The sequence below is a fragment of the Nocardia halotolerans genome (genome assembly GCF_042650145.1).
Taxonomy (GTDB): Bacteria; Actinomycetota; Actinomycetes; order Mycobacteriales; family Mycobacteriaceae; genus Nocardia; species Nocardia halotolerans.
In genome coordinates this window covers 1-113,785 of record NZ_JBHSDL010000002.1, presented here as the reverse complement: position 1 = coordinate 113,785, position 113,785 = coordinate 1, and the positions used below count along the sequence as shown (strand labels likewise).

The following is a 113,785-nucleotide window of genomic DNA, read 5'->3' as shown; positions in this document are numbered from 1 at the left end:
CTCGTGATCTGGTGCTGACCGTGACCTTGTCGGTGTACAAGCGCCGCGAGTTGCCCGCACCGGAAGTGATCTACCTGGGCAAAGCGGCCACCTTCGCGCTGATGTCGGGGCTGCCGTGGCTGCTCACCGGAGAGATGGACTGGGCCGGAGCAGGTTTCGGATGGGCCTTCGGCTGGGCACTGCTGATCTGGGGCACCGTGCTCTATGTCTGGACCGGGGTGCTCTACGTGGGCCAGGCGGTCGCGGTCGCGCGATCGACACCGCCTGTGCCACACCGCGGGAGCTAGTCGATACAGTTGCGTGCCACGTTACGACGAAAGGACGTCCTGTGACCCGGACACCTGAGGATCTGCGCTACACCGCCGAACACGAGTGGGTACGCCAGACCGGCCCCACCACGGTGCGTGTGGGCATCACCGACTACGCCCAGTCACAGCTCGGTGACGTCGTGTTCGTGCAGCTGCCCGATGCCGACAACGATGTCACCGCGGGGCAGAGCATCGCCGAGGTCGAGTCGACCAAGAGCGTGTCCGACATCTACGCTCCGCTCAACGGCAAAGTCGTTGCGGTGAACGAGGATCTGGTGCAGTCGCCGGAGACCCTCAACACCGATCCCTACGAGGCGGGCTGGTTGTTCGAGCTCGCGTTCGAGGACGCCGCAGCCCTGGATTCCGCCCTCGGTGAACTGCTGGATGCAGCCGGTTATCAAGGAGTTACCGGGGGCTGAAGTAGCCTTCACAGTTCTCCCTGCACGGGCACGCCCCGGCAGGGTACGGTCAAACCCAAGCGGATACGTCGGGGAATCGACGCCGGATCTTTCCGGCGATGTGATCGCGCCGGTCGTGTCGCCAGATACAGCACCTGCTTGCATGGATAATCAGGTTCGAGGAGGAGAGAAACGGTGAGCGAGAACAGGGACCCGGGTTACGGGGAGACCGCGGCCGAGACGACATCGGTCTTCCGCGCGGATTTCCTCAACGAGGTCGACGCGTCGCGCTCCGGAGAGCCGGCCGGCGAACAGCCGGTGCAGGGCGTGGAGGGACTGCCGGTCGGCGCGGCCCTCCTGGTGGTCAAGCGGGGCCCGAACGCGGGCTCGCGCTTCCTGCTGGATCAGCCGACCACCTCGGCCGGTCGTCATCCCGACAGTGACATCTTTCTCGACGATGTCACCGTCAGCCGTCGGCACGCGGAGTTCCGTCAGGACGACGACTCGTTCCAGGTTGTAGATGTGGGCAGCCTCAACGGCACCTACGTCAACCGGGAGCCGGTGGACTCCTCGGAGCTGCAGAACGGCGACGAGGTCCAGATCGGCAAGTTCCGGCTGGTCTTCCTGACCGGTCCGCGCGCGCAGACCAACGAAACGTCGTCGGGCGCGGGGTCGCGATGACCCCTCCGGTACTGGTGCTCGCGACGGGCACAGTGCTGTGACAGGGGCGGCGCAGTGGGCGCGCGGAGGGATGTCGATCGGCTCCGTACTCGACCTGCTGCGACCAGATTTTCCTGATATCACCATCTCCAAGATCCGGTTCCTCGAATCGGAGGGCTTGATCCGGCCGGAACGCACGCCGTCGGGTTACCGGCGGTTCTCGGTGGCCGACTACGAACGGCTGCGTTTCGTACTGACCGCGCAACGCGATCAGTACCTGCCGTTGAAGGTGATCAAGGAGCAGTTGGAAGCGATCGACAGCGGTGCGGCGACGCTGGGTGTGCGTGAAGCGCGCGCCCGCGCACACTCCCATCGGGGTGTGGCGGAGGCCGGGCAGCGGGCCGGCTCCGCGCGCGCCGACAACGACGGCGACGACTCTCCGGCACCGCCGCGCAGGCTCGGCGTGGTGCCCGGTGAGATCACGCCGGAAGAACTGCGCGTGGATGTCGCGGTGCGACTCACCCGGGCCGACCTGCTCGCCAAGGCCGACATCGACGACCGTTTCCTCGACGATCTGTTGCGGGCGGGACTCATCGTGCCCGGGGTGGGCGGCTTCTTCGAATCCGATGCGGTGACCTTGGCGAACGCGGCCAAATCCATGGCCGAATTCGGTCTCGAGGCGCGGCATCTGCGCGCATTCAAACTGGCCGCCGACCGGGAGGCCGCCCTGGTCGCCCAGATCGCCGCGCCGATCGCCAAGAGCCGCGATGCCGACGCGCGCGCCCGCGCCGAGGAAACCGTGCGTGAACTCGCGGCGTTATCGCTGAATTTGCACGCGGCGTTGGTGAAGGCCGCGGTGCGCGCGGCCCTCGGCAGCTGAACGACAACACGCCATTTCGGCTCGGCCGTGCCCGTTGCACCGCCCGGAATTCGCCTAGACTCGGGATACGGCGAGCTGAGCAGCGGTCGTGCCGGCCGGCGGCGAGTATGGGAGGCAGGACAACTCATGAGTGAGATGCGCGTTATCGGCATCCGCGTCGAGCAGCCGCAGAACCAGCCCGTGCTGCTGCTGCGGGAAGCTTCGGGCGAGCGATATCTGCCGATCTGGATCGGGCAGGCCGAAGCCACCGCGATCGTGCTGGAGCAGGAGGGGGTCGCTCCGATCCGTCCGCTCACTCACGATCTGATCAAGATTCTCATCACCGAACTCGGACACACCCTCAAGGAAGTGCGGATCGTGGATCTGCAGGAGGGCACCTTCTACGCCGATCTGGTGTTCGAGGGAGACCTGCGGGTATCGGCGCGGCCCTCGGATTCGGTGGCCATCGCGTTGCGTGTCGGATGCCCGATCTTCGCCGAGGAACCTGTCCTGGTCGAGGCGGGTTTGGTGATGCCCGACGAACGCGAGGACGAGGTCGAGAAGTTCAAGGAATTCCTCGACTCGGTCTCACCAGATGACTTCAAGGCCACCGACAGCTGAGGGACCCGCCCCGATCTCATCCTGAAGTAGAGGTCGAGGGAATCGCTGGTCGCGGTGCTTGGTGCGATGCGGTACTGGTCCGACAATGGCAGGAGTAACCTCGAAAGTCGGGCAACATCCGTCGTGACTCCGGTACCCGAGAACGTCGGCAGAGCAAGGAGCGGTCAGTGGAAGAGCAAACGCAGGATGTCGTACAGCCTGGCTTGTTCCCGGACGACTCGGTTCCGGACGATCTGGTCGGCTACCGGGTGCCCAGTGCGTGTCAGGTCGCGGGCATCACCTATCGCCAGCTCGACTACTGGGCCCGCACCGGGCTGGTCGTGCCGTCGATAAGGAGCGCGGCGGGCTCGGGCAGTCAGCGGCTGTACTCGTTCAAGGACATTCTGGTCCTCAAGATCGTGAAGCGGTTGCTGGACGCGGGCATCTCGTTACAGAACATCCGGATCGCCGTCGATCACCTGCGCAGTCGTGGCGTGGGCGATCTGGCCGGGATCACGCTGTTCTCCGACGGCACCTCGGTATACGAGTGCACCTCACCCGAGGAGGTCGTCGATTTACTGCAGGGTGGGCAGGGCGTCTTCGGTATCGCGGTCAGCGGCGCCATGCGGGAACTGACCGGGGCGATCGCGGACTTCCCCGCCGAGCGGGCCACCGCCATCACCGACCGTCCCGAAGACGAGCTGTCCTACCGCCGCAAGGCCAGGGAGAACCGCAAGACCGGCTAGCGCCGCGCGCGGAGGCCATCCGATCCGCGTGACGAGCGCTACACGGGGCGCTGGGCTGTGGGCCGGTCGCGTGCCACTACACTGGGTGGGCGTCGCCGCCGTGCGGGAGAGTCCCGGATCCACCAGAATCCGGGCGCCGAAGGAGCAGCACCTCCCCGTCAATCTCTCAGGCAACAGGGACCGCCCGGTGATTCGACGCCTCTGGAAAGCGGTGGCATCCGGCTGCCCGCCCACGGGGAAAGGGGCACAGCCGCGCGACGGTTGCGTCACCGAATCTCTCAGGCGCACAGACAGAGGGGGAGGGCTGGTACCCGTCGGCCATTTCGGCCGACCCGCCCGACCTGGAGCTGCCGTGACCCGTTCGTTCGCCGACCGCCACATCGGACCCGATTCCGACGAACTCGCCCGGATCCTCGAGACCGTCGGCGTCGAGTCCATCGACGCACTCGCGACCACGGCGTTGCCCGCGACGATCCTCGACGAATCCGGTCTCGGCGCGTTGCCCGCGCCGGCCTCCGAGCACGAGGTGCTCGCCGAACTGGCCGCGCTGGCGCAGTCCAACACCGTCGCCACCTCGATGATCGGCCTGGGCTACTACGACACGCTCACCCCGCCGGTGCTGGTGCGCAACCTGCTGGAGAACCCGGCCTGGTACACCGCCTACACCCCCTACCAGCCCGAGATCAGCCAGGGCCGGCTCGAGGCGCTGCTCAACTTCCAGACCATGGTGTCGGACCTGACCGGCATGGAGGTCGCCAATTCCTCCATGCTCGACGAGGCCACGGCCGCCGCCGAGGCGATGACGCTGCTGCGCCGCGCGGGCAAGTCCAAGTCGAACCGCCTGATCATCGACGCCGATCTGTTCCCGCAGACCAAGACCATCATCGGCACTCGGGCCGAGCCGCTGGGCGTCGAGGTCATCGAGGCCGATCTCGCCGGCGCCGGCCTGCCCGAGGGCGAGTGCTTCGGCGTGATCGCGCAGACCCCGGGCGCATCGGGGCGCATCACCGACTGGACCGCGGTGTTCGCCGCCGCGCACGAACGTGGCGCGCTGGTCGCCGCGGGTGCGGACCTGCTGGCACTGACACTGATCACGCCGCCCGGTGAGCAGGGCGCCGACGTGTGCTTCGGCACCACCCAGCGTTTCGGGGTGCCGATGGGCTTCGGCGGCCCGCACGCCGGTTATCTGGCCGTGCGCACCGCGTTCGCCCGGCAGCTGCCGGGCCGCCTGGTCGGTGTCTCGGTCGACGCCGACGGCACCCCCGCTTACCGGCTGGCGCTGCAGACCCGTGAGCAGCACATCCGCCGGGAGAAGGCCACCTCCAACATCTGCACCGCGCAGGTGCTGCTCGCCATCGTCGCGGCCATGTACGCCAGCTACCACGGCGCCGACGGGCTGCGCGCCATCGCGCGCCGGGTGCACGAGCACGCGGCGGCCGTCGCGGTTGGTCTCGGTGGCGCGGTGGTGCACGGCGCCTTCTTCGACACGGTCCTCGCGCACGTGCCCGGTGGTGCCGAAGCCGTGGTAGCCAAGGCGAAGTCCCAGGGCATCAACCTGCGCCTCGTCGACGCCGATCACGTCGCCATCGCCTGTGACGAAGCCACCACCGAGTCCCATGTGGCCGCCGTCGTCGAATCCTTCGGCACCGCGCTGTCTCCCGAGTCCGGCGCGGGCGCCGCGCCCAGCGCCGTCGAAACCCGCACCTCGGAGTACCTGACGCATCCGGCGTTCACCCGCTATCACACCGAAACCGCCATGCTGCGGTACCTGCGGTCGCTCTCGGACAAGGACATCGCCTTGGACCGCAGCATGATCCCGCTGGGCTCGTGCACCATGAAGCTCAACGCGACCGCCGAGATGGAAGCCATCACCTGGCCCGGTTTCGCCCGTCTGCACCCGTTCGCCCCCACCGAGGACTCGCCGGGCATCCGCAAGCTGATCGGCGATCTCGAGCAGTGGCTGGCCGAGATCACCGGCTACGACGCGGTGAGCCTGCAGCCCAACGCGGGTAGTCAGGGCGAGTACGCCGGTCTGCTGGCGATCCGGCGCTACCACCTCGACCGTGGTGACGAACACCGCGACACCTGCCTGATCCCGTCGAGTGCGCACGGCACCAACGCGGCCTCGGCGGCGATGGTCGGCATGCGCGTGGAGGTGGTGAAGTGCCGCCAGAACGGTGACGTCGACCTCGACGACCTGCGGGCCAAGATCGCTGACCACGCCGAGCGGCTGGCCTGCATCATGATCACCTACCCGTCCACGCACGGGGTGTACGAGCACGAGATCGCCGAGTTGTGCGCGCTGGTGCACGACGCGGGCGGTCAGGTCTATGTCGACGGCGCGAACCTCAACGCCCTGGTCGGGCTGGCCCGCCCGGGTCGTTTCGGTGGCGACGTGAGCCACCTGAATCTGCACAAGACCTTCTGCATCCCGCACGGTGGTGGCGGTCCGGGCGTCGGCCCGGTGGCGGTGCGTTCGCACCTGACGCAGTACCTGCCCGGCGACCCTCTTGTGGCCGGTTCACACGCGGTGTCGGCGGCGAACTACGGTTCGGCGTCGATCCTGCCGATCACCTGGGCCTACATCCGGATGATGGGCGCCGAGGGCCTGCGCGCGGCCACGCTCACCGCGATCGCCTCGGCCAACTACATCGCCCGCCGCCTCGACGCCTACTTCCCGGTGCTCTACACCGGGGAGAACAACATGGTGGCCCACGAGTGCATCCTCGATCTGCGCCAGATCACCAAGCAGACCGGCGTCACCGTCGACGATGTGTCGAAGCGTTTGGCCGACTACGGTTTCCACGCCCCCACCATGAGTTTTCCGGTAGCGGGCACCTTGATGGTCGAGCCCACCGAGAGCGAAAACCTCGAAGAGCTCGACGAATTCATCGCCGCCATGATCGCGATTCGCGCCGAGATCGACCAGGTGGGCGCGGGCGTCTGGCCGGTGACCGACAACCCGTTGCGCGGCGCCCCGCACACCGCGGCCAGCCTGGTCGGCGAATGGGATCACCCCTACAGTCGCGAAACCGCCGTCTACCCACGGGGCCTGGCCCACACCCGGCCCAAGGTGTGGCCGCCGGTGCGCCGCATCGACGGCGCGTTCGGTGACCGCAACCTGGTCTGCTCCTGCCCGCCGCTGGACGTCTACGAAGACTGATCCTTCCCGTTCACGGGCCCCGCTGACGCTGTCGGCGGGGCCCGTCGTCGTCTTCGCCCGAAGCTAAACCTCCAAGGACAGGTGTGCCAGCGCCGTGGCGGCGTCGGCGGCGCGGCGGAGGTCCTCGGTGGTGACGGGCTCGTGGGTGATGAACAGCCGGTGGAACACCGGGGCCACCGCCGTGCGGATGATCTCTGTGCGGTTCACGGTGGGTTCGAGTTCGCCCCGGGCGATGGCTCGATCGATGATGACGGCCGCGTCCCGATGGCGGGCCTGGTAGAACTCTCGCAGCGCTGTCGCCGCCTGGGGGTCGTGCATGCCTGCGATGACGAAGGCGGTGGCCAGCGGTGCGGATTCGGGGTCGTCGAAACCGCTGTGCAGCAAGGCGGTGAGCGCGCGCAGATCGCCGCGGAGGGTGCCGGTGTCCGGGATCGGCCACGGCTGTTCGACGGCCCGCTCGAGTGCGTCGGCGACCAGGCCCGCGGGTCCACGCCAGCGCCGGTAGACGGTCGTTTTGTGCACGCCGGCTCGCTGGGCGACCGCCTCCATGTTCAGGTCCAGATATCCGTGTTCGGCGAGTTCGGCCGCTGTCGCGTCGAGGACGGCCTCGCGTACCCGGGCGCTACGCCCGCCGGGTCGTCGTTGTGGTTCCAAAAACTACTCCCGTTGCGTTAGTTGTGAAGCCTTGTTAAGTTAAAGCTACACATGTAGTGATTGGAGCCCTGTTTGGCCACTCAACTGGCCCTGCGCGACGTGTCGAAGTCCTATGCCGATCGGCGAGTCCTCGACGGTGTGACCACCACGATCCGGCCCGGCGAGCGTGTCGGAATCGTCGGGGAGAACGGTTCGGGCAAATCGACCCTGCTTCGCCTGCTGGCCGGCGACCGGCCCGACACCGGATCGATCACGGTGACCGCCGACGGCGGTGTCGGCCATCTCGCCCAGACCCTGCCCGGTGACACCGTCGACGACGCGATCGAACAGGCGCTGGCCGAGTTGCGAGAGCTCGAACGCGGCATGCACGCCGCCGCCGAAGCCCAGGACATGGACCGCTACGGCGAGCTGCTGACCCGGTTCGAGGCGCGCGGCGGCTATGCCGCCGATGCCAGGGTCGAGGCGGCGATGCACGGCCTCGGACTGGCCGGTGTCGCGCTGGACCGCACCCTCGACAGCCTCTCCGGCGGCGAACGCGCCCGGCTCGGACTGGCGTGCCTGCTGGCCGCGTCCCCGGAGGTGCTGCTGCTGGACGAACCGACGAACCATCTCGACGAGAATGCGCTGACCTGGTTGGAGAACCGGCTGCGCACCCATCCCGGCACCGTGGTCGTGGTCTCGCACGACCGGATCTTCCTCGACCGGGTGGTCACCGCGGTGATCGAGGTCGCCGAGGGCGGCCTGACCCGGTTCGGTGGTGGCTACAGCGGCTTCCTCGCGGAGAAGGCGGCCGCGCGGGCGCGCTGGGAGCAGGCCTATGACCAGTGGCGTGTCGAGATCGCCCGGCTGGAGGAGTTCGCGACAACCACCGCCCAGCAGGTGGCGCACGGGCGTGCGATGAGCGACAACAACAAGATGGCCTATGACCGCAATGCCGGTCGGGTGCAGAGTTCGGTCGCTTCGCGGGTCCGCCAGACCGCCGAACGCCTGCGCAGGTTGCGCGCCGACCCGGTGCCCCGGCCACCCGAGCCTCTGATTTTTCGTGGACATTTCGCCGTGGCGGGCGCCGAGCTCGAGTTCCGGGTGGGGCCGGTGACCCTCGGCGCGCGCGGCAGATTGCTCATCCACGGACCCAACGGGACGGGAAAGTCGACCCTGTTGGACGCGCTCCACGCGCAGGCCCCCGGCCGGGTGGGCTATCTGCGACAGGAACAGCGATTCGATCCGGAGCGCACGGTCACCGAGACCTACGGCTTCGGGCGCGCGGCACTGCTCGCGACGGGGCTGTTCGCGCCCGAGGTGCTCGACCGCCCGGTCGCCACCCTGTCGGAAGGTCAGCGGCGCCGATTGTCGCTGGCGACCGTGCTGGCCGGCGAACATGACCTGCTGCTGCTGGACGAACCCACCAATCATCTGTCGCTCACCCTGGTCGACGAGGTGGAACGGGCGCTGCACGACTATCGGGGAGCGGTGGTCGTCGTCTCGCACGATCGTGCGCTGCGCCGCCGATTCCGCGGAATACAGAAGGGAATCGAAGATTTTGGCTGACATCGTGGGAGTTGTGGAGGTACCCGGCGCTCCGTACGGAGTGGCCGTGGGGCCCGACGGTGCGCTCTGGTTCACGCTGGTAGCGCAGGGCGTGATCGGCCGCTACGCCGACGGCGACGTACGCATCTTCGCGTTGCCTCAGGCCGACGGGCAGCCGACCGTCATCGTGTCAGGTCCGGGGGACATGCTGTGGTTCACCGAGTACCAGGGCGGCCGGCTCGACCGCATGAGCACCGACGGCGCGGTGACCAGCATCGAAGCGCCCGGTGCCTACGGTGCGTGCATCGGTCCCGACGGTGCGCTCTGGTTCACCGAACTCACGGCCGGGCGGGTGTGCCGGCTGGCCGCCGACGGATCCGTCACGGCCGTGGCGGTCGAGGGGATGCCCTCGATGATCACCGCGGGACCCGATGGCGCCTTGTGGTTCACGGTCAATCAAGGCAACGCCGTCGGGCGCGTCGATTCCGAGCTGAATCCGACTGTGTACCCGCTGCCGACGCCTGCCGCCGCGCCGGTCGGCATCACCGCTGGTCCGGACGGTGCGCTGTGGTTCACCGAGATCGGTTCGGGCGCCATCGGCCGCATCACCACCGACGGTGTCATCACCGAGTTCGCTCTGTCCGACCCGGCCGCGCGCCCGCACGCCATCGTCGCCGGGCCGGACGGCGCGCTGTGGTTCACCGAATGGGGTAGCGGCGCACTCGGCCGGATCGCCACCGACGGGAGGATCAGCCACCTGGCACTACCGGGAGCCGAACCGCACGGACTCACTGTCGACGCGCGAGGTCACCTGTGGGTGGCGATGGAATCCGGTGCGCTGGTGGAGGTATCGACCACCGACGAACCGCCGGTGAGGGCGGCGGCTGAGGCCCGGAGCGGTCGTTCGTCCGAACCCTGATCATCGGCACCCGCTGACCTGGTTCCACCGCCGTCACGGGGTGGTGAGGGCCTCGACCACCGCGGTGCCGAAGCTCAGGTCGTTGGTTGTCGGCATCCGGGTGTAGGTGCCACCGGTCTGCTGGGCAAGGGTTTGCAGGGTCTGGGTGCCCTCGCCACCGATGACGATGATGTCGATCCGGACCGGCTGGTCCGACTGGGTCGCGGCGGTGATCTGGTCGACCAGGTCCGTGCCCGACAGCGGTGAGTCGTCATCGGGGCCGTCGGTGATCAGCAGGATCGAGTTGGTGCGGCCGGGGGAGTGGCCGGCCACCGCCGCGCGGTAGGCCGCGAGCAGGCTCGGGTAGGCCTGGTCGGCGCTGACCCGGCTCGGTTCCAGCGAGGTGACGGTGGTGCCCACCGCGGTGCGCTGGGTCTGGGTGAGCAGGCCGGTCTCGACGTTCACCCGGTACGGGTCGCCACCGGCGAGGTCCTTGCCGAAGGTCCACAGCCCGAGGCCGAAGTCCGGCGGCATCACCTGCAGGGTCGAGGCGATCGCGGCGCCCGCGGTGGCCAGTCGGGTGGTCGAGCCTTCGGCGGTGCCCATCGACGACGACACGTCCAGCAACACCGTGGCGTTCACGCCGAGCACCGGATCGGCGAGGGTGGCGAGCACCTGCTGCAGCGCCGCCCGATCCGGGTTCGCCGGGGCCGAGCCGATCGCCGGGCCGAAACCGTCCTCCGCCAGCGCCGCGGCCTGTTCGGGGGCGCGCAGGAAGTCGATGAACCGGGAGGCGATCAGGTTCTGGGTCTTGTCCACCCACGGGCCCGACAGCAGCGCCGCCGGGTAGTCGGCGAGCGGGGCGGCGCCCGCGGGACGGAACACGCTCACGCCGCCGGCGCCGAGTTGCTGTTCGGTGGCGGCGACCGCGTGGATGTCGTCGTTCGCGGGATCGGTGCTGATCGCCGACAGTGCTGTCATCAGGTCGGCGGGTGTGGAGGCACCCGCGGCCAGTCCGGACACCGCGGCCACGACCTGACCGGAGGCGGCGGCCTGTTCGGTGAGCGGTTCGGTGCCCGAAACGGCCGACCCGATCGCGGTGGCCGCGGCGGTGGTGGCGTCGCCACCGGGCAGCGCCATGCGCAGCCCGCCCCACCCGGACAGGCCGACCTCGTCGAGGGTGCCCTGTTGCAGGCGCGGCAGGTCGGCCCAAGCGATCTGGTGCTGTTCGAGTGCCTGGCGCAGAGCGTCGGGAACGCCGAGCACGATGGGGCTGGTGGCGATGGAGGCAGGTGTGCCCTCGATCAGCCCGGGTACCCGCACCAGGTCGATCGAGCGACTCGAGTCGGCGATCCACAACCCCGGCTGTGGACCCAGCGCCGGGTCCCAGGTGCCGGGCTCCGCGAGTGCCGCCACCAGCGCCGCCGACGGCCGGGCGGTCACCTCCACCCGGGCGCAGTGATCACGCACCCGTGGCTTGCCCGCGTTGTAGTGTTCGGCCGCCGCGCGCACCGGTGCGGCGACGGCCGGGTCGACGGTGACCTCCAGCGTGGCCGGTCCCTCCACGCATTCGGCCGCCGCGGCGACATCGGTGCTGGCAGCCCGGTCGCTGAGCTGGAACCAGGCGAACACGGCCACGATCATCAGGACGAGCGCCGATGCCGCGATCACGGGACCTTTGCTGATACTTCGAGATCTGGTCCCGCTGCGATGAGTACCCACGCGGCAAGTTTAAGGACACGCGACGACAGCGCCACACCGCGCATACCCGCAGGCATCGGCGCAGGTGAGCACGCGGGGCCGGATGCCACAGCCGGCACCCGGCCCCGGTGCGCTCACTCGCGGATCACCCGGCCACGGTCGTATTCACGGCCGCCCCACACCCCCGACTGGCCGGTCCGTGCCGCGTACTCGGTGCACCCCGCGAGCAACGGGCAACCGGCACAGATCCGGCGGGCGTATTCGAAGTCCTGCGACGGGTACGGAAACCACGCCTCGTGGTTGGGGTCACCACGGCAGGCCGCGCGATGCCACCGGCCCGAATCGGACAGGGTCAGCAGATCGGTCAGTGCGAGGTCGATGGTCACGGCGCGTACTCCTTCCAGATCCGGCGCTGCGTGCGGGCGAGCGGGTCGGGAGCCTTGGGCTCCCACAGCAGCCGCATTCCCGCCTCTTCGGGCGTGCGGTCGGCCTTGGCGGTATTACAAACCGCGCAGCAGGCCACCAGATTTCCCCAGGTGTTCGGTCCCCCGCGGCTGCGCGGGCGAATGTGGTCGACGGTCGCCGCCCAGCTCGCGCAGTACCCGCAGCGGTGCTTGTCGCGGCGCAACACCCCGGCCGGCGTGGCGCGGCTGTCGGCTTCCACCGGCGCGACGTGGCCGAGGTAGACGTAGCGCAGCAACCGAATCGTTTCCGGCAGCGTGAGCGCGAGCCGCTGCGATCGGATCGGGAAGTGTGGGAGGCGTTCGATCACGGTTTCGGCGGCGCCGCTGAGCAGCAGTGTCACCGCCCGATCGGCGGTGATCTCGTCGAGTGCTTCGTAGCTGGCGTTGAGTACCAGCACCCGGCTGTGTATCCAGGTGTCGGCGGCGGGTGCCGTCGGCACGGCGGCATGACGAATCAACATCGGGATCACCCAATTTCGGAGAAGAGAAAGACGAGCAGGAATGCGGCCTGCGCTCAGCGGCGCTCGATCAGGAGATGACCGGCCCGCGCGTCGTCCGCTGCGTAGCACTCGGCGAGCGGCATCTTCCGGTGCCGGTGCGATGTCGACTCATGCTGTCGCGCAATATATTTCACGGTCATCTCCTCCTTTCCGTCCGGTCCTGCCGGTCTCGCCGGTGCGAAGAACCGTCGTGTGATTCATCGTGACACACCGGGTCCGGAATGTCGGGTGATTTTTCGGTCGCACGACAAGGCTCCCGTGACCGCCCGTCACGGGAGCCTGGTCATGCGTCGGCCGCTAGCGGCTTTCGGTGAGCAGTTCAGCGCAACGTTCGCCGACGAGCATCACCGTCAGGTTCGGGTTCACCGTGGTGTGTTCGGGAAACACCGAGGCGTCGGCCACCCGCAGATTATCGATGCCCTTCACCCGCAGCTGCGGATCGAGGGGACTCATCGGATCGTCGAGCGCACCCATCCGGACCGTGCCCACCGGGTGATAGACCGTGTTGTGGGTGAGCCGGATGTAGTCGGCCAGCTCGGCATCGGACTGCGCGTCCGGGCCCGGATACAGCTCCCGTCGCACCCACTGGGCCAGCGGTTCGGCGCCGGCGATCTCGCGTGCCTTGCGCAGCCCCGCGATCATGACCCGCATGTCGTGGCCCTCCGGGTCGGTGAAGTAGCGCGGGTCGACGCGGGGCTTGTCGCGGTAGTCGCAGGACCGCAGTCGCACGGTGCCGCGCGAGCGTGCGTGCGTGACGTTCGGCGTGAGGCAGAAGGTGTCCTCGGCGGTCGGGTAGCCCTGGCGCAACGTGTGCATATCGAACGGCACCGAGCCGTAGTGCATCATCAGATCCGGTCGCTGCAAACCGTCTTCGATGGTGGTGAACACGCCGGCCTCCCACCACTGCGTCGAGCTGCGCACCATCGGCCGGGTCGTCTCGAACCCGATCACACCCTCGGGGTGGTCCTGCAGGTGCGCGCCGACGCCGGGAGAGTCGGCGAGGACCTCGATCTCGTTCTCGCGCAAGTGATCAGCGGGCCCGATCCCGGAGAGCATGAGCAACTTCGGCGATTCGATCGCACCCGCGGACACGATCACTTCGCGGTTGGCGCCGACCCGGGTGGCGCGCCCGAACGGATTGTCGACGTAGTCGACCGCCACCGCACGCAGGTTCTCATCGATCACGATCTTCTTGGCCCACGCACCGGTACGGATGGTGAGATTGGGCCGGTCCAGAATCGGATGCAGATAACTCACCGACGACGAGGAACGAACGCCGTCGGCGCGACTGTTGATCTGGAAGAAATTCGCGCCGTTGACCACGATCCGGCCGGTGTTGAACTCCGCGCGCGGAATACCGATCGCCGCACAGGCGTCGAGCATCGCCACCCCGCACGGATCGTTGGGCGGCACCGTCATGATCTGCACCGGACCGTTGCGCCCGTGCAGCTCACCGGGGGCGTCGTTGGTCTCGAGTTTCGTGTACAGCCGGTACACCGAATCCGCGCCCCACCCGGTGCACCCGTGCTCGCGTTCCCAGCAGTCGAGGTCTTCGGGCGGGGCCCAGAAGGCGATGCAACTGTTGTGCGAGGAACAACCACCGAGCACCTTGGCCCGGGCCTGGCGCAGGAAGGAGTTGCCGTTCTCCTGCGGTTCGATGGGGAAATCCCAGTCGTAGCCGGACTCGAGCAGCTCCATCCAGCGCTCGAGCTGCAGGATCGCCGGATCGTCGACGTCGGTGGGCCCCGCCTCGAGCAGACATACCGTCACCCCGGGATCCTCGGTCAGCCGCGAGGCGATGGCCGCACCCGCGGACCCGCCACCGACGATCACGTAGTCGTAGTCGCTCACAGCTGCTCCCCTCGGGCGGCGAACCAGCCGGTGACGTCCGGCCGGAGGTTCTCGTACACGTGCTTGGTCTCGCGGTATTCGTTGAGCCCCGAGGGACCGAGTTCACGGCCGACACCGGAGTGGCCGAAACCGCCCCATTCGGCCTGGGGCAGATACGGTCCGAAATCGTTGATCCACACCGTGCCGTGCCGCAACCGGCCGGCGATGCGGCGGGCGCGCGCGGCATCGCTGGACCACACCGCACCGGACAGGCCGTAGTCGGTGTCGTTGGCGATGGCCACGGCCTCGTCCTCGGTGGTGAAGGTCTCCACGGTGACCGTCGGCCCGAAACCCTCGTCGTGCACGCACGCCATCGCACGGGTGGCCTTGTCGATCACCGTCGGCCGGTAGAACCAGCCGTTGTCGAGAGTGCCCGAGCCTTCGTCGCCGGTGGCGAACTCGCCGCCGGTGCGGATGACGGCCCCCTCGGCGCGGGCCTGCTCGACGTAGGCGTGCACCTTGTCGCGATGGGCGGAAGAGATCAGCGGCCCGGTCTCGGTGCCCTGGGCGAAGGGCAGCCCGAGGCGGATGCTCTCGGCCCGGCGCACCAGTTCGTCGACGAAACGGTCGTGCGCGGATTCCTCGATCACCAGCCGCGCACCCGCCGAACACACCTGGCCGGAGTGCAGGAACGCCGCGTTGAGGGCGTTGTCGACGGTGGCTGCGAGCCGTTCGCGGGTATCGCAGGCATCGGCGAACACCACATTGGGGTTCTTGCCACCCAGCTCCAGTGCCACTTTCTTCACCGTCGCGGCCGCTTCACGGGCGATGATCCGTCCGGTGGCGAGCCCGCCGGTGAACGAGACCAGATCCACATCGGGATGCGCGGACAGCGGCGCCCCCGCCGTGGCGCCCGCACCGAGGACGAGGTTGGCCACCCCGGCGGGCACGCCGAGGTCGTCGAGCACCGACATCAGCAGGATCGCGGTGTGCGGGGTGAGCTCGGCCGGCTTCAGGACGAACGTATTTCCCGCCGCCAGCGCCGGGGCCACCTTCCACGCCGCCTGCAGCAGCGGGTAGTTCCACGGCGTGATCAGCCCGCACACCCCGACCGGTTCGTAGACCACGCGCGAGTCCACATCGGCGGATCCGGCGTCGACCACCCGGCCCGCGTCCTGGGCGGCGAGCTTGCCGAAGTACCGGAAACAGTTCGCGATATCGGTCATGTCGATATCGGATTCGTAGGGCCGCTTGCCGGTGTCGAGGGTTTCGGCATCCACGAACTCGTCGCGCCGGATGTCGATGGCTTCGGCCACCTGCAGCAGCAGGTCGCCCCGCTCGGCGTCCGGGGTCCGCCGCCAGGGCCCGGTGTCGAAGGCGCGGCGGGCGGCGGCGATGGCGGCCTCGGTGTCCTCGGCACCACCCTCGGCCACGACACCGACGAGTGAATCATCGGCCGGGCAGCGGATCTCACGGGTCTGTCCGGAGGCGGCCGAACGCCACGCACCGTCGATGTAGAGGGTCTCGCTCATTGCGTCGTTGTGCCTTCCTGATCGTCGGTGCCGCTGGTTTCCGGCTCGTGGTGATCGCCCGCCGAGCGGCGCATGTGCAGATAGCTGAGGTGATGCTCGTACTGGTCGAGCACGTCACCGATGACCTGTTCGCGGCTGTAACCGTTGAGCGAATAGCCCTGCGAGCCCTCGGCCAGATAGACCTCGCAGCGGAAGTACCGGTCGTCGGCGCGCTGGGCGAGCACGGCATAGTTCGGGGCGGGCGCCGACACCGGCCACACGCCGTATTCGAAGCGGGGTTCGTTGGCCTGGTCGACGATCAACCGGGGCGAGGGCAGACCTTCGTGGCGTCCGGTGTCGTCGACCGAGGCCGTCACACCCATACGGTCGAACTCCGAGGCCACATCGTGCATCGCCGGGACTACGGTGTTGGTGATGAACTTGCGGGTCGCGACCGGCCCCGGGTAGTAGATCGTCGAGGTCAGCCTGCGCCGCCAGCTGCCGTGTTCACCGGGCCCACGGCCCGCGGCGAACGCCTTGGGCAGCGAGCTGCGGTAACTGTCGAGTTTGTAGGACTCGTTGCGCACCGCGCGCAGCAACGAGACACCGATCAGCGCGAGTATGAACGAGAACGGCAGACCCATGATGATGGTGGCGTTCTGCAGGGTGGTGATGGAGCCGCTGGTGCCGGCGAACAGCATCGACAGGGTGAGCAGGCCGATCGCCACCGACCAGAAGATGCGGGTGCTGCGTGCGCAATCGGCCATCGGATTGGGCAGTTTCGAAGTGAAATTGCCCATCACGAGTGAACCGGAGTCGGCGCTGGTCACATAGAACAGCAGACCGGTGATGGTCGCGACACCGAGCAGCATCGGCGCGCCGGGGAAACGCTCGAGCAGCGAATAGAAGCCCACTTCCGCGCGTGCGGCGGTCGATTCGGCGAACTCCTCGTCGGTGCGGGCGAATTGGAGCGCACTGTTGCCGAAGATCGAGATCCACAGCAGGATGAAGCTGAACGGCACCACGAGCACGCCGAAGATGAACTGGCGCAGCGTGCGACCCCGCGAGATGCGGGCGAGGAACAGGCCGACGAACGGCGCCCACGCCACCCACCACGCCCAGAAGAACAGCGTCCAGGCGTCCAGCCAGGCGGTCGGCTCGTTGGCGGTCTCGGGGTTGCGGTCCCAGGCGAAGGTGTCGAGGGTGCGGTCGAAGAAGGTGGAGATGTAGTCGCCGACGTTCTGGGCGAGCCCGTTGAGCAGGAAGTCGGTTCGGCCCGCGACCAGCACGTAGACCAGCAGCATGATCGAGAGCACCACGTTGAGCTCGGACAGCCGCCGGATGCCCTTGTCGACGCCCGAGGTCGCGGAGATGGTCGCGATGACCACCGACAGGGCGATGAGCCCGATCTGGGCGGCCTTGCCCTGGTCGATGCCGAACATCTCGTGCAGGCCGTAGTTGAGCTGCACGATGCCGATGCCCAGGGAAGTGGCCACACCGAAGATGGTGCCCAGCACCGCGGCGACGTCGATGGCGTCGCCCCAGCGGCCGTGTAGCCGCTTGCCGAAGATGGGGTAGAGCGCGGCGCGAATGGTGAGCGGCAGGTTGTGCCGGAACGCGAAGTAGGCGAGCGCACCGCCCATCAGCGCGTACATCGCCCAGCCGGTGATGCCGTAGTGGAAGATCGTCCAGGTCGCGGCCTCGCGGGCGGCGTCGTTGGTGCCTGCCTCGCCGGTGGGCGGGTGCAGGTAGTTGTAGACCGGTTCGGCGACCGAGAAGAACATCAGGTCGATGCCGATGCCTGCGGCGAACAGCATCGCCGTCCAGGAGAACAGGCTGTATTCGGGGCGTGACTCCTCGGGGCCGAGGCGGTAGCTGCCGTAGCGGCTCGCCCCGATGAACACCACGAGCCCGACGATGCCGGTGGCCAGGATGAAGTACCACCAGCCGAACCACGTGACGATGAAGGTCTTCACCTCGCCCACGACGGTGTCGGCGCCCTCCGGCGCGGCCAGCGCCCAGATCGCGAAGGCCAGCACGATCGCTGCCGCGGTGAAGAACACCGGGCGATTGACCGAAACCCGTTCGTCGGCCGTGTCGTTGTTCTCGCTGTCGGTTCGATCGGTTTCGGCCGGCTCGCGACCGGTGTCCCCGTCTCCGGGACCTTTGACGCCACCCATGTGGCGAGGGTAATGCGCAGTCAGCGCCGGATCGGGGATCTTCGCACTGTGGTGCGCTGATGTCGGCGGGCGTGGCGATTCAGAGATTGCCGATGTGTTGCTCGAGCCGGGCGGCGACGAGGTCTCTGGCGTGCTCACGCAGCGCGGGCCGGTAACCGCTCGGATACACCGGGTCCGCGGGTGCGTAGTTCTTCAGTACTTCCTTTGCCAGGGTGATCTTGTGTACCTCGGTGGGGCCGTCGGCGATGGCCATCACCTCGGCGTAGGTGGTCATGTCCAGGAAGGGCAGGTCGTCGCTGACGCCGAGCGCGCCGTGCAGGTGCAGCGCCCGGCGCGCGACGTCGTTGAGCACGGTCGGCATCGCGACCTTGATCGCGGCGATGTCCTTGCGCACTGCCCGGTAGTCCTGGGCCTGGTCGATGCGCCATGCGGTGCGCAGCACGAGCAGGCGGAACTGTTCCATCTGGATCCAGCTGTCGGCGATGCGCTCCTGGGTCATCTGGAAACCGCCGAGCACCCCTCTGCGGGCCGGTCGCGACACCGCCCGCTCACACATCATGTCGAACGCCTTGCGCACCAACGCGACCGTGCGCATCGCGTGGTGTACCCGGCCGCCACCGAGTCGGGTCTGGGCCACTACGAATCCCGCGCCCTCGGCGCCGAGCAGGTGATCGGCGGGCACCCGGACATCGGTGAACCGCAGGTGGCCTTCGTGCTCGCTGAACCCGGGCACGGTGAAGTTCTCGACGATCTCGAGGCCGGGCGTGTCGGCCGCCACGATGAACATCGACAGGCGCTGGTGTGGCGGGGCCTCGGGGTCGGTCACCACCATCACGATGTGGAAGGTGGCGAACTGGGCGACGGAGTTGAACCATTTCTCGCCGTTGATGACCCATTCGTCGCCGTCGCGCACCGCGGTGGTCCGGAACGCCGTGGGATCGGAACCGCCGGTGGGTTCGGTCATCGAATAACAGGAGCCGATCTCGCCGTCGAGCAGCGGACGCAGGTACTTCTCCTTCTGCTCCTCGGTGCCGAAGTGCGCCAGGATCTCGGCGTTTCCGGAATCGGGTGCCTGACAACCGAACACGAGCGGCGCCCAGGCCGACCCGCCGAGTACCTCGTTGAGCAACGCCAGTTTCAGCTGGCCGTAGCCGGGCGCGCCGAGCTCGGGCCCGAGATGGCAGGCCCACAGGCCCTGCTCCTTGACTCGCTGCTGCAGCGGCCGCATCAGGGCGCGGACCTCGGGGTCGGTGCGGTCGTAGGGGTTGGGGTAGATCAGATCCAGGGGCTCGATCTCGGTGCGCACGAACTCCGCCACCCAGTCGAGTTGGCGCTGATAGTCCGGGTCGGTCTCGAAATCCCAAGCCATGGTCAGCCTTTCGTGTTCTCATCCGCGACGACGAGCCCGGACAGGATGGTGTCGGTGAGGATGTCGGCGATCTCGGCAGGGGTGTGCGCACCGTGTTCGCGGTACCAGTAGCCGAGCGAATTCAGCATGCCGAGCAGGCCGTTGGTGACCACGTGGTCGGCGCTGCGCAGCCGTCCCGCGGCGTGGCCGGCGTCGATGACGTCCTGCCAGTGGCGTTGCAGCCGATCGCGCAACCGCTGCAGTGCGACGGCGCGTTCGGGGGACAGGGCGCTCGCGTCGCGCAGGTGCACGGCCACCGCGCGCCGGTGGGTGACGATCAGTTCGACGTGGCTGCGGATCAGCATGCGCAGGGTCTGGTCCGGCTCGGCGCGCCGGGCCAGGATGTGCTCGGCGTCGTCGAGTAGCAGCCGGGTGTAGTCGGCGAGGATCTCCCACAGCAGCTCCTGCTTGGAGCCGATGTGGTAGTAGAGGGCGCCGCGCTGCACGTCGGCCCGCGCGCCGATCTCGGCCACGCCGGTGGCGTGGAAACCACGCTCGGCGAACAGATCGAGGGCCGCCGCACGAATGCGGGCCCTCGTGTCGGCGGCGTTGCGATCGGCGGTGGGCGGGCGCCCGCGGCGGCGCACGGGCGCGACCGGATCCAGGCTCACGGTGCCTCCGATCGGCCGGGCGAGCGGGGCTCGCGACCAGATAATGTTCCGGCCAGTACATTAAAACCTCACACGCCTACAATCAAGGGGTGTTCGAGGTGTCGGCACTACCCACGGGTAACATGACATCGACTTATTCCACCCGGTTTTCACCAAAGTGAGGCAGTAGATGACAGAGCGGATTCAGGTCGGCGGGCTCCAGGTGGCGAGCGTTCTTCACGATTTCATCGAGAACGAGGCGCTGCCGGGTACCGGCGTAGATTCCGCCGCGTTCTGGGCGGGTGCCGAGCAGATCGTCAACGATCTCGCCCCGCGCAACCGTGCCCTGCTGGCCGAACGCGACGAGATCCAGGGCAAGCTCGACGCCTGGCACGCCGAGAACCCGGGCACCGGCTACGACAAGGGCGCCTACAAGCAGTTCCTCACCGAGATCGGCTACCTGCGTCCCGAGCCCGCCCCGTTCCAGATCGGCACCGGCAACGTCGACGCCGAGATCGCCACCACCGCCGGCCCGCAGCTGGTGGTGCCGGTGATGAACGCGCGCTTCGCGATCAACGCCGCCAACGCGCGCTGGGGCTCGCTCTACGACGCGCTCTACGGCACCGACGCCATCTCCGAGGACAACGGCGCCGAGAAGGGCACCGGCTACAACCGCGTGCGCGGCGACAAGGTGATCGAGTGGGGCCGCAACTTCCTCGACGACGCCGTCACCCTGATCACCGGTTCGCACATCGGTTCCTCGTACTACAAGATCGTCGACGGTGAGCTCGAGGTCGGCCTGGAAGACGGCACCGACATCGGCCTGGCCGACCCGTCGCAGCTCGTCGGCTACACCGGTGACCCGGCCGAGCCCACATCGGTGCTGCTGAAGCACAACGGGCTCCACATCGAGATCCAGATCGATCCGTCCTCGCCCATCGGGTCCACCGACACCGCCGGTGTCAAGGACATCGTGCTCGAGTCCGCGCTCACCACGATCATGGACTTCGAGGACTCGGTCGCCGCCGTCGACGCCGACGACAAGGTTCTCTGCTACCGCAACTGGCTCGGCCTGATGAAGGGCGATCTGGCCGAAGAGGTCTCCAAGGGCGGCAAGACCTTCACCCGCACCATGAACCCCGACCGCGTGTTCACCGCGCTCGACGGTTCCGAGCTGGTGCTGCACGGCCGTTCGCTGATGTTCGTGCGCAACGTCGGCCACCTGATGACCTCCGACGCCATCCTCGACGCCGAGGGCAACGAGGTGCCCGAGGGCATCATGGACGGCCTGATCACCTCGCTGATCGCGGTGCACTCGCTCAACGGCACCGCGAAGCTGGCCAACACCCGCACCGGCTCGGTCTACATCGTGAAGCCGAAGATGCACGGCCCCGACGAGGCCGCCTTCACCGACGAACTGTTCGGCCGGATCGAGGACGTGCTCGGCCTGACCCGCAGCACCCTCAAGGTGGGCATCATGGACGAGGAGCGCCGCACCACGGTGAACCTCGCCGCCTCCATCGAGGCCGCCAAGGACCGTGTGGTGTTCATCAACACCGGCTTCCTGGACCGCACCGGCGACGAGATCCACACCTCCATGGAGGCCGGGCCGATGGTCCGCAAGGCCGAGATGAAGGCCCAGACCTGGATCACCTCCTACGAGGACTGGAACGTCGACACCGGCCTGGCGCACGGCCTGCCCGGCAAGGCGCAGATCGGCAAGGGCATGTGGGCCATGCCCGACCTGATGGCCGGCATGCTCGAGCAGAAGATCGGCCACCCGAAGGCCGGAGCCAACACCGCCTGGGTGCCCTCACCGACCGCCGCCACCCTGCACGCCACCCACTACCACCAGGTGGATGTGTTCAAGCGGCAGGCCGAGATCACCAAGGGCGGCCCCCGCGCCACCGTCGATCAGATCCTCGAAATCCCGCTGGCCCAGTCCACCGACTGGTCCGAGCAGGACAAGCGCCAGGAACTGGACAACAACTCCCAGGGCATCCTGGGCTATGTGGTCCGCTGGATCGATCACGGTGTCGGCTGCTCCAAGGTGCCCGACATCAACGACATCGGTCTGATGGAGGACCGCGCCACCCTGCGCATCTCGAGCCAGCTGGTCGCCAACTGGCTGCGCCACGGCGTGGTGAGCGAGGCCGACGTGATCGCCAGCCTCGAGCGCATGGCCCCCGTGGTCGACCGCCAGAACGCCGGCGACAAGACCTACCGCCCGATGGCCCCGAACTTCGATGAGTCCATCGCGTTCCAGGCCGCCAAGGAACTGGTCCTGGAAGGCACCAGGCAGCCCAACGGCTACACCGAGCCGATCCTGCACCGGCGTCGCCGCGAGTTCAAGGCTGCCAACAAGGGCTGACCTTCCCTCGCGCCACACGAAATCCCCTGGGAGCCTTCGGGTTCCCGGGGGATTTCTCGTGGTGGCGCGCGCACTTCGCCCCGCTCCGAGTCGGGCCGTGGCCTGAGCCGGAAGATTCGTGCGCGGTGGATGTCGAGAATGCTCGAGTGGCTCCGTCCCAGGAGTAGCACCACCGTCGAGGAACTGATCCAGTGGCGGGCCGACCGTCGGCCCGCCCGATCCGATCACCTCGGCCAGAATGGGCCGAAACGAACCGAGGAGAACATCATGGCCAAGTATCTGCTGCTCAAGCACTACCGGGGCGCGCCCGCGTCGGTCAACGACGTGCCGATGGACCGGTGGACACCGGAGGAAGTGACAGCGCACGTGCAGTACATGGAGAACTTCGCCGGGCGGCTGCGCGACAGCGGTGAGTTCGTCGACAGTCAGGCGCTCTCGCCGCAGGGGACGTTCGTGCGCTCCGACGGCGACGGCCGCCCGCCGATCACCGATGGCCCGTTCGCCGAGACCAAGGACCTGATCGCCGGGTGGATGGTGATCGATGTCGAGACCTACGAGCGGGCGCTCGAGCTGGCCGGCGAGTTGTCCGCGGCCCCCGGTGCCGGTGGGAAACCGGTTCAGGAGTGGCTCGAACTGCGGCCGTTCTTCACCGGGTTGCCCACGGTCACCGAGTGAACGAGGCGCTGCTGCGTGAACTCGTCCCCGCGGTGATCGGCGTCCTCGTCCGCCGCGGGGCCGACTTCGCCGCGGCCGAGGACGCCGTGCAGGAGGCACTGATCCGGGCATTGGAAACGTGGCAGGCCGAGCCACCGCGCGATGCGAAGGGCTGGCTCGTCACGACCGCCTGGCACAAGTTCCTCGACGCTGTCCGTGCCGAAACAGCCAGGCGAGGAAGGGAATCGCTCGTCGAGGTCCGGCCACAGACCGGCCCGGCGACCGACGACTCCCTGTGGCTCTACTTCCTCTGCGCGCACCCGGCGCTGTCGCCGGGCTCGGCTGTCGCCCTCACGCTGCGCGCCGTCGGCGGCTTGACCACCCGGCAGATCGCCGCCGCCTATCTCGTCCCCGAAGCGACGATGGCGCAACGGATCAGCCGGGCCAAACGGCGGATCACGGGCCTGCCACTCGACCGGCCCGGCGACCTGGCAACGGTGCTGCGCGTGCTCTACCTCGTCTTCAACGAGGGCTACAGTGGCGAGCTCGACCTGGCCGCCGAAGCCATCCGTCTCACCCGCCAACTCGCCGCCGCCTCCGACGACCCCGAGATCTCCGGACTGCTCGCGCTGATGTTGTTGCACCACGCCCGCCGCACATCCCGCATCGACCAGGCCGGGCGCCTCGTCCCACTGGCCGAGCAGGACCGATCCCGCTGGGACACCACCCTCATCGCCGAAGGCGTGACGATCCTGCAGACCGCGCTGGCCCGTGACCGTCTCGGCGAGTACCAGGCCCAGGCCGCCATCGCCGCCCTGCATGCCGACGCCCCGACCGCCACCGAGACGGACTGGGTGCAGATCGTGGAGTGGTACGACGAACTGCTCCTGCTCACCGACAGCCCGGTGGTCCGGCTCAACCGCGCCGTAGCGGTCGGCGAAGCCGACGGCCCCCGAGCCGGTCTCGCCGCCTTGGCCGACGTGGACCCACACCTGCCCCGCCACAACGCCGCCCGCGCTTACCTCCGGTACCGCGCGGGTGACCTCGAACAGGCCGCCGCCCTGTACACCGAGGCGTCCCTGACAGCCACCAACCTCCCCGAACGCGACCACCTGGCCCGTGAGGCGGCCCGAATCCAACGGCTGACCGAGATCGCCGACCAGTGTTGAACCGGTCGAACGCGGTGCGAGACCGCACGGTCAGGTCGTGCGGCGCTCTCTTCAGTCGTCGGTGCCGGTGTCCGGATCGGTTGTCCGGGCGTCCATACACCTCGTGTGCTCCTTTTGCCGACGCTGCGGCTTTGCATTGGGTGCTCGGGTAGCAAGGTCGGTGCTTGTGGACGTGGTTCCAGCGGGTCCAGACCGTGGCGGCGCCGTGTGTGCGCGATGGTGTGGTTCAGTGGGCGGAGCTCGGCGCAGGTTGGCCGGCGGGCGCCAACTTCGGGCGGACCGGCGTGATGAACGCGGGGTTGGGCCTACACCGTTCGATGGGGCGGTGGTTTCGCTATGCCGGAACCGGTGGATCCGGTTGAAGGCCGGTGGTGGTCACCAGAAATGGGGGGTGAGGCCCCAGGACTCGAGTTCGGCGGTTACCAGGGTGCGCAGGGTGGTGCGGGTGGGGAAGTAGTCGGGGTCGGCGCCGGTGACGGCGAGGGTGATGGTGTGGCCGTCGGTGGTGAAGGAGAGGCTGATGCCCACTTCTACGCGGCGGAACATGTCGGTGTCGTTGGTGCAGACGACCGGGCGCATGAGGACGGCGGCGGCGCGGTGGCCTGCGATGTCGGCGACGGTTTGCGCGGTTTCGCCGAGGTTGGTGCACAGGCACTCGGGGGCTTTGGCGGTGCGGGCGAAACGGTGCAGGACGAAACGGGGCAGGACCATCTGCAGTGGCTGTAGGTGTTGCAGGGCGGGGGTGGTGGCCGGGTCGCGGTAGGCGATGGCCGCCTTTTTCACCGCGGCGCGGACGGCGGGGAGGTCGATGCGGTGGCCGGTGCGGTAGGTGACCGCGATCGGCAGACCGGTGGTGGCGTTGGCGCGGGGGTCGTCGGGGGTGCGCATCGAGTGGGGGATGTCCACGCGGATGTCGGCCGTGTCGCCCACGCGGCCGCTGCGTCCGAGCAGGCCCGCACCGAGGGCGATCAGCAGGCCGTTGGTCGTGCCGGAATGTGCTGCTGCGGCGGCGTTCCATGCGGCGAGGTCGAGTTGGACGACCAGGTCGGCGGGGGACCACCGGGGCGGAAGGGCGAGCGGGGGCGTGTCGGGTCGCGGATTGCGGTCGGGCTCGGTGACGGCGCGGGCGGCGATCGCGGCACGGATCCCCTTCGCCACCGCACGCAGTTGGCGGCCGGCATCGAAGAGGTTCGCGCGCACCGCATGCCGAGGCGCCTGTCCCACGAGCCGACCTGAACTCGGTGACCGGGTTGCTTCGGTGAGCGTGCGTGCCGCGGTGCGCCGGCCCGAACTCGCGGACAGGTCGTCACCGGTGAGCCGGGTCAGCGCGTCGCCGACCGCGAACAGCACCGCTCCACCATCGGAAGCCACATGTGAGGTCACCAGTGATACCAGTGTCCCGCCCGTTGTCGTCGGTACCGCAGACAACCGCCACACCCGCCCGGTCGTGGGATCGAAATCCACCCGGCTCTGCGCGAAGTACCAGTCGAGGATCTCGTCTTCGGAGATCGGCGTCGAGTCCCAGCTCAAGGGGAGTGAGCGTGTCGCGGGCAGCCAATAGGGGCGGGCCAACGGTGTCCGGGCTCTGCGTACTCGGCGGGCCAGGAACCCGGTCGCCAGCTGGGTGTGGAACCGGTCGAGCAGCGTGCGGTCCAGTGGTTCGTCGAAGCGCCAGGCGAGCTGGTTGACCAGGGCGTTGCCGTAGAGGCTGTGCAGTTTGAGGAACAGGTCGTCGTCGGCGGTGAGGCGGTTCACGGTCGTCATGGCAGCTCCTCAGCGGGCACGCAGCGTGCGGACGGTGAGCGGGGCGAAGACGGCGGCGACCACGAGTGCGGCCACCACCGACCACAGCGCGTCGGCACCGATCACCCCGTCCTCGGCGAGGGTGCGCACCGCCGACACGAGGTAGGACACCGGGTTGTAGTCGGAGACGTAGCGCAGCCAGGTCGGCATCGCCGATTCGGGTACCAGCGCGTTGGACGCGAAACTGAGGAAGGTGAGCACCAGCATCGACATGCCCTGCACCGCCGCGGGCCGTGAGACGGTGACGCCGATGAACGCGAACAACCAGCTGATCGCCGTGGTCGCCAGCACCACCAGTACCGCGCCGGCGGCGAATCCCAGCGGGTGCTCGGGCCGGTAGCCCATCGCGAATCCGACGATCACCACGGTGGTCGCGGCGATCACATAACGTGTCGCTCCGGCCAGCAGTGCGCCGGCCACGGGTGCCGAACGCGCGATCGGCATGGCCACGAATCGGTCGAACACCCCACAGCGGATGTCTTCCGACAGCTGGACGCCCGTCGCCACCGAGGAGGTGAGCACGATCTGCACCAGCACACCGGGAATCAGCACCGGCAGATACGCCTCGAGGCTGCCCGCGATGGCGGTGCCGAAGATGTTGCCGAACAGCAGTGGCCCGACGATCGGCAGCAGCAGCGCGTCATAGAGCAGCTGCGGGCTGTGCCGGAAGGTGAGCAGTCCGCGCCAGGCCATCATCAGCGACTGGAACAGCGCCGCCCGCAGACCCACGTGGGTGACGCGCGGGCGGCGATCGATCGTGGGCGGTGCGGCGGTGGTGGTGAGAGTCATTGTCGGCCTCGGTCTTTCGGGATTCAGGCGGCCGCGCGAGCAGTGCCGGTGAGAGCGAGGAACACCTCGTTGAGATCGGGACGGTCGACGGCGAAACCGCGCAGTTCGATTCCGGCGGCCCGGCAGGCGGTCACGATGTCGGCGGCGGTGCCGGTTTCGGCGAGCGCGACGGTGAGCGTGCCCGCCGAGGATCCCTCGGGAACGTCGCCGGTGAGTTCGGCGATGATCACCTCGGCGTGCGGGGCCTGAGCGGAATCGGCGAGTTCGAGTCGCAGCACCTGGTCACCGATGGAGGACTTCAGTTCGGCGGCGGTGCCCTCGGCGACGATCGCACCGCGGTCGATGACGGCGATGCGGTCGGCGAGCGCGTCGGCTTCCTCGAGGTACTGGGTGGTGAGCAGTACGGTCGCCCCGCGCGCGACCAGACGCCGGATGATGCCCCACATGCGGTCGCGGGTGTGCGGGTCGAGGCCGGTGGTCGGCTCGTCGAGGAAGATCAGCGGGGGATCCGTGATCAGTGTCGCCGCCAGGTCCAGGCGCCTGCGCATGCCGCCGGAGAACTGGGCGACCGGCTTGTCGGTGACCTGGGTGAGCTCGAATTCGTCGAGGAGTTCGGCGCCGCGCCGCGCGGCGCCGCGGCGCGACAGACCGAGCAACCGTCCGAACAGGCGCAGATTCTCACCGGCGGTGAGGGTTTCGTCGACGGAGGCGTACTGGCCGGTGAGCCCGATCATCGAGCGCACCGCGGTGGCCGCGCGCACCACGTCGTAGCCGAAGACCTCGGCGGCACCGCGGTCGGGGCGCACCAGGGTGGCCAGCATCCGCACCGTGGTCGTCTTGCCCGCCCCGTTGGGTCCGAGCAGGGCGAACACGGTGCCCGCCGTGATGGTGAGGTCCACACCGTCGACGGCGGTGAAGTCGCCGTAGGACTTGCCGAGTCCGGTGGCGCGGATGGCGATCTCGGTGCTCACAGGGGCCTCCCGGCGACGTGGATCGGTTGCGGAATGTTGGCGAGTGCTTCGATGGCGTCGGCGGCGCGCTCGACTCCGTCGGTGGTGAAGCCGGCGGCGTAGGCGTGCGCTCGATGCCGCGCGCCGGGGGTGTCGACCCGGTCGAGCAGGGCTTGCAGCCGCGGCGCGGTCAGTTGCTTGGCCGGCATCGTCGCGGCCAGTCCGAGTCGCCGCAACGCCTGACCCCAATAGGGTTGGTCGGCCTGGACCGAGCAGATGACCTGGGGAACACCCGCGCGCAGGGCGGCCGCGGTCGTGCCCGCGCCGCCATGGTGGACAGCGGCCACACAGCGCGGGAGGACTTCGGCATGGTCCACCTGGTCGACCACGGCGAGGTCGGCGCCGAATTGCGGGACGATCGAAGCCCAGCCCGAGACCAGCAGCAGTCTGCGCCCGCGCCGGGCGCATACCGACCGCAGGATGGCGACGAGGTCGGCGGGGTCGCCGACGTCCATGGAACCGAAGCCGACATAGATCGGTGCGGTCCCGGCATCGAGCCAGGAATGCAGTGCGGCCGATGGGCTCGGAGGTTCGGCGCCGGACCGGCGACGGATGCCGCGGTCCCGGCCGGACGCTGTAGACCCCGTGGGGAGGTCGACCGGGAACCCGGTGAACGGACCAGATATTTCCTCGGCGAGGCCGGGGAACAACCGCGCGTCATATGCCTGAATCCACAAGGTTCCCACCGTGGTGGGCACGGCTGCCGGCGACCGGCCGACGGTCGGTAGCACCGGTGCCAATGCCGCCGCCCGGGCGCGTGCCAGGGCCGACCAACCCCAGCGATGCACGACGCCGGGCACACGCTCGGCCCATCGCGCGGGCACCACGGGAACGGCCGTGTTGGGCTGGATCGGGAAGAAGTGCAGCGCCGCGAACGGCAGTCGCACCGCTCGCGCCACCGATTCGCCGACCTCCTCGCCCGCCATTCCGGCGACCAGCACATCGTGGCCGGGTGCCAGCGTGCGCAATCCGTTCAGCGCCTCGGGGACACCACGGCGTTGCAGTTCGAACAGTGCGCGCAGCCGGGCCCGGGGATCGCGGCTGGTGAATCGGTGGTCGGTGCGCTGCGCCCGTAGGAGCTCGGCACTGTCACGGCCGAAAGCTACTGCGGGAACGCCGTATTCGGCGGCGAAGGCGAGCAGATTCGGGGCGAGCGCCAAGGTGACCTCGTGTCCGCGGGCGCGCAGTGCGCGGGCCAGGAGGATGCCGGGTTGGGCATCGCCTCTGCTGCCGGTGAAAGCCAGGAGTGCACGCATCCGCTCACCCCACCTGCGCCCGCACCGCGAAAGGCTCGGCGCTGCCGGCGGAGTGCGCGTCGTCGACGTGCGGCACCACCTGGGGGTCGGTCACCGTCGGCCGGTGTGTCCCGTCGTTGGTCGAGAGCGCGCCCGGGTTCACCGACTCCCGCGGATCCGCCATCGTGCAGATCGACAACAGGGCCTGTCCGAACGCGGTCAAGAACTCGTCCATCACCTCGGCCGCCAGCCCGGCGGGATAGCGCGTGGAGACGTAGAGCCCGTCGGCGGCGCGCACCACCCACAGGAACACCTCGTCGGGGGAGTACGACTCCGCGCGCAAGGTGCGCCCGCGCAGGTCGGCGACCAGTTCGTAGCCCGGCAGCACCCGGATGTCGAGGTACGAGGTGCCGAAGCGCGGTGTGTCGGCGATGCCGAGCAGTTCCAGCGCCCGTGACCAAGCGGCATCGTTGGCCGTGCGGGAACGACGCAACGCGGTGCGCGTGCATTCGAGTGCGGCCGCGATGCCCGCACCCGGTGGCGGCGCGATATCGACCGGCACCACATTGACGAACCAGCCCATCGACTCCAGCCAGCGCAGATCCGGCCTGGTCGCGATCGGCATCACCGTGCGGAACCGTTCGTCGCCGAACTGCTGTCGATGCGCGGTCGCCAAGGCCGCGAACACGGCCACCGGCATCCGGTGGCGCACCTGGTCGAGCACTGTTTCCACCTGCTCGAGCTCGGTCAGGCCGAGCACCCGCCGCGACACGCTGGGCTGCGGCGCTCCGGCGACGACGGGTCGGTGCGCGTGCGCGGCGAAACGCGGCAACGGACCGTGGGCGAGGAACTCACGCCAGGTCGCCACCGCGGGCGAATCGACGGTGAGCTCGGCCGCGGCTGCCCGCTCGAGCACGGCGAAGTCGGCCGCGCTGCCGAAGGTCACCGACTCGCGCGGCGCCGCACCCGCGCGGACCTCCTGGTAGAGAGTGCGCAGCTCCAGAATGAGGATCGCCTGGGAATAGGCGTCCATCACCGAATGGTCGGCGGCGATGATCACCGTGAAGTCGCCGGTGTGCTCAACAGTGGCGGCGAGGCAGTGCGGCCAGGTCAGCGGCGACAGGCGCAATTCGAAAGTGTCACTGAGGAACTCATTGATCCGAGTGCTTTCGGTGACGCCCTCGACTCGTTGCTCGGCGATGCCGACGGCCGCGGCGATGCGGCGACGAGGTTCGGCTCCGGGACGGGTCGCCACCGTCGTGCGCAGCCCCTCGTGTCTGACGTGCCAGCGGCGCAGCGTCTCGGACCAGGTACCGGCCTCGAACGGGGAATCCATCTCGAAGGCCGTCCCGATCCAGCGACCGCGGCCGGGCCGGGGATCGGTGGGATCGATGCTCGTGCAGTATCCGGCGTGCACGCTGGTCAGCGGCCGGTCGTCGGGCTGCCACGCGCCGGTGTGAAGTTCGGGAGTCCAGATCGACAGACTGCCGGCACGAATCGCGAATTCGGACAAATGCGTGTATTCCATGGCAGGGATTCACCTCGTGACGAATGCGGGCCGAAGCGGGCGAAGGGCGGAATTCGGGTGACACCTCGCTGTGTCGCCGGTGTGCTCTGGAACTTCGACGGGCAGGCATTTTCGGGAAGCCGCGGCAGGGCTGATCGTATCGGTGAAACCGCAAAATGCAGCACGGTGACGGCCGTCACGATTCTTCTGAACAAAACTCCCGGGCCTGCGGTGCATCGCGCAATGAATACGACTCGTATTGCGTTGCAGAATATTTCGAATGAAAATTCTCGGGTACGAATATGTCCGCCTGGTATTTTGTTCACATGGCTCCGGCGGTGTCCTGTAGGCGTGATCACATTGTCCGTGGACGGTTGTGTAACTGCGTTTCCCGGCCGTTCACCCGCGGCGCCGATCTCGCCGGAACGGTCGTTGGCCGTGGATTCGGTGTGTTGTCACAGCGAGGTCGGTTCGTCGGCTGTTGGTAGGGTGGACCCCGCGAAGTGTCCGTTCGACGTAAGGAAAACAATGGGAAGCACTGCCCTCGACGTCATCGCGTTGGTCGTGAACCGCGCCGCCGGTTTCTGGAACTGGATGGCGACGGGCTCGGCGGGATTCCCCCCGCTGTGACGATCGGCTGACACCAATTCTGTCCGCGAAACCCCCGACGGCTCACCGCTGTCGGGGGTTTCGTCGTGCGGTGGCCGGTGCCGGTCGATCTAGAGTGGGCCGATGACGACGGCGGAGCATGCGGTGGCGCGGCCGACCCCACGACGGTGGTGGTCGGCGATGTGGGCGACGGTGGTGTCGGCGCTCGTGGGAGTGGTGCTTCTGCTGGTGGTCGCCGCGACCCGCGCCGATGTGATGATCTGGGTTGTGGGGGTCCTGACGCTGCTGATGGCCGGGCTGTGCTGGCTGGTCCTGGCGCCGATCGGGTGCGCACGGTACCGGCGATATCGCCTGGTGTCGGCAGCACCGGTGATCGTGCTCGCCGGTGCCGGATTGCTGGTGGCGCAGGTGCCGGAGAAGCTGGCGTGGGGCTTGTCGGAAGGCGCGCTGACCGAGGCGGCGCACAGCTGCCAGGAGTCGGAGGCCGGTTGGTTCGGTGTCCTGCGCATCGACAGGGTCCGGGCCGCGGACGGCGGTTGCCAGTTCTCGGTGGCCGGTATCTCCATCGGCGGGCTGGCCTACTTCCCGCCGCAGACCTCGCCACCGGATCACGGGGGCCGGCCCTATACGGCGGTGTACACGCACTATGACGGCGATTGGTACGAGTTCGACGTGATCATGCACGACTGACCTCGGTTTCGTGTCGTACCCCGGCGTTACCGTTGGCGCACAACCCATGTCGAGGGAGGGTGGCGATGAGCGACGATTTCGACGGTGCGCGCGAGCGGGCGCGGCGACCGGAGGACCTGAGCCGGCTGGTGGTCGAACGGTTGAACGCCGGTGATGTGGACGGGCTGGTGGAGCTCTACGAATCCGATGCGGTGCTCGCACTGCCGGATGGGGTCGTGGCGACGGGCATCGACGAGATTCGGGCGGCCTACGCGCGGCTGGTGGCCGATCGTCCGGTGTTCCAGCTCGGACCGCAGGTGCCGGCCTTACGCGCGGGCGATCTGGCGCTGACCTCCTCGCGCCTGCCCGGCGGCCCCGGCGCGACCGTGGAGGTGGCGCGCAGGCAGCCCGACGGCAGCTGGCGCTGGATTCTGGACCAGCCGAACGTGCTGGGCTGAGCAGCACCCGGACCGGGTCGCGCGCACGGCGATTCGGGAGTCAGTTCTGGTTCAGGCCGGTCGCCAGTACCACCACGACCTTGTCGTCGGTGACTTCACTGACCCGCACGTCCATACCGTTGGCCGCCTGGGACTCACCCACCGGCATCGTGACCTGCTGACCGCCGACCCGTAACGTGACGACCTCACCCTCCACCCCCACCAGTTCGGCCTCGATCCCCAGCACCGAGGCTTTGGCGTTCACCCCACGGTCGAAGGTGACGGTGCAGCCGCTGACGGTGCATTCGGAGGTGGTGCCTGCCCCGGTGATGGTGCAGGCGGTGGCGGCGAAGGGCAGCAGGAGGGCGAACGCGGAGAGCGTGATCAGCCGTCGAACAGGCATGCGATCAGTGTAGTGCGCCGCGGGCCACGCGGCGACACACCCGCGTTGGAATCGAAGGTGCAACGGAACGGTCTCGCCGGTGTTGGGTGCTCGAGCCCCCGGGTAACTATCCACTGACAGACGACTGGCATCGCAGGTCCGCAGGGTGATCGCTGGAGACGAGGGCCGAGACCGGGAGGTGGGACACCATGATCGCGAGCGAGATGACTGTTGCGAGCCGCTGGTGGTGGCGGCCGGGCTGGACGCCGGGTCGCTCGTTCTACGACTGGCAGGTGGAGCCGACCCAGCCGGTCGCCGACGAACTCGTCGACTTCTTCGCCCCTGCCCTGTCCCGGTTGCCCGGTCTGGAACCGGTCGACGCGCCGCGCTTGCGTATCGATGTGCAGGGTGTCGGGTTCGTCGACGGTGTCAAAGGTGTGCACCTGGCGGAGCTGGTCGCCGGCGCCCGCCGATTGCTGGCCGGGCACGCTCCGTTCCAGCTCACGTTCGGGCCGCCGGTGGTGGCCCGGGACTCGGTGTGCTTGCCGATTGCCCTGCCCGAGGAATTACGCCGGGTCCGCGAGGACCTGACCACTGCCATGACCGAGGTGTGGATCCGGGAACGCATCCCGGAATTCGGTGAGCCGTTGCGGCCGTACCTGGCCTTGGCCCATGCCACCGAGGCGGTGCCGGTGGCCGAGATAGAGGCCGTGCTCGACGAGGGCGGTTTCGCTGATTTCTGTCTCGACGAGACCGTGTCCGAGGTCGAACTGGTCGAGTTGGTGTGTGAGGACGGCCGGTACGACTGGTCGGAGGTCTGTGCCGCCGAGCTGCTGCGGGTGCCCGACCCGGTTGCCGGACATGCCACGTTCGGTGACCGGGCCTGTGAGGCGATGCCCCGGCCGCGCACGGCACAGCTACTCAGGAGCTGAGCCGACCGTCACTGCTCGGTGTCGTCGTCGGTGCGGGCGCCGGAGACCCGGATCACCCCGGCGTCGAGGTCGAGGTCGATGCGGGGTTCGCGCGGTTGGCCGTCGCTGTCGCCGCTGCCCTCGTTCTGCAGCTTCTGACCCGGAAACAGCTCACCGATGATGCCCACGTCTCCACGATAACCGCGTCGGCCGGTCTTCGTGGACGTGCCGGTCATCGTGGTGTCGACGCACCGGCGGTTCGGATTCGAGCATCTGGGTGATCCGGTCGAGCAGGGTTTCGAGACGGGGTTCGATGCCGGTGCCGTTGCGCGCCGACACCGTGAGTTCGGTGTGCCCGTCGAACTCGGTGAGCCCGAACAGCAGCGGCATCGCGACACTGTGCTGGGGGAGCACGAACAGTCCGGTCGGCCGGAAGCCGGGCACGGCGAGGTCGTCGGCGCGGAAACGGCCCATGTGCGACACCGTGGCCGAGGCCAGGTTGCGGCCCGCGCGTGCCCCGAGCCAGTTCGTTGTCCGCAGTACAGTGCGATTGACCGGATCGGGTACCAGGGTGATGCGGGTGTTGGCCAGCTGGTCGAGCTCCGATCGCGCCGCCAGTCCGGTCTTGATCTGATTCTTGACGTGCATCCAGTCCTGGCCGGGAGCGATGTCGAGGAACAGCGGCAACGCGAGGTTGGCGGTGGAGCGCAGCGCCGGATCGTGGCGGCGCAGGTCGACCGGCATCATGATGCGCGAGGTGCCCGGTGTTTCGGCGGCCAGCAGCGCGCAGACCCGGGCGAGCGCACCGGGGCCGGCGGCTGCCACCCGCCGGTGCCGCAGCAGGTGGCGGGCCGAGCCGCGACGTTGCCTGCCCCGGCCGACCGCGCTGCGGTAGCGCGGGACCATCGGGGTGGGTTTGCCTGTGGCGCCGAGCCGGGCGACGAGCTCCTGGTCGGCCACCGGGTCGGTGTGCGGGACCGGATCGTCGCCGCGCAAAGCGCGCAGGACGTTGGTCGCCCACGCCAGCATGCCGACGCCGTCCATCACCCCGTGGAAGACCCGGAAGATCAGGGTCACCGGTGCGGCGGTGAGCAGCAGCACCTCCATGGTCGTCCCGGGCGACATCGGTGCGGTGAGCACCGTGTCGGATTCGAGTGCGGGAGAACGCAACAGGTGATCATCGACCACCTGCACGGTGGGGGCGACACCGCTGTCGACCCACCATGCGCCCTGGCGGCGAAGGCGGGCACCGGGTGTCACCTCGGCGGCCGCCGCCACCGCGCGCCGCAGCCGTTGCGGGTCGATGTGGCCCTCGCCGGGCACCACCAACTGCATCAGGAAGGGGGGAGCCAGCTCGCGCATGGGGAAGTACATGCGTTCGGTGGTCGACAGCGGTCGACGAAAGGCGTTGCCGCCGTTCATGGTTACCTCCGGTGCGGGACGCTTCGGAATTACCGCAGCGTCCTGGTCAACGTTTCGATGCCACCCTGGGTGTCGAGCCAGGTCAGGAACCCGGCCAGTCCGGTGTCGCGGTCCGTCACCGGGGTGTAGCCGAGTTCGGTGCGCGCGGCGCCGGAGTCGTAGGTGGCGGTGCGTGTCATCAGGGCGACGGCGTAGCGCGACAGGGGTGGGGCCCAGCGTCGCGCCACGGCCGGAACACGCCACACGAGCTCGACGGCGGCGACCACAGCGGTCAGCACCCGCTGATTCGGCCGGCGTGTGGGCGGCGCGAGGCCGAGGCGCCGGGCCACGTCGCCGAGGAACCGCCACACATCGGTCTTCTCCGCATCGGCGATGAAGTAGGCCTTGCCGCCGACATTCTGCGCGGTCACCGCGAGCAGACAGGCGTGAACGATGTTGTCCACGTGACACAGTGACGCCTCGACCGTGCGACCGTAGGACAGATCGGGCAGCGTGCCCGCGGCGGTGCGCCCGAGCAACCGTACGATCGGCCCCGACCGGTCGCCCGCCCCCCAGATCGCCCGCGGGCGCAGGGCCACGGTGGTGAAATCGGTTGTGGCGGCGGCGAGTACCTCGCGCTCGGCGGCCGCCTTGGTCTCGGAGTAGTGATTCAGGTAGCGCCGCGGATACGGCAGGGTTTCATCGACATCGATCTGGTCGCCACCGTCGCGATCCATCAGTGCGCTCGGGCTGGACACGAAGACGAACCTGCTCGCCCCGCCGCGGCGGGCGGCATCGAGCAGCAGCTCGGTCGCCCGCACGTTCTCGACCCAGAACTGGGCCCGGGTGCCGCGTTCCTCGACCCGGGCCGCGCTGTGCACCACCGCGTCCATCCCCGCGCAGGCGCGTCGCAGTGAGGCGCCGTCGGACAGGTCGCCCTCGATGACGCGCACCCGGTCCAGGACCGCGGCGAGATCGTCGAGCACGCTGGTCGGGCGCACCAGAATCGACACCTCGTGGGCGTCTTCGGCGACCAGTGCGCGCACCAGTGCGCCGCCGAGGAAACCGGATGCCCCGGTGACCAGGATCTTCATATCCGCACATCCCATTTCTTCGCCGCCCACCGCGCGAGCTGTTCGCGGCCGATCTTGGCGTTGTGCCGGATGTCGACCGGGAAGCCGGGATGGATCAGGAACTCGGCGATCGGCGCGACAGTGTCGAATTCGGTGGCCCGCGTGCGTAACCGGGTCTGTGTGGCGACCGGATCGGCTCCGGGCTCGAGTTCCACGCACAGTACCGGTCGCTGCGCACCGGGAGTCCCCACCCCGACCAGTGCGGTGCGGGCGACACCGCGTACGGCATTGAAGACTTGTTCGACCTGCACGGTGAACATCGGCCCGTGCGCGGTGCGCACCCGCTGGCTCTTGCGCCCGCAGAACCAGATTCGGCCCAGCTCGTCGATGCGGACCAGGTCGCCGGTGCGATGCCAGATCCGGTCTCCGTCGACGATCTTGCCCACCGTGTTCGCCGCCGGCGGCCAGAAGTACCGCGCGCTCACGTGCGGTCCGGCGACCACGAGCTCGCCCACCTCCTGCGCGTCGACCGGGAGTCCGGCCTCGGCCCAGCTCGCGACCGGGTCGTCGGTGATCGCGAGCAGGCGCACCTCGACATTGTCGGTGGGGCGCCCGATGCAGGTGCCCGCGCCCTGCTGGGCCTGCTCGACCAGTCCGTCGAGCAGTTCACGGGATTCGATGGTCGACAGCGGCAGCGCCTCGGTCGAGCCGTACCCGGCGTAGATGCGCGCTTCGGGCCGCAGTACCGAGCGCAGTCCGGCGACGCACCAATGCGGCACCGGTGCGCCACCGGAGAACACACTGTCGAGGGTGTCGAGGTCGGTCGGGTGCGCGCGCAGCCGGGCCAGCAGCGGAATCAGGACCGCGGGTGAGGCGAACATCGTCCGGACCCCGAAGCGCTGGATCGCGTCGACCACGTGCGCCGGATCGGTCGAACCGACCTTGCTCGGGATCAGTGGCGGCAGTACGCACCGCGAACCCAGCAGCAGATCGAGCACGCCGACCAGTGGCAGGGTCACCAGCGAGGTGTCCGGCGGGGTGTGCCCGCGGGCGGCGTGTACCTCCTCGACCATTGCGGCGAGGTTGCCGTGGGTCAGTTCGACTGCCTTGGCCGGGCCGGTGCTGCCGGTGGTGAAGCCGATGATCAGCAGCTCGTCGGGGTCGGCGGGGGTATGGGTGGGCAATTCGCCGGCCGGGGTGCGGCCCCACGACCGCAGTGTCGGCCCACGCCAGAACCAGCGGCGGCCGACGGTGAGGGTGGTCCGTACCTGCCGGAAGCTGCGCGGGAACAGCACGCGCAGGGCATGGGCCTGCGGAATCCCGATGAACGCCTCGGCGGCCACCGCGCGCAGGCAGTGCACCATGCGCCGCACTCCCATCCCGGGGTCGATCACCACCGGCACCGCGCCGATCTTCAGCAGCGCGAACAGGATGGCGTACAGCTCGGGGCTGGGCAGTACGAGCACGATGGTGCGGGTCCCGCTGCGCACGCCCGAGCGGGTCAGGTGCCCGGCGATCGCGTCCGACCACCGGTCCAGCTCGCGGTAGGTGATGCGCCGGTAGTCGGGCAGGCCGTCGGCGGTCGTGCCGTCGGGGTAGATCACGGCCGCGCGATCCGGTTCGGTACGGGCAAGGTCCCGGAATCGGTCGATGGTCTGCCAGTAGGTCGCCGTGGTCACGCGGCGGTCTCCGCGGGCAGACGGTAGACGGTGGCCGCGGCCGACGGGCCGGCTCCTGCCCCGACGAACAGTACGTGCGTGTAGCCGTGGAGGGAATCATCGGTGACGGCGCGAGCGTAGGCCAGCGGCAGCGCGGCGGTGTGCGGGTCGCCGTCGGAGAGATCGGGGATGCGCACCCCGCCCTGGTCGATGCCCAGTGTGTCGGCGAGGCGCTCGGGGAACTGCGGGCTCGGGGTGGAGGCGATCAGCGCGATGCGCGCACCGTCCACCCCGGCCAGGGCCGCCCGCGCCACCTCGGTGGCCACGCCGAGGACACGGTCCTCGAAGTCGGGTTCACGTTCGACCGTCATCAGGGTGCGGCCGACGGTACCCATGGTGGCGGTGTCGACATAGGCGGTCGCGGCGGGACTGCCCGGCGCGGTGGTGATGTGCACCGGACCGAACCCCGCCGGGCCATCGACCTGCTCCAGCAGCATCGCGGCTCCGGCGGTGGCGTAAGGGAATTCGGCGTCCGCGCCGGAGCGGGTGAGCGAGGGATGGGTGTCGCCGGCGACGATCAGTACGTGCTCGGTGCCCGCCGCCAGGATCGCGCCCGCCACCTGTACCGCGTTGACGACGCCGACCGCACCGTTCATCAGATCGAACGACAAGGTGCGCGGGTCGTCGCGCGCGTAGTCCAATCCGATGCCCGCGGCTTTCTGGATCAGCGCCGCCACGGCGGGCTCCACGGTGTTCGAGTCACGGAAGATGCCGGTGTTGATCAGCACGCCCACCTGGTCCGGACGCACCCCTGCCTGCTCGAGACAGTGCCGGGCGGCCCGGCCGCCGTGCTCGACGATGCTGTGGGTATCGGTCGACCTGCTGGTGCCGACCGCTCGGATGCACACGCCCATGACGAACCTCAGACCTTCAGACGGGAAATGGTGGCGGACAGGAAGCCCGCGACGACACCGGAGGCGGCGGGCACCATCAGCACCTTCGCGCCCGCCTCGATGCGCTGCTCGGCGAGCTGATCGTGCAGCACGATGAAATGTGATGTCGTCGAGGTGTTTCCGTACTTCTCGAGCACATTGAGGTCCGGCGGCATCGGCGTGCCGAACTCGCGCGCGGCGATCGCGTTGAGATAGGGAACGGCCGCGGCGCCGAACTGGTGGTGGATGATGTAGTCGAATTCCTCGTCGGCGAAGCTGCGCCCCTGGTCCTCGAGGAAACGGCCCTGCGCGTCGGGCCACAGCAGGAACCTGGCCTCGTTGTGCATCTTGCGGTTGTCGGTGTAGAGCGCGACACCGGAAGACTTGTCGCTCGGCATGCCGAGGCACAGCTGCGAATGCTCCGCGGCGGTGAACAACTCGATGTAATGAATCTCGTCGTCCGCGTCGACCGCCTGGTCCAGCACCACCGCGCACCCGGAGTCGCCGACCGAGAGCGAGGCGAACTGCAGGTCGTACTTCTCCGAGATCTCGTTCACCGCGGTCTCGGCGATCGGGGTGATCGACTCACCGCTGACGACCATCCCGTTGCGCACCACACCCGCGCGGATCATCCGGTCCAGCAGGTAGACGCCGGTGAGCATGCCCGCGCACGCATTCGACACGTCGAAGGTGATCGCCCGCCCGGCGCCGAGCTCCTCGCCGATCGAGGAGGCGAAGGAGGGTTCCATGTACATGCGGGTGCCGTCGTTGCTGCGGGTGATCGAGCAGGAGATGATCACCTCGAGTTCGCCCGGCGCGTAGTGCGACCGCTCCAAGCAGTCGCGGGCGGCGTTGATCGCGAGCGTGAACGAATCCTCCCGGCTCTCCGGTCGCGTATCGCGAACCCGTCGCTCCTTGATTCCGGTGATGCGCTCGAGATCGAACGCGGGTGGCTCACGCAGACGGGAAATCAATTCTTCGGTGGTCACGATATTCGAAGGGAGATAGGCGCCGATGGATTCGAAACGGGAATGCGCCACGGAAAACTCCTGAAAGTCGAAAGGGGTGCCTGAGACGTTGCGGGCCTCGATGTGAGGGCGACATTACCGGACGGTTGCCGGGTCGCGGGTCGTCGCTCACGGCACCCCGGAGCGGCTCTCCGGCCGTTGAAACGCATTGTGAGCCGACATATCCCGAATGCTCGGCAACTGTGAAGCTACACGGCGAGAAGGGCGCCACTGCTGAAGATTCCGCAGGTGCGGAGCCATTTTCCGCGGCCGCGGTCGCACGTGCCTGTGCCCGGGCAATCGAACGCTACACGGGATTGCTGGGCGGATTCGGGTACCCGCAATGGCTGGTACGGCGTGAGAGACCTCACCTCGGCATCGCCCCGAGCATGTTCACGGCTTTGTTTCAGGCGCGGAAATACAGCTCACCACTTTGTCGCGGGCGACTATCGATGGACATTCGGCTGGCCCGGTCGGCCGCCACGAGCATCGGTCCGGGCAGTGGCCACACGGCGCCACCCGCCGGCGAATAGTCTGATCGCCGTGACTTCGCCACCGCCGCAGGCCATCGTCGTGATCACCGGGATCCAGGCCGCCGGGAAATCGACTATCGCGCAACTACTGGCCGAGCGGCTGCCCCGCTCGGTGCATGTGCGCGGAGACCTGTTCCGCCGCATGGTGATCGGTGGCCGGGCGGACATGACACCGCAACTCACCGAGGAAGCGGTGCGCCAACTGCGCCTGCGCCACCGGCTGACTGCCGTGACGTGCGACGAATACTTCACCGAGGGATTCACGGTGCTCGCTCAGGACGTGGTCCTCGGCGCGAACCTCACCGAGCTGGTCCAGCTCATCCGGCACCGGCCACTGTTGGTCGTGGTGCTCGCCCCACGGCCGACCGCGGTCGCGGCCCGGGAAGCGGCCAGGGGCAAGAACGCCTACAACGAGTGGACCGTCGAGTTGCTCGATGCCGGTCTGCGCAACGACACACCGCGGCTGGGGCTGTGGCTCGACACTTCCGACCAGACACCGGAGCAGACCGTCGAGGAGATCCTCGCCCGTGCCTGGACCGAGGCCGTGGTCAACTGAGTCCCGCTCAGCTCAGACCGACCACACGGGCGAGGCGACGGTGGGAGTCGAGGCGGGCGGCCCGGTCGAAAGTGCTCGTGTGGACCAGGATCTCGTCGGCGCCGGTGTGGGCGATCAGTTGCTCGAGCGCTTCGGCGACCTCGTCCTCGGTGCCGTGGATCTGATCGCCGACGGCCGCTGTGAACATCCGGCGCTGCCGGTCGGTCATCGACAGCGTCTCGATCTCGGTGGGCGAGATCAGGGCGGGGAATTCGCCGCGCGTGCGCGAGTAGGCGCTCGACCATGCCTCGGGCAGCAGCAGGCGGCGAGCCTGTGCGGTCGAATCGGCCACCATCACCGTGGTGGAGACGACGACGTAGGGACGCTCGGCCTGGGTCGACGGCTGGAATCGGTCGCGGTAACGCTCGATCGCGTCGAGCATCGCTTGCGCTCCCGAGACGGGTGCGATCACCAGTGGGAGCCCGAACCGTGCCGCTCGCAGTGCCCCGGAGCCGGTCGCCAGCAGAAAGGCGGGCACCGGTGCTGCTTCGGCGGCCCCGGCGTGTACGCCGCCCCTGCCCGCGTCGAAGTAGTCGAGCAGTTCGCTCAGGCGCGCGTCGAAGTCGTCGGCATCGGTGTGCGCCAGGGCGCGGCGTACGCCGTCGGTGAAGCCGACCGAACGCCCCAGTCCCATGTCGACGCGGCCGGGAAACAGTGCGTCGAGCACACCGAACTGTTCGGCCACGACCAGCGGCTGATGGTTGGGCAGCATCACCCCGCCGGTGCCGACGCGGATGCCGGTGGTGGCCGCCGCGACCGCCGCGGCCAGCACCGTGGGGGCCGTTCCGGCGACCCCGGGCACACTGTGGTGCTCGGCGACCCAGAACCGGTGGTAGCCCCACTGTTCGCTCGCTCGGGCGAACTCCACCGTCTCGCGCAGTGCCTCGGCCGGAGTCTGCCCGCGCCGCACGCGCGAGCGGTCCAGGATCGAGAACCGAACCGAATCGAGTGCCGCAGCCATACCAGGGACAACGCCCACGACGGTCACAGATTCCTCGGTGTGCCCCGCACGGAGATTCGCAGGTTTCGACACACACCAACGTTGGTCCAACCTTGGGCACCCATAGTGTGCACCGAACAACCACCGTCGAGAACGTGCAAGGAGCGCACCATGGGGCACCACACCGGGTCCGTACACCGCGAGCGACAACACCAGGGCCGCAAACTCGAATACCGTCACCGTGCGGTCGAGACCACCGACGAGGCAGGCGAGGTACTGCACCTGCTGACCGAGATGCACGGTCCCGTGGTGCTCTACCTGGCGCCCGAGGCCGACGGATACACCCCGGTGTGCCTGCGCCGCAGCGAATTCCGGCCCAATGCCGGTGATGTGCTGGCCGGGCAGACCGCGTGGCACACCGAGCTCTGGATGGCACACCGATTCCACACCGGGTTCGAGGACATCGACGTCAGCGTCGATGTACGGCGCCGGACCGGGTCGGTGCACCGGGGCCCGTCACTGGAGTCCGACTGCGGTTTCCTGTTCACCCTGCGCATCCGCGACGAGCGTCGGGCACTCGCCGTAGAAGCCTCCTGAAGCCCTGCGGCTCACCAGAATCGCGGCGACAGTCCCCAGTCTGCGAACTCTGCGGCCAGCAACTGTCGCAGCGTTTCGCGAGTGGGGAAGCGGTCGGGGTCGGCGCCGGTGACCACCAGGGTCGCGGTGTCGTCGTCACAGGAGAAGGCGAGATTCACACCGACCTCGACCCGGCGGAACAACTCGACCGGACCAGGGTTGACCACCGGGCGCATGATCACGTCGCGGGCTCGGTGCCCGCCCAGCACGGCGATCTGCTGCGCGGTGCGGCCCATGTTGGTGCACAGGCACTCCGGTGCCTTGGCGGTGCGCGCGAACTTGTGCAGCACCACCTTCGGCAGCAACATCTGCACCGGCTGCAGATGCTGGATCGGTGGAATCGTCGCCGGATCGCCGTATGCGCGTCCCGCGGCTTTCAGCGCGGCGCGCACGGCGGGCAGGTCGGTGCGCTCGCCACGGCGGTAGGTGACCGAGATCGGCAGGCCGGTGGTGGCGTTGGCGCGCGGGTCGTCGGCCCCGCGCATCGAGTGCGGGATGTCGACCCGCACGTCGGCGCCGTCGGAGATGCGCCCGCTGCGCCCGAGCAGCCCGACGGCCACCCCGACCAGCAGACCGTTCGAGGTGCCACCGTGCGCCGCGGCGACGGACTCCCATTCGGCGAGGTCTACCTGCACGATGGCATCGGCGGCTTGCCAGGTCGGTGCGTGCGGCAGCAGCGGCTCGGCCGGACGCGGGTTGCGGGCCGGTTCGCTCACCCCGCGAGCGCGCCGAGCCGCCCGCACCCCGCGCACGACCGCACGCAACTGCCCACACGCGTCGGCCAGATCGGCGGCCGACCGGCGCCGACCGGCCACCGGTCCGACCAGCCGGCCCGCGCTCGCGCCGCGATCGGGTTCCTCGCCGCGATTGAGCCGGTCGAGGGAGTCCACGATCGCGTGCATCATGCCGCCACCGTCACAGGCCACATGGGAGGCGACGAGGGTGACCACGGTGGCGCCGGACTCGGTGTGCGCGCCGGAGAGCTCCCACACCAGACCGCGGGCCGGATCGAACTCCACCGCCGCCCGGTCCAGATACCAGTCCAGCACCGCGTCGTCGGGCACCGGTGTGTCCGACCAGCGCAGCGGCAGCGATTCGGTGGCGGGCTCCCAGTGCGCGCGGGCGATCGGGAAGCGGGTGGTGCGCACCCGCCGCGCGATGAATCCGGTAGCCAAGTGCGCGTGCCAGCGGGCCAGCAGGTCCGGGTCCAGGGCGGTGTCGAACCGGTAGGCCAGCTGGTTGACCAGCGCGTTCGGGTAGAGGCTGTGCAGCTTGAAGAACAGGTCGTCATCGGCGGTGATCCGGTTCAGACCGGTGTGGGGGGCGGCCACCGTGGCGGCGGGGGAGGTGACGGTCATCGGGTACTCCTGATCGGGACTGCTCGTCAGCGGGAACGCAGGGTGCGCACGGTCAGCGGCGCGAAAACGGCGACGACCACCACCGAGGCCACCAGCGACCACCAGGCATCGGTGCCGACGGTGCCGTCCGCAGCCAGCGTGCGCACCGCCGACACCAGATACGACACCGGGTTGACGTCGGAGACGTGCCGCATCCAGGTGGGCATGGCCGCTTCGGGCACCAGCGCGTTCGAGGCGAAGCCCAAGAAGGTGAGCACCAGCATGGACATGCCCTGTACGGCGGCGGGGCGCGCGATGGTGGCGCCGATGAAGGCGAACAACCAGCTGATGGCGGTGGTGGCGAAGACCACCAGCACCGCACCGGCGAGGAATCCGGCGGTGTGCTCGGGGCGGTAGCCCATGGCGAAGCCGACGATCACCAGGGTGGTCGCGGCGATGAGATACCGCACCGCCCCCGCCAGCAATGCCCCCGCAACCGGTGCGGAACGCGCGATCGGCATGGCGACGAACCGGTCGAACACGCCGGTGCGGATGTCCTCGGACAGTTGCACCCCGGTGGCCACCGACGAGGTGAGCACGATCTGGACGAGCACGCCGGGAATCATCAGCGGCAGATACGCCTGCGTACTGCCGGCGATGGCGGTGCCGAAGATGGAGCCGAACAGGATCGGTCCGACGATGGGCAGCGCGATGGCGTCGTAGAGCAACTGCGGACTGTGGCGGAAGGTGAGCAGGCCGCGCCAGGCCATCATCAGCGAATGGCGTAGGGCGGCGAGGGGACCGACCCGGGTGACGCGGGGTGCGCGCACGACGCGGGTGGCGGTGTGGTCGACGGTGAGAGTCATGGCAGGGCTCGAACTTTCACGAAGGGCACTCATGCCGCGTCGGCACTGTCGGTGGTGCGCGCGTGGCCGGTCAACGACAGGAACACTTCGTTGAGATCGGGACGGTCCACCGCGAAACCGCGCAGGGTGATCCCGGCGGTGCGGCAGGCGGCGACGATGTCGGCGCCGAGCGCGACCTCGCCCAGGGTGATCGTGAGGGTGCCGCTCGACGAGCCCTCCGGCACCGTGCCGGTGAGGTCCTGGATGAGCGCTTCGGCGCGCCGCAGGTCGGCGGTGTCGGGGATGTCGAGGCGCAGAACCTGTTCGCCGATCGAGGATTTGAGCTCGGCCGGGGTGCCTTCGGCGACCAGGGTGCCCCGGTCGATGACCGCGATCCGGTCGGCGAGCGCGTCGGCTTCCTCGAGGTACTGGGTGGTGAGCAGCACCGTGGCGCCGCGTTCGACCAGGCCGCGCACGATGCCCCACATGCGGTCGCGGGTGTGCGGGTCCAGGCCGGTGGTCGGCTCGTCGAGGAAGATCAGCGGTGGCACGGTGATCAGCGTGGCGGCCAGGTCGAGGCGGCGGCGCATGCCGCCGGAGAACGCGCTGACGCTGCGCCGCGCCACGGCCGTGAGCTCGAACTCCGCGAGCAGTTCGTCGGCCCGGTGGGCGGCGGCGCGGCGCGACAAGCCGAGCAGCCGGCCGAACAGCTTCAGATTCTCCGCGGCGCTGAGGGTCTCGTCGACCGAGGCGTACTGGCCGGTGAGCCCGATCATCGAACGGACCGCGGTGGCCGCGCGGACCACGTCGTAGCCGAACACCTCGGCGCTGCCGCGATCCGGGCGCAACAGGGTCGCCAGCATGCGCACGGTCGTCGTCTTGCCCGCCCCGTTGGGGCCCAGCATCGCGAAGACCGAACCGGCCGGGATGCTCAGGTCGACACCGCCCACGGCGGTGAAGTCGCCATAGGATTTGCCCAGTCCGCTGGTGCGGACGGCGATCTCGGTGCTCACTGCGGCCTCCCGGCGTGATCGAACTCGGATATCGGGATGGTCAGAGGCGCGATGGCTTCCACTTCGTCGGCCGCGCGCGCGACCCCGTCGGCGGCGAAACTCGCGGCGTAGGCGGCGGCCCGGGACACCACGTCCGGCTCGGCCACGCGGTCCAGCAGCGCGGTGAGCCGGTCGGCATCCACGTCCGCGGCGCGCGTGGTCGCGGCCAGACCGCGTCGCGCCAGCGCGCGACCCCAGTACGGCTGATCGGCCTGGACCGAGCAGATCACCTGCGGCACACCGGCGCGCAAGGCGGCCGCGGTGGTGCCTGCCCCACCGTGGTGCACCGCGGCCAGGCAGCGGGGGAACACCGAGGCGTGGTCGACCTGATCGACGATGGCCGCCTGGGCCGAGAGCAGCGGTTCGATACCGGCCCAGCCCGCGGCGAGCAGCAACCGGCGCCCACGCCGCGCGCAGACCGCGCCCAGCATCCGCACCAGCGCCGCCGGGTCGTCGACGGCCATCGAACCGAAGCCGACGTAGATCGGTGCGGCGCCCGCGTCGAGCCACGCGGCCAGCGCGGGATCGACCGGGCCGCCGAGGAAACCGTCGGCGTCGACGGTGAACCCGGTGACGGGGTGACGGTCCGGCAGTTCGGCGGCGAGCCCGGGAAACAGCTCGACGTCGTAGGCCTGGATGGACACCCGGCCCGGCAGCCGACGCTGCGCGCCGCCGAATTCGGCGAGGGGCTGGGCCAGCGCGGCGTCGCGGGCCCACCGCAGACTCGACCAGATCCGCCGATTGAGCGCTCCGGGAACTCGGGCGCCCCAGGCCGCGGAGACCACCGGCACCGACCGGTTCGGATGGATCGGGAAGAAGTGCACGGCGGCCAACGGCAGACCGGCGTTGCGGGCGGTCCGCTCGGCGGCCTCCTCACCGGCCATCCCGGTCACCAGCACGTCGTGGCCGGGTGCCAGCGCCAGCAGATCGCGTGTCGCCTCGGCCACCCCGCGCCGCTGCAGATCGAGCACCGCGCGCACCCGTTGGCGCGGGTCGGCACTGCGGAAGCGGCGGTCGGCGTGCTGGGTGCGCAGCAGCTCGGCGCTGTCACGCCCGAAGCCGACCGCGCACATGCCGTGGGCCGTGGCGAATTCGACCAGATTGGGCGAGAGTGCCAGCGTCACCGCGTGCCCGCGAGCCGAGAGCTCGCGGGCCAGCAGGATGCCGGGTTGGGCATCGCCTCTGCTTCCGGTGAAGGCCAGCAGCGCTCGCATACTCAGCCCGCGCTCAGCGCCGCCGGCGCGTCGACGGGCCGTGCGGCGGCCACCGGCGCCGCGATCGTGGTCACCGCGTACATCGCCCTGGCGAACTCGGTGAGGAATCGATCCATCACCTCCGCGGGCAGACCCGCCGGGTAGCGGGTGGAGACATAAAGGCCGTCGGGGCCGCGCACCACCCAGAAGTAGACCTCCTCGGTGGAGTAGGACACCGCGCGCAGGGTGCGTCCGCGCAGGTCGGCGACCAGCTCGTAGTCCGGCAGCATCCGGATGTCGAGGAAGGACGCGCCGAAGGTGGGGCCCTCCACCGCGCCGACCATCGCCAGCGACCGGCCCCAAGAAGCATCGTTGCAGGTGTGGGCCCGTTTGAGCGAGGACCGCGTCACCTCCAGCGCGGCCGCCATATCGGCGCCGGCGGGCAGGGTGATGTCGACCGGTACGACATTGACGAACCAGCCCATCGATTCGAGCCAGGTCAGGTCGGGGCGGGTCGCGATCGGCATCACCGTGCGGAACCGGTCCTCGCCGAACACCGCCCGCGAGGCGACGGCCAGAGCCGCGAAGACGGTCACCGAGAGCCGGTGCCTGATCCGGTTCAGCACCTGCTCGACCTCCTCGAGTTCTTCGATGGTGAGCAGGGTGCGCGAAACGCTGGGCTGGGCGTGCTCGCCGTCGAGTTCGGCGACCCGATCGGCGGCGAAGCGGGGCATCGGTGAGCCGGGCGTCCCGAGGAACTCGCGCCACACGGCGACGGCGGGGGAGTCGGGGGTGAGCTCCTCGGCCGCGGCCCGCTCGCGCACGGCATAGTCGGCGGGGCTGCCGAAGGTCGCCGAGTCGCGAATCTCCCCGCCGGTGCGCACAGCGGTGTAGAGGGTGCGCAGTTCGAGGATGAGCACAGCCTGGGAGTAGGCGTCGAGCACCGAGTGATCGGCGCCGACCAGCACGGTGAAGTCGTCGGTCTCGTGGGTCACCGTGGCGAGGAGCAGATGCGGCCACACCAGCGCCGAGAGCCGCGATTCCAGGACCTCGCAGAGATATTCGTTGATCTGATCGCCGTCGACGAGGCCGGGCACGGGCGCGCCGGTGACCTGCACGGTGCCGGGTGCGGTGGTCACGCGGTGGTAGCCGCCGTCACCGGTGGGCACCGCGGTGGTGCGGAAACCCTCGTGGCGGTCGTGCCACAGCCGTAGCGTGGTGGCCCAGGCCTGTGCGTCGAGCGGGGCGTCCATCTCGAAGATGGTGCCGATCCAGCGACCGCGACCGGGCCGGGGATCGTCGGGTTCGAGGAAACCGAGGTACTGCTCGTGGACGCTGGCCAGCGGACGTTCGTCGTCGCGCCAGGCGTCGGAGCGGGTGAGTTCGGGCGTCCAGATCGTCAGCTCGCCGCGGCGGATCAGAAATTCGGACAGGTGCGTGTATTCCATGCGGGTCACCTCATGAGAACTGTGCCGAGAACGGCGCGAAGGGGAGGCGGTGATCGCGGACGCGTCACCGGGGGCGTTGCTCTGGATCCCGCTTCGGATGTAGCCGGCGAACCCTGGGCTACCTGGGAGTCTATAACCGGATACTTTTTTGAAATATTGGTTAGTCACAACTCGGAGATGTGAAGAAGATCACTATTTACGATGTGACGAATCACAGTCCGGACCGCCTGCCCCTGAAGTAAGGGGCATTCTGTTCAGTCAGCGCGAAGTCATCGCCGGCTCGGCGCCGGCCGGCTCGGCGCGTACCGGCAACCAGGCGTCCACGAGCAGCCCCACCAGCCCGAACGACAGGCAGATCACCGACACCACCACCGCGACCGGGTGCGTGTCGCCGGCGAGCGAACCGGCCAGCACCACCGTCGCGATGGTGCCCGGCGCCGACCCGGCCACCGTCGCGATCGAATAGGGCAGCACCCGCACCGAGGACAGACCGCAGCAGTAGTTGACGATCGAGAACGGCGCGAGCGGGATCATCCGCAGCGCCGCGACCGCGAGCCATCCGCGCCGGGCCAGTCGCGCGTCCACCGCCCGCACCGCCGGGTGGGTCAGGTGCCGCGCGACCCGCTCGCGACCCAGTGCGCGCACCCCGAGCAGGGCGAGGGTGGCACTCACCGACGAGGCGCCGAGCGCGATGAGCGAACCGAGGAGCGGACCGAAGAGCACACCGCTGGTCACGGTGAGCACAGTGCGCGGAACCGGCGCCAACGCCACCACCGCATAGAAGAGGAAGAACAGCACGGGCAACAGCGGGCCCGCGCCGCCCGCCCAGTCGCGGATCTGCTCCGGACCGGGCAACGGAATCGACATCGCCACCACGAACAGCGCGGCGAGCCCGGCCACGGCGATGAGCAGGCGCGGGGAACGGATCAGTCGAGACACCCGCAGAGCGTACCGGCCGGTAGGGGATAGCCCCGGAGAGCGGACACCCTGTCACAGATAGCATCAGCGGGGAACCGGACACATCCTGGTTCGCCGTGGCTCCCCTTGTGGGAAGTCACGGATCGGCAGTACACCGGGGTGCGTCGTCGACTGGAAGAGAGAACAGCAGCTATGCCGATTGGTTCAGAGTCCGGGGCGGGACTCGCACCGGATCCGGTGCCCGAGTACGCCGCCTGGCGCAAGGGAGTGGCAGGCGTGCTGGCCAAAGTGCGGCGCGTCGATGCCGCCGAACTGCCCGCCGAGCCCGAGCATCTGCTCGACGAGAACACCTACGACGGGCTGACCATCGCCCCGCTCTACACCCGCCGCGACGAGCTGCCCGAGCAGCCGCTGCCCGGCGCCTTCCCCTACGTGCGCGGCGGCGATGCCACCCGCGATCCGCAGCGCGGCTGGTTCGTCGGCGCCTTCGTCGGCTCCGCCGATGCCGCGAGCACCAACCGCGCCATCCTCACCGGTCTGGAGAACGGCGGCAGTGCCCTCTCGCTCGGGATCGGCGCGCACGGCGTGCCCGTCACTCAGATCGCGACGGCGCTGTCGGGCGTCCTGTTCGAGCTCGCCCCGCTGACCCTGGTCGCGGGCGCCGAGGTGGCCGCAGGCGCCGAGCAGGTCTTCGAGGTGCTCGACGGTTACCCGCTCGACGACCGCGCCGCGATCCGTGTCGGCCTCGGTGCCGCCCCGCTGACCAGCGCCTTCGCCGGCGCCGACGATATCGGTATCGAGCAGGCCGTCGAGCTGGCGCGCCGCGCGATCGCCCGCCCGGAGTCGGTGCGCGCGATCACGGTGGACGGCACAGCGTTCCACGACGCCGGCGCCGCCGATGCCCAGGAACTCGGCGCGTCGATCGCGGCCGGCCTGGCTTACCTGCGCGCCCTGACCACCGCGGGCGTGGATATCGCCGACGCGTTCGGTCAGCTCGAATTCCGGTACGCCGCCACTGACGACCAGTTCGCCACCATCGTGAAGTTCCGCGCCGCGCGGCGCCTGTGGGCCCGGGTGGCCCAGGTGTGCGGCGCGCCCGGCTTCGGCGCCGCCCCGCAGCACGCGGTGACTTCGGCCGCGATGATGACCCAGCGCGACCCGTGGGTGAACCTGCTGCGCACCACCCTGGCCGCGTTCGGTGCCGGTGTGGGCGGCGCCGATTCGGTGACCGTGGCGCCGTTCGACTCCGCGCTGCCCGCCGGCGAACTCGGTGTCTCACAGTCGTTCTCCGATCGCATGGCCCGCAACATCCAGCTGCTGCTGCTCGAGGAATCGCGCCTGGGGCACGTGCAGGACCCGGCGGCCGGTTCCTGGTACGTCGAGTCGCTCACCGACGAACTCGCCGCCAAGGCATGGGAATTCATGCAGGAGATCGAGTCGGCGGGCGGCTACCCCGCCGCCCTGGACTCGGGTCTGCTCGCGGCTCGCATCGCCGAGACGGCCGCCGCCCGCGCCGCCGACATCGCGCACCGCAAGACCGCGGTCACCGGTGTGAACGAGTTCCCGAACCTGGCCGAGGCACCGCTGTCGGAGCAGGCCCGCGCCGAGGTGTCGCCCGCGCGCTACGGTTCCGCGTTCGAGGCGTTGCGCAACCGCTCCGATGCCTACCTCGCGGCGCAGGGTGCCCGGCCCAAGGCGCTGATCGTGGCGCTGGGCCCGGTCGCCGAACACAACGCGCGCACGATCTTCACCGCGAACGTGCTGGCCTCCGGCGGCATCGAATCGGTGAACCCCGGCCCGCTGGCCGTCGACGCCATCGCCGCCGCGGCGGCCGACTCGGGGGCGCGCATCGCGGTCCTGTGCGGTGCCGACAAGCGCTACGCCGAACAGGCGGGTGCCGCGGTCGAGGCACTGCGCGGCGCGGGAATCGACACCGTGCTGCTGGCCGGGCCGGAGAAATCGGTGGAGCAGTACAGCGGTACACAGCGTCCCGACGGGTACCTGACCCTGCGTATCGACGCGGTCGCGGTCCTGTCGCAGCTGCTGGAGAAGGTGGGAGCCTGATGACGACGTCCGATATCGAGCACCGGATCGGTAGTTTCGCCGACGTACCCCTGGCCGAGGGCGCCCCGGCAGCGGCCGAGGTGGACCCGGCACAGGTGGAGCAGTTCGTGGCCGAGGCCGCCGCGGCCAACCACACCACCGCCGACCAGCTCACCTGGGCGACCCCCGAAGGCATCGACGTGCCACCGGTGTTCACCAAAGCCGACCGCGACGCTGTCGTCGCGCAGGGCTACCCGCTCGACTCCGTGCCCGGCGTCGCCCCGTTCCTGCGTGGTCCCTACCCGACCATGTACGTGAACCAGCCGTGGACCATCCGTCAGTACGCGGGTTTCTCCACCGCCGCGGATTCCAACGCCTTCTACCGCCGCAACCTGCAGGCCGGCCAGAAGGGTCTTTCGGTCGCCTTCGACCTCGCCACCCACCGTGGCTACGACTCCGACCATCCCCGCGTCCAAGGTGACGTGGGCATGGCCGGTGTCGCGATCGACTCCATCCTGGACATGCGCCAGCTCTTCGACCAGATCCCACTGGATCAGGTGTCGGTGTCGATGACCATGAACGGCGCGGTGCTGCCGATCCTGGCGCTCTACGTGGTGGCCGCCGAAGAACAGGGTGTGGCGCCCGAGCAGCTGGCCGGAACCATTCAGAACGACATTCTGAAAGAGTTCATGGTCCGCAACACCTACATCTACCCACCCAAGCCCTCGATGCGGATCATCTCCGACATCTTCGCCTTCACCAGCGCGAAGATGCCGAAGTTCAACTCGATCTCGATCTCCGGCTACCACATCCAAGAGGCCGGTGCCACCGCCGATCTCGAGCTCGCCTACACCCTCGCCGACGGGGTGGAGTACATCCGCGCCGGTATCGCGGCGGGCATGGATGTCGACAAGTTCGCGCCGCGGCTGTCGTTCTTCTGGGCCATCGGCATGAACTTCTTCATGGAGGTCGCCAAGCTGCGCGCCGGGCGCCTGCTGTGGAGCGAACTGGTCTCGAAGTTCGAGCCCCAGAGCGCGAAATCGCTGTCGCTGCGCACTCATTCGCAGACCTCGGGTTGGTCGCTCACCGCCCAGGACGCCTACAACAACGTGGCGCGCACCTGCATCGAAGCGATGGCCGCGACCCAGGGGCACACCCAGTCGCTGCACACCAACGCCCTCGACGAGGCGCTGGCGCTGCCGACGGACTTCTCCGCCCGCATCGCGCGCAACACCCAGTTGCTGATCCAGCAGGAGTCCAACACCACCCGCCCGATCGACCCGTGGGGCGGCTCGTACTACGTCGAGTGGCTCACCCATCAGCTGGCCGAGCGGGCCCGTGCCCACATCGCCGAGGTGGAGGCGCACGGCGGTATGGCGCAGGCGATTTCGGAAGGCATTCCGAAGCTGCGCATCGAAGAGGCCGCCGCCCGCACCCAGGCGCGCATCGACACCGGGCAGCAGCCCGTGATCGGCGTCAACAAGTACCAGGTCGAATCCGACCACGAGGTCGAGGTCCTCAAGGTCGAGAACTCGCGGGTGCGCGCCGAGCAGATCGAGAAACTGCAACACCTGCGCGCGGACCGGGACTCGGCCGCCGTCGAGCAGGCGCTGGCCGAACTGACCCGTGCCGCGGCGTCGTCCGAAGGCGGGATGGCGAACAACCTGCTCGCCCTGGCCATCGACGCGGCCCGCGCCAAGGCCACCGTCGGGGAGATCTCCGACGCGCTGGAGAAGGTCTACGGCCGCCATCAGGCCGAAATCCGTACCCTGTCCGGTGTGTACCGTGACGAAGCAGGCAAGGCATCCAATATCGGCGCCGCCATCGCGCTCGTCGAGGAATTCGCCGAAGCAGAGGGCCGTCGCCCCCGCATCCTGGTCGCGAAAATGGGTCAGGACGGCCACGACCGCGGCCAGAAGGTGATCGCCACCGCCTTCGCCGACCTCGGCATGGATGTCGATGTGGGCCCGCTGTTCCAGACGCCCGAGGAGGTGGCCCGCCAGGCCGCCGACAACGACGTGCACATCGTCGGTGTGTCCTCGCTCGCCGCCGGCCATCTCACTCTGGTGCCCGCGCTGCGGCAGGCGCTGGCCGATGCCGGTCGCCCCGACATCATGGTCATCGTCGGCGGGGTGATCCCACCCGGTGACTTCGACGAGCTGTACGAGGCGGGCGCGGCGGCGATCTTCCCGCCCGGCACCGTGATCGCCGACGCGGCACTCGACCTGCTGCGCAAGCTCGGCGCCTCGCTCGGCCACGAGATCGGTGGCGGCACCGCGGAATGACAGCATGAACGAGGCCACGCAGGACGATCAGGGCAGCGCGCATCCTCGGCTCGGCACCACCGCGGGCGTGGGCGCCCCCCGTAACGGGGGCGGGGCTGTGGTGTCGGCGCGCCGGACCATCGACGTCGACGAACTGGCGACCGGCGTGCGGGCCGGGCAGCGTGCGGCGCTGGCCCGGGCCATCACGCTGGTGGAGTCGACCCGCTCCGATCACCGGGAGCTGGCACAGCAGTTGCTGCTGCGGGTGAGCGCGGAGCCGAGCGCGGTGGTATCGAACCGGGTCGGCATCACCGGGGTGCCGGGCGTCGGCAAGTCGACGTTCATCGACGCGCTGGGCATGCATCTGCTGGGCCAGGGGCATCGGGTGGCGGTGCTGGCCGTCGATCCGTCCTCCACCCGCACCGGTGGTTCGATCCTGGGCGACAAGACCCGGATGGCTCGGCTGTCGCTGGAAGCCGACGCGTTCATCCGCCCCTCACCCACCGCGGGCACCCTCGGTGGCGTCGCCAAGGCCACCCGCGAGACCATCGTGCTGCTCGAAGCGGCCGGCTACGACGTGATCCTGGTGGAGACCGTCGGCGTCGGCCAGTCCGAGGTGACCGTCGCCAACATGGTCGACGTGTTCTGCTTCCTCACCCTGGCGCGTACCGGGGATCAGTTGCAGGGCATCAAGAAGGGCGTGCTCGAGCTGGCCGAACTGGTGGCGGTCAACAAGGCCGACGGCAAGCATCAGATGGAAGCCAAGAGCGCGGCCCGCGAACTCCAGGGCGCCCTGCGCCTGATCCACCCGCACGACGCGTTGTGGAAGCCGCCCGTGCTCACCATGAGCGGTCTGGAGGGCGTGGGCCTCGACAAGTTCTGGGACACCGTCCTCGCGCATCGTCGCGTGCTCACCGAGGCGGGGGAGTTCGCCGAGAAGCGCCGCCGCCAGCAGGTCGACTGGACCTGGACCATGGTCCACGATCAGATCCTGCGCCGCCTCGCCGACAATCCCCGGGTGAAAGATGTTCGCACCGAGGTGGAGTCGGCCGTCCGTGCCGGAACCCTGACCCCCGCCCTCGCGGCCGAACAGATCCTCGACGCCTTCGACGCCTGACCGCGCGCTATTGCTCTACCCCGGGGCGGAACTTCTCGCTGGAGCCAGGCCGGTGCTGCGGTGGTTGCGTGTCGATGCTGTCCGCGTGGGGCTGGGCGGGGTCGATGAGGGCGGCGAGTTCGGCGACCGAAGCCTGTGCCGCCGAGACGAACGGTTCGAGGGCGGTACTCGCCCCCGCGGCACGGAGTTGTTCGGCGTCGTGAGTGGTGAACGCGGTGACCGCCACCCGCCCGGTGTAACCGTGCCGGCGCAGCGCGTGGAGCAGCGCCATATTGGTGTCGAGGGAAGGCACCGTGCTGACCACACACCGGGCACGGGCCAAGGGCAGGGTTTCGAGGGAATAGGTGTCTTCGGCGCTGCCGAAGATCGCTGTGACGCCGGGCGGGTGGTCCGCGGCGACCCGGCTCGGGTCGTAGTCCACCCCCAGAACCCGATACCCGGCGTCGCTGAGGCCCCGCGCGATCCGGCTACCGAACCTGCCCAGACCGAACAGGATGATCTCGGCCGCGCCGGAATCGGTGGCCGCGGTGTCGGCGACCCGCTTGCCGGTGCGGTCGAACACGGTGAGGAACCGGCCGATGCGGGCATAGATCTGGTGCGAATACAGGATGAGATAGGTGGAGCCGCCGATCGTCATCAGGCCGACCATGGTGATCAGACTGACCGTCGCGTTGGTGATGTGCCCCAGACTCAACCCGAGTGCGGCGAGGATCAGGGAGAACTCCGAGATCTGAGCGACGGTGAGCCCGGCCAGGAATCCCACTTTCACCGGGTACCGCATGATCGCCATGATCGCGATGACGATGAGCGGGTTGCCGATCAGCACGAACAGTGAGAACACCACCGCATCGGTGATCTGCTGCCCCGCGTCGGTGAACTCGAGCTTGGCGCCGAGGTCGAGAAAGAAGAACAGCAGCAGGAAGTCGCGCAGGCTCACCAGCCGGGCACCGAGCGCGTCCCGGTACTGGGTGCCGGCCAGCGACACACCGGCGAGGAAGGCGCCGACCTCGGAGCTGAATCCGAGCCATTCACTGAGCGCGGCCACCGACACCGCGTACGCCACCCCGAAGAGCACGAGCAGTTCTTGCGAGCGGGCGATGTGGTGCAACAGCCAGGGCATCACCCGCATCGCGAGCGCGACACCGGCCAGCAGCCCGAGGCCCTTGCCCGCCACGACCGCCATGTTCACGGCGACATTGCCGCCGGTCTGGCGGCCCCAGGCGGTGAGCCCGATCATGACCAGCACCACCACGATGTCCTGCACGATGAGAAAGCCGACCGCGATCCGGCCGTGCAGGTGGTCGAGTTCGCGCTTGTCCGAGAGCAGCTTGACGATGATGATCGTGGAGGAGAAGGTCAGCGCGACGGCGACGTACACCGCGGTGACGGTGTCCATGCCCAGTGCGATGGCGATCAGGTAGCCGACGACCGAGGTGAACAGCACCTGCCCGAGTCCGGTGGCCAACGCGACCGGGCCGGTGTCGCGGATCATGTGCACGTCGAGGCGCAGTCCGACGAGGAACAGCAGGATGGCGATGCCGAGGCGCGCCAGCAGCTCGATCGTGGTTTCGGAAGTGACCCAGCCTAGGCCGACCGGGCCCACCAGGATCCCCACTCCGATGAACGCGACGATCATCGGCTGTCGGAGCCGGGTCGCCAGCAGCCCGGCCGCCGCGGCGATGGCGAGCACGGCCGCGATCATCGGAAAGCCGTGCATGGCCGTCACGCCCGCTTGTGGTCGCCGCTGAGCTGGTCGAGCCGGCGTTCCAGATCCGCCAGCCGGTCCTGGACCGGAGCGCTGTGCAGCAGCTGAGCGAGCTGATCGGCCTCATCGGGTTCGAAGGTGATGACCTGCGCGGGAGTGTCGTGGTCGTCGGGGTGATAGATCACGATCTGCCGAGTCCCGTTCGGGCGGACGATCAGCCGGAATTGCGATCCGTCGCGACAACGGCAGTGGTGCAGCACGCCTGTCCCGGGAACCGTCGACAGGTCGATGTGCATCTGGGCGTCTCCTTCTCAGCGGCCGGCGCGCTGTACTCAGTCTCGACGCTGTGGTGGCATTCGAGCTATGGGTGCGAGTACCCATTTGTCGAGGCCGAAGCGCGCGGGCACGCTCATCGAATGGGTGCCGCGCCTCATGGACACCATCGTGGGCAACGATCACACTGGCCTCATGAGCGGTCGTATCGGTGCTGCGTTCGACCGATTCCGGGCGCGCACACCCGATACCGCACTGTTCGGTCGGGTCGTGGTCATCAACGGGCTGGTGTTCACCCTCGGCACGCTGGTGCTGGCGTTGTCACCGGCCTCGGTGTCCTCACGTGTGCGGCTGACCGAGGTTCCGGTCCTCGTGATCGGCCTGACGATCATCCTCGCCGCGAACGCGTTGCTGTTGCGATCCAGCCTCGCGCCGATCGACGAGCTCATCGCTTCCATGCGCCGGGTGGACCCGTTGCGTGGCAGCACCCGCCTGCGGGAAAGCGCCAACGGCGACTGGAGCCGGGTCATCGACACTTTCAATGCGATGGTCGAGCGCCTGGAAGCCGAACGCATCACGGCCAGCTCCTCCGCGCTGGCCGCACAGGAGAACGAACGCCAGCGCATCGCCCGTGAACTGCACGACGAAATCGGGCAAAGCCTCACCGTCGCCCTGCTTCGGCTGCGCCGCACCGCCGACCGGGCACCGGCCGAACTCCACGACGACCTGCACGAAGTGCAGGAAACCGTCCGCGCCTGCCTCGACGAGGTCCGCGGTATCGCGCGCCGCCTGCGCCCGGACGTGCTCGAGGATCTGGGCCTGCCCAGTGCCCTGTCGGCGCTGTGCAACGAGTTCGCCGCCACGGCGGGTCTCACGATCACCCGGGAGATCGACAGTGAACTGGGGCGCGTGGATGCCGACATCGAACTGGTCTGCTACCGCGTCGCGCAGGAATGCCTCACCAATATCGCGCGCCACGCGCACGCCGGCAGTGTCCGGCTCACCCTCCACTGCGACGACGGCACCTTGCTGCTGCGGGTACGCGACAACGGCACGGGCACGATCACGCGCGAAGGCGCGGGCATCCGTGGCATGCGCGAGCGTGCGCTGCTCGTCGACGCCGCCCTGACGATCCAGGCCCATCCGGGCCGCGGTACCGATGTTCGCCTAGCCATTCCCCTCACCCTGCGAAGGCCGCCGCCGTGACAACCTCCACCCGCATCCTGCTCGCCGACGACCACGCGCTGGTCCGCAGCGGCCTGCGCATGATCCTCGATGCCGAGCCCGACCTGGCCGTTGTCGCCGAAGCGGCCAACGGCGCCGAAGCGGTGCAACGAGTCGCCGACACACCGGTCGATCTCGCCATCCTCGACATCGCCATGCCCCGCATGACCGGACTGCAGGCCGCACGCGAAATCCATCGTCTGCACCCGCACGTGCGCATACTCATGCTGTCGATGCACGACAACGAGCAGTACTTCTTCGAATCCCTCAAGGCCGGGGCGTCGGGCTATGTGCTCAAATCCGTCGCCGACCGTGAACTCCTGCAAGCCTGCCGGGCCACCATGCGCGGCGAATCTTTCCTCTATCCGGGCGCGGTCACCGCACTCGTCCGCGATTTCCTGCAGCGCACGCACAAGGGCGAGCCCCTACCCGATGCCATCCTCACGCCGCGCGAGGAAGAAGTCCTCAAACTCATCGCCGAGGGACACAGCAGCCAGCAGATCTCCGGCGAGCTGAACATCAGCGCCAAGACTGTCGACCGCCACCGCGCCAACATCCTGCACAAACTCGGCCTCAGGGACCGGCTAGACCTCACTCGCTACGCCATCCGCGCCGGCCTCGCCGACCCCTGACCGGCTATGGCGCCGTCGGTCATCAGCTTCCGCGTCCGCCGCCCCCGCGACTGGCACCGGGCGCCTTCGGCTGGCTGGGGCGGCAGCGCTACCGCCTGGGAACTCGAATCCACGCCGACGGGCACCACGCTCACCGTGGTCCGATTCGATGCCCACCCTGGCCGTTTCGCCACCGGCGCCCAGCCTCGAGAGGACACCCGCGAACTGGTCGAGGCCCTGGCGCGATACCGGAGTACCGCATCCTGACTCAGCCGTGGTGCGTGGACCCCGTGTCCATCGCCATCGGCGCGGGCCGCTGGCCGGGGGCCAGGACCAGGAACTGGCCCATCATGCCCTGATCCTCGTGGTGGAGCAGGTGACAGTGGTACATGTACGGGTAGGTGGGGTCGGTGTGGTCGGCGAAGCGCATGGCCAGGGTGTAGGTGGTGCCGGAGCTGGTGTAGACGGTGTCCTTCCACCCGGACAGCGCGGGCGGCGGCGGCTTCCCGTCGACAGTGAGCACCTGGAACTGGACGTCGTGGACGTGGAAGTTGTGCGGCCAGTTGTCCTTGTTGCGCACCGACCAGACCTCGGTGGTGTCGACGGGGACGGTGAGATCGATGCGATTCATGTCCATGCGCTGGTTGTTGATCATGAACCATTGCAGGTCGAAGGACCGGGTCGCCGGGGTCGACGCGGCGGTCAGGGCTGTCATCGGGACGAGGGTCGCGGGTAGCGCCGCGGCGGGGCGCAGGGTGTCGGCCGCCCGCAGATCCAGGATGTCGAAGGTGTCGTCGAAACCGAATTCGGTGGGGCGGTCGATGCCGTCGCGGTCGGTGATCGGCAACGACCGCAACTTGAGGAGCTCGCCGGGGCTCATGGCCACCACCAGTTCGGCGCGTTCACCGGGGCTGAGCTGGAGTTGTTCCAGGGCAACCGGTTTCGGCAGCAGGCCGCCGTCGGTACCGACCAGGTGAAAGGTTCGCCCGTCCGCGAGCGCGAGATTGTAGAGGCGCCCCGACGACCCGTTGAGGATACGTAGCCGTACCCGTTCGGTGGTGACGGTGAGGTGCGCGCCGGCGATGCCGTTGGTGACGATCGTGTCACCCAGCAAGCCGATATCGGTGGGATCGGATTCGTCGATGCTGCCCTCGGCGGTGAACCGGCGGTCCTGGATCACCAGCGGGATGTCGTCGACGCCGTAGTCTTTCGGGAGAGCCAGGGCGTCGGCGTCCTCGTCGTCGATGAGGAAGAAGCCGGAAAGGCCACGCTGCACGTGCTTTTCGGTGGCACCGTGCGGATGCGGGTGATACCAGAGGGTCGCGGCCTGCTGCTGCACCGTCCACCTCGGTGTCCACGTCGCGCCCGGCGCGATCATCTGATGCGGGCCGCCGTCGAACTTCGCGGGCAGATGCATCCCGTGCCAGTGCACCGAGGTGGCCTCGGGCAAGCCGTTGGTGACGGTGAACTCCACCTGCTCACCGCGGCGAGCCCGCACGGTCGGCCCGAGCACCGAGCCGCTGTAGCCCCAGGTCGGGGTCGACGACCCGCGCAGCATCTCGGTGTTGCCGGTCTGGGCGCGCAGGGCGAACCGGCGCACACCGTCGGCGCCGAGGGTCGAGGGCGCGAGTGGCGGAATCGGCAGGGCTCTGGTGCCCGCCACCGCTGCGGGTGCCGAGGAGGTGCGCACCGAACATCCGGCCGCGTACACCACCGGCGTCAGGGCCAGTCCGGTGAGGAATCCTCGTCGCGTGACCACGTGTGCTCCATCTCTGCGTAGGGAACCTCCAGCCTCGTTGGGTTGCCGACGGCGCGACTCCGCCCGCGGGCCCGACCATGGACCGAAAACTCCGCCCGCCCGGCCCTTGCGAACCCGCCAGTTGCGTGCTAATTGCCGTCACGGCAGGGGTCGTTGCGGGCCGGATCGTGGGCGGGAACTCAGCCCAGCACTTCCGGACGTGGAGCCGGTGTGTCGCCGTATCGCCCGCCGCCGCTACACCCGCCTGCGCATACGGTGGATGCGTGATCGATGACCGTGCCCGTCCGGACCTGCGGCCACTGGTGCGATGGCTGCCGCTGGCTGTGGTCCCGGTGCTGCTGCTGGCCAGCACCTACCCCGGCCTGTACCGGGTGCCCGCCCATTACTGGCTGCTGGCCGTGGCCGCCGCCGTGGTGTTCGTGGCGGGCCGGCGGTGGCCGCTGGCGGTGTCGCTCGCCCTCTCGGCCCTGGCGGTGCCCATGTTCCGTACCCCGGCCTGGGGTGTGTCCGGGCTGGTGCCGTTCCTCGGGGCGATCGCCCTGGTCGACGTCATCGCCCGCACACACCGGCGGCTCACTGTGGTCGTCGCGACCGCTGGCTGGGCGGCGGCGGTGGTGCTCGGCCGGGTCGGGGTGCACCACGACACCTCCGTCGGCAGCGCCTCTACCGTCGTCGAAGCCGTGGCCTACGTGGTGCTGCCACTGCTGCTCGGGTTGTACCTGCGCGGCCAGCGCGACCTCGCCGACAATCTGCGCCTGCGCGCCGCCGACGCCGAAGCCCGCACTCGCATCGACGAGCGCGCGGCCCTGGCCCGGGAACTGCACGACGTGGTCGCCCACCACATGGCATCGATCATCCTGCGCATATCGGTCGCCGGTCACGTTGTGCGACAAGCAGACCCGCGCATCACCGCCGTCCTCGACGACGTGCGTGGCACCGCCGCCGACGCGCTGGCCGACATCCGCCGGCTCCTGGCCGCACTGCGCGACCCGGCGCTGGCAACGGTGGCCCTGGTCGACACCGACGCCGTCGGCACCGAAATCGACGCCGCCGTGTCCAGGGTCCGCGCCGCCGGCTTCACCGTCGACGCCCGGCTCGACGCCGACCTCGGTGACCTCGACGCGGTCGGCAGACTCACCCTGCTGCGGCTGGTGCAGGAGTCGCTCACCAACGTGATGAAACACGCCGACCGCACGGTACCGGTCCGGTTCCGGATCGGCCGGGACGACCACGGCATCGAGCTCACCGTCCGCAGCGGCGGTGGCGACCCCACCGGCTCACCGGGCCACGGCATCGTCGGCATGCGGGAGCGAGCCGCACTCGCCGGCGGCACGCTCACCGCCGGCCCCACCGACCAGGGCTGGGAGCTGCGGGCCCACCTACCCGACCGCACCCGGGAGGGCGAACGATCATGATCACCGTGCTACTCGTCGACGATCAGCGCCTCGTCCGCGCCGGTCTGCGCATGCTGATCGAGGACACCACCGACATCACCGTCGCCGGCGAAGCGGCCGACGGCGTCGAGGCGGTGCGCCGCTACGCCGAGCTCACCCCCGACCTCGTCATCATGGACCTGCGCATGCCCGGACTCGACGGAGTCGCCGCCACCCGCCAGATCCTGGCCGCCGCACCCCACGCGAAGGTCCTCGTCCTGACCACCTTCGACGACGACGAACACCTGTTCCCGGCCCTGGCCGCAGGCGCCGCAGGCTATTTCGTGAAGGACACCGAACCCACCGTCCTCCTCGACGCCATCCGCCGCACCGTAGACGGCGACCTCCTGTTCTCACCCACCCTGCTACGCCGGCTCGTCACCCGCGCACTGGAATCCCACCCCACCGAAACACCCACACCGGCACCGGAATTCACCGCACGAGAACTGGACGTCCTGCGCCTGGTAGCCGAAGGCCACGGCAACCAGGCCATCGCCGAACACCTCCACCTCGGCGTGAGCACCGTCAAAACCCACATCGCCAACCTGCTGGAAAAGACCGACACCGAAAACCGAATCCGCCTCGCGATCTACGCCTCGAGGATGTGATCGTCGCGACAAGGCCGGAGCAACTGCGCGCTGCGGTGAATAGTGTGGTGCGGCAAACGGTTCGGAGCACGCGCCCGGGAATGAGCTAGCCTGCTCACCTGACCGGAATCACCGAACCAGCTGGAGAACCCATGTCTCGCGTGAGCCCCTGGCTGACCGGTATTGTCGGCCAATCCCGTGCCATCAACGACCTCGACGCCGCACTGCTCTCCGAACAAGACGCGCGCCGACGCCAAGCCCGTGCCCTCGCCACCGTTCAAGCCGAAGTCCAGAGCTCTATCGACCAGGTCGATTCGCGAGTCGGAGCGGTCGGTGATCAGCTCGGTGCGGTACTCGACTGGACCGAGTTCCGTATCCAGCTCCTCGAATTCGAGGAGTATCAGGCGCGCACGCGGATCCGCAAGGTGTTCCGGGCGCTCGCGCAAGGCGGTCCGGCTCGGCTACCGGACGTCGAGGACGTGCCCGGCTACTGGCTGCCACCTGCAGCGAAGGCTGTTCTCTCCGGGGTCCTGCCTCGCAACGAGAATGACACAGATGCACTGGACGGCGATCGTGTACTCGAGCAGGCGCGCGAGCGAGACCCGATTCGCGCCGACCTGCTCGTTGTTGCCGCTGGTGTGTCGTTCGGCGGGTCGGCGTTGCTCCACGCGGCGGTTTCGCGCCTGCTCACGGGACCGGTGGGCCTGGGCCACAACGGGTCCGGTGTCGCGCAGGGTTGGCGATCCTTGTGGGTCGGCGTGGCGCTCGGCGGATTCGGGCCGGTCGCCGCCGAGGTGCTTTCCGCCCGTCTCGCCGATCTCTTCGGCGCAGCCGCTACCGATGCCGCGGAGCTGGCTGCCTGGGACCGGGCGATCAAGACCTTCGGCAGCACGGGCGACTCGACTCCGGCCGAAGCTCTGATCGCGCTGCGCAATCACCTCGTGGTCGCGCAGGACGACACAGAACCTGTTGCTATCCAAGATGTCCCGAGCTGGGATACCTATCTGCGGGAGTTGCTCGAGGAGCCGAGCCCGGCCGAACACTCGTTGCTCAGGGAAATGGAACAGTTGCCGCTGCCCGCGGCGAAAGGGCGGCGATCGGAGCCGAGCTGGGGAACCGACGCCGCAACGGTGGTTGCACTGGTACGCGCCGACCTGTTCGATCCCGACGCACCGATCCCGTTACGTCGGCTCGCGCTCGAATCGGCGACACCACTGCTGCGTGCTCAGCTGGCCGGCATACTCATTGCGCCCGGCCCGGTTGTCACGGTGGTGAAGCGCCACGGCACGGCAATCGAAGTGACCGGTGACGCCTACGATCCCGAGCGACTCGCAGCCGTGGAGCGCATGATCGTTCTCACCAATCCCGTGACCCACCCGTCCAAGCCCGGATCGACTGCCGTCTGTGCCGGCCTCGCAGCTGCGGCGCTGCTGCTGGTCGCCTTCGGCTATTGGATCCCTACGCTGCTGTTCGCGCTGATGGCGCCCGTGCCGGTGTGGAAGTACCGCGACGACTGCCGAACCACCGAAGCCGCGCTGGCTCGCCGCAACAGCCGGCTTGCCGAGGTACGGGCCGAGCTCACCAAGGCATGTGAGCGCAATGTCGCCGCATATCGCCACCGGACCGAGGAGTATCGGGCAGCCCGCGAGGCGCTCGAGCATCTGCTCGAGGCGCTGCCACCACAGGCCGGCCGAACATAGATCGAGGGCATTGATGATTCTCCTACGGCTCCCGCGCAGCGCGTCAGCGCCTCACAGCTGAGCGGCTGGTTCGGAAGGCGGCCCGGTAGGCGTTGGGGGTGGTACCGGTGATGCGTTTGAAGCGGTCGCGGAAAGCCGTGGATGAGTGGAATCCCACCTGTACCGCGACGCGCTCGACCGGGTGGTCGGAGTTCTCCAGCAGGTGCTGTGCCTGACGAATGCGGGCTCGCAGGAGCCATTGCAGTGGTGTGGATCCGGTCTGCTCGCGGAATCGTCGATTGAGCGTTCGCGTGCTCATTCGGGAGTGTTCGGCGATGTCTTCGAGGGTGAGGTCGGAGGCAGCGTTGTCCTGCATCCAGCGCAGCACCGGTTCGAGCGTGGAGCCACACGGCGTTGGTGGGCGGTCGTGGACGATGAACTGGGCCTGACCGCCCTCGCGCTCCAGCGGCATCACCGCCAGGCGGGCGGCATCGGCGGCGACGGCCGACCCGTAGTCGCGGCGAATCATGTGCAGGCACAGATCCAAACCAGCGGATGCGCCTGCGGAGGTGAGGAATTGGCCGTTGTCGACGTACAGCACAACCGGGTCGACCGCTATCGACGGATAGCAGGCCGCCAGTGTGTCGGTGGCGCGCCAGTGAGTGGTGGCGCGATGCCCGTCGAGAACTCCGGTGGCCGCGAGGGTGAACGCGCCGGTGCAGATCGAGGCAATTCGGGTGCCGTCTGCCGCGGCCCGGCGCAGGGCGGCGATCACCTCGGCAGGGATCGGCGCGGTGGGTTCAGCGCAGCCGGGTAGTACGACCGTGTCAGCCTCGGCCAGTGCGTCCAGTCCCCGTTGCGATTGCAGGAGGAACGCGCCTGCGTCGACAGTGGGAGTAGCGGAGCAGACACGAACTCGGTATGCCGCGTTCCCGCCTGGAAGGCGGGTTTGCCCGAAGGCCTCGATCGGGGTGGACAGGTCGAAGGGTATGACCCCGTCCAAGGCCAGGACAGCCACCGTATGCATGGCAATAGAGTAGGCCTACCGGTAGATACTGCCAGGCGTTCAGACGGTTGAAAGTTGCATACGTGCAGGTGAACACGTTGGCTGAAAGCCGTTGAAAGCTGGCATTCCAGCCCGTTCCAAGGCTCTGGAAGTGTCGTTAGCGTTAGCCCGTGATCAATGACCTTCAACCGAACAAGGTTGAGCCGCCCGACCCCGACTCGACACAGCCCGACCCGCGCCGATGGATAGCCTTCGCGACAACGCTGGCTGCCGGCTTCGTGGACCTCCTCGATGTCACCATCGTCAATGTCGCGGTGCCGACCATTCAGGAAGATCTCGGTGCCGGGTATGCCCAGATCGAATGGATCATCGCCGCCTACGTGCTCGCCTTCGCCGCGATCCTGATCACCGGTGGGCGACTCGGCGACCTGTACGGTCGCAAGCGAATCTTCATGGTCGGAATGGTGTTTTTCACGGTGGCTTCGGCGGCCTGCGGGCTCAGCTCCGACCCGACCATGTTGATCGCCTCCCGATTCCTCCAAGGCCTGGCGGCGGGCCTGATGGTGCCGCAGATTCTCGCGATTCTCCGCGAATCATTCCCCGAACGCGAACGGGCCAAGGCGATCGCGGTGTACAGCGCTGTGTGCGGGTCAGCCACGGCGGTGGGTCTGGCGTTGGGCGCATTGCTGGTGGAATGGGATCTGTTCGGCCTCGGCTGGCGGCCGATCTTCCTGGTCAATATTCCGATCGGCATCATCACACTGATCACTGCCTGGCTGTGGATGAAGGAGTCCCGATCGGTGGCCGCGCCACGCCTGGACCTGGTCGGTGTCGCGCTGGTTACCGCCGCTGTTCTGCTGCTGACCTATCCGCTCACCGAGGGACGACGCCTCGGCTGGCCGGCGTGGACCATCGCCATGGTAGGGGCGTCGGCGGTGGCGCTGGTGGTCTTGATCGGCTACGAACGTCGACGCCAGCGCATCGATGGGTCGCCGTTGATCGACCTCCGCTTGTTCCGGTCGCGTCCGTTCACGCTCGGGCTTGTCAGCTGGCTGTTGTTCTGGATCTGCTTCGGTGGGTTCTTCCTGGTATGGACGCTACTGATGCAGGTGGGGCTGGGCTGGTCGCCACTGCACGCAGGGCTCACCTCACTGTTCTTCGCGGTCGCCACCGGAATCGGTGCGAGTGTTTCGGCCGGCGTATTGGCGCCCGAGTTCGGCAGGCGTGTCCTGCTCGTCGGCGGCCTCCTCACCGGTACCGGCTTCCTCGGTTATGGTGCGCTGGTACAGCACTACGACCAGGCGACGACTTCCTGGCAGATGATGATTCCGCTGGTCCTCATCGGCATCGGATTCGGCTTCGTGGTCGCACCGACCATCGACTTGGTGCTGGGGCAGGTACCCACCCACGCCGGAGGTGCTGCGTCCGGGTTGCTCAACACCGGACAGCAGCTCGGTATCGCGCTCGGTGTCGCGCTCGTCGGGATCGTCTTCTTCACTCAACTGGATCACGATTCCGGGCGGGGCGCCGACGAAGCGGTGGGACGAGTGCGGCCCGAACTCGCTGCAGCAGGTCTGCCAGGCCCAGCGCAGACGGCGATTGCCGACGGTTTTCGGGCTTGTGTTCGTGATCGGTCTGCGCAGGTCGACCCCACCGAAGAGCCGGAAGCCTGTCGGGGATCTGCTGTGGCCGATCCCGCCGTGACCCGCGCGCTCACCGAGGCCGGAGAGCACGCCAATGCGATCAATTTCGCCAATACTTTCCGCTACACGCTCTGGTATGGCGCGGGGATCATGCTGCTGCTGTCCTTTGGCTTCCTCGCTCTGCCGAGGGACGCAAAACTTGTCCGCGAAGGACTCGACATTGATGGTGCAACAACGGAGTTGACATAGCGATCCCGCGGATTTGTGCGTCGAACCCCGTCCGACGAGCAAGCAGAGGAGACAGTGAAGTGGTTGAAGCGCGAGCGCAGCAGATGATGCCGTGCCATCCGGAGGACTTTCTGGAATTCGCGATGGACGTGGAACGATACGCCGAGGTCGACAGCAAGATCGGCCGATTCGACTGGGTCCGGCGCGAGGGGAATCTCGTTGAATTCAAGTTCCGTCCGGCGATGCCGGGCCTTCCCGGTCCGGCGCCGAAAATGATCGCGCAGGGACGGCTCACCGCCGGTGAGCGTGTGGATGTGGGGCTCGCGCCGTTGCCGGACAGCCGACTGTGGCACGGCTTGATGAAGTTCCACGCCAGCTTTGTCTGTGAACCTGTCGAAAATGGCACCCTGGTGACCAGGACGATGACCGCAGAGCTCATCCCGGCGCTACGTTGGCTGGTCGATCCGATCTTGCGCCGCAACCTCCCCGGAAACATCGAGACCGAGCTTGCGCAGGCCAAAGCCTATCTCGAAAGGCACCGTGGTCGCGATTGACCGCTCACAGAACGCCGACAGGTCGAGAACTTGGGCAGCAGTAGGGTCAGCGAGCGGGTGCGGCCACGACCGAGAAGGCGTTCAGGCGTCGGTGATGTCGTGCCCCGCTGGAGGCCGATCCCCGTAGGTTACGGTGCCAGGCCGAACAGCCCGACGGCATTGTCGTGGCACACCTTGCGTAACCAGTCCGGTCCGAGGTCGAGGCGTTCGAGGGCGTTGACGGCTTCGGCGTAGGGGTAGGGGATGTTGGGGAAGTCGCTGCCGAACAGGATGCGGTCGGCGAAGCGGTGCAGGCGGGTTCGCTCGTCGGTGGGGAAGGGGGCGTCGCCTTCGCTGAAGTCGGTCCAGACCATGGTGGTGTCGAGGTAGAGCTGGGGGTACCGGTCGGCCAGGTCGAGGAATTCGCGGTACTCCGGGGTGCCCATGTGGGCGATGATCAGGCGTAGCGCCGGGAAGCGTCGCAGGAGTTCGGCGATGGGCGCGGGGCCGGTGAATTCGCCGGGTGCGGGGCCGGATCCGCAGTGGATGAGGACCGGTGTGCCGCTTTCGGCGAGGATCGACCAGACCGGGTCGAGGAGCGGGTCGAGGGGTGAGAACGCGCCGACCTGGATGTGCACCTTGAAGATTCGGGCGCCGCCGTCGATGGCCTCGCGGACGTAGCGGGGTGCGTCGGGCTCGGGATAGAAGGTGGCGGTGTGCAGGCAGTCGGGGGTGCGGGCGGCGAAGTCGGCGGTCCAGCTGTTGAGCCAGGCGGCCATGTCGGGCTTGTGGGGGTACACCAGGGAGGTGAACGCGCGGACACCGAAGTCGCGCAATGTTTTCAGGCGTACCTGTTCGTCGTCGCGGTAGGTGATGGGCCAGGGGCGCCCGGTGAGGGGTCCGGCCGCGTCGAAGTAGGCCCACACCTTGCGCATCACCTGGTCGGGCATGAAGTGGGTGTGCACGTCGACGATCGCGGGAAGGTCGAGGCGGCGGCGGAAGTCGGTGAGGTAGGTGGCGGTGTCGACAGTCATGGTTGCTCCGGGTACAGGCGGCGGGCCAGGGCGCCGACGCGGGTGACGAGACGTTCGAAGAACAACGCGGGGTCGGCGCCGATCACGATGTCGGCGTTGGGTTCACGGCCCCACATGCCGGCCCAGTCGGCGACCGTGGTCGCCCGGGTGAGGGTGCCCGTGAGCTCCACGTCGACCGTCGCGGGCCGTGTCGTGGCCAGCGCCGGGTCCAGGGCGACGGCGGCGGCGAACGGGTCGTGCATGTGCGCGAGGTAGCCCAGCTCGTACTGGTGGTGGAAGTCGAAATAGAAGCGCACGGCGTCGGTCAGGTAGCGCACGATCGGATTCGTTGCCGCCGAACGCCATTCGAGCAGGTCGGCGGGCCCGATCGGTTCGTGCGGCGTACTGCCGGCGGCGCGGGCGAGCTGCTCGAGATGTTCGGTCCGCATCTCGATGGTCTCGGTGACATCGAGCGCGCACACCACCGGCCGGCGATCGGGTGGGGCCGCCGAGAACGCGTCGAACACCTCCTTGGCCGCCTCCGGGTCCACGTGCACGTTCCACTCGTTGGTCGGCGTCGTGTTACCGGGATGATTGAACGCGCCACCCATGATCACCAGGCGGCGCAGCAACCGGGGGAGCTCCGGCTCGATGCGCAACGCCAAGGCGAGGTTGGTGAGCGGGCCGGTGCACAGTCCGATCGCCTCGCCGGGATGGGCGCGAGCCAGCTCGACCCACAGTTGCGCCGCCGACCGTGCCGACAGTGCGCGCGGGGACAGGGGCAGTACGGCGTAACCGAGACCCTGTAGACCGTGTGTGTCCTCGGTGGTGCGCAGTGGAACGGCGAGCGGTTCGGCCGCGCCGAGGGCCACCTCGATCTCGGGCGCTCGCCCCAGATCGAGCACAGCCAGCGTGTTGGCCGCCACCTGCGCCGCGGGAACGTTGCCCGCCGTCGCGGCGATCCCGAGGAGCTCGGCCTCCGGCGACGCCAGCAGGTACAGCATGGCGAGGGAGTCATCGATCCCGGTATCGACATCGAGGATGATCTTTTGCGGCACGCACCGAGACTAGCGGCGGGCCGGCCGTGAGCGACGGCTCGGTCGGGCGGCTCGCCCGCGCCGAGAACATTTCGCCCACCGAGGGCTTGCGCAACAGCAGGTGAAAGCGCACACTTACGAAAGTGGCAACTTTCAGAGAAGTGGATCTGACGATTCTGGGTGATCCGATGCGCAAGGCGATCTTCGAGCGTCTGGCGCGCCGGGAGGCGTCGGTGGGTGAGCTGGCCGAAGAGTTGCCGATCACCAGGCAGGCGGTCTCGCAGCATCTACAGGTCCTCAAGCAGGGAGGTCTGGTGGTCGCCACACCGGCGGGCACGCGGCGGATCTACCGGATCGACACCGAGGGTCTGGCCGCGATCCAAGCGTATTTCCAGCACATCTGGGACGACGCGTTGACCGCTTTCCAGAAGGCCGCGGACGCGGCCGCCGCAGCTTCGGAACAGGAGAATCGACCATGAGTACTACCCCGGAACTTCCCGTGCTGGCAGGCAAGGCCACCGTGGCGCTGCCGCTGGAGCGGGCGTTCGCGTTCTTCACCGCGTCCTTCGGCAGTTGGTGGCCGCCCGCCTATCACATCGGTGCGGCCGAGATGGCCGACGCGATCATCGAGCCACGCGAGGGCGGGCGCTGGTACGAACGTGGCGTCGACGGCACCGAATGCGATTGGGGCACCGTGCTGACGTGGGAGCCGCCGCATCGACTGGTGTTGACCTGGCAGATCAACGGGCGCTGGCAGTACGATCCCGACCCCGCCCATGCCAGCGAAATCGAGATCCGGTTCGTTGCCGAAGGTCCCGAGCGGACCGACGTCACCCTCGAACATCGCTACCTCGACAGGTTGGTCGAGGGCAAAGCCATCGCCGACACCATCGTCGAGGGCGGTGGCGGCTGGAGCACCCTGCTCGAGGCATTCGCCCGGGCCGCCGGGTCGCATCCATGAGTACCGAACGCGATGCGATCGACACCCCGGTCAACCCGCGGGCAACCGCGTAGGTCAACCCGCGGAATGTTGTATCTGTCGCAGTCCGGCCCGTTTGCGATGGTGGTGCAGGCCCAGGTAGCCGAGCCAGGAGAGGAGTACTGCGGTCGCGGCCAGCGCACGGACGAGGCCGAGGGCGCTGTCCGGGTAGATGACACCGGTCAGGTAGTGGTCGATGAAACCGGCTTCGGGTAACCCGGCGACACCCGCCCGGACGCGGGCCCAGTTCTCGGCATGGGTCAGCGGGCAGTCGAAGCCGATGACTACGGTGCCGAAACCCCAGGACGCGGCCAGCAGGTGCAGGCCGATGGTGCGCGGCCACCGCCACGCGAGGAAACCGCCGACCACGACGTACGCGATGAACGCGACGTGCGCGACGGCGATGACATCGGCCAGCACCCGGAACGGCACCTCTTCAGGATATGTCGCCGCCGGCCCGGTGATCGTGCTCGTGGTCCCGGTTCGGCATCGCTTCGATCACCACGGTGACGGGCGGTAATCCTTCAGGAAGCAGCCATAGAGATCCACCCCGTGCTCGCCCTGCACGATCGGGTCGTAGACGCGGGCGGCACCGTCGACCAGGTCCAGCGGCGCGTGGAAACCTTCCTCGGCCAGGCGCACCTTGGTGTAGTGCGGGCGCTCGTCGGTGATCCAGCCGGTGTCCACCGCGGTCATCAGGATCGAATCGGCCTCGAACATCTCCACCGCGCTGGTGCGGGTGAGCATGTTCAGCGCGGCCTTGGCCATGTTCGTGTGCGGGTGGCCCGGGCCCTTGTATCCGCGGCTGAACTGGCCCTCCATCGCCGAGACGTTCACGACGTACTTGCGGCGACCGGCCGCCGCGGCCATCGCCGGCCGCAACCGCGACACCAGGATGAACGGCGCCACCGAATTGCACAGCTGCACCTCGAGCAGTTCGGTGGCATCGACCTCCGCCACGGTCTGCACCCAGCTGTTGGTGTGCGCGAGATCGGGCACCAGGCCGCCGGCGTCGATGGCCACACCGGCCGCGATCCGGTCCGGGGTGGCCGAGCCGGCGACCAGGGCCAGTTCGGCGACATCGACCGCCGACAGTGACGGCGTCAGCGAGGCGGTCAGCGCGGTCGGGTGGGCCTGCATGGTCTTGCCGAAGGTGACCTTCTCCGGCAGCATCCCGACGGGCAACGGCGAGGTCTCGGCGTCGACGAGGGCGCTGTAGGCCCCGGCCGAGCGGCGCACGGTCTGGGCGGCGTTGTTGATCAGGATGTCGAGCGGGCCCTGGGCGGCCACGTCATCGGCCAGGGCGACGACCTGGGCGGGATCGCGCAGGTCGATACCGACCACCCGCAAACGGTGCAACCAGTCGGCGCTGTCCTCCATGGCGGCGAACCGGCGGATCGCGTCGTTGGGGAACCGGGTGGTGATGGTGGTGTGCGCCCCGTCGCGCAGCAACCGCAGCGCGATGTACATGCCGATCTTGGCGCGACCACCGGTCAGCAGCGCCCGCTTGCCCGAAAGATCGGTGCGCGCCTCCCGTTTGGCGTGGCTCGAGGCCGCGCAGTCCGGACACAGCTGGTGGTAGAACGCGTCGACCTGGGTGTAGCGCTGTTTGCAGATGTAGCAGGGGCGGGCCCGCTGCAGGGTGCCCGCGGTGGAACCGTCGGCCGAGGACTTGATCGGGATGCCCGCGGTCTCGTCGTCGATGCGCTGCGGTGACCCGGTGGCCGTGGCCGCGATCACGGCGCGGTCGGCGGTCGCGATCTGTTCTCTGGCTTCGATGCGGCGACGCTGCTTGAGCTTTTTGAACATGTGGCCGACAGCGCGTTGCACCGCGATCGAATCGGGGTGTTCCTTTTCCAGCTGTCCGGCTTGTTCCAGTACCCGCAGGCAGGTCGCCAACTCGTCCGGATCGATCGTGTTCTCGGTCATCGGGGAGCGCGGCATTCCTTCGTGCGGGAGCAGGGGACAGCAACCATTGTCTCATTGGCCGCGAGCCGGACCCGCTGGGTATCGTGGTGCACCGCCACCGCAACCCCACGGTGGCCGCCGAACCCGACGGAGCAGCCCGATTTCCCCGTTCGACACCGATACCGCAGACGCGCCGCGCAGGCGCAGGCTAGAGCCCGACGAGCGACGTGCGCAGATTCTGGCCTGTGCCATCGAAATGTTCGGCGAGCGACCCTATGCGGCGGTGTCCACGGCCGAGCTCGCCCAGCGCGCCGGCGTCGCGCGGGGACTGATCAACCACTACTTCGGCAACAAACGCGACCTGTACCTGGCCGTGGTCCACCGGATGGTCACCTTGCCGCGACCGGAGAAGGTGTCGATCCCGGAGGGGACACCGGAGGAACGGGTCGACGCGATCGTCACCTGGCTGCTCGACACCATCGTCGAGCACGGCACCACCTGGGTGAAGGTCACCAGCCACGAAGGTGTCGGCGACGACCCCGAGGTGCAGCAGATCCTCGACCAGGCCGACGATGCCGCCGCCGCCCGCATGCTGGTGATGATCGGGCGCGCCGACCTGGCCGACAGCGCGCAATTGCGCGCGCTGGTCATCGCGTATGCGGGCCTGGTGAAGGTGGCGGGCCGGGAATGGATCACCCGCGGCACCCTGAGCAGACCGCAGGTGCACCGGCTGCTCGCCGACACCCTGCTCACCATGATCACCCGCACGATTCCCAGCGTCGAGCCGCGCTCGGCCGACCGGTGAATTTACCGGTTGCGCTGACCGATCGATCACGAGTCCTTATTCTCGTCGCGTAACCCGGAGTCGCATTCTGTTTCGTTCCGCGCCCGGGAGATCGAGAGGGACCCGGGGTTGATGGCACGGTACGAGGATTGGGACAACGACCCCGAGGACGAACTGGATGACCGGCGCTGGAACGGGCAGCGCTGGCCGCACGCGGCCACCGACGACGACCCCGGCCGCGGCCACGCTGATCGCGTTCGGGTCAACCCGTACTCGATGGTCGCCCTCGCCGCGGCGCTGGTGCTGATCTTTCCGATCGCCATCGTGTTCGGTCTGCTGTCGTTCGGGCATCCGCGTGGGCGCGGAATCGCGGTGCTGGCCCTGCTGCTCGGTATCGGCGAAGCGGCGGTCGCGGCGGCCGTGGCGATGGTGGTCTTCGGCGGGTTCGACGTGGAGATGCCGGCCCTGGCGCAGACCACCGCGGCCACGACCTCGGTCGCGGTGGCCTCGCAGGGCGCGCCGACCGCGACCAGGGCGGCTCCGGTGGTGGTGACCCCGCCCGCCGCCGCCGACATCGTCGCCGAGGACACGCCGTGCTCGGCCGATCAAGCCGGGTTGCTCGGCGTAGCGGCCGACGGCGCGACCCTGCTGTGTTTGCGCGACGGCGACGGTTTCACCTGGTCGGGGCCGTATCGGGTGGCCGGATCGTACTATTCGGCCGGCACGCAGTGCGATCCGTCGGTGGACAAGTCGGGCCGGACCTCCGACAACTACGCCCTGGTGTGCGAGGGCGGTTCCTGGGTGCCCTGGATCGAATAGGTCAGTCCGATTTCCTGGCGCGGCTGGGTTGTACTCGCGGCGGCTCGTTCGGCATCTTCGGGTACTGCGGGGGCCACGGTGCGTCCATCAGCCCCGCAGCCATGTCGCTTTCGGACATGGCAAGCAGCGGCTCGATCGACTGCGGGGAGCGCCCGGCCCAGGGGTCACCCCGTTCGGCGAGCCGGGCAGGCACGGTGGCCAGGGTCAGTTCGTCGGGCACCACGGTGTCGAGGTCGTCCCAGGTGATCGGCGTCGACACCTGACCGCCCACCTTGGGGCGCACCGACCAGGCGCCGAACACCGTCTTGTGGGGGGCGTTCTGGTTGTAGTCGATGAACACCCGGGTGCCGCGTTCTTCCTTCCACCACTGGGCGGTGATCTCCTCGGGGTGCCTGCGTTCGAGTTCCCTGGCCAGCGCCACCGCGGCGGCACGCACCTCGTAGCCGTCCCAGCGCGGCGCCAACATCGCGTAGATGTGCAGTCCGCGTGAACCGGAAGTCTTGACCCGGCAGTCGATGCCGAGTTCGGTGAGCAGTTCGCGGGTGCGTACGGCCGCGCGGCGCAGATCGTCGAAGCCGATGCCCGGCGACGGGTCCAGGTCGATGCGTAACTCGTCGGTGACGCGCAGGTCGGGCACGTGGTTGGGCCAGACGTGGAAGCCCAGGCACCCCTGGTTCACCGCCCACAGGACGTGCGCGAGATCGTGTGCCACCAGGGCGTCGCTGGTGGTGCCGTTGGGCGTGGACACCTCCACGGTCCGTAACCAGTCCGGTGCGGTCTTCGGCACCCGCTTCTGGAACCAGGATTTGCCCGAAGCGCCGTCGGGATAGCGTTCGAGCAGCACCGGGCGGTCACCGATCGCGCTCAGCAGTGGTGCGGCGACGGCCTGGTAGTAGCGCACCAGGTCGAGTTTGGTCTCACCCCGCTTGCTGAAATAGACCTTGTCGGGATGGCTGATCGTCACGGTGTGGCCGTCGACCTCGATCTCGGCGCCGGCGCTCACGACCGGACTCCGAAGATCGCGTCGAGTTCGGCCGGGGCCACCTCGTCGAGCTGAGCGTAGGTGCACGACTCGGGGGTGCGGTCGGGCCGGAAACGGACCAGCCGCCCACCGTGGCGGAATCGCCCCGACTGCACGTGCTCGTAGCGCACCTCGGCCACCAGTTCCGGGCGCAGCGGTTCCCACGACAGATCCTTGCCGCCGGTCCAACGGCTCACCCCGCCCGGCATCTTGCCCTCGGCCGCGGCCTGGGCGGCGGCGTCGGCCCAGTTGCGCCACGGATGTTCGGCCAGCGCGTTCTCGCGTAACGGCGCGAGCTCACCGAGCAGTTCGCGCCGCCGAGCGGCGGTGAAACTCGACGCGACCCCGACATGATGCAGATTGCCCTCGTCGTCGAAGAGACCGAGCAGCAGCGATCCCACGCCTTCGCCGTCCTTGTGCATCCGGTATCCGGCGACCACGCAGTCGGCGGTGCGCTCGTGTTTGATCTTGAGCATCACCCGTTTGTCCTGCTGATAGGGCAGGCCGTCGGCTTTGGCGATCACCCCGTCGAACCCCGCGCCCTCGAACCGGGTGAACCAGTCCTGGGCGATGTCGGGATCGTGGGTGATCGGCGTCAGATGGATCCGTCCCGGCGCCGCGTCGAGCAGCGACTCGAGCTCGCGGCGGCGTTCGGAGAACGCGACGGGGGTCAGGTCGCGATCATCGAGGGCGAGCAGGTCGAAGGCGACGAAACTCGCCGGCGTCTCGGCGGCCAGCTTGTTCACCCGCGACGCGGCCGGATGCAGGCGCTGCTGCAGGGTGTCGAAGTCGAGCCCCTGCTCGGTGACCACCACGATCTCGCCGTCGACGACACAGCGTTGCGGCAGTGCGGCCGCGAGTAGTTCCACGAGTTCGGGGAAGTACCGGGTGAGCGGGCGATCGTTGCGTGAACCCAGCTCGATCTCGTCGCCGTCGCGGAACACGATGCAGCGGAAGCCGTCCCACTTCGGCTCGTAACCGATGCCGGGTTCGCGCGGTAGTGACGGCGTCGACTTGGCCAGCATGGGACGCACTGGCGGCATCACCGGTAGATCCATCCGATCCTCCTCGCGGGTGTCTCACCCGTGTCGACGTCGCGAGCGCAGCCGATTCATCGGTGCTGGTGGAGATTGCTGCTCGAGGCGATCGTAGGCCGGGGGACCGACACGTGCGTGGACATCACGGGCGCGTTCGGCGGTGAGCTCAGCTGTCGAGCCACCCGTGTTCGTCGGCGAAGGTGGTGAAACGGTCGCGGATGGTGATGATCTCGGCGGCGGTGAGCGCCGGGGACGCCTCCAGCAGCAGCTCGGTGATCTGCCTGCGCATGTCCTCCGGATCGAGACGGTCACCGGTGCCATGGTCCCTGCGGGTTCTGGGGGCGGGTGCCGCCTGCCCGAGCGCCGTCAGATTGATCGCCTTGGGACCGCGATCGCCCTCGGTGACCTCGAATTCGAACAGCCTGCCCTGGCGCAGTTCGTCCTCGCCGAGGCCGATGTCGTTGACGTGGACGAACACATCCGGTCCGCCGTCATCGGGTCGGATGAATCCGAAACCCCGAGAACCATCGAAGGACACCAATTTCCCGACAGACACCGACCAACTCCTCGCTCCACGTGACCCGACGCCACTCTAACGCGGGGTTTGGGCGTTTTCGCCGGAAAGTGGATAGTCGGCGGGCCCCGGCGCCGGGTGGCCCGATCATGGTCACGATGCGGTAACTGTTTGTTCATATCCGCTCGTTAGCGTCCCGAATCTGTTCTACGAGTGCAGGAGGTCGCAGGCGAGTGGTCGGTCCCGGTGTGGGGATCAAGTCGGGGGGATACGACGTCGGTCGCGGCGTCCTGGTGGCGACGGAGCACACCAGGAGCACCGCATCGAGGTGTCATCGGCCACCGGTGGCGACACTGGTCGCGCGCCCGCGTCCGGCGTGGGTGCCGCTGGCGCCCGCGCAGGAACGGATGTGGCATGCCGCGCGCCTGGGCCGCTCGGCGGACTGGAATGTCGCGCGCGCCCTGCGGTTACGTGGCGCGGGTGTCGAAGTCGACGCCTTGCGTGCCGCGCTGATGTGCCTGGTGACCCGCCACGAACCGCTGCGCACCCGCTATCCGGCGACCGAGCACGGACCGGCTCAGCACGTCGTCGACCCGGCCGATGTCGTGCTCGACGTGACCGAGAGCGCCGTCACCGAGGCTGAACTCGGTTCCGCCGTCGCCGCGACGGCCACCGCCGCCTTCGACCTCGAGCGTGATCTGCCCATCCGGGCGCGCCTGCTTGTGCTCGCCCCCGACGATGTGGTGCTGGTACTGGTCGTGCACCACATCTCCGTCGACGGCCGCTCGATGCGCCCGCTGACCCGCGACCTGATCACCGCCTACCTCGCCTGCCGCGGCGGCACGGCACCGGACTGGTCGCCACTGCCGGTCACCTACACCGACTACACGCTGTGGAAGCACGCGCAGCTCGGCGAGTTCACCGACGAGTGGAGCCGGGCCACCCAGCAATTGCGCTACTGGGCCAACACTTTGGCCGGCCGACCCGCCCTGCTCGCCCTGCCCACCCGCGAACCGTCGTTCCCGCCGAGCGATCCGGCAGCCGGTGCGCTGCTGCCGATCTCCCTCGACGCCACGACCCATGCCGGTCTGTTGCGGTTGGCGCAGGAACGGCGGGCGAGCCTGTTCATGGTGCTGCAGGCGGCGTTCGCGGTGACAGTGGGCGCGTTCGCGCGCAGCACCGATGTCACCGTGGCCACCGCGGTCCCGGGCCGCGATCACCGCCTGCTCGACGAGCTGGTCGGCAACTTCTCCGACGACGTGCTGATGCGGGTGCGCCTGGACCGCGCCGCCGACGTCGACGAACTCATCGACCAGGTGCGCCGGGTCGCGCTGGCCGCCTACGCCCACCCCGACACTCCCAATCCCCGGCTCAAGCGCTGCTTGCCGCAGGATCCCGACCTGCCGCTGTTCCAGGCCACCCTCGTCCTGCAACGGGCCGACTCCCCGTGCCCGGCCACCGAGTCGGCTCCCGCACCGGGTTTGTCCGTCACCGAAGTGCCGACCGGGGTGGTGCGCGCCAAACATGACCTCGAGTTCGGGCTCACCGACCACTATGACGCGCTGGGCGTCGCGGCCGGCATCGACGGCTGCTTCCTGTACCCGACCGCACGTCTCGACGCCGACACCGCCGCCCGTTTCGTGGCCCGGTTCCGGACGGTGCTGGCCCTGCTCGCCGAGGGCTACCGTGGCCCGCTGGCGGCACTGCACGCGGTGACCGGTCGTCCCGCGCGCAGTGGCACCCGCCGCGCCCGGGTGGCGGTCTGATCAGCCCCGTTCGAGCGCGAATCCCGCGTCCCGCCAGGCGAGGATGCCGCCCGAGAGGCTGTACGCGTCGTAGCCGGCGTGTCGGGCCTGCGCCGCGAAACGCAGCGAGGTCTCACCGACCGGGCAGACGAACACCACCGGTCGCGAGCGGGGGAACGGCATGCCCTGGGTGAACATGTCGTCGAGCTGATCGTCACGGATGTTCAGCGAGCCGGGGACATGGCCCACCCGGTACGCCATCGCGCCGCGGGTGTCGACGACGGTCGGGCGCCCGGTGCGCTCGAGTTCGGCCAGCGCCTCGGGCGTGAGGGCGGGGGCCGCGGCGGTGTCGGCCGGGTCGGGCGCGGCCGGGTTCGCCGGCTTGCCGAACAGGTCCGGCCTGCGCTTCTCGAAGTAGGACAGATACGGTTCGAGCCGGTCGCACACGATCAGCACCGCCACCAGCGGCCGGCCGGGTGGACGCGGCGCCGCCGCGAGCGTGCGCAGAGCCGCGACGTACCCGGCGCCGCTGGTGGGTCCGGCCAGGACGCCGTACCCGTTGACCAGATCCAGGGTCGCCTCGATCGCCGAGGCGGAATCGACGGTGACGATGTCGTGGTAGAAGTCCGGCCGGAACAGGCCCACGTCCCACATCTCACGTTCGGACCGGATGCCGGGGATGAAGTCGTGACGGTCCGACACCACACCGATCGTGCGCAGTCGCGGATGGTGGGCCCGCAGCGCTGTGGCGGTGCCGCGGGTGGACCCGGTGGTCCCCAGACCGCCGATCAGATAGTCCAGTTCGGTACTGCCGGCCTCGGCCAGGTCGGCGGCGATCTCGGCGCCGGTGCCGTCGTGATGGGCCTCGATGTTGCGCTCGTTGGTGTACTGCGAGGGGTGATACCAGTGCGCGGGCGCCTGGCCGATGGTTTGCTCGATGACCGCCGAAACGTCGTCGGCCGCATGCGGGTCCGGGCATTCGGACAGTCCCGGCAGCTCCTTGACCTCGGTGCCGAGCAACTGCAACAGCGCGCGCACTTCGGCCACTCTGATCCGGTTGGTGACCGCCCGCAGTCCGATGCCGTGCACCGCACCGAGCACCCGCAGCGCCTTGGCGGTGTTGCCGCTCGAGGCCTCGATGAACGACCGCCCCTGTGTGGCGATCCGGTCGAGGTCGTCGCGGATCATGGTCCAGGCCACGCGGTCCTTCACCGACCCGAAAGGGTTGTGCGACTCCAGCTTCGCGTACAGCTCCACCTCCGCCAGCCCGTGCACGGCCGGGTCGAGTCGCAGCAGGGGAGTGTTGCCGATCAGCTCGGTGATGTGGTTGTAGACCATCACCGCACCTCGTCGCCGGGCCGGTAGACCGTGTCGGGGTAGAGCACGAATCGTCCGGCGCGGTGCCGCACTGCCACTCTCGCCGGTAGCGGATGCATGCTGGCCTGGGCGGCCGACAGATCCATGTGGTAGGCGCCGGTATTGGCGAACACCACCGGGTCACCCGGGTCCGGGAGCCGATCCACCCGCACCTGCCGCTGGGTGAGCAGGTCGCGCTCCAGACACAGGTGCCCGGCGAAATACACGCCGGTGGGCGAGGACTCGCCCGGTTCGCTCAGGACGAGGGGATCGATGAGCACCTCCTGATCGGCCGCGGTGACCGTGTCGCGACTGGCGTTGAGGTGGACCAGCGTCGTACCGCTACCCACTTGTTTGACGAATTCGACCTGGGTGACGGTGATCCCGGCGTGATCGACCAGCGCTTTGCCCGGCTCGAGCCACAGCTGCAGCAGATTGTCGGCCAGTACCGCGCTCACCGTCCGCCCGCCGTGTCCGGGCAGGGGCGCGGCGAGCAGTTCGCCGAGCATCGTCGGGGCCGACTCGGTATTGGCGTACTTGTGGAACACCGCTCGACCGTGCACCGTGCCGTCGGTGACCTGGTAGCCGAAAGAATTCAGCCCCCAGTGCACGGCGGGCCCCCGGCCCAGCAGGCCGACGCGCAGCGCCTGGTCATAGGCGTCGTAGGCAGCGGCATCGGCGGTGAAGACCTGACGCAACCCACCCCCGATGTCGAGCACGGTCGGGGTCAGGCCGTGCGCGTACGCGCGCTCGAGCACCGTCAGGCAGTCGCCGACCGCGGCCACGCGCTCCTGGGTGGCCGCGGTGTCGAGGTGGAACGCCACACCGAGTAGCCGCAGGCGGTCGCGGTGCCGGGTCAGCAGCTCGAACGCGCGTTCCACTTCGGTGTGGTCGATGCCGAACCGGCTCGGCGCGCTCGCCGCGAAACCCGACAGCCGCAGCAGCACCGGCACGGTGGTCTCCGCCATCTCGGCGATGGTCGACAGCTCCCACAGATTGTCCACATTGATCGTCACCCCCGCCGCGAGCGCGGCCCGCAGCAGCGCGGCGCCCTTGGGGCCGGTGACCTCGATCCGGTCGGACCCGAAACCGGCCGTCAGCGCCGAACGCAACTCCTGTGCCGAGGCCACGTCGATCCCGATCCCGGCGTGCGCGGCGGTGGCCGCCAGTGCCGCCGACCGGTTCACCTTGTGCGCGTAGCAGATTCGATACCCGCCCGGCACGCCATCGAGAACAGTGCGCAGCGCGGTGAGGTTGTCGGCGAACACCTGCGGGAACACCAGGTGCAGCGGCGAACCGAAGCGTCGCAGTGCCGCGCGCACTGCCACCCGGTCATCGAGGAAGGCGGCGACGAGCGGATGCAGGGCGGCGGGAACAGCGGGCGGGCTCATCCCACCGGCGCCCCCGGCACCGCCGCGGGCACGTCGTCGACGGGGTGGTAACCGCTGTCGCGCAGGGCTTCGAATACCCGGGAGCGGTGGCGTGGGCTGCGAATCCGCGCGATCACCCGCTTGGCCGCCAGGTCGATCTCGACGACCGGGATGTCCATCGACTCGAGCAGTGCGGTGATGGTGCGCACGCAGTGCTGACAACTCATGTCGGGAACGTAGAACACGCTGTCGTCGCCGATCGGCGCATCCTCGACGGTCACTGCCGTGGTGTCCTCGACGACGCGCACCGTCTCGGCGAGCGCGGTGAAGGTCTCGACGAACCGGTCGACCACCGTCGCCAGCACCGGTTGCGCCGCGCCGTCGACCGCGTGGGCGGCCAGGCAGGTGGGGTGGGTGCCCGGCGTGAGCAGGGCGTACTGGCGTGAGATGAGATCCAGGTCGTCGTGGTACTTGGCGACCGCTGCCTCGGTGTCGAGACCCTCCTCGGTGGTGGCGCGGCGCATCACCGCGTGCGCGTCGGCGAGGGTGGCGTCCTTCATCGCCCGCAGCACCGCCACCGACTCGGCGGTGTAACGCACACTCCCGTCGGTCTGGGTGGCGAAACGGACCGGGATCATGCCGCGCCGGAAGGTGGAGGCCTGCAACTCCCAGAACCAGCGGGTCGCGACGGCCGCGAAGACGCCGGAATCGCGCAGCCCGCCGGCGAATTCGGTGATGCTGCGGTAGGGCGTGTCGGCGGCGATGAGGCCGTGCTGGACCAGTGCGCGCCCGGTGGCCTCCACCCCGACCCGGAAGATCTCGTGCGGGTCGTGGTCGGTGGTCGTGGCGGCGAGCACCGCGTGATCGTGCGAGGACAGCGCTGCCGCCCGCTCGCCCAGTTCCGACACGGCCAGCGAATGCCACAGGGCCAGTACGGTTTCGCGCGCGACCACCGCGAGTGCGGGACCGGCGCCCGCCCGGTGGTAGTAGGCGGTGTTGGGGATGCCCGCGCTGTCGGTCCAGGTGATGCGGTGCGTGGCGCTGGTGACCTGCTCGGGACGGCACGGCCGCATGAACCGTTCCAGATACATCCGCTGCGATCGGGTCAGGGTTCGGCCGTGCTCAGGCTGTAAAGCGGTGGCCCGGAAGCTGATCCGGGCATCGGTGGGTGTGGGAACGGTACCGAGAAGCCCGGGTGTGGCCAGGCGGGCGAGTATCCCGGATGCGGCGCGGCGGTCGTAGTGCGGCGTGGCCATCGTTTCTCCTCGGCTGCGGGACAGGTCGGTCTCAGCGCCCGTGCCCGGCGATGCCGGCCACACACGCCACGAAGCGGTCGATCTCGTCGAGGGTGTTGTAGAGGTGGGTGCTCACCCGCACCGAGCCCGCCGCCGGATCAGCGCCGGGGACACAGTGCGCCCCCGTTCGCACCAGGAAACCGGACTCGGTCAGCACGAAACCCAGATCGGCCGCGCTGATCCCGTCGAGGGTTAACGACACGATCCCGTAGCCGACCGCGCACCCCGCGTGCGCGGGGCCGGGCAGGAACTCCACGCCGGGCACCGTGCGCAACCCCTCGATCAGGCGCAGCGTGAGCTGGCGATTGTGCGCGGCCACCGCGAACAGGTCGAGCTCGTCGAGCAGATCGAAAGCCGCCGCGAGCGAGAGGATTCCGGGAATGTTGTGCGTTCCGCCCTCGAGCAACTCCGGCATCCCGGTGCTCAGCAGGCCGGCCTCGGTGGCCCGGACACCGGAATGCCCGCCCGGCAGAAACGGGCGCAGCCGGTCGTGTACGCGCCGCCGGCAGTACAGCAGCCCGGTGCCGGGCGCGCCGAACATCTTGTGTCCGGCGAACACCGCGAAGTCGGCGTCGAGCGCGGTCACGTCGACGGGCAGGTGCCCACCGCTCTGTGCGCAGTCGAAGCACAGCGCGATCGCGGGATCGATCCGGCCGCGCAGCTCCTCGAGGGTGCTCAGCCCGCCGTACACGTGATGCAGGTGGCTGGTGGTGATCAACCGGGTACGCGGACCCACCTGTGCCAGGATGTCGTCCACATCGGCTTCGCCGGTGCGCGTGCTGCCGTAGGGGCGCAACACTATTCGGCGACCGAACCGGGCGAGGGTGTCGCGTAGGTGTAGCCACGGCAGCACATTGGCGGCATGGTCGGCGGGGTTGTAGAGGATTTCGTCACCGTCGTCGAGGACCGCCAGCCCCCAGCTGTGCGCGATCGCGCCGAGCGCGGCCGTCGCTCCGCCGGTGAACACGATCTCGTCCGGGTGGCGGGCCCCGAGGAAACCGGCCGCGCGGGTGCGGATCGCGGCGATGCGCGCGGCCAGGGTGGTGGACCACCCATAACTCCCGCGGCCGGCGTTGGCGGTGTGCTCGCTGAGGTAACCGGTGACCGCGGCGATCACGGTATCGGGCTTCTGTGTGGTGGCGGCGCTGTCGAGGTACACGACCCCGGGATCGGCGAGCGCGGGGAAGCGGTCCCGGACCGTGCCGGGCACCGGGGTGGGTGCGTGCCGGGTCCCCGGTACGGCGACGAGCTCGGGCCGGAGGGGGTGCACGTGATCAACGATACGCGCGGACAACGCTTTTCGGGGCGAGCCCGGTGTCAGTACCTGCCCTGCAGGTAGTCCACGAGCTGCTCGCGTTCGGTGGCGAGCTCGGTGATCTCGCTCTTCACCACATCCCCGATGCTCACGATGCCGATCAGCCGGTTGTCCTGCACCACGGGCATGTGCCGCACGCGGTGTTCGGTCATCACATCGCGCAGTGAGGACACGTCGTCGTCCGGGCCGCAGGTGCGCACCTGCACGGTCATGATGTCGGCGACGGGCCGATCGAGCAGCGGGGCGCCCTCGGCATCGAGGCGGCGCACCACATCACGTTCGGACACGATGCCGGCGATCGTCTCGGCATCGGGCGAGACCACCACCGCGCCGATATTGCGTTCGGTGAGCACCGAGAGCAGGGCGCGCACCGTGGTGTGCGGTGCCACCGTGGTCACCGTCGTTCCCTTGTTCCGCAGGATCTCCGCTATCCGCATTGTCGCTCACCTCGCGTTCGCGCCGATACTGCTGTTCAGCATGCCCGTCTCAGGCTGCGCTGACCAGCACAAACGCGTTACGACGAACTATCAGTCGTCCAGGCCGGCAGACAGATAGGCCGCCGCGGCCAACCATTGACGGCACTGCGGTCCGTGCACGTCGTGCTGGCGCAACATCTCGCGGGCCTGGCGGTAGGTGAGCCCGTAGGGCTCGTCGTCACAGGCCGCGCCCGGTGCGCCCGGTGCGCCCGGTGCGGCCAGGTATCGCGGGATCTCGAGCTCGGCGGTGCCGGCCGAGATCCGGCGGGGTGGTCTAAACGGAATGCTCATCCGAGGGCCCCTCGCATCCGGCGGCGGAGGTCGCCCGGCCGAGGCCGGTGACCCCCGGTGATCTTGCCGCGAGTCTACGGCCGTCTCTTTTGCAAATGCAAGCACATCTGCACAGTCAATCCGGCCGCGTCGGCCCGTGATCGGGTTGTCGCCCTTGAGAATTCAGGGGACTGGACGTCACCTTGTGAACGCAATCCGGATGGTCCTGGACCGAACCTACCGATCGGTGCGCGGTGCCGTCACGCGTGTTAGTGTCCGCATCGCGCAGTGCAGATGCAAGAACGTTTGTGCGTGCATCTGCAATTTTCGTACTGATGGGCATCATTGAGGAACGAGGAGTGTTGCATGTCCGGAATGCACCATGATCAGCGCGAACGGCCGCGCGAGAGCGAGTGGCGCAAGAGCACGTTCAGCAACCCCAGCGGCAATTGCGTCGAGGTTGCCGAAGCGGCCGACGGTTCGGTCGCGGTACGCAACTCCCGTGACCCGCAGGGGTCGGTGCTGTTCTATACGCGACCCGAGATCGACGCGTTCATCCGCGGCGCGAAGGCCGGAGAGTTCGACTATTTGACCCGCTGATCGGTAAGATCGGCGTCCATGACGGCTGAACCCGACGAGATCGGTCGCGTGCAACCGGTTGTCGACCGCGGACCCACCGTGCTGCGTATCGCACTCGGTGGCCAACTGCGTAAACTGCGCGAAGGCAAGGGCATCACCCGCGAGGCCGCGGGTGATGCGATCCGCGGCTCCCATGCGAAGATCAGCCGACTCGAGCTGGGTCGCACCGGTTTCAAAGAACGCGACATCCGCGACCTGCTCACCCTCTACGGCGTGCTCGACCCCGCCGAACGCGAGTCGTTCTTCGAACTCGCCAGGCAGGCAAGCGAACCCGGCTGGTGGCACCGCTACAGCGACCTGCTGCCCTCCTGGTTCAGCACCTACCTCGGGCTCGAGCAGGCGGCCAGCCAGATCCGGACCTACGAGGCGCAGTTGGTGCCCGGGCTGCTGCAGACCCCGGACTACACCAGGGCGATCGTCGCCCTGGGCTACGAGGATGCCGACACCGACCGCCGCGTGCAGGTCCGGCAGCGCCGCCAGGACGTGTTGCGCCGTGTCGACCCGCCGATCGTGTGGGCGGTGATCGACGAGGCCGTGCTGCACCGCCCGATCGGCGGCCGCGAGGTACACCGGGCTCAGCTGCAGTATCTGGTGGAGCTGTCGATGCTGCCGAACGTCACCGTGCAGGTGCTGCCGTTTTCGGCCGGCGGGCATGCCGCGGCGGGTAGTTCGTTCAGCATCCTGCGCTTCGCCGAGCCCGAACTGCCCGACATCGTCTACCTCGAACAGCTCACGAGTGCGCTCTACCTCGAGCGCAGGCAGGATCTCGCGCTGTACCTGTCGGTGATGGATCAGCTCAGCGTGCAGGCCGAACGTCCGGACCGTTCGCGCGAGATCCTGCTCGAGTACGCCGAGCGGGCCTGATCGTCAGGCCGGTCTGATCGTCGGGCTGGTCTGATTGTCGGAAAGCAGGCGCGCCGCGTTCAGTAGCGGATGCAGCCCGCGGCGATTCGCCAGAAGGTGTCGGGCGCCAGCACCTGCAGATCCCAGTCGTCGGCCATTTCGTGCGCGGTACTCACGATGCGGTCGATGTCGAAATCATTGCGGGTCGCCGCGCCGGTGGATTCCACGGCATCGATGACGAAGGCGACCGCGGTTTCTCTGGAGCACCCTGCGGTGACGGAGTAGGTGGTCGCTGCGCGATCAGCGAGGCCGTAACGGCCATTGGTGTGGTTCATGTTGAACGCCCCTGTGTGTAGGCAGTGGCAAACCCGAGGCAACTGTGGCCTCGGGAGTGCCGCTCGCGGCCTCCCCTGACTGTCCCCTGAATTGTGTTGCGGCCCTGAGTTTAGGACGGAGTCACTTTCAGATGCAAGCACATCTGTACTATCGATTCGGTCTCGATGCGAGGGCTTTCCCGGCTTCTGAGCGGCGAATCCGCGGTTGCGGCTCCGCGTTCACAACACCCTCGGCCGCGAATGCGGGTATGACCGGCTCGAAGCCGTTCCGTCCGTGCCCCGCTTTTCGGCCGGCCCTGCGCCGTTCGGGTGATTCTCGCTGAAATCTATTGCGATAGTTAATTTCCGGCTACTCGATCGCGGCGACGGCGGCGTCGATCGGATCCGGCCCGGATACCATTTCGAGAGTCCGCCGAATGGTGTTGTCCGCCACCAAGATCGCCGCGATGGTCGCGGCGACATCGGCGCGTGGTACCGCGGCGCGCGGAACCGGGGGCGGGCCGAGCGTGATCTGACCGTTGCCTTCGGCATCGGTGAGCGCGCCGGGCCGCAGAATCGTCCAGTCCAGGGCGCGTGCGGTGAGATCCTGTTCGGCCCTGGTCTTGGCGTCGATATAAGCGGCCCACACCTCATCGGTGCCCGCGGCCGGTGACTGACCGGCGCCCATCGACGAGATCTGCACGAACCGGCGTGCCCCGCTCTGCTCGGCGGCCACGGCCAACCGCACCGAGCCATCGAGATCGACGGCGTACTTGCGCGCGGCGCCGCTGCCCGGGCCCGCGCCCGCGGCGAACACCACCGCCTCCGACCCGGCCACCGCCGCCGCGAGATCGTCGGGGGTGTCGCGTTCGATGTCGAAGATGACCGGCACGCCGCCGGTCGCGGCGATATCGGCGGCCTGGCCGGGATCCCGGATCAGCGCGTGCACCTGATCGCCGCGCCTGGTCAGTATCCGGGCGAGCTGCAGAGCGATCTTGCCGTGTCCACCGGCGATGACGACGCGCATGTCAGTGCTCCTTTCGGGCGGTCCGGCGACGCTCAGCGTTCCGGGCCGCCGGGGTTGCAATTCGCCGACACCGTGGCCGAATAACCGACGGCGGGCCGCCACGGTTCGAGATTCCAGCTCGGTTTGTCCGGCGCCACCATCCTCGCCCACACCCAGTGGCAGATGAACTGGTCGCGCATTCCCGGCGCGTCGGCGCCGGCATCGAGGGCCAGCACTTCCTGCCAGGCCGCCTCATCGGTGCCGGGCGCGGCGGTGTTGCGGCCCGCCTCGGTCGGGAAGACCCGTAGCCGCGCACCATCGATGTTCTCGGTCCAGGACACACGATCGATCAGCGGCAGACCCGCATACGGGTCGACTGTGGTGGTGGGTGGCGCGACGGTGACCGGCACCGGATTCACCGTCGTCGTCGGGGTGGCGGAGGGGGTCCGGATGTCCACGTCGCGGTCCGGCGATCCGCACCCGGCAACCGCGGCCAGCACCAGCACAGCGAGTGCGGGGCGATACCGTGCCACCGAGATCCCTCCTGTCCGCGGCCCCGGACGCGGCCGCCCGGCCAGCCTAGTGCGGCGAGCCGGGCGGTGACGGTGGTGCGGGTCTCAGTGCCAGAGCGATCGACAGGGCAACCTGCGCAATCCGGGGCCCACCCGGCCGTCGACGGTGACCAGTAGCCCGGAGTGCACGGCCGCCGAGGTGAATTCCCACGCCTCGGCATGGGTCGCCGCGTACTCGAGCACCATCGCGTCCTGCGGGGTCGGGCCGTCGAAGTACACGGTGATGCGCCGGGTCGGTATCTCGCCACCCTCGATGCGGTGTGGTGTGGCGGCGATGTTCTCGTCGAGGGGAATCATGGCGTGCTCCTTTCGCCCCGGCACTGCTGGGCGCCTTCCTACTCGACGGTAGGCCCGACACCATCGGGCAGAACATGTTCTGCGTATGCGCTGTAGATCTCACAATCGGCCCAGCGCGGCGGCGGTGCGTCCGCCCTGCCGTATTCACCTCCGGTCACAACTGTCCCGGTCGGGCCCTGTGAGCTCCGCCGAGGTCTTCCGGATGCGGTATCGCCGAGACACGGTACCGGCAAGTATCTGACCCCACGGCAACGACACGGGAGGACAGCCGCATGAACCGCTTCGCCGCGGCACGACGCACTCGGCGCCGCCGCACCCTGCTGGCCGGACTCACTGCAGCGGTCCTGGTCGCCGCCCCCGCGGCCGCAGGCCACGGGGCGCCGCTGTACCCGAGCCCGGACCCCGACCCCTTCTACGCCCAGCCGGCCGATCTGTCCGCCACCAGCCCAGGCGACGTGCTCGAGGTGCGGCCGATGCCGCCGCTGGCGATGTTCCCCGACACCACCGTCACCCTGGTCAAGTTCCGGTCGACGAATTCCACCGGCGAACCGATCGCCGCCACCACCACGGTGCTGCAGCCGAACAACCACCGACGCGACGCCCCGGTGCTGTCCTATCAGCACATCATCAACGGTCTCGGCGTGCGCTGTTCGGTGTCCAAAGTCCTCTACACCGATGACCCGGATCTGATGGTACGTGAAGCGGTGGCCTGGAACGTGGCACTGCGGCGCGGCTGGACGATGGTCCTGCCCGATCATCTCGGCCCCGACTTCGCCTACGGTGCGGCGAAATTGGGAGGTCAGGTGACCCTCGACGGAATTCGGGCGATTCGCAAGGTCGAGCGGTTGCAGGTGGGCGAGAGCCGGGTTGCGATGGCCGGCTACTCCGGTGGCGGGATGGCGACCGCGTGGGCGGCGGCACTGCAACCGGAGTACGCCCCCGAACTCGAGATCGCCGGCGCCGCCATGGGCGGAGTGCCGATGAACCTGGTGTCGATGCTCGAGGGGCTCGGTTTCGGTGCGCACCCGGTATTCGGTCTGGCCCTGGCCGCCGGGATCGGGCTGGAACGTGAATACCCCGATAGGTTTCCGATCAGCGAGCAGATGAATGCCCGCGGTTTGGCGGCCAGGGCCTCGATCGCCGATGCCTGCACCAACGGCATCCTCTCCGCGGGCGCAGGTCGCGGCATCCTCGACTTCGCGGCCACCACCTCACTGACCGAGGACCCGCGGGCGCGCGCGGTGGTCGAGGAGAACAGTCTCGAGCTCTACCCCGGTGCGCCGACAATGCCTGTCTTCGAATGGCATTCGCCCATCGATGCGCTCATCCCGGTCGACGCGATCACCGCCACTGTGGCCCGCTGGTGCGCGGCGGGCACCCCGGTGGTGGCCGAGGCGACCCCCACCCCCGACCACCTGACCGCAGCCGTACTCGGACTGCCTTCCGCGCTGAGATGGCTCGAGGGCCGGCTGCAGGGGGAACCGGCGCCCAGCACCTGCTGAGCCCGGTTGGGATCGGGCCGTCGCCGCGTGCCCCGACGCGGTGACGGCCCGATCGTTGTTGCGATCGGGCCGCAGTGCGCACACGAGTCGGGCACGACGCCGATGCCGCAGTGTCGTTGCGGCGTACCGTGATTGCACTGACGAGGGCGCATTGGGGGAGGTTCGGCGGGAATTCTGAGCACCGCATCGTCGCGCGTCAGCTGACGAATCCGATGTGCCACCCGAAGGCGTGTGAGTGCCATGAGATCTGTGCGTGTCCTGATCTGTTCGATTCTTCTGACCTGCTCGTTCGCCGCCGGCCCGGCCACGGCCGAGCCGCCGCCGTTGCCGGGCACTCCGGAGTTTCTGCCCGGCCTGCAGCAATGGATCGATCAGGTGCTCCCGTCACCGATCACCCCGGCCGCCGATCCGGCGACCGAACTCGCGGCGCTGCACGCGGCGGTGCTGCCCACCCCGGTCGGTGATCCGATGTTCGACCACTGGCCCGTGGACCTGGCCGAATCAGCCCCGGGGGAGCTGATCGAAACCCGCGATGTCACCGCCGTGGCCGCGCCGCTGACCCTGGTGCCGATCCGATCGGCGACGCTGCTGAAATTCCGCACCGCCGACGCGCACGGCAAGCCCTCCTTCGCCACGGCTACGCTGCTCGTGCCCGCCACCGACTGGACCGGTGACGGCGACCGGCCGGTACTGGTGAACAACCTGCCGATCGACGCACTGGGCGTCAAGTGCACCCCGGGCTACACCCTGGCGCACGGGCTTTCGACCCAGTCCAGCATGACCGAGTTCCTGCCACCCACCACTCAGCTGGCCGTGTTGCGTGGGTACGCGGTGCTGGTGCCCGATCACCAAGGACCCCGGATGGCCTACGCCGAACCGTATGTGGCCGGGCACGCGGTGCTCGACGCGATCCGGGCCGTGCGCGGCCTGGACGCACCCGCCTACGACGCGAGCCGCTTTGCGATCACGGGTTATTCCGGCGGCGCCATCGCCACGCACGGCGCGGCCAAACTGCTCGGTTCCTACGCACCCGAGCTCGCCGAGGTGATCGTCGGCGCCGCGCTGGGCGGGGTGCCCGCCGATTTCGAAATCCTCGCCCGCAGTATGAATGCGAATCTGGCCTCGGGCATCTTCATGGCCGCGACCCTGGCGATCGGCCGGGAACGTCCCGAAATCCTGGCGGCGATGAACAATCTGGGGCGCTGGGTGGCCACCTCGTTCATGAAGGATCAGTGCGTCAACGTGTTCGCGGTGCCGGGCGTGCTGCACCTGCCCATCGACGTGGGCGCCAACATCGCCGACCCGTTGCGCTCGGAACTGGCCACCAGCATCTACGAGGTGACCCGGATGGGTGGAATGCGTTCGGCCACACCGCTCTACATCTACAACGGCGAACAGGAGTTCTGGATCCCGGCCGAAGGCGCCCGCAACCTCTACACCGAGCAGTGCGCGCTCGGAGCGAACGCGGTCTACCGCGGTGTGCCCGGCGAGCACATCATCGGCGCGGTCACCGGATACCCGGAGGCGATGCACTGGCTCGACGAGCGTTTGCTGGGATTCGCCGCCCGCAGCGAATGCTGACCGACGCGGAGACCACCGATATTTCCTGTGTCGCGTCATGGGGCGGATTCCAGAAGGGTGGTGACCTACCCAGAACACTGCCGGGATTCGAAATGCGATGAATTCCCGGGCTTACGTTCATTGCGGTTTCGACAAGCCATTCGTTGTCCCGATCGAAATGGGGAGACGAATTATCGAATCGCACAGGAAGATACGCCAACGATGAAATCTCCCAGTCGCCGACGCACGCTACAGACGGCGGTGCTCACCGGCGTCAGCGCGCTCGCCGTCGTGCTCACCGGCTCCGGGGCGGGCGCGGCCCCCACCACCGCGCCGACCGAACAGGCACTCGCCGACCTCATCGCCTCCGGCCGTTCGGTCGCGGGCCCCAGCGGCAGCGCGGGCACCGGCTCGGCCTGCACCTCCGGCAGTGGCGCCGGCTCGGGCAACGGCTCGGGTGACTGCTACGGGGGCTCGGGTTCGAGTTCGGGTTCCTCGGGCGGAAAAGCCACCGACACCATCGGTCACGGCCCCGCGCAGACCTCGTTCCTGGGCGCCTTCGCCTACGGCCTGGGCAACGGCGACGCCGCACCGCCCGGTGCCAACGATTGGGACTGCAAGCCCACCGCCGACAAGCCGCGCCCGGTCGTGTTGCTGCACGGCACCTGGATGAACGCCTACAACGGCTACGCCTTCATGGGGCAGCCGATCAAGGACGCCGGGCTGTGCACCTTCACCTTCAACTACGGCCGCTCCGGCCTGGTCGAGGGCGGTGGCCTCGGCTCGGTGCTGCCCGGGGTGATGGGCACCGGCTACATCCAGGACTCCGCCGATCAGCTCGCCACCTTCGTGGACCGGGTGCTCGCGGCCACCGGCTCCGACGAGGTCGACATCGTCGCCCACTCCCAGGGCGGTGCGATGGCCAACTGGTACACCAAATACGACGGCGGCGCCGACAAGGTGAAAAACCTGGTCACCTATGGCGCCACCCATCACGGCACCAGCCTCGTCGGCATCGGCGCTCTGGGCCGCATGATCAACAACCTGGGTATCGATATCCTGGGCTTCATCGAGATCTTCGTCGGGCACGCAGGCATCCAGCAGACCATCGGCTCGGACTTCGTCAACGAACTCAACGCCGACGGCGACACCGTGGCCGGGGTCGACTACACCGTGGTGGGCACCCGCTACGACGAGGTCACCAACCCCTACGACCTGACCTTCCTCGAGGCGGGGCCGGGTGCGACCGTGCAGAACATCACCCTGCAGGAGGGCTGTGAGCAAGATGCTTCCGACCACCTGACCATGATGTACTCCCCGCGCGCACTGTCGATCGCGCTGCGCGCCATCGATCCCGCGGGCGGCCATGAACTCGTGTGCGCCTTCAACCCCTGGCTGGTCGGAGGTGGCGGCTCCCTCTGAGAACGAGAAAGGCGCTGCCCGCTTGTCGCGGGCAGCGCCTTTCGGTGTCGGTCTCAGGCGGCGGTGCTGCGGTAGCTGCGCGCGACGAGCGCCGAACGCAGGTACCACAGGCCCGAGGGTTGAGTGGGATCGAAACCGGTGAGCTGGCCGATCCGCTTGAGCCGGTAGTCGACAGTGTTGGTGTGCACGTGCAGCACCCTGGCGGTGCGCTGGCGGTTGAGATTGTTGGCAATGTGGCGTTGCAGGGTCTCGAGCAGTTCCGGGTACTGGTCCAGCGGATCGAGCAGTGAGCCGAGGAATTCGCGGCCGGGGCCGGGACGGGTCAGCTGGTATTCCAGCGCGAGTTCGTCGAAGCGGTACAGACCCGAGGTGACGTCGAGCCGCTGCACCATGTCGAGCAACTCGTGCGCCTGGTCGGCGGCGTCGGGAATGCCGGTGGTGACGGTCTCCACCAGCGCGGCGGTGATGCCGACCTGGGCGGCCTGGGAGAGCTGGGCGACGAGCGCGGCCAGGCCCTCGCGGTCGAAGGTCGCCGCCGGAATGAGAACTGTGCCGCCGTCGACGCTGAGCAACGACAGCGCCGAGTCACCGCAGCGCTTGGCCAGTTCGGCCTGCACCCGGCGCAGTTTGCGCCGAGCCACCACCTTGGCGTCGAGGGCGGGGTTGGCCTCCTCCCGGTGCGGCGGGATCGTCAGCGCCAGCACGGCGTAGTTGTCGGCGATCGCGATCCCGCATTCGCGCGCCATCGTGGAGGTGCTGTGCCCGCCCAGCAACGCCGAGGTGAGGGTGTGCACCGCGGTGTGGTGTTCGCTGACCACGCCCCGCAGTTCGCGCACGTAGGCCAGCGAGACCTGGGCGGTGATGGTGTCGAGCATCTCCATCACCATCTTCACTCCGTCGACCAGGTTGTCGTAGTCCTTCACCGACGCGCTCGACACCACCAGGTCCAGGCCCATCTTGAAGCCCTCGGCGATCGAGTGGTGGATCGTGTCGATCGGGACGCCCTCGCGGGCCCAGCCGCTGGCCGCGTCCTGCAATCGCTGCAGCTTGATCGGGATGTCGCGGCCGTCGAGCATGCTCACGGCGAATTCCAGACAGATCCGGGTGATGGTGGTGACGTCGCCGGAGATGGCGTCGCCCGGCAGCGTGCCGCAGGGGGCCACGTTCTCGACGAAATGTCCCACCATCTGCCGTGACAAGGCACGGACGTCCTTGAGTGGAGACGACATCGGCCGACCCGAGATGGTCAGCGATTGCCGGGATGGATTGTGAACGGACATCTGGTTCCCTTCGCCCTGTTTCGGCTGTACCCCCGCTGTCCAGCCAGTTCACCCTAGCCAAGGCCGCCGGAAACCGGAATGAATTGTCAGGTTCTGGGTACCCGAGGTACGGCAACCCGCCCGGATGGTGCCCGATCACAAGTCTGGTCCATCGCTATCACTGGTTGTAGAGTTCTCCGCGCCGCGACGATCCGATAGGGGGCACCACGAATGCGACCTGCCGTCCGTTGTCTGGTCTGGGAACTGGACGAAACCCTCTGGGACGGTGTGGTCCACGACCGGACCGACGCCGCGCTGCGCGATTCGGCGCTGCGTACGCTCACGAAGCTGAGCGAACGTGGCGTGCTGCACGCCGTCGCGGCCCGTGGCGACCGCGCGTGCACGCTGCGCACGCTCTACCGGCACGGCCTCTACGAGATGTTCTCCGCCGTCGAGGTGGGGTGGGGCCGCAAGTCGGCCGCCATCGTGCGGATCGCAGGCACCCTGGGCTTCGGTTTGGACGCGCTGGCCTTTCTCGACCCCGAGCCGGTGGAACGCGCGGAGGTGTCGCGGGCGCTGCCGATGGTGCGCTGCTACGCGGCCCGCAATGTCGACATGCTGCCCCTGCTCCCGGAGTTCCGCCACGACCTGCGCCCCGGGCCCCTGCCGACCCCGCCGTTGGGTTTCGCCCGCGTCCCCGCGTTCTGACCCGAGCGGGCTGCGCGCACTGCGATCTCGCGGTCGGTGCGTATCGGCAGTGACCGCGCGATTGCATCGACTGCCGAAAGCCGGTGTGGGCGATCAGCCCGGGGGCATCGACAGTCTGAGCGCCGCCAACCGTGCCGGCGCCGCGATCACGTCATAGGCGGTGATGCGCCCGTCGCGCACGGTGAAGGTGACCGCGAACAGCGGTCTCCCCGCCCGGGCCACCACCAGCCCCGGCCGCCCGTTCACCAGCAGCATCTCCGCGGCCCGCGAGCGCTCCCGCAGCACGACCGTGCCCTCGGCGACCGCTGCCGCACCCCGCACCACCGCCGCCATCCCCGGTGGCAGCGCCGCCGGATCGGCCGTGCGCACCACCTCCGGAGCCAGAATCGCCAGCAGGCCGGCCAGGTCACCTCCGCGCGCGGCCCGCAGGAACGCCGTCACCAACACCCGCTGCTCGGCCAGTTCGGCCGCGGTGATCTCGGCCGGTGCGTGCACCCGCTGCCTGGCCCGGCTGGCGAGCTTCTTCGCGGCCACCGGCGTGCGCCCGAGCACCGCGGCGATCTCGGCGAAGGGCACCGCGAACAGATCGTGCAGCACGAACGCGACCCGCTGCTCGGGGCTCAACGCGTCGAGCACCACCAGCAGGGCCCGGCCCACTTCGTCCGCGTGCACGGCCTCGGCCGCCGGATCGTCGCGCGCATCGGTCCCGGGCGGCTCGGGTGCCGCGTCGGCGGTGACCTCGGCGCGCCGGGCTCGCGCACGCAGCACATCCAGGCAGATCCGCGACACGACAGTGGTGAGCCAACCGTCGAGATCGGTGACGACGGTGCCGGTGCCCGCGGTGCGCAGCCAAGCCTCTTGCACCGCGTCCTCGGCTTCGGCGGTGGCGCCCAGCATTCGGTAGGCCAGGCCGCGCAGCCGGTCACGGCGCTGTTCGAATGCGAGCGCGAGCAAATCCTGGTGCATCGGTCACCTTTCGACAGCGCCGGTCGTCATCGGATCGGACGGCAAACGCCGTCGTGATCCCCCGGCGGGCGCATCCACTGTGGCAGACCGCCCGCCACCGAAGACCGGAGGACCGTTCCGATGCACACCATTCATGTCGTCGTCACTGTGTGCGCCGCCCTGGCGGCCCTGGCCGCGGCGGTGATCGATGTCGTTCGCGCGGACTGGGTCCGCACGAACATGCGGCAATACGGCATCGCCCCGTGGGCGCTGACCCCGTTGGCCGTGATCAAGGCCGTCGGCGGCCTCGGTCTGCTCGCCGGGCTGGCCTATCGGCCCCTGGCCGTGGCCGCCGCGGCCGGGCTGGTGCTGTACTTCCTGGGCGCCGAACTCACGGTGCTACGAGCTCGCTGCTACGCCCACCTCGGCTACCCGGCGCCGTACCTGCTGCTCGCCGCCGCGTCGCTGACCGCGGCCCTGGTATGAGGCAGTGATGGTGATCAGCCGTCGCGCGTCGAGGCGGCGTGCTCCGCGGCGAGATAACCGAACACGATCGCCGGACCGATGGTGGCTCCCGGACCGGCATAGGTGTGGCCCATGACCGGTGCACTGGTGTTGCCCGCGGCGTAGAGACCGGCGATGCCGCTCCCGTCCGCGCGCAGCACGCGGCCGTTGATGTCGGTGACCAGGCCGCCTTTGGTGCCGAGGTCGCCCGGGACGAGTTGGGCGCCGTAGAAGGGCCCGGTCTCGAGCGCACCCAGGTTCGGGTTGGGGCGTTGGCGTGGGTCACCGTAATAGCGGTCGTAGGCACTGGCGCCACGGCCGAAGTCCTCGTCGACACCGGTGTGGGCGAACGCGTTGAACCGCTCGACCGTCGCGGCGAGCCGCTCGGCGGGGACGCCGATCTTGCCGGCGAGTTCGCCGATGCTGTGGGCGCGGGTGAGGACCCCGGCGTCGAACCAGCGCCGGGGCAGCGGTTGGCGGGGCGGCAGCCCGGCGAAGAGATACCGGTTGCGGTACCGCTGGTCGAAGACCAGCCACGCCGGGATGTTGACCCCTGGGCCACTGCCCTGGCCGTTCTCCCCGCCGTACATGCGGTGCGTGGCTTCCACATAGGGCAGTGATTCGTTCATGAATCGCTCGCCGCGGGCGTTGACGATGAGGCTGCCCGGCAAGTTGCGCTCGGCCACACAGAACCAGGGTGTGCGTGGCAGTGGGATGGACGGACCCCACCAGGCATCGTCCATGAAAGCGGTCGCCGCGCCGATGGATTGTCCGGCGCGGATGCCGTCGCCGGTGTTGGCGGCCGCGCCGACGGTCCAGTCGGTTCCGATGGGTTCGCGCTGGTACTCCTTGCGCATGCGGTCGTTGTGCTCGAAGCCACCGCAGGCCAGGATCACCCCGCGGCGAGTGCTGATCAGGTGCTGTTCACCGTGACGGCGGACAACGATGCCGGCCACGCGCCCGTCGGTGACCGACAGCTCGACCAGCGCGGTGCCGAGCAGCAGCGGTACCCCCGCTTCGCTGAGCCCTTGACGCAACATCGCGCTGAGGGCTTGGCCGCGGGCGAGCAGATGCCGACCGCGCAATCTGCCCCGCAGCCATCGGGAGCCGATGCGCGCCGCGCGCAGCGGGCTTCGCGGATTGCGCAGCCCCAGATGGATCTGGCGGAAGTCGGCTTGGGTCAGCACGAAGTTGCGTGGTGCCTTGGAGTAGTCGGGCTCCATGGTGGCGAGCTCGGTGCCGAGGCGGCGCGCGTCATAGGGTTTCGGTTCTACCGAACGGCCGTGCGCGCGACCGCCCGGGACTTCCGGGTAGTAGTCGCTGTAGCCGGGGACCCAGTCCATGTCCACGGGGGTGTGGCGGGTGAGGAATTCGAATGCCTCCGGCCCGCGATCGAGATAGGTGTCGATCAACTCCGGCGCCACGTCCGCGCCGACGATGCTGGTGAGATAGGTGCGGGCGTCGGCGATCTCGTCGGCCGGTGCCTGCCGGTCGAGCACCGAGTTGCCCGGAATCCACACTCCGCCACCGGAACGAGCCGTGGAACCACCCCACCGGGTGGCCTTCTCCACGACCACGACGGACAGGCCCCGATGTGCCGCGGTGATCGCGGCGCTCATCCCGGCCGCCCCCGATCCGACGACTACGACGTCGATGTCGGCGGGGATCACGCTGTCCTGGCTCCGCACTGGTGTCATCGCGTCGCTCCCCAACGGTCGTCGATGACCGCGGAGACGGCCGCTTCGACACAGACCGCGAGTGAGGCGGCCGGATCGTCGGCGCTGCGCAGCCACTGCAGGTAGCCGAACTCGGCTGCCGCGAGCATCAGATGCACGAGCAGGCCCGGGTTGCTGTCCGCGGCCGGGTCGGTGCCCATCCGCTGCGCGACCAACTCGACCAGACGAGCGCGATGGTCGGGTGGGATCAACGCGACGCGGTCGAGCAGATGCGGCGCGGTGGCGAAAGCAGCGCGCCACTGCTCCAGTTCCGCGGTCGCGCGCTCGGTCGACCGGGCCAGAATGGTTCGGGCCAACGCGATATCGGCCGGCTCGTCCTCGGGACGCGCCTCCAATGCGACGGCGATGCCGGCTCCGCCTTCGCGCACCGGGTCGAGCAGCAGGTCTTCCTTGCTGCGTACGTGGCGAAAATACGTACTCGGCGAAACACCGGCCGCGGCGGCGATCTGCTCCGTGGTCACCTCGTCGAATCCGGACCGCACGAACAACGCGAACGCCGCCCGCTGGATATCGGCCCGGACCTGCTGCCGTTGCCGTTCACGTAAAGACACCTCAGACCTCCCTCACCGCACCGGCCCCCGAGGCCGCGCTGTGATGGAAGTATCTGGCTACATGACAGTGGCTGTCAAGGAGATTGTGTCTGTCAGGCGAAGTGGGCCGACTGGACCCGCTGTCGGCGGATCGCCACGGTGCGCGGTGGGGTGGTGGCGCACCACCGTGGGCGCGCCACCACCGGGTGCTCAGGCTCCGGACAGGATGAAGTCAGCGGCCTGTTCGCCGATGAAGACGGCCGGGGCGTTGGTGTGGCCGCGGATGATCAACGGCATCACCGACGCATCGGCAACGCGCAGACCCTCCACACCGCGGACCTTCAGCTCCGGGGTGACGACGCTGTCGGTGTCGGTGCCCATCCGGCAGGTGCCGATCGGGTGGTAGAGGGTGTGCGAGAACTGCTCGATGGTCAGCGCCATGGTCTGCTCGAGATCATCGGGGGCCTGCGGCGGGTAGATCAGCGGACCGAGCGTGCTCTTGAGCGCGGGCTGCCCGGCCAGTCCGGCGCACACCCGCAACCCGGCCATCAGAGCGGCCCGGTCGGCGCCGTCGGGATCGGACAGGTAGCGCGGATCGATCACCGGCTTGGCCGTCGGATCCGCCGAGGCCAGATCGATCCGGCCGCGGCTGCGCGGACGCAACAGGATCGCGCCCAGCACCACACCGTGTTCGGTCGCCTCGACCAGTCCCTCGTGATAGAACGGCGCAGGCGCGTAGATCAGCTCCAGATCGGGATGCTCGAGCTCGGGTTCACTGCGTACGAAGCCGTAGGCCTCACCGACATTGGAGGTGAGCATGCCGCGATGGCGGACCAGGTAGTTGGCCAGCTCGAGCAGCTTCTCGGCGCTGTAGAGCGAGTCCGATTCGACGCTGTAGCCGAGCGCGGCGATCAGGTGGTCCTGCAGGTTGGCGCCGACCTCGGGGGAGTGCGCGGTCACCTCGATGCCGTGCTCTTTCAACGCCTCGCGGTCGCCGATGCCCGACAGTTGCAGCAGCTGTGGGCTGTTCACCGCACCACCGCACAGGATCACCTCCCGCGCGGCGTGCACGGTGTGGGTCTGCCCGCCCTGCCGGTACTCGACCCCGGTGGCCCGCGTGCCGTCGAAGAGCACCCGGGTGGCCAGCGCCTCGGCCTGCACCGTGAGATTGGCGCGCTTCATGGCCGGGTGCAGGTAGGCGTCGGCGGTGCTCCAGCGCCTGCCGTCGCGCTGGGTCACCATCGTCTGGGTGAAGCCTTCGGGCGCGGGCCGATTGGCCGCCTCGAGCTGGTGACCGGCCTGCCGGGCCGCCTCGAGGAACGCGTGGGTGGACGCGCGCGGACTGCGCTGCCGCTGCACGTGCAGCGGGCCCTGGGAGCCTTCGTCGGGGAACTGCGCGTCCTGCACGTTCTCGATCTTGCGGAACTGCTCGATCGCCGCCGCGAAGTTCCACTTGTCCCCGGCCAGCAGGCCCCACTCGTCGTAGTCGGCGCGGAAACCCCGCACCCACATCATCGCGTTCATCGACGACGACCCACCGAAGGTCTTGCCGCGCGGCCAGTAGATCTCGCGGTCGCCGAGCGCGGGCTGCGGCTCGGTGCGGTAGTCCCAATCACGTTCGGTGCGGAACAGTTTCGAGAACGCCGCCGGAATATGGGCGAACTTGTCGTCGTCGGCCGGCCCCGCCTCCAGCACGACGACTGTGGTGCCCGGGTCGGCGCTGAGCCGATTCGCGAGCACCGCCCCTGCTGATCCCGAGCCGACGATCACATAATCCGCGGACGTCCCACCTGCTTGCACTGTCCAACTCCGATCCTGCACTGCATCTGTCGTTGCCAACTCGGACGCGCCCGCTCGCGGACGTGAAAAGGCCGCGAGCACAGCCGGACTCGTCGTCGGGCGGGGCGCTGCAAGCAGCGTACTGACCCCGGGCGCGCAGTGGGTGGCCCGCGTCTCAGTCGGGCTGGGCCGCGGCCGCCGCCTTGCCCGCGCGGCGACCGTAGAAACTCCCGTCGCCCAGTGATGCCCCACTGACGTACCCGCCCGCGCACAACCCTGACGTGCACCGACCCGCGGCGAACAGGCCGGGAATCGGCTCCCCGCTCACGTGCAGCACGCGCGAATCCAGGTCGGTGCGCAACCCGCCCAGTGTGAATCCGGCGGTGAACCCGCGCAGGTCGAAGCCGGCCAGCGCTCCCGAGATCGGGCGCACCCATTCGGGTTTCTTGCCGAGCAGTGGATCGCCGCCGCGTTCGGCGTGCTGGTTGTAGGTGGCGACCGTGGTCTGCAGGGTCTGCTCGGGCAGGCCCATCTCGGCCTCGAGTTCGGCCACGGTTTCGGCGACCCAGGTCGGTGGGAACCGGAAGAACGGGGTGGCGCTCTCGGTGGCCAGGGCTTCTTCGAGGGATTTCTCGTCCATCACCAGGAAGGCCTGATTGTCCTGTTGCAGCAGGGTCGCCTGCCCGATCCGGCCGGGGTAGGTGTCTTCGGGGATGTAGCGCTGCCCGCGTCCGTTGACCAGGATGCCGCGCGCCATCATCTGCGGATCACCGAAGATGGCGACCTCACTGGCGTCCATGTGCGCCAGCTCCGCGCCCAGCGCCTGGGCCAGGCGGATGCCGATGCCGTCGTGCTCCTCGATCGCCGCGCCGGGGCGGCCGCTCAGTTTCGGTGTGTAGCGGTCGATCATGTCGGTGTCGTAGGCGAAACTGCCGGTGGCCAGCACCACGCCGCCGTCGGCGCGCACGGTGATCGGAGTGCCGTAGCGGGTCGCCAGGATGCCGACCACGCGATCGTCGTCGTCGAGGATGAGCCGCCGGATGCGGGTGTCGTATTCGACGGCGATGCCGAGCTCGGCGACAGTGTCGGCGAGGGGCTTCATCAGCATGTAGCCGCCGCTGCGCTCACCGATCTTCTTGCCGGCCAGCTCCGGGACATGTCCGCGCGGTGCGGGTTTCGCGATGTCGAGGAAGGGGGCCGCGTTCTCACCGCCGGAGTACATCAGCCCTTCGTCGTGCGGGGGTTCCCAACCGGGTTCGCCCCAGAACGATTCCTTGAACGGCACGCCACAGTCGACGAGCCAGTCGTAGTGTTCGACGCTGCCCGCGCAGTAGTCGGCGATCTTGGCCGCATCGACGCCGGGTCCCAGGGCCGCGGTGAGAAAGGCGGCCATGTTGTCGGGGGTGTCGTCGAAGCCCAGCGCCCGCTGCAGTGCGGTGCCCCCGCCCAGGTAGACGAACCCGCCCGCGAGCGCGGCCGCCCCGCCCCAGCCGCCGGTGCGTTCGAGGATCAGCACTTTCGCCCCGGCGCGTGCGGCTTCGATGGCCGCGCACACCCCCGCGATGCCGTATCCGGCCACCACCACGTCGGCCTGGAAGTCCCACGCCGGCACGGTGCTCGCGCGCAGTGGCCGGACGGTATCGATCCGGGGTTGAAAGTTGGTCACAGGTGGCCTCCGGTCGTCGGTGTGTACCGAAATGGTGCCGCTTCACCGCCGACAAAACAAGAACGTGTTACAGAGTCTCCCGGCCAGCGGGACACTGAGCCGGAGCTCGAACACTCCGGTACGGTGGCGCTCGACCCGACTTCGAGAAGAAATGTGGTGCTGTTGTGGCGAATGGGAGCGTTCGAGACATCGCGGTGCACACCCTCACCGGCGAATCGACCACCTTGGGTGAACTGGCCGGCGACAAGGCGGTGCTGTTGGTCAACGTGGCCTCCAAATGCGGCCTGACCCCGCAGTACAGCGGTCTGGTGGAACTGCAGAAGACCTACGGCGAGCGCGGTTTCACCGTGATCGGCATGCCCTGCAACCAGTTCATGGGCCAGGAGCCCGGCAGTGCCGAGGAGATCCAGGAATTCTGCTCGGTCACCTACGGGGTGGACTTCCCGCTGCTGGCCAAGGCCGATGTGAACGGCGCCGACCGTCACCCGCTCTACACCGCCCTGGTCGAAACCCCCGACGCCGATGGTGCCGCCGGCGATATCCAGTGGAACTTCGAGAAGTTCCTCATCGGCCGCGACGGCACGGTGGCGGCTCGTTTCCGCCCGCGCACCACCCCTGACGACACCGCCGTGGTGCAGGCCGTCCAAGCCCAGCTCTGAACTGGTCGCGGTGCGGCGTCACCGCCGTGTGTGCCGCACCGCGACCAGTGCCAGCGCCGCCGCGACGAGACAGCCGCCACCACCGGCCAGCTGCACGGTCACCACCGCGTCGGTCACCCCGGTCGCACCCAGTGCGAAGAACAGCGATCCGAATGTCGCGACCCCCAGCACCATTCCCAACTGCACGCAGGTGATCAGAATGCCGCCGGCGTCGGCGGCCGCGGTCACCGGCATCGCCGCGAGCGCCCTGGCCATCAGCGGTGCGAACGCGAGCCCGTTGCCCACCCCGAGCAGCCCGAACGCGACCGACCCCGCGAAGCCGAGGGCCGCGCCGTCGGCCAGCAGCCATGCCAACCACCCGAGCGCACCGGCGCCGAGGACCATACCCACCGGAACAATGCCCGCGTGCCATCGCTTCGGCAGCCGCTGCCAGCACAGTCCGGCCACCGCGAAGGTCACTCCAATCGGCAGGAACTGCACCCCCGCACGCAGTGCGCTGTAGCCCAGGGCGTCCTGCAGGTGTAGCGAGATGACGAACAGCCACCCACCGAAAACGGCCATGATCACCAGCAGGGTGCCCGCCGCGGGCAGTAGCCCCGCCGCACCGACCACCTGCGGGGCGAACAACGGTTCCCGCCCACACGCGGCCATCCGCCGTTGCACAGCGGCGAACACCGCGAATCCCGCCACACCCGCGCCGAGGCACACCCACGACCACAGCGGGTAACCGAGCTCGTGCCCGACCATCAGTGGCACCACCAGCAACAACACCGCGATGGCGAGGGTGCTCAGTCCGGCGCCGTCGAGCCGCCGGTCGGTGCGCGCCACCGTATCGGGCAGTACAGCGGCAGCGGCAGCCAGTAGCACGAGCCCGAGCGGCACATTCACCAGGAACACCCCGCGCCAACTGCTGCCCGCCAGATCGGTGTCCACGATCAGCCCACCGAGCAGCTGGCCCGCCAGCAACCCACCGGACACGATCGCCGCGTACCCGCCGAGCGCCCTGGCCCGCGCCGCGCCGGTGAAGGTGCGCTGGATCATGGTCATCACCTGCGGCACCATGGCGGCGGCCGCGGCACCCTGCGCGCACCGGAACACGATGAGCGACAGCTCGTCCCAGGCCAGCCCGCAGGCCAGCGAGGCGATGGTGAACCCGGCCAGCCCGGCGAGGAACACCCGCCGCGGGGTGTAGCGCTCGCCCAGTCGAGCGCCGGTCATCAGCAGCACCGCGTACGCGATCACATATCCGGTGACGATCAGCTGCAACCCGGCTCCACCGGCCCCGAGGTCGGTACGGAGGGCGGGTATCGCGACGTTGACGATCGAGGCGTCGAGTACGGCCATGAACTGGCCGACGAGGATGACGACGAGCACGGCCACCGACCGTTTGCTCGCCGGGGGAGTGGGCGCCGGAATCGGCGTGAATGCCTGAATCATCCGCTGAGCGTGCGGTGTCGGCGCCAGTGCGGCCAGTAGCCCAGCTGTCCCGGTACCCGCACTACCCGGCAGCACTCATCGGGATTGCTTCTGTACCAATGGAACCGATGCTCTACGCTGGTTTTCGTACATTCGGCCCGATGCCCGGAGGCGCTCCCGATGCCGCAACCCTCTCCCGCCTACCCCAGCTCCGTTCCGGTGGGTGTGGACACCACCAGAGCCAGTATCGCCCGCGTCTATGACGCCGCCCTCAACGGCAAGGACAACTACGAGGTGGACCGCGAGGTGCTCGCGCAGGTGCGTTCGGTCGCACCGCAGGTCAACGACCTGGCCTGGGCCAACCGCGATTTCCTGATCCGGGTGTGCCGTTTCCTGGCCAGGGCGGGCGTGGACCAGTTCCTCGACCTCGGGTCCGGGCTGCCCACCGCGGAGAACACCCACCAGGTGGTGCAGCGGGTGAGCCCGCAGTCGCGCGTGGTCTACGTGGACAACGATCCGTCGGTGCTGGTGCACGGTCAGGCGTTGCTGGCCAGCAACAGCCGCACCCGCATCGCCGAGGCCGACATCTTCCGTCCCCTCGATGTGCTCGGCAACGCCACCGTCCGCCAGGAACTGGACTTCACCCGCCCCCTGGCTCTGTTCCACATCGGCACCCTGCACCACTACCTGGGCGAGGACGGCCCCACGCTGATGCAGAACTACATCGACGCGCTACCTTCGGGTTCGTTCGTCGCGATCGCGCACTTCCACGACCCGGAAACCGCGGAGTACAGCGAGCTGGCCCGCAAGATGGAGGAGAAGTTCATCCACAGCCCCATGGGCAGTGGCCGCTTCCGCACCCGCGACGAAATCCAGGCGCTGTTCGGCGATCTGGAAATGGTGGAGCCCGGCCTGGTCCGCTGCGACGACTGGTGGGCCGACGGCCCGCACCTCACCCCGCTGTCCAACGTCCGCAACTGCATCCTCGGCGGTGTCGGCCGCAAACGCTGAACCCGCTGACCCGCGCCGGCCCCGCACACTCGGTGCGGGGCCGGCCGGTCTCAGGGTTTGACGGGTCTCTTCTCCCTCGGCGTCACGGTGAGCACTTCGACGTCCTCGCGCAAGGCTCGCACCAGCGACCACATCATGAAGAACGCCAGAATGTGGAACGGCAGGCCCGCTACCGTGATGACTTCTCGCAGCGCTTCCAACCCGGTGCTGCCGGTGGTGGCCGCCAGCAGCGTGCCACCGACCACGCCTTCGGTGATCGCCCAGAACACGCGCTGCCGTGTCGGACTTCCCGTTTCCTGCTCGCCGGAGCACAGCATGTCGACCACCAGCGACGCCGAGTCGGAGGAGGTGGTGAAGAAGATGACCACGATCAGGACCGAGAAGGCGACCATCAAGGTGGTCAACGGGAAGTTCTCCAGGAAGGTGAACAAGGCGAACGGCGCGCCACCGCCGCCGCCCGCGGTGTCCATTTCCTCGACCAGGCCGCCGCCGCCGTTGATCTCGATATCGATCGCGGACAGTCCGAAGATCGAGAACCACACGATCGTGAATGCCGTCGGCGCTGCCAGCACACCGAGCACGAAGTCACGAATGGTGCGGCCTTTGGAGATTCGGGCGACGAAGATGCCGACGAACGGGGCCCAGGTGATGGTCCACGCCCAGTAGAACACCGTCCAATCGCCCTGCCAGCCCCAGCTGCGGTTCTCCAGCAGGTTCGCGTAACTGTCGTTCCAGAAGGAAAGCCCGACCAGTTCGCCCAGATAATTGCCGAAGGTCTCGAAGATTCCCCGGGCGAGGAACAGGCTGGACCCGGCGACGAATACGAAGATCAGCAAGGCGATGGCCATCATGATGTTGAGGTTGGACAGGCGTTTGATGCCTTTGTCCAGCCCGACCGCGACCGACAGTGTCGCGATCGCCGTCACCACCGCGATGATCGTGATCTGTGTCCCTTTGCCCACCGGGATCGAGTCGCTCAGGTAGTTCAACCCACTGTTGATCTGCAATGTGCCGAGCCCGATAGAAGTGGCGACACCGAACAGGGTGCCCAGCACCGCCAGAATGTCGATCGCCTTCCCGATCGGCCCGTAGATGCGGTCACCGAGCAGCGGATGAAACGCCGAGCTCATGCGCATCGGCAGCCCGCGCCGGTAGATGAAGTAGGCGAACGCCAGGGCCGGCAGGCAGAAGATCGCCCAGGTGTGCAGGCCGAGGTGGTAGAGCGAAAAGGCCATCGCGTCGTCGGCCGCTGCGACCGATTCGGGCTCCACGCCCTCACGCGGGGGGTTGCCGAAGTGCGAGATCGGCTCGGCGACACCCCAGAACATCAGTACGGTGCCGATGCCCGCCGCGAACAACATGCCGAACCAGGACAGATTACTGTATTCGGGCTTCGAGTCCTGCGCGCCGAGTCGCACATTGCCGTACTTGCTGAGCGCGATCCAGATCAGGAACAGCAGCATGCCGGTGACGCTGAAGATGAAGAACCAGCTCAGGTTGGTGACGATCCAGTCCTTGGCCGCTTTGGAGCCGTCATTGAGCGGTTTGGTGAACACGATCGCGGTGAAGACGAACAACGCGACCAGCCCCGCCGAAATGAAGAAGATATAGGGGTCGGTGCGTAATCCGAATCCGGTGTAAACGTGTTGCCGGCGTTTGGGCGGATCGACTCGTGGCACGACCACCACTCCCCTTCAGCAGCAGACCTGGTCGGAAGTTCCGACACGTGCCGATGATGATGACATGGCGCAGTTCCCGGCGTGGGTAATGCCACGCGTTCGTAACAAGGGTGAAGCTGGAGTCCCCGGCGCGTCGAACCGTGGTAGACCAGTCGCGCGGATACGGGTACCGCTGGCACCTGGATACCAGCAACGAAGTTCGCGACAATGGCCGGATGAGCGAAACGGCCGGCACGCGCGCGCACCGTGCGACCAAGCGGGTGCAGCTCGCCGAGTTCCTGAAGTCGCGCCGCGCCCGGATCACCCCCGCGGATGTCGGTCTGCTGCCGGGCCCGCGCCGGCGCACGCCAGGGCTACGTCGCGAAGAAGTCGCTCAGCTTTCGGGAATCGGCATCACCTGGTACACGTGGCTCGAACAGGGCAGGCCCATCAACGCCAGTGTCCAAGTGCTGGACGCGATCGCGCGCACGTTGCGACTAGATCCGGCGGAGCGGGCTCACCTCTACCGGCTTGCCGACATGCCCACCGTGCCCACAACGGTGGGCACGGAGGTCGCGATACCACCGGGTGTCCCGCTCATCCTCGAACGACTGGACCCGCTGCCCGCGGCATTGGTGAGCCCCAAATTCGATGTCCTCGCACAGAACGGCTCCTATCGGAAGTTGTTTCCCGGTTTCACCGACAACGTGCTGCGCCGGGTGTTCTTGACGCCCGATTGCTGTAATCCATACGCGCGCAATGCCGACGACCTGCGCAGGATGGTGGCCTACTTGCGCGGCGCCTACGCCAAGCATTTCGACGACCCGCAGTGGCAGCACCTGGTGAACGAGTTGTGTGCCCGCAGCCGAGATTTCGCGACGTTGTGGGCGAGCAACGATGTGGCGGTGCCGGTCAGCCTGATCAAGCAGGCGCGGCACCCGGCCATCGGATCGATCACGCTGCACCTCACCAATCTGGCACTGCCGTTGATCGACGGTGCCTGGATACAGATCTTCACCCCGGTCGACGAGGAACAGGACGCAAGACTGGCCACGTTGCTCGCGATGAGCGACGAGCAACGTGACGCATCATGGGCCGACCACGCCGCGCAGTGGCACGTGCCGGCCGAGGGTCGCAGCGCGCACGTCGTGTTGTCTTAGGCGAACTGGAAAGTGCGCCAAGGGAAGTGGAGTTGTGGATGCTCCGGTACTATCGCCGACGGGAGAGCGGGAGATGTCCGATGGCCTGCGCGGTTTGTCGCGGGCAGCGGCAGCTGCGGCTGCCTCACACAGCGATATATCACCATCTCCAGGGGACGAACCTTGATCGACACCACAACCCACCCCACCCCACGCCGCCGGTCCGCCCGGCGTTCCGGCCTCTCCTCGGTGGTCGCGGTCGCCGCCCTGTGCGCGGCGCTGGTCACCGGCTGCTCCTCGGCGGAATCGACCACCGCGGCGCCGCCGACCGGTCAGTTGCCCGACGGCGCGCAGCTCGTGCAGGAGTCGGCCAAGACCACCCGGACCCTGCACAACGTGCACTTGGACATCGACGTGCAGAATCTGCCCGACCTGCCGGTGGAAACCGTCTCGGCCGACGTCACCGACGAAACCCAGGGTTCGGGCGCCGCCGTGGGTGAGGCGAAGGTGAAGCTCGGGCCGGAAGACCCCTTCACCGAGGCGAAGTTCCTGGTGGTCGACAAGGTGCTCTACACCGAGAACGACGGCCGCTACGTGCCCGTGGGCCCGGCGGAGAAGGTTTACGATCCGGGCGTCATCCTGGACAAGGACAAGGGCATCGCCAATGTGATCGCCAATATCGCGAACCCGAAGACCGAGGCCCGTGAGGTCATCGACGGTATCGACACCGTGCGCGTGAGCGGCACCATCGACGCCGCCGTGATCGACCCGATCGTGCCGCGTATCGGCCAGAACGCCGGCACCATGCCGATCACGGTGTGGATCCAGGACACCGCCCCGCCGGCCTCGGATTCCACCAAGCCCGCGGACGCCGCTTCCACCGGTGAGGGCCCGAACCTGGTGCGCGCCGTGGTGCAGAAGGATCAGGGCAAGGTCACCGTCGGCCTGTCGAACTGGGCCGAGCCGGTCAACATCGTCAAGCCCGCGAGCTGATCGGCGCCGGTCACCGGATTCCACCCCACACCGGTCCGGGAGCGCGGAACCCGGCACACAGTGCCCTCCGCCGCCCCGGGCCGGTGTGGCGTCTGGGTGTCGAATGCGAGCGATGAATTCGGTACGCGCACAACCGCCCGCACCTTCGACATCGTCGTCGCCGTGCTGATCTTCGCCTACTTCGCGGTACCTGGGGACGCTGATCAACGCGGCTGTTTCACCGAAACCGCAGATCGATGACCTGCTCGAGCGTTTCGCGCTGACCGCCCTGGTGATCCTGATAGCGGTGTGCTGTCGCAGTTGCCGCTGATCCGGCTGGCACAGGGCCACGGTGGCCCCACTCCGCCCCGGCCGTCCGGGCATCGAGGGCCATCCGGCGCACCCGGGCGCGCGTCCCGGGGCCGGACCCGATGTGAACGGCAACAAGTGACTCGACCACGGCGCCACCGACCAGCGCCCGGTGCCGCCGGCTCCGCCACCCGGTGCCGCCGGGTCCGCCACCCGGCGGCGGCGACGAGGCCGAGGACTGTGTCCGCGGTGTCAGGCGATGTGGCGGTGGGCGGTGTGCAGTTGTGTCATCGGCGGTCGGTCGGCCAGGCTGACCTCCGACGGTGTTCGGCACCAACCGGTTTCGCTCGGCAGGAACTGCACGAGGCCGAATCCGGAGTCACGGATACCGAGCCGATCCAGCAGGGTCGCCACGACCTGCCGGCTCAGCACGGCGAGCTCGTGGGTCGACCGCTGCCGGTGCACGCGGACGCCGAGGTCCACCTGGTCGATGGCCGACAGCCCGCGCCGCTGCCAGCAGTCGATCAGGATGCCGATCTCGGCGCCGTACCCACTGGCGATGGAGATCTCGGCGAGAAACGCGCGACTGGCGGCGTATTCACCACCCAGCGGCTGCACGATCTCGGCCAGTGCGGGCGCCAGGGCGGTGAGCAGCGGCCGCGCCACCAGCTGCGTGAGTCGGCCGCCGTCGTCGGCGTCATCGCTCACCGGGCTGCGGTAGAAGCCCTTCACCAGTGCGACACCCGGGTCGGTGAGCAGTGGCGCGATCAGATCGGGCACCAGCTGCGGGTCCGGTTCGACGAGGTCGGCGTCGAGATAGACGATGAAGTCACCGGTGCACACCGCGAGCGAACGCCACACCACCTCGCCCTTACCCGGTCGCGGCGCAACCCCCGGCATCGCATCTTCGCGCGAGTAGACCGCGGCACCGGCGGCACGAGCCCGTGCAACGGTGCGATCGGTGGATCCCGCGTCGAGCACGATCACCTCATCGACCAGGCCACCGAGCAGCGGCCGCACCGCAGCCACCACTGCGGCGACCGTGTCCTCGTCGTCGAGCGCGGGCACCACCACCGAGACCCGTCGACCCAGCTTGCGGTCGATCAGCTCACCGACGTTCATGGCGACCAGTGAACGCCATACCCCGGCCCGCCGCCACCGCTGTGCGCATTTGCTGTGATCAGGGCCAACCGGCCGCCCACAGGCGCTATCGGAACCGACAACCCGGACCGGCGACGCGGGTACGGTGGGCACTGTTCGCCCCCGGTGGCGAGTACGCCGTACGGCAGCCGATCGACTGAGGAGCGGACTTCATGAGTGGGAACGCGATCGTGGCCCAGGTGACGAAGGGATCCAAGACCGACCTCGTCGATGACAGGTACACGGTGCGCATCGACGTCGAGAGTCCGGCGGGCGCGGTGGACGTGTCGGCGGTGCTGGTGACCGCGGACGGCAAGGTCCGTTCCGATGCCGACTTCGTGTTCTTCAACAATCCGTTCGCGCCGGGTGTGCGGATGGAGTCCGACGCTGTTGTCGCGGTGGAGCTCTCCGCGCTGCCCGCCGACGTGCACCGGGTGGTGATCGCCGGCAGCACCGAGGCACAGAGCATCCGGTTCGGTGAGGTCGCCGGATTACGGGTCTCTGTCGTCGGTGACAGCCGAACGGCCACTTTCGTGCCGCCCGGACTCGACACCGAAACGGTGCTGCAGGCGGTGGCACTGTACCGGCGGGGAAGCGGTTGGCGGCTCGACGCGATCGGGCAGGGCTACAGCGCCGGGCTGGCGGCCTTCGCGACAGAACACGGCATCACCGTCGACGAGGAACCCGCCGAGCCGGCGCCGGCGCCGGTACCTGTTGTGCCGCAACAGGCACAGCCTCCCGCCCCCGCCATCGACCTGCGCAAGGTCGATGTCGTGCTCACCAAGGAGTCCCCGGACAAACGAGCCAGCATCGACCTGCGCAAGGGCGAACCCGGCCACGTGCTCACCGTCGGTCTCGAATGGGACGGTCGTGGCGCGAAGTACGACCCCCACGGCCGGCCGACCGAATTCGGCGTCGGCGACCTGGACGTGTACTTCTTCTGCCGCAACGAGGAAACGGGCGACTATGTCGTGATCAGCGGCGAGAAGGGGCACCAGGGCGATCTGGGCACCTGGCCGTTCGTGCACCATCACGGCGACAGCCGCGGGCCCGGCTCGAACAATCAACCCGCGGCCGAACAGGTCACCGTGCGGCCCACCGAAAACGGTGACCTCCTGCTCAACGTCTACCAGTCCATCGACAACGGCGGCGGCGCGATCGACAAGTTCGGCCGCCCCCGCGTGCGAGTCCGTTACGGTCGTCCGGGCCCGGACGGGCTCCCGGACGAGGACGCCGACCAGATCACCGTGGTGATCGGCAACGGGAAGAGCTCCTTCTGGGCGACCGTCGCCCACATCGATGTCCAGGACGGGATCCTCACCGTCGACGGCACCACGCACTACAGTCGCGCTTTCAGTGAGCGCATGCCGGTGCTCGACACCGACGGCAACTGGGTTCGCTCGGCCAAGAACGGCCCTGTCGGCCGCAGCAAAAAGTCCAATGGTCTGGGCTTGAGCCGCTACGAAGGGCAGTGCCCCGCCCCCCGCTGAGGCCGAAAGGCGCCGTGGCGCAACGGTCGGGAAGTCGAGGGACAGTTGCGTTAGAGTCCGCACATGAAGGCGGCGCTACATGCACGATACGGTTCTCCGGAAGTGGTCCACGTCGCCGAGGTGGCCCAGCCGCGGCCCGGTACCGGCGACGTGCTCGTCCGCGTTCAGGCGAGCACGGTGAACCGGACCGACTGCGCGTACCGGGCGGCCCGGCCCTTTCTCGTCCGGTCCTTCACCGGCCTGCTACGGCCGAAGCGGCCGATTCTCGGCACCGAGTTCGCGGGCGAAGTCGTCGAGGCCGGGGCCGCGGTGACCGCCTTCGCCGTCGGCGATCGGGTCTTCGGCTACAACGAGGGGCCGTTCGGATGCCACGCCGAGTACTTGTCGATTCCGGAAACCGGTTCGCTGGCGAAGATCCCCGCGGGCCTCGGTCCCGAAGCAGTCGCGCCCGCGACCGAAGGCGCGCACTACGCGCTGACGCTGCTCGACGCGGCGGCGGTCGGCAGCGGACATCAGGTGCTGGTCAACGGCGCGACCGGCGCCATCGGTTCCGCGGCCGTCCAGTTGGCGAAAGTCCGTGGCGCCGAGGTGACGGCGGTGTGTGATTCCGAGCGGATGGATCTGGTCAGCGGGTTGGGTGCGGATCGGGTGATCGACTACACCGCCGAGGATTTCACGGCCGCGGACCGCGCCTACGACGTGGTCATCGATGCGGTGGGCAAGAGCTCGTTCGGCGGTTGCGCGCGTGTGCTGAGGCCGGCGGGCGTGTACTTGTCGTCGGAGGCGGGCAGGTACGGCCAGAACCTGCTGCTGGCGGCGGTGACGCGGTTGATCGGGCGCAAGAAGGTCGTCTTCGCAGTTCCGAAGCACGATCAGGCGATGGTGCGGTACCTGGCGCAGCTGCTGACCACCGGGGAGTTCACCCCGGTCATCGACCGGCAGTACCCCTTGGCCGAGATCGTGGACGCCTACCGGTATGTGGAGGGCGGCCACAAGACGGGCAACGTGGTGATCACCGTAGGGTCCGTGTGAGCCCAGCACCCAGGACGGGCAGATCACCGAGTGACCCTACTCTTGCGTGAGGGTAGGTTTGTGGCGAATTCGGCGCGGTCACAACGGCGGCGGTGGTGAACAGAGGTATGGAGGTCCACAGTGCGGTCGAAATTCAGTACCACGACGCCGGCGTTGCTGCGGTGAGCGCTCGCTTCGAAGAACTGGGATGGCGGCAGACGCCGATGGGGGAGCTCAGTCTGCGCCGGCGCTTCGATCCGACCGTGCGGATGGACGTGTTCGAGGTCAAGCTCGACGACGAGTACCTGATGTCGAGCCTGTTCACCGTTGCCGAACGGGAATTGGCGCGCCTGGGCCTGGCGCGGACCGCGGGTACGGAACTGGACGTGGTCGTCGGCGGACTCGGGCTCGGTTACACCGCGTGGGAGGCGTTGACGGACGGTCGGGTTCGATCGTTGACCGTCATCGAATTCTCGGAGGCGGTGATCGACTGGCACGAGCGGGAGCTGCTGCCCGACACGGCCGGCTTGGCCACCGAGGCCAGAGTGGGCCTGCGATGCGCCGACTTCTTCGCGGCCGCGGCCGGTGGCGAGGGTTTCGACCCGGACCGGCCCGGCCGGAAGTTCGACGCGATCCTGCTCGATATCGACCATTCCCCCCGCCATGTCCTGCACCGACCGCACGCGGCCTTCTACACCCCAGATGGGCTGCGGCAGCTGTCCGCGCACCTCGGGGCCGGCGGCACCTTCGCGATGTGGTCCGACGACCCGCCCGACGCGGAGTTCGTGTCGGCTCTGTCGGCGGTCTTCCGTGACGTCGCGGCCGAGCGGGTGTTCTTCGACAACCCGCTCACCCAGGGGCGCTCGTCGGCCACGATCTACCTCGCGACGCGGGCGTGAACCGGTGACCGCAGCGCCCCACCGAGTCGGCGCTCCATCTCTCAGTGCGCGCCGGTGAGGTGGCCGCTGAGGCGTCCGTGACGTTCCTCGGAGGCTTGGTTGAGGCCGATGATCTCGACGTTCTTGCCCTTGGACTCGTACTTGGTGGTGATCGCGTCCAGGGTCGCCACGGTGGAGGCGTCCCAGATGTGGGCGCCGGACATGTCGATGATGACGTTGTGTGGGTCGTCGACGTAGTCGAACTGGTAGATCAGGTCGTTGCTCGAGGCGAAGAACAGTTCGCCGACGACCTTGTAGACCCTGGTGTCGATATTGCCGTCGCGATCGATATCGGCTTCGTGCACCTTGATCACCTCGGTGAAGTGGGCGACACGGTGCGCGAAGGCGACCATGGCGGTGAGGACGCCTGCGATCACGCCGAAGGCGAGGTTGTGGCTGGCCACGGTGACCGCGACGGTCACGAGCATGACGATGGTTTCGCTCTTGGGCATGCGCCGCAGCGTCTTGGGGGTGATCGAGTGCCAGTCCATGGTGCCGACTGAGACCATGATCATCACCGCGACCAGCGCAGCCATCGGGATCAACGCGACCACGTCACCGAGCCCGACGACGAGGATGAGCAGGAACACACCGGCCAGGAACGT

The 113,785-nt window shown here is 68.7% G+C and carries 106 protein-coding genes and 1 riboswitch (1 of these 107 cut by a window edge); of the genes, 47 read left to right on the top strand and 59 right to left on the bottom strand.

Features of this window, described 5'->3' with window-relative positions:
- The 7 genes from ACFO5K_RS01530 to gcvP all read left to right on the top strand — a co-directional run.
- On the top strand, window positions 1-287 hold the 3' portion of the coding sequence (locus ACFO5K_RS01530; RefSeq protein WP_378555289.1) for a CDP-alcohol phosphatidyltransferase family protein. Its footprint begins 349 nt before the window's first position; only the last 287 of its 636 coding nucleotides appear in the window; the start codon falls outside the window, past its left edge; its stop codon occupies window positions 285-287.
- A gap of 41 nt (window positions 288-328) precedes the next feature.
- Entirely contained in the window at window positions 329-727 is a 399-nt protein-coding gene (gene gcvH / locus ACFO5K_RS01525; protein WP_378555288.1) for a glycine cleavage system protein GcvH, read from the top strand.
- A gap of 174 nt (window positions 728-901) precedes the next feature.
- Window positions 902-1,387 carry an oxoglutarate dehydrogenase inhibitor Odhl gene (odhI, locus tag ACFO5K_RS01520; RefSeq protein WP_378555287.1) on the top strand — a complete coding sequence of 162 codons (486 nt, stop codon included), beginning with the start codon at window positions 902-904 and terminating at the stop codon, window positions 1,385-1,387.
- Between the two features lie 70 nt (window positions 1,388-1,457).
- Window positions 1,458-2,246 carry a transcriptional regulator FtsR gene (ftsR, locus tag ACFO5K_RS01515; RefSeq protein ID WP_378555286.1) on the top strand — a complete coding sequence of 263 codons (789 nt, stop codon included), beginning with the start codon at window positions 1,458-1,460 and terminating at the stop codon, window positions 2,244-2,246.
- 126 nt (window positions 2,247-2,372) lie between these two features.
- The gene (locus tag ACFO5K_RS01510) at window positions 2,373-2,846 is read left to right on the top strand and encodes a bifunctional nuclease family protein (RefSeq protein WP_378555285.1); all 474 of its coding nucleotides are present in this window, start codon (window positions 2,373-2,375) and stop codon (window positions 2,844-2,846) included.
- Window positions 2,847-3,013: 167 nt separating this feature from the next.
- Window positions 3,014-3,571 carry a MerR family transcriptional regulator gene (locus ACFO5K_RS01505; protein WP_378555284.1) on the top strand — a complete coding sequence of 186 codons (558 nt, stop codon included), beginning with the start codon at window positions 3,014-3,016 and terminating at the stop codon, window positions 3,569-3,571.
- A 93-nt stretch (window positions 3,572-3,664) separates the two neighbouring features.
- A riboswitch (glycine riboswitch) is annotated at window positions 3,665-3,764 on the top strand.
- A gap of 159 nt (window positions 3,765-3,923) precedes the next feature.
- Window positions 3,924-6,734 (top strand): aminomethyl-transferring glycine dehydrogenase, encoded by a 2,811-nt coding sequence (gene gcvP / locus ACFO5K_RS01500; protein ID WP_378555283.1) that lies wholly within the window; start codon window positions 3,924-3,926, stop codon window positions 6,732-6,734.
- A gap of 63 nt (window positions 6,735-6,797) precedes the next feature.
- On the opposite strand, the gene ACFO5K_RS01495 is transcribed toward gcvP, so the two are convergent.
- Complete coding sequence (locus ACFO5K_RS01495) at window positions 6,798-7,388, bottom strand: TetR/AcrR family transcriptional regulator (protein ID WP_378555282.1); 591 nt, start codon at window positions 7,386-7,388, stop codon at window positions 6,798-6,800.
- Between the two features lie 72 nt (window positions 7,389-7,460).
- On the opposite strand from ACFO5K_RS01495, the gene ACFO5K_RS01490 reads away from it, so the two are divergent.
- Together ACFO5K_RS01490 and ACFO5K_RS01485 are read left to right on the top strand one after the other, a co-directional pair.
- Window positions 7,461-8,936, top strand: coding sequence for an ABC-F family ATP-binding cassette domain-containing protein (locus ACFO5K_RS01490; RefSeq protein ID WP_378555281.1), 1,476 nt, complete (start codon window positions 7,461-7,463; stop codon window positions 8,934-8,936).
- Window positions 8,937-8,940: 4 nt separating this feature from the next.
- Window positions 8,941-9,834, top strand: coding sequence for a virginiamycin B lyase family protein (locus ACFO5K_RS01485; protein ID WP_378555280.1), 894 nt, complete (start codon window positions 8,941-8,943; stop codon window positions 9,832-9,834).
- A 33-nt stretch (window positions 9,835-9,867) separates the two neighbouring features.
- On the opposite strand, the gene ACFO5K_RS01480 is transcribed toward ACFO5K_RS01485, so the two are convergent.
- The 8 genes from ACFO5K_RS01480 to ACFO5K_RS01445 form a co-directional block, all read right to left on the bottom strand.
- Entirely contained in the window at window positions 9,868-11,484 is a 1,617-nt protein-coding gene (locus ACFO5K_RS01480) for a substrate-binding domain-containing protein (RefSeq protein ID WP_378555279.1), read from the bottom strand.
- A gap of 164 nt (window positions 11,485-11,648) precedes the next feature.
- Window positions 11,649-11,900: a WhiB family transcriptional regulator gene (locus ACFO5K_RS01475; protein ID WP_378555278.1), complete on the bottom strand. Its 252-nt coding sequence runs from the start codon at window positions 11,898-11,900 to the stop codon at window positions 11,649-11,651.
- The gene (locus ACFO5K_RS01470; RefSeq protein WP_378555277.1) at window positions 11,897-12,439 is read right to left on the bottom strand and encodes an HNH endonuclease; all 543 of its coding nucleotides are present in this window, start codon (window positions 12,437-12,439) and stop codon (window positions 11,897-11,899) included. Before ACFO5K_RS01470 ends, ACFO5K_RS01475 begins: the two co-directional genes overlap by 4 nt.
- A gap of 336 nt (window positions 12,440-12,775) precedes the next feature.
- A complete protein-coding gene (locus ACFO5K_RS01465; protein ID WP_378555276.1) occupies window positions 12,776-14,329 on the bottom strand; it encodes a GMC family oxidoreductase in 1,554 nt (517 codons plus the stop codon).
- Window positions 14,326-15,840: an aldehyde dehydrogenase family protein gene (locus ACFO5K_RS01460; RefSeq protein ID WP_378555275.1), complete on the bottom strand. Its 1,515-nt coding sequence runs from the start codon at window positions 15,838-15,840 to the stop codon at window positions 14,326-14,328. The genes ACFO5K_RS01465 and ACFO5K_RS01460 overlap by 4 nt, the downstream gene beginning before the upstream one ends.
- Complete coding sequence (betT, locus tag ACFO5K_RS01455; RefSeq protein WP_378555274.1) at window positions 15,837-17,999, bottom strand: choline BCCT transporter BetT; 2,163 nt, start codon at window positions 17,997-17,999, stop codon at window positions 15,837-15,839. The genes ACFO5K_RS01460 and betT overlap by 4 nt, the downstream gene beginning before the upstream one ends.
- Window positions 18,000-18,078: 79 nt before the next feature.
- Window positions 18,079-19,368, bottom strand: coding sequence for an acyl-CoA dehydrogenase family protein (locus tag ACFO5K_RS01450; protein WP_378555273.1), 1,290 nt, complete (start codon window positions 19,366-19,368; stop codon window positions 18,079-18,081).
- 2 nt (window positions 19,369-19,370) lie between these two features.
- A complete protein-coding gene (locus tag ACFO5K_RS01445; protein WP_378555497.1) occupies window positions 19,371-20,012 on the bottom strand; it encodes a TetR/AcrR family transcriptional regulator in 642 nt (213 codons plus the stop codon).
- 175 nt (window positions 20,013-20,187) lie between these two features.
- On the opposite strand from ACFO5K_RS01445, the gene ACFO5K_RS01440 reads away from it, so the two are divergent.
- The 3 genes from ACFO5K_RS01440 (at window position 20,188) to ACFO5K_RS01430 (ending at window position 24,191) form a co-directional block, all read left to right on the top strand.
- A complete protein-coding gene (locus tag ACFO5K_RS01440) occupies window positions 20,188-22,368 on the top strand; it encodes a malate synthase G (RefSeq protein WP_378555272.1) in 2,181 nt (726 codons plus the stop codon).
- A gap of 267 nt (window positions 22,369-22,635) precedes the next feature.
- Window positions 22,636-23,043 carry a YciI family protein gene (locus tag ACFO5K_RS01435; RefSeq protein WP_378555271.1) on the top strand — a complete coding sequence of 136 codons (408 nt, stop codon included), beginning with the start codon at window positions 22,636-22,638 and terminating at the stop codon, window positions 23,041-23,043.
- Entirely contained in the window at window positions 23,040-24,191 is a 1,152-nt protein-coding gene (locus ACFO5K_RS01430; protein ID WP_378555270.1) for an RNA polymerase sigma factor, read from the top strand. Before ACFO5K_RS01435 ends, ACFO5K_RS01430 begins: the two co-directional genes overlap by 4 nt.
- A gap of 375 nt (window positions 24,192-24,566) precedes the next feature.
- Here the strand turns inward: ACFO5K_RS01430 and ACFO5K_RS01425 are convergent, their stop codons facing one another.
- From ACFO5K_RS01425 to ACFO5K_RS01405, 5 genes are read right to left on the bottom strand one after another with little or no spacing between them, the layout of a single operon-like run.
- Window positions 24,567-25,955, bottom strand: coding sequence for a hypothetical protein (locus ACFO5K_RS01425; protein WP_378555269.1), 1,389 nt, complete (start codon window positions 25,953-25,955; stop codon window positions 24,567-24,569).
- Between the two features lie 9 nt (window positions 25,956-25,964).
- Window positions 25,965-26,783 carry an ABC transporter permease gene (locus ACFO5K_RS01420; RefSeq protein WP_378555268.1) on the bottom strand — a complete coding sequence of 273 codons (819 nt, stop codon included), beginning with the start codon at window positions 26,781-26,783 and terminating at the stop codon, window positions 25,965-25,967.
- A 23-nt stretch (window positions 26,784-26,806) separates the two neighbouring features.
- On the bottom strand, window positions 26,807-27,754 hold the full coding sequence (locus ACFO5K_RS01415) for an ATP-binding cassette domain-containing protein (protein WP_378555267.1): 948 nt from the start codon (window positions 27,752-27,754) through the stop codon (window positions 26,807-26,809).
- Window positions 27,751-29,049: a glycosyltransferase gene (locus ACFO5K_RS01410; RefSeq protein ID WP_378555266.1), complete on the bottom strand. Its 1,299-nt coding sequence runs from the start codon at window positions 29,047-29,049 to the stop codon at window positions 27,751-27,753. The genes ACFO5K_RS01415 and ACFO5K_RS01410 overlap by 4 nt, the downstream gene beginning before the upstream one ends.
- Before the next feature lie 4 nt (window positions 29,050-29,053).
- The gene (locus ACFO5K_RS01405; RefSeq protein ID WP_378555265.1) at window positions 29,054-30,556 is read right to left on the bottom strand and encodes a condensation domain-containing protein; all 1,503 of its coding nucleotides are present in this window, start codon (window positions 30,554-30,556) and stop codon (window positions 29,054-29,056) included.
- Window positions 30,557-31,267: 711 nt separating this feature from the next.
- Here ACFO5K_RS01405 and ACFO5K_RS01400 point away from each other — a divergent pair.
- Window positions 31,268-31,834, top strand: a complete 567-nt coding sequence (locus ACFO5K_RS01400; protein ID WP_378555264.1) for a hypothetical protein — start codon at window positions 31,268-31,270, stop codon at window positions 31,832-31,834.
- A 65-nt stretch (window positions 31,835-31,899) separates the two neighbouring features.
- Window positions 31,900-32,271: a YybH family protein gene (locus ACFO5K_RS01395; protein WP_378555263.1), complete on the top strand. Its 372-nt coding sequence runs from the start codon at window positions 31,900-31,902 to the stop codon at window positions 32,269-32,271.
- A 40-nt stretch (window positions 32,272-32,311) separates the two neighbouring features.
- On the opposite strand, the gene ACFO5K_RS01390 is transcribed toward ACFO5K_RS01395, so the two are convergent.
- Complete coding sequence (locus tag ACFO5K_RS01390) at window positions 32,312-32,653, bottom strand: hypothetical protein (protein ID WP_378555262.1); 342 nt, start codon at window positions 32,651-32,653, stop codon at window positions 32,312-32,314.
- A gap of 188 nt (window positions 32,654-32,841) precedes the next feature.
- Here ACFO5K_RS01390 and ACFO5K_RS01385 point away from each other — a divergent pair, with 188 nt between their 5' ends.
- Window positions 32,842-33,564: a 2'-5' RNA ligase family protein gene (locus ACFO5K_RS01385; protein ID WP_378555261.1), complete on the top strand. Its 723-nt coding sequence runs from the start codon at window positions 32,842-32,844 to the stop codon at window positions 33,562-33,564.
- A gap of 8 nt (window positions 33,565-33,572) precedes the next feature.
- On the opposite strand, the gene ACFO5K_RS01380 is transcribed toward ACFO5K_RS01385, so the two are convergent.
- The 6 genes from ACFO5K_RS01380 to ACFO5K_RS01355 are packed head-to-tail and all read right to left on the bottom strand — an operon-like array spanning window position 33,573 to window position 39,647.
- On the bottom strand, window positions 33,573-33,731 hold the full coding sequence (locus tag ACFO5K_RS01380; RefSeq protein ID WP_378555260.1) for a hypothetical protein: 159 nt from the start codon (window positions 33,729-33,731) through the stop codon (window positions 33,573-33,575).
- Complete coding sequence (locus tag ACFO5K_RS01375) at window positions 33,715-34,965, bottom strand: peptide synthetase (protein WP_378555259.1); 1,251 nt, start codon at window positions 34,963-34,965, stop codon at window positions 33,715-33,717. Before ACFO5K_RS01375 ends, ACFO5K_RS01380 begins: the two co-directional genes overlap by 17 nt.
- Before the next feature lie 29 nt (window positions 34,966-34,994).
- Entirely contained in the window at window positions 34,995-36,038 is a 1,044-nt protein-coding gene (locus tag ACFO5K_RS01370; protein WP_378555258.1) for an NAD-dependent epimerase/dehydratase family protein, read from the bottom strand.
- A complete protein-coding gene (locus ACFO5K_RS01365; protein WP_378555257.1) occupies window positions 36,035-37,696 on the bottom strand; it encodes a fatty acid CoA ligase family protein in 1,662 nt (553 codons plus the stop codon). Before ACFO5K_RS01365 ends, ACFO5K_RS01370 begins: the two co-directional genes overlap by 4 nt.
- Window positions 37,693-38,589, bottom strand: coding sequence for a hypothetical protein (locus ACFO5K_RS01360; protein ID WP_378555256.1), 897 nt, complete (start codon window positions 38,587-38,589; stop codon window positions 37,693-37,695). The genes ACFO5K_RS01365 and ACFO5K_RS01360 overlap by 4 nt, the downstream gene beginning before the upstream one ends.
- 8 nt (window positions 38,590-38,597) lie before the next feature.
- Window positions 38,598-39,647: a 3-oxoacyl-ACP synthase III family protein gene (locus ACFO5K_RS01355; RefSeq protein ID WP_378555255.1), complete on the bottom strand. Its 1,050-nt coding sequence runs from the start codon at window positions 39,645-39,647 to the stop codon at window positions 38,598-38,600.
- A gap of 510 nt (window positions 39,648-40,157) precedes the next feature.
- Here ACFO5K_RS01355 and ACFO5K_RS01350 point away from each other — a divergent pair.
- Entirely contained in the window at window positions 40,158-40,703 is a 546-nt protein-coding gene (locus ACFO5K_RS01350; RefSeq protein ID WP_378555254.1) for an AAA family ATPase, read from the top strand.
- A 7-nt stretch (window positions 40,704-40,710) separates the two neighbouring features.
- Here ACFO5K_RS01350 and ACFO5K_RS01345 read toward each other — a convergent pair whose 3' ends face one another.
- Window positions 40,711-41,703, bottom strand: coding sequence for an LLM class flavin-dependent oxidoreductase (locus tag ACFO5K_RS01345; RefSeq protein WP_378555253.1), 993 nt, complete (start codon window positions 41,701-41,703; stop codon window positions 40,711-40,713).
- A 150-nt stretch (window positions 41,704-41,853) separates the two neighbouring features.
- Here ACFO5K_RS01345 and ACFO5K_RS01340 point away from each other — a divergent pair, with 150 nt between their 5' ends.
- Window positions 41,854-42,279, top strand: coding sequence for a DUF779 domain-containing protein (locus tag ACFO5K_RS01340; protein WP_378555252.1), 426 nt, complete (start codon window positions 41,854-41,856; stop codon window positions 42,277-42,279).
- An 11-nt stretch (window positions 42,280-42,290) separates the two neighbouring features.
- Here the strand turns inward: ACFO5K_RS01340 and ACFO5K_RS01335 are convergent, their stop codons facing one another.
- The 6 genes from ACFO5K_RS01335 to ACFO5K_RS01310 all read right to left on the bottom strand — a co-directional run bounded on the left by ACFO5K_RS01335 (window position 42,291) and on the right by ACFO5K_RS01310 (window position 49,132).
- Complete coding sequence (locus ACFO5K_RS01335; protein ID WP_378555251.1) at window positions 42,291-43,676, bottom strand: hypothetical protein; 1,386 nt, start codon at window positions 43,674-43,676, stop codon at window positions 42,291-42,293.
- 26 nt (window positions 43,677-43,702) lie between these two features.
- Complete coding sequence (locus ACFO5K_RS01330) at window positions 43,703-44,521, bottom strand: ABC transporter permease (RefSeq protein WP_378555250.1); 819 nt, start codon at window positions 44,519-44,521, stop codon at window positions 43,703-43,705.
- 29 nt (window positions 44,522-44,550) lie between these two features.
- Window positions 44,551-45,513 carry an ATP-binding cassette domain-containing protein gene (locus tag ACFO5K_RS01325; RefSeq protein ID WP_378555249.1) on the bottom strand — a complete coding sequence of 321 codons (963 nt, stop codon included), beginning with the start codon at window positions 45,511-45,513 and terminating at the stop codon, window positions 44,551-44,553.
- Window positions 45,510-46,766, bottom strand: a complete 1,257-nt coding sequence (locus ACFO5K_RS01320; RefSeq protein WP_378555248.1) for a glycosyltransferase — start codon at window positions 46,764-46,766, stop codon at window positions 45,510-45,512. Before ACFO5K_RS01320 ends, ACFO5K_RS01325 begins: the two co-directional genes overlap by 4 nt.
- Window positions 46,767-46,768: 2 nt before the next feature.
- Entirely contained in the window at window positions 46,769-48,193 is a 1,425-nt protein-coding gene (locus ACFO5K_RS01315) for a condensation domain-containing protein (protein WP_378555247.1), read from the bottom strand.
- 258 nt (window positions 48,194-48,451) lie between these two features.
- On the bottom strand, window positions 48,452-49,132 hold the full coding sequence (locus ACFO5K_RS01310; RefSeq protein WP_378555246.1) for a TVP38/TMEM64 family protein: 681 nt from the start codon (window positions 49,130-49,132) through the stop codon (window positions 48,452-48,454).
- A 171-nt stretch (window positions 49,133-49,303) separates the two neighbouring features.
- Here ACFO5K_RS01310 and ACFO5K_RS01305 point away from each other — a divergent pair, with 171 nt between their 5' ends.
- From ACFO5K_RS01305 to meaB, 3 genes are read left to right on the top strand one after another with little or no spacing between them, the layout of a single operon-like run.
- On the top strand, window positions 49,304-51,175 hold the full coding sequence (locus tag ACFO5K_RS01305; RefSeq protein ID WP_378555245.1) for a methylmalonyl-CoA mutase family protein: 1,872 nt from the start codon (window positions 49,304-49,306) through the stop codon (window positions 51,173-51,175).
- A complete protein-coding gene (gene scpA / locus ACFO5K_RS01300; protein WP_378555244.1) occupies window positions 51,175-53,439 on the top strand; it encodes a methylmalonyl-CoA mutase in 2,265 nt (754 codons plus the stop codon). The genes ACFO5K_RS01305 and scpA overlap by 1 nt, the downstream gene beginning before the upstream one ends.
- A 4-nt stretch (window positions 53,440-53,443) precedes the next feature.
- Window positions 53,444-54,535: a methylmalonyl Co-A mutase-associated GTPase MeaB gene (meaB, locus tag ACFO5K_RS01295; protein WP_378555243.1), complete on the top strand. Its 1,092-nt coding sequence runs from the start codon at window positions 53,444-53,446 to the stop codon at window positions 54,533-54,535.
- 7 nt (window positions 54,536-54,542) lie between these two features.
- On the opposite strand, the gene ACFO5K_RS01290 is transcribed toward meaB, so the two are convergent.
- Together ACFO5K_RS01290 and ACFO5K_RS01285 are read right to left on the bottom strand one after the other, a co-directional pair.
- Window positions 54,543-56,252, bottom strand: coding sequence for a cation:proton antiporter (locus ACFO5K_RS01290; protein WP_378555496.1), 1,710 nt, complete (start codon window positions 56,250-56,252; stop codon window positions 54,543-54,545).
- Window positions 56,253-56,257: 5 nt separating this feature from the next.
- A complete protein-coding gene (locus tag ACFO5K_RS01285) occupies window positions 56,258-56,536 on the bottom strand; it encodes a hypothetical protein (protein WP_378555242.1) in 279 nt (92 codons plus the stop codon).
- A gap of 172 nt (window positions 56,537-56,708) precedes the next feature.
- Here ACFO5K_RS01285 and ACFO5K_RS01280 point away from each other — a divergent pair, with 172 nt between their 5' ends.
- From ACFO5K_RS01280 to ACFO5K_RS01270, 3 genes are read left to right on the top strand one after another with little or no spacing between them, the layout of a single operon-like run.
- The gene (locus tag ACFO5K_RS01280; protein ID WP_378555241.1) at window positions 56,709-57,719 is read left to right on the top strand and encodes a sensor histidine kinase; all 1,011 of its coding nucleotides are present in this window, start codon (window positions 56,709-56,711) and stop codon (window positions 57,717-57,719) included.
- A complete protein-coding gene (locus tag ACFO5K_RS01275; RefSeq protein ID WP_378555240.1) occupies window positions 57,716-58,369 on the top strand; it encodes a response regulator in 654 nt (217 codons plus the stop codon). The genes ACFO5K_RS01280 and ACFO5K_RS01275 overlap by 4 nt, the downstream gene beginning before the upstream one ends.
- A 6-nt stretch (window positions 58,370-58,375) precedes the next feature.
- Complete coding sequence (locus tag ACFO5K_RS01270; RefSeq protein WP_378555239.1) at window positions 58,376-58,615, top strand: hypothetical protein; 240 nt, start codon at window positions 58,376-58,378, stop codon at window positions 58,613-58,615.
- A gap of 1 nt (window position 58,616) precedes the next feature.
- On the opposite strand, the gene ACFO5K_RS01265 is transcribed toward ACFO5K_RS01270, so the two are convergent.
- A complete protein-coding gene (locus ACFO5K_RS01265; RefSeq protein ID WP_378555238.1) occupies window positions 58,617-60,107 on the bottom strand; it encodes a multicopper oxidase family protein in 1,491 nt (496 codons plus the stop codon).
- A 263-nt stretch (window positions 60,108-60,370) separates the two neighbouring features.
- Between ACFO5K_RS01265 and ACFO5K_RS01260 the strand changes: the two genes are divergently transcribed.
- The 3 genes from ACFO5K_RS01260 to ACFO5K_RS01250 all read left to right on the top strand — a co-directional run bounded on the left by ACFO5K_RS01260 (window position 60,371) and on the right by ACFO5K_RS01250 (window position 63,827).
- Complete coding sequence (locus tag ACFO5K_RS01260; protein ID WP_378555237.1) at window positions 60,371-61,522, top strand: sensor histidine kinase; 1,152 nt, start codon at window positions 60,371-60,373, stop codon at window positions 61,520-61,522.
- A complete protein-coding gene (locus tag ACFO5K_RS01255; RefSeq protein ID WP_378555236.1) occupies window positions 61,519-62,148 on the top strand; it encodes a response regulator transcription factor in 630 nt (209 codons plus the stop codon). Before ACFO5K_RS01260 ends, ACFO5K_RS01255 begins: the two co-directional genes overlap by 4 nt.
- Before the next feature lie 131 nt (window positions 62,149-62,279).
- Window positions 62,280-63,827: a hypothetical protein gene (locus tag ACFO5K_RS01250; RefSeq protein ID WP_378555235.1), complete on the top strand. Its 1,548-nt coding sequence runs from the start codon at window positions 62,280-62,282 to the stop codon at window positions 63,825-63,827.
- Window positions 63,828-63,870: 43 nt separating this feature from the next.
- Here ACFO5K_RS01250 and ACFO5K_RS01245 read toward each other — a convergent pair whose 3' ends face one another.
- On the bottom strand, window positions 63,871-64,833 hold the full coding sequence (locus ACFO5K_RS01245; protein ID WP_378555234.1) for a GlxA family transcriptional regulator: 963 nt from the start codon (window positions 64,831-64,833) through the stop codon (window positions 63,871-63,873).
- 149 nt (window positions 64,834-64,982) lie between these two features.
- Between ACFO5K_RS01245 and ACFO5K_RS01240 the strand changes: the two genes are divergently transcribed.
- Window positions 64,983-66,704, top strand: coding sequence for an MFS transporter (locus ACFO5K_RS01240; RefSeq protein ID WP_378555233.1), 1,722 nt, complete (start codon window positions 64,983-64,985; stop codon window positions 66,702-66,704).
- A gap of 59 nt (window positions 66,705-66,763) precedes the next feature.
- Window positions 66,764-67,237, top strand: a complete 474-nt coding sequence (locus ACFO5K_RS01235; protein WP_378555232.1) for an SRPBCC family protein — start codon at window positions 66,764-66,766, stop codon at window positions 67,235-67,237.
- A gap of 128 nt (window positions 67,238-67,365) precedes the next feature.
- On the opposite strand, the gene ACFO5K_RS01230 is transcribed toward ACFO5K_RS01235, so the two are convergent.
- Window positions 67,366-68,250, bottom strand: a complete 885-nt coding sequence (locus tag ACFO5K_RS01230; protein WP_378555231.1) for an amidohydrolase family protein — start codon at window positions 68,248-68,250, stop codon at window positions 67,366-67,368.
- Window positions 68,247-69,287: a nucleoside hydrolase gene (locus ACFO5K_RS01225; protein ID WP_378555230.1), complete on the bottom strand. Its 1,041-nt coding sequence runs from the start codon at window positions 69,285-69,287 to the stop codon at window positions 68,247-68,249. The genes ACFO5K_RS01230 and ACFO5K_RS01225 overlap by 4 nt, the downstream gene beginning before the upstream one ends.
- A gap of 122 nt (window positions 69,288-69,409) precedes the next feature.
- On the opposite strand from ACFO5K_RS01225, the gene ACFO5K_RS01220 reads away from it, so the two are divergent.
- Together ACFO5K_RS01220 and ACFO5K_RS01215 are read left to right on the top strand one after the other, a co-directional pair.
- On the top strand, window positions 69,410-69,745 hold the full coding sequence (locus ACFO5K_RS01220; protein WP_378555229.1) for an ArsR/SmtB family transcription factor: 336 nt from the start codon (window positions 69,410-69,412) through the stop codon (window positions 69,743-69,745).
- Window positions 69,742-70,227 (top strand): SRPBCC family protein, encoded by a 486-nt coding sequence (locus ACFO5K_RS01215; protein ID WP_378555228.1) that lies wholly within the window; start codon window positions 69,742-69,744, stop codon window positions 70,225-70,227. The genes ACFO5K_RS01220 and ACFO5K_RS01215 overlap by 4 nt, the downstream gene beginning before the upstream one ends.
- A 54-nt stretch (window positions 70,228-70,281) precedes the next feature.
- On the opposite strand, the gene ACFO5K_RS01210 is transcribed toward ACFO5K_RS01215, so the two are convergent.
- Both ACFO5K_RS01210 and ACFO5K_RS01205 read right to left on the bottom strand, forming a co-directional pair.
- Window positions 70,282-70,677, bottom strand: coding sequence for a DUF2784 domain-containing protein (locus ACFO5K_RS01210; protein WP_378555227.1), 396 nt, complete (start codon window positions 70,675-70,677; stop codon window positions 70,282-70,284).
- A gap of 66 nt (window positions 70,678-70,743) precedes the next feature.
- Window positions 70,744-72,174, bottom strand: coding sequence for an SDR family NAD(P)-dependent oxidoreductase (locus ACFO5K_RS01205; RefSeq protein WP_378555226.1), 1,431 nt, complete (start codon window positions 72,172-72,174; stop codon window positions 70,744-70,746).
- 262 nt (window positions 72,175-72,436) lie between these two features.
- Between ACFO5K_RS01205 and ACFO5K_RS01200 the strand changes: the two genes are divergently transcribed.
- Both ACFO5K_RS01200 and ACFO5K_RS01195 read left to right on the top strand, forming a co-directional pair.
- Complete coding sequence (locus tag ACFO5K_RS01200) at window positions 72,437-72,958, top strand: TetR/AcrR family transcriptional regulator (protein WP_378555225.1); 522 nt, start codon at window positions 72,437-72,439, stop codon at window positions 72,956-72,958.
- Between the two features lie 111 nt (window positions 72,959-73,069).
- Window positions 73,070-73,756: a hypothetical protein gene (locus ACFO5K_RS01195; protein WP_378555224.1), complete on the top strand. Its 687-nt coding sequence runs from the start codon at window positions 73,070-73,072 to the stop codon at window positions 73,754-73,756.
- Window position 73,757: 1 nt separating this feature from the next.
- On the opposite strand, the gene ligD is transcribed toward ACFO5K_RS01195, so the two are convergent.
- The 3 genes from ligD to ACFO5K_RS01180 all read right to left on the bottom strand — a co-directional run bounded on the left by ligD (window position 73,758) and on the right by ACFO5K_RS01180 (window position 76,370).
- Window positions 73,758-74,759 (bottom strand): non-homologous end-joining DNA ligase, encoded by a 1,002-nt coding sequence (gene ligD / locus ACFO5K_RS01190; protein WP_378555223.1) that lies wholly within the window; start codon window positions 74,757-74,759, stop codon window positions 73,758-73,760.
- Window positions 74,756-75,835: an ATP-dependent DNA ligase gene (locus ACFO5K_RS01185; RefSeq protein WP_378555222.1), complete on the bottom strand. Its 1,080-nt coding sequence runs from the start codon at window positions 75,833-75,835 to the stop codon at window positions 74,756-74,758. Before ACFO5K_RS01185 ends, ligD begins: the two co-directional genes overlap by 4 nt.
- A 145-nt stretch (window positions 75,836-75,980) precedes the next feature.
- Window positions 75,981-76,370: a cold-shock protein gene (locus ACFO5K_RS01180; protein WP_378555221.1), complete on the bottom strand. Its 390-nt coding sequence runs from the start codon at window positions 76,368-76,370 to the stop codon at window positions 75,981-75,983.
- A 302-nt stretch (window positions 76,371-76,672) separates the two neighbouring features.
- On the opposite strand from ACFO5K_RS01180, the gene ACFO5K_RS01175 reads away from it, so the two are divergent.
- A complete protein-coding gene (locus ACFO5K_RS01175; protein ID WP_378555220.1) occupies window positions 76,673-78,094 on the top strand; it encodes a condensation domain-containing protein in 1,422 nt (473 codons plus the stop codon).
- Here the strand turns inward: ACFO5K_RS01175 and ACFO5K_RS01170 are convergent, their stop codons facing one another.
- From ACFO5K_RS01170 to ACFO5K_RS01145, 6 genes are all read right to left on the bottom strand, one after another.
- Window positions 78,095-79,411, bottom strand: coding sequence for a pyridoxal-phosphate dependent enzyme (locus tag ACFO5K_RS01170; RefSeq protein ID WP_378555219.1), 1,317 nt, complete (start codon window positions 79,409-79,411; stop codon window positions 78,095-78,097).
- Window positions 79,411-80,820, bottom strand: coding sequence for an alanine racemase (locus ACFO5K_RS01165; protein ID WP_378555218.1), 1,410 nt, complete (start codon window positions 80,818-80,820; stop codon window positions 79,411-79,413). The genes ACFO5K_RS01170 and ACFO5K_RS01165 overlap by 1 nt, the downstream gene beginning before the upstream one ends.
- Window positions 80,817-82,055, bottom strand: coding sequence for a heavy-metal-associated domain-containing protein (locus tag ACFO5K_RS01160; RefSeq protein ID WP_378555217.1), 1,239 nt, complete (start codon window positions 82,053-82,055; stop codon window positions 80,817-80,819). The genes ACFO5K_RS01165 and ACFO5K_RS01160 overlap by 4 nt, the downstream gene beginning before the upstream one ends.
- 31 nt (window positions 82,056-82,086) lie before the next feature.
- A complete protein-coding gene (locus ACFO5K_RS01155) occupies window positions 82,087-83,364 on the bottom strand; it encodes an aminotransferase class V-fold PLP-dependent enzyme (RefSeq protein WP_378555216.1) in 1,278 nt (425 codons plus the stop codon).
- A gap of 47 nt (window positions 83,365-83,411) precedes the next feature.
- Window positions 83,412-83,846 carry a CBS domain-containing protein gene (locus ACFO5K_RS01150; protein WP_378555215.1) on the bottom strand — a complete coding sequence of 145 codons (435 nt, stop codon included), beginning with the start codon at window positions 83,844-83,846 and terminating at the stop codon, window positions 83,412-83,414.
- Between the two features lie 90 nt (window positions 83,847-83,936).
- Window positions 83,937-84,176, bottom strand: coding sequence for a hypothetical protein (locus ACFO5K_RS01145; protein WP_378555214.1), 240 nt, complete (start codon window positions 84,174-84,176; stop codon window positions 83,937-83,939).
- Window positions 84,177-84,521: 345 nt separating this feature from the next.
- Here ACFO5K_RS01145 and ACFO5K_RS01140 point away from each other — a divergent pair, with 345 nt between their 5' ends.
- Window positions 84,522-84,755, top strand: a complete 234-nt coding sequence (locus ACFO5K_RS01140; RefSeq protein ID WP_378555213.1) for a DUF397 domain-containing protein — start codon at window positions 84,522-84,524, stop codon at window positions 84,753-84,755.
- 18 nt (window positions 84,756-84,773) lie between these two features.
- Window positions 84,774-85,658 (top strand): helix-turn-helix domain-containing protein, encoded by an 885-nt coding sequence (locus ACFO5K_RS01135; protein ID WP_378555212.1) that lies wholly within the window; start codon window positions 84,774-84,776, stop codon window positions 85,656-85,658.
- A 59-nt stretch (window positions 85,659-85,717) separates the two neighbouring features.
- On the opposite strand, the gene ACFO5K_RS01130 is transcribed toward ACFO5K_RS01135, so the two are convergent.
- The 4 genes from ACFO5K_RS01130 to ACFO5K_RS01115 all read right to left on the bottom strand — a co-directional run bounded on the left by ACFO5K_RS01130 (window position 85,718) and on the right by ACFO5K_RS01115 (window position 87,826).
- Window positions 85,718-85,972, bottom strand: a complete 255-nt coding sequence (locus tag ACFO5K_RS01130) for a hypothetical protein (protein ID WP_378555211.1) — start codon at window positions 85,970-85,972, stop codon at window positions 85,718-85,720.
- Between the two features lie 349 nt (window positions 85,973-86,321).
- Entirely contained in the window at window positions 86,322-86,978 is a 657-nt protein-coding gene (locus ACFO5K_RS01125) for an NAD(P)H-binding protein (RefSeq protein ID WP_378555210.1), read from the bottom strand.
- A 32-nt stretch (window positions 86,979-87,010) separates the two neighbouring features.
- On the bottom strand, window positions 87,011-87,490 hold the full coding sequence (locus ACFO5K_RS01120) for a DUF2599 domain-containing protein (RefSeq protein ID WP_378555209.1): 480 nt from the start codon (window positions 87,488-87,490) through the stop codon (window positions 87,011-87,013).
- Between the two features lie 84 nt (window positions 87,491-87,574).
- On the bottom strand, window positions 87,575-87,826 hold the full coding sequence (locus ACFO5K_RS01115; RefSeq protein WP_378555208.1) for a hypothetical protein: 252 nt from the start codon (window positions 87,824-87,826) through the stop codon (window positions 87,575-87,577).
- Window positions 87,827-88,098: 272 nt separating this feature from the next.
- Between ACFO5K_RS01115 and ACFO5K_RS01110 the strand changes: the two genes are divergently transcribed.
- The 3 genes from ACFO5K_RS01110 (at window position 88,099) to ACFO5K_RS01100 (ending at window position 92,310) form a co-directional block, all read left to right on the top strand.
- On the top strand, window positions 88,099-89,328 hold the full coding sequence (locus ACFO5K_RS01110) for a lipase family protein (RefSeq protein ID WP_378555207.1): 1,230 nt from the start codon (window positions 88,099-88,101) through the stop codon (window positions 89,326-89,328).
- Window positions 89,329-89,568: 240 nt separating this feature from the next.
- Entirely contained in the window at window positions 89,569-90,909 is a 1,341-nt protein-coding gene (locus ACFO5K_RS01105; RefSeq protein WP_378555206.1) for a lipase family protein, read from the top strand.
- 201 nt (window positions 90,910-91,110) lie between these two features.
- Window positions 91,111-92,310 (top strand): esterase/lipase family protein, encoded by a 1,200-nt coding sequence (locus tag ACFO5K_RS01100; protein WP_378555205.1) that lies wholly within the window; start codon window positions 91,111-91,113, stop codon window positions 92,308-92,310.
- A 53-nt stretch (window positions 92,311-92,363) separates the two neighbouring features.
- Here ACFO5K_RS01100 and ACFO5K_RS01095 read toward each other — a convergent pair whose 3' ends face one another.
- Window positions 92,364-93,539: a PucR family transcriptional regulator gene (locus ACFO5K_RS01095; RefSeq protein WP_378555204.1), complete on the bottom strand. Its 1,176-nt coding sequence runs from the start codon at window positions 93,537-93,539 to the stop codon at window positions 92,364-92,366.
- A gap of 261 nt (window positions 93,540-93,800) precedes the next feature.
- Between ACFO5K_RS01095 and ACFO5K_RS01090 the strand changes: the two genes are divergently transcribed.
- On the top strand, window positions 93,801-94,277 hold the full coding sequence (locus ACFO5K_RS01090) for a hypothetical protein (protein ID WP_378555203.1): 477 nt from the start codon (window positions 93,801-93,803) through the stop codon (window positions 94,275-94,277).
- A gap of 93 nt (window positions 94,278-94,370) precedes the next feature.
- On the opposite strand, the gene ACFO5K_RS01085 is transcribed toward ACFO5K_RS01090, so the two are convergent.
- Entirely contained in the window at window positions 94,371-95,243 is an 873-nt protein-coding gene (locus ACFO5K_RS01085) for a sigma-70 family RNA polymerase sigma factor (protein WP_378555202.1), read from the bottom strand.
- A gap of 120 nt (window positions 95,244-95,363) precedes the next feature.
- Between ACFO5K_RS01085 and ACFO5K_RS01080 the strand changes: the two genes are divergently transcribed.
- A complete protein-coding gene (locus tag ACFO5K_RS01080; protein ID WP_378555201.1) occupies window positions 95,364-95,708 on the top strand; it encodes a DoxX family protein in 345 nt (114 codons plus the stop codon).
- Between the two features lie 14 nt (window positions 95,709-95,722).
- Here ACFO5K_RS01080 and kstD read toward each other — a convergent pair whose 3' ends face one another.
- The 4 genes from kstD to ACFO5K_RS01060 form a co-directional block, all read right to left on the bottom strand.
- Window positions 95,723-97,423, bottom strand: coding sequence for a 3-oxosteroid 1-dehydrogenase (kstD, locus tag ACFO5K_RS01075; RefSeq protein ID WP_378555200.1), 1,701 nt, complete (start codon window positions 97,421-97,423; stop codon window positions 95,723-95,725).
- The gene (locus tag ACFO5K_RS01070; protein ID WP_378555199.1) at window positions 97,420-98,013 is read right to left on the bottom strand and encodes a TetR/AcrR family transcriptional regulator; all 594 of its coding nucleotides are present in this window, start codon (window positions 98,011-98,013) and stop codon (window positions 97,420-97,422) included. The genes kstD and ACFO5K_RS01070 overlap by 4 nt, the downstream gene beginning before the upstream one ends.
- 189 nt (window positions 98,014-98,202) lie before the next feature.
- Window positions 98,203-99,792, bottom strand: a complete 1,590-nt coding sequence (locus ACFO5K_RS01065; RefSeq protein ID WP_378555198.1) for a GMC family oxidoreductase — start codon at window positions 99,790-99,792, stop codon at window positions 98,203-98,205.
- 154 nt (window positions 99,793-99,946) lie between these two features.
- On the bottom strand, window positions 99,947-101,437 hold the full coding sequence (locus tag ACFO5K_RS01060; RefSeq protein WP_378555197.1) for an FAD-dependent oxidoreductase: 1,491 nt from the start codon (window positions 101,435-101,437) through the stop codon (window positions 99,947-99,949).
- A gap of 164 nt (window positions 101,438-101,601) precedes the next feature.
- Here ACFO5K_RS01060 and ACFO5K_RS01055 point away from each other — a divergent pair, with 164 nt between their 5' ends.
- Window positions 101,602-102,096 (top strand): glutathione peroxidase, encoded by a 495-nt coding sequence (locus ACFO5K_RS01055; protein ID WP_378555196.1) that lies wholly within the window; start codon window positions 101,602-101,604, stop codon window positions 102,094-102,096.
- Between the two features lie 18 nt (window positions 102,097-102,114).
- Here the strand turns inward: ACFO5K_RS01055 and ACFO5K_RS01050 are convergent, their stop codons facing one another.
- Window positions 102,115-103,533 carry an MFS transporter gene (locus ACFO5K_RS01050; RefSeq protein WP_378555195.1) on the bottom strand — a complete coding sequence of 473 codons (1,419 nt, stop codon included), beginning with the start codon at window positions 103,531-103,533 and terminating at the stop codon, window positions 102,115-102,117.
- A 159-nt stretch (window positions 103,534-103,692) separates the two neighbouring features.
- On the opposite strand from ACFO5K_RS01050, the gene ACFO5K_RS01045 reads away from it, so the two are divergent.
- Window positions 103,693-104,523 carry an SAM-dependent methyltransferase gene (locus ACFO5K_RS01045; protein ID WP_378555194.1) on the top strand — a complete coding sequence of 277 codons (831 nt, stop codon included), beginning with the start codon at window positions 103,693-103,695 and terminating at the stop codon, window positions 104,521-104,523.
- Window positions 104,524-104,573: 50 nt separating this feature from the next.
- Here ACFO5K_RS01045 and ACFO5K_RS01040 read toward each other — a convergent pair whose 3' ends face one another.
- Window positions 104,574-106,202, bottom strand: a complete 1,629-nt coding sequence (locus tag ACFO5K_RS01040) for a BCCT family transporter (protein WP_378555193.1) — start codon at window positions 106,200-106,202, stop codon at window positions 104,574-104,576.
- Window positions 106,203-106,417: 215 nt separating this feature from the next.
- On the opposite strand from ACFO5K_RS01040, the gene ACFO5K_RS01035 reads away from it, so the two are divergent.
- Complete coding sequence (locus tag ACFO5K_RS01035) at window positions 106,418-107,341, top strand: helix-turn-helix transcriptional regulator (RefSeq protein ID WP_378555192.1); 924 nt, start codon at window positions 106,418-106,420, stop codon at window positions 107,339-107,341.
- A 162-nt stretch (window positions 107,342-107,503) separates the two neighbouring features.
- The gene (locus ACFO5K_RS01030; protein ID WP_378555191.1) at window positions 107,504-108,313 is read left to right on the top strand and encodes an LppX_LprAFG lipoprotein; all 810 of its coding nucleotides are present in this window, start codon (window positions 107,504-107,506) and stop codon (window positions 108,311-108,313) included.
- 540 nt (window positions 108,314-108,853) lie between these two features.
- On the opposite strand, the gene ACFO5K_RS01025 is transcribed toward ACFO5K_RS01030, so the two are convergent.
- Window positions 108,854-109,855, bottom strand: coding sequence for a glucosyl-3-phosphoglycerate synthase (locus ACFO5K_RS01025; protein WP_378555190.1), 1,002 nt, complete (start codon window positions 109,853-109,855; stop codon window positions 108,854-108,856).
- A gap of 59 nt (window positions 109,856-109,914) precedes the next feature.
- On the opposite strand from ACFO5K_RS01025, the gene ACFO5K_RS01020 reads away from it, so the two are divergent.
- The 3 genes from ACFO5K_RS01020 (at window position 109,915) to ACFO5K_RS01010 (ending at window position 113,141) form a co-directional block, all read left to right on the top strand.
- On the top strand, window positions 109,915-111,231 hold the full coding sequence (locus ACFO5K_RS01020; protein WP_378555189.1) for a TerD family protein: 1,317 nt from the start codon (window positions 109,915-109,917) through the stop codon (window positions 111,229-111,231).
- Window positions 111,232-111,294: 63 nt separating this feature from the next.
- On the top strand, window positions 111,295-112,263 hold the full coding sequence (locus ACFO5K_RS01015; protein ID WP_378555188.1) for an NAD(P)-dependent alcohol dehydrogenase: 969 nt from the start codon (window positions 111,295-111,297) through the stop codon (window positions 112,261-112,263).
- Window positions 112,264-112,358: 95 nt separating this feature from the next.
- Complete coding sequence (locus ACFO5K_RS01010) at window positions 112,359-113,141, top strand: spermidine synthase (RefSeq protein WP_378555187.1); 783 nt, start codon at window positions 112,359-112,361, stop codon at window positions 113,139-113,141.
- Between the two features lie 41 nt (window positions 113,142-113,182).
- Here the strand turns inward: ACFO5K_RS01010 and ACFO5K_RS01005 are convergent.
- Window positions 113,183-113,785, bottom strand: a 603-nt coding sequence (locus tag ACFO5K_RS01005; RefSeq protein ID WP_378555186.1) for a SulP family inorganic anion transporter, incomplete at its 5' end; no start/stop codon positions are given.

What these genes read in the sequence shown, in the direction of transcription:
- ftsR (WP_378555286.1), top strand. Translation starts at nt 1,458, where the DNA reads ATGTCGATCGGCTCCGTACTCGACCTGCTGCGACCAGATTTTCCTGAT.
- ACFO5K_RS01510 (WP_378555285.1), top strand. Translation starts at nt 2,373, where the DNA reads ATGAGTGAGATGCGCGTTATCGGCATCCGCGTCGAGCAGCCGCAGAAC.
- ACFO5K_RS01470 (WP_378555277.1), bottom strand. Translation starts at nt 12,439, where the DNA reads ATGTTGATTCGTCATGCCGCCGTGCCGACGGCACCCGCCGCCGACACC.
- ACFO5K_RS01460 (WP_378555275.1), bottom strand. Translation starts at nt 15,840, where the DNA reads ATGAGCGAGACCCTCTACATCGACGGTGCGTGGCGTTCGGCCGCCTCC.
- betT (WP_378555274.1), bottom strand. Translation starts at nt 17,999, where the DNA reads ATGGGTGGCGTCAAAGGTCCCGGAGACGGGGACACCGGTCGCGAGCCG.
- ACFO5K_RS01450 (WP_378555273.1), bottom strand. Translation starts at nt 19,368, where the DNA reads ATGGCTTGGGATTTCGAGACCGACCCGGACTATCAGCGCCAACTCGAC.
- ACFO5K_RS01440 (WP_378555272.1), top strand. Translation starts at nt 20,188, where the DNA reads ATGACAGAGCGGATTCAGGTCGGCGGGCTCCAGGTGGCGAGCGTTCTT.
- ACFO5K_RS01435 (WP_378555271.1), top strand. Translation starts at nt 22,636, where the DNA reads ATGGCCAAGTATCTGCTGCTCAAGCACTACCGGGGCGCGCCCGCGTCG.
- ACFO5K_RS01425 (WP_378555269.1), bottom strand. Translation starts at nt 25,955, where the DNA reads ATGACGACCGTGAACCGCCTCACCGCCGACGACGACCTGTTCCTCAAA.
- ACFO5K_RS01420 (WP_378555268.1), bottom strand. Translation starts at nt 26,783, where the DNA reads ATGACTCTCACCACCACCGCCGCACCGCCCACGATCGATCGCCGCCCG.
- ACFO5K_RS01410 (WP_378555266.1), bottom strand. Translation starts at nt 29,049, where the DNA reads ATGCGTGCACTCCTGGCTTTCACCGGCAGCAGAGGCGATGCCCAACCC.
- ACFO5K_RS01405 (WP_378555265.1), bottom strand. Translation starts at nt 30,556, where the DNA reads ATGGAATACACGCATTTGTCCGAATTCGCGATTCGTGCCGGCAGTCTG.
- ACFO5K_RS01400 (WP_378555264.1), top strand. Translation starts at nt 31,268, where the DNA reads ATGACGACGGCGGAGCATGCGGTGGCGCGGCCGACCCCACGACGGTGG.
- ACFO5K_RS01395 (WP_378555263.1), top strand. Translation starts at nt 31,900, where the DNA reads ATGAGCGACGATTTCGACGGTGCGCGCGAGCGGGCGCGGCGACCGGAG.
- ACFO5K_RS01390 (WP_378555262.1), bottom strand. Translation starts at nt 32,653, where the DNA reads ATGCCTGTTCGACGGCTGATCACGCTCTCCGCGTTCGCCCTCCTGCTG.
- ACFO5K_RS01385 (WP_378555261.1), top strand. Translation starts at nt 32,842, where the DNA reads ATGATCGCGAGCGAGATGACTGTTGCGAGCCGCTGGTGGTGGCGGCCG.
- ACFO5K_RS01375 (WP_378555259.1), bottom strand. Translation starts at nt 34,965, where the DNA reads ATGAACGGCGGCAACGCCTTTCGTCGACCGCTGTCGACCACCGAACGC.
- ACFO5K_RS01370 (WP_378555258.1), bottom strand. Translation starts at nt 36,038, where the DNA reads ATGAAGATCCTGGTCACCGGGGCATCCGGTTTCCTCGGCGGCGCACTG.
- ACFO5K_RS01360 (WP_378555256.1), bottom strand. Translation starts at nt 38,589, where the DNA reads ATGGGCGTGTGCATCCGAGCGGTCGGCACCAGCAGGTCGACCGATACC.
- ACFO5K_RS01345 (WP_378555253.1), bottom strand. Translation starts at nt 41,703, where the DNA reads ATGGCTGCGGCACTCGATTCGGTTCGGTTCTCGATCCTGGACCGCTCG.
- ACFO5K_RS01340 (WP_378555252.1), top strand. Translation starts at nt 41,854, where the DNA reads ATGGGGCACCACACCGGGTCCGTACACCGCGAGCGACAACACCAGGGC.
- ACFO5K_RS01335 (WP_378555251.1), bottom strand. Translation starts at nt 43,676, where the DNA reads ATGACCGTCACCTCCCCCGCCGCCACGGTGGCCGCCCCCCACACCGGT.
- ACFO5K_RS01330 (WP_378555250.1), bottom strand. Translation starts at nt 44,521, where the DNA reads ATGACTCTCACCGTCGACCACACCGCCACCCGCGTCGTGCGCGCACCC.
- ACFO5K_RS01320 (WP_378555248.1), bottom strand. Translation starts at nt 46,766, where the DNA reads ATGCGAGCGCTGCTGGCCTTCACCGGAAGCAGAGGCGATGCCCAACCC.
- ACFO5K_RS01315 (WP_378555247.1), bottom strand. Translation starts at nt 48,193, where the DNA reads ATGGAATACACGCACCTGTCCGAATTTCTGATCCGCCGCGGCGAGCTG.
- ACFO5K_RS01305 (WP_378555245.1), top strand. Translation starts at nt 49,304, where the DNA reads ATGCCGATTGGTTCAGAGTCCGGGGCGGGACTCGCACCGGATCCGGTG.
- scpA (WP_378555244.1), top strand. Translation starts at nt 51,175, where the DNA reads ATGACGACGTCCGATATCGAGCACCGGATCGGTAGTTTCGCCGACGTA.
- meaB (WP_378555243.1), top strand. Translation starts at nt 53,444, where the DNA reads ATGAACGAGGCCACGCAGGACGATCAGGGCAGCGCGCATCCTCGGCTC.
- ACFO5K_RS01290 (WP_378555496.1), bottom strand. Translation starts at nt 56,252, where the DNA reads ATGCACGGCTTTCCGATGATCGCGGCCGTGCTCGCCATCGCCGCGGCG.
- ACFO5K_RS01285 (WP_378555242.1), bottom strand. Translation starts at nt 56,536, where the DNA reads ATGCACATCGACCTGTCGACGGTTCCCGGGACAGGCGTGCTGCACCAC.
- ACFO5K_RS01280 (WP_378555241.1), top strand. Translation starts at nt 56,709, where the DNA reads ATGAGCGGTCGTATCGGTGCTGCGTTCGACCGATTCCGGGCGCGCACA.
- ACFO5K_RS01270 (WP_378555239.1), top strand. Translation starts at nt 58,376, where the DNA reads ATGGCGCCGTCGGTCATCAGCTTCCGCGTCCGCCGCCCCCGCGACTGG.
- ACFO5K_RS01255 (WP_378555236.1), top strand. Translation starts at nt 61,519, where the DNA reads ATGATCACCGTGCTACTCGTCGACGATCAGCGCCTCGTCCGCGCCGGT.
- ACFO5K_RS01250 (WP_378555235.1), top strand. Translation starts at nt 62,280, where the DNA reads ATGTCTCGCGTGAGCCCCTGGCTGACCGGTATTGTCGGCCAATCCCGT.
- ACFO5K_RS01245 (WP_378555234.1), bottom strand. Translation starts at nt 64,833, where the DNA reads ATGCATACGGTGGCTGTCCTGGCCTTGGACGGGGTCATACCCTTCGAC.
- ACFO5K_RS01230 (WP_378555231.1), bottom strand. Translation starts at nt 68,250, where the DNA reads ATGACTGTCGACACCGCCACCTACCTCACCGACTTCCGCCGCCGCCTC.
- ACFO5K_RS01215 (WP_378555228.1), top strand. Translation starts at nt 69,742, where the DNA reads ATGAGTACTACCCCGGAACTTCCCGTGCTGGCAGGCAAGGCCACCGTG.
- ACFO5K_RS01205 (WP_378555226.1), bottom strand. Translation starts at nt 72,174, where the DNA reads ATGACCGAGAACACGATCGATCCGGACGAGTTGGCGACCTGCCTGCGG.
- ACFO5K_RS01195 (WP_378555224.1), top strand. Translation starts at nt 73,070, where the DNA reads ATGGCACGGTACGAGGATTGGGACAACGACCCCGAGGACGAACTGGAT.
- ACFO5K_RS01185 (WP_378555222.1), bottom strand. Translation starts at nt 75,835, where the DNA reads ATGGATCTACCGGTGATGCCGCCAGTGCGTCCCATGCTGGCCAAGTCG.
- ACFO5K_RS01170 (WP_378555219.1), bottom strand. Translation starts at nt 79,411, where the DNA reads ATGGTCTACAACCACATCACCGAGCTGATCGGCAACACTCCCCTGCTG.
- ACFO5K_RS01165 (WP_378555218.1), bottom strand. Translation starts at nt 80,820, where the DNA reads ATGAGCCCGCCCGCTGTTCCCGCCGCCCTGCATCCGCTCGTCGCCGCC.
- ACFO5K_RS01160 (WP_378555217.1), bottom strand. Translation starts at nt 82,055, where the DNA reads ATGGCCACGCCGCACTACGACCGCCGCGCCGCATCCGGGATACTCGCC.
- ACFO5K_RS01150 (WP_378555215.1), bottom strand. Translation starts at nt 83,846, where the DNA reads ATGCGGATAGCGGAGATCCTGCGGAACAAGGGAACGACGGTGACCACG.
- ACFO5K_RS01145 (WP_378555214.1), bottom strand. Translation starts at nt 84,176, where the DNA reads ATGAGCATTCCGTTTAGACCACCCCGCCGGATCTCGGCCGGCACCGCC.
- ACFO5K_RS01140 (WP_378555213.1), top strand. Translation starts at nt 84,522, where the DNA reads ATGTCCGGAATGCACCATGATCAGCGCGAACGGCCGCGCGAGAGCGAG.
- ACFO5K_RS01135 (WP_378555212.1), top strand. Translation starts at nt 84,774, where the DNA reads ATGACGGCTGAACCCGACGAGATCGGTCGCGTGCAACCGGTTGTCGAC.
- ACFO5K_RS01130 (WP_378555211.1), bottom strand. Translation starts at nt 85,972, where the DNA reads ATGAACCACACCAATGGCCGTTACGGCCTCGCTGATCGCGCAGCGACC.
- ACFO5K_RS01125 (WP_378555210.1), bottom strand. Translation starts at nt 86,978, where the DNA reads ATGCGCGTCGTCATCGCCGGTGGACACGGCAAGATCGCTCTGCAGCTC.
- ACFO5K_RS01115 (WP_378555208.1), bottom strand. Translation starts at nt 87,826, where the DNA reads ATGATTCCCCTCGACGAGAACATCGCCGCCACACCACACCGCATCGAG.
- ACFO5K_RS01110 (WP_378555207.1), top strand. Translation starts at nt 88,099, where the DNA reads ATGAACCGCTTCGCCGCGGCACGACGCACTCGGCGCCGCCGCACCCTG.
- ACFO5K_RS01105 (WP_378555206.1), top strand. Translation starts at nt 89,569, where the DNA reads ATGAGATCTGTGCGTGTCCTGATCTGTTCGATTCTTCTGACCTGCTCG.
- ACFO5K_RS01100 (WP_378555205.1), top strand. Translation starts at nt 91,111, where the DNA reads ATGAAATCTCCCAGTCGCCGACGCACGCTACAGACGGCGGTGCTCACC.
- ACFO5K_RS01095 (WP_378555204.1), bottom strand. Translation starts at nt 93,539, where the DNA reads ATGTCGTCTCCACTCAAGGACGTCCGTGCCTTGTCACGGCAGATGGTG.
- ACFO5K_RS01090 (WP_378555203.1), top strand. Translation starts at nt 93,801, where the DNA reads ATGCGACCTGCCGTCCGTTGTCTGGTCTGGGAACTGGACGAAACCCTC.
- ACFO5K_RS01085 (WP_378555202.1), bottom strand. Translation starts at nt 95,243, where the DNA reads ATGCACCAGGATTTGCTCGCGCTCGCATTCGAACAGCGCCGTGACCGG.
- ACFO5K_RS01080 (WP_378555201.1), top strand. Translation starts at nt 95,364, where the DNA reads ATGCACACCATTCATGTCGTCGTCACTGTGTGCGCCGCCCTGGCGGCC.
- kstD (WP_378555200.1), bottom strand. Translation starts at nt 97,423, where the DNA reads ATGACACCAGTGCGGAGCCAGGACAGCGTGATCCCCGCCGACATCGAC.
- ACFO5K_RS01050 (WP_378555195.1), bottom strand. Translation starts at nt 103,533, where the DNA reads ATGATTCAGGCATTCACGCCGATTCCGGCGCCCACTCCCCCGGCGAGC.
- ACFO5K_RS01045 (WP_378555194.1), top strand. Translation starts at nt 103,693, where the DNA reads ATGCCGCAACCCTCTCCCGCCTACCCCAGCTCCGTTCCGGTGGGTGTG.
- ACFO5K_RS01035 (WP_378555192.1), top strand. Translation starts at nt 106,418, where the DNA reads ATGAGCGAAACGGCCGGCACGCGCGCGCACCGTGCGACCAAGCGGGTG.
- ACFO5K_RS01020 (WP_378555189.1), top strand. Translation starts at nt 109,915, where the DNA reads ATGAGTGGGAACGCGATCGTGGCCCAGGTGACGAAGGGATCCAAGACC.
- ACFO5K_RS01015 (WP_378555188.1), top strand. Translation starts at nt 111,295, where the DNA reads ATGAAGGCGGCGCTACATGCACGATACGGTTCTCCGGAAGTGGTCCAC.